Source organism: Vagococcus sp. WN80Y (assembly GCF_059621045.1).
In genome coordinates, this window is sequence record NZ_JCAQHY010000167.1 from 1 (window position 1) to 97584 (window position 97584).

Annotated in this window: 84 protein-coding genes and 2 pseudogenes; 68 read left to right on the top strand and 18 right to left on the bottom strand. The window is 38.4% G+C overall.

Annotation, left to right across the window (positions count from 1 at the left end; genetic code table 11):
- Positions 1–124: 124 nt before the first annotated feature.
- The 3 genes from AC5KOD_RS16310 to AC5KOD_RS16320 are packed head-to-tail and all read left to right on the top strand — an operon-like array spanning position 125 to position 2060.
- Positions 125–499, top strand: a complete 375-nt coding sequence (locus AC5KOD_RS16310) for a PTS glucitol/sorbitol transporter subunit IIA (protein WP_496915641.1) — start codon at positions 125–127, stop codon at positions 497–499.
- A gap of 2 nt (positions 500–501) precedes the next feature.
- Complete coding sequence (locus AC5KOD_RS16315) at positions 502–1284, top strand: triose-phosphate isomerase family protein (RefSeq protein WP_496915642.1); 783 nt, start codon at positions 502–504, stop codon at positions 1282–1284.
- A 5-nt stretch (positions 1285–1289) separates the two neighbouring features.
- The gene (locus AC5KOD_RS16320) at positions 1290–2060 is read left to right on the top strand and encodes a triose-phosphate isomerase family protein (protein WP_496915643.1); all 771 of its coding nucleotides are present in this window, start codon (positions 1290–1292) and stop codon (positions 2058–2060) included.
- A gap of 179 nt (positions 2061–2239) precedes the next feature.
- On the opposite strand, the gene AC5KOD_RS16325 is transcribed toward AC5KOD_RS16320, so the two are convergent.
- From AC5KOD_RS16325 to AC5KOD_RS16335, 3 genes are all read right to left on the bottom strand, one after another.
- A complete protein-coding gene (locus AC5KOD_RS16325) occupies positions 2240–3133 on the bottom strand; it encodes an SDR family oxidoreductase (RefSeq protein ID WP_496915644.1) in 894 nt (297 codons plus the stop codon).
- Between the two features lie 116 nt (positions 3134–3249).
- Complete coding sequence (locus AC5KOD_RS16330) at positions 3250–3447, bottom strand: hypothetical protein (RefSeq protein ID WP_496915645.1); 198 nt, start codon at positions 3445–3447, stop codon at positions 3250–3252.
- A gap of 5 nt (positions 3448–3452) precedes the next feature.
- Positions 3453–3632 (bottom strand): hypothetical protein, encoded by a 180-nt coding sequence (locus tag AC5KOD_RS16335; protein ID WP_496915646.1) that lies wholly within the window; start codon positions 3630–3632, stop codon positions 3453–3455.
- A gap of 1129 nt (positions 3633–4761) precedes the next feature.
- On the opposite strand from AC5KOD_RS16335, the gene AC5KOD_RS16340 reads away from it, so the two are divergent.
- Complete coding sequence (locus tag AC5KOD_RS16340; RefSeq protein WP_496915647.1) at positions 4762–4974, top strand: hypothetical protein; 213 nt, start codon at positions 4762–4764, stop codon at positions 4972–4974.
- 275 nt (positions 4975–5249) lie between these two features.
- Positions 5250–5960, top strand: coding sequence for a DNA alkylation repair protein (locus AC5KOD_RS16345; RefSeq protein ID WP_496915648.1), 711 nt, complete (start codon positions 5250–5252; stop codon positions 5958–5960).
- Between the two features lie 295 nt (positions 5961–6255).
- On the opposite strand, the gene AC5KOD_RS16350 is transcribed toward AC5KOD_RS16345, so the two are convergent.
- From AC5KOD_RS16350 to AC5KOD_RS16360, 3 genes are read right to left on the bottom strand one after another with little or no spacing between them, the layout of a single operon-like run.
- Positions 6256–7026: an ABC transporter permease gene (locus AC5KOD_RS16350; protein WP_496915649.1), complete on the bottom strand. Its 771-nt coding sequence runs from the start codon at positions 7024–7026 to the stop codon at positions 6256–6258.
- On the bottom strand, positions 7019–7954 hold the full coding sequence (locus AC5KOD_RS16355) for an ABC transporter ATP-binding protein (protein WP_496915650.1): 936 nt from the start codon (positions 7952–7954) through the stop codon (positions 7019–7021). The genes AC5KOD_RS16350 and AC5KOD_RS16355 overlap by 8 nt, the downstream gene beginning before the upstream one ends.
- Positions 7951–8316 (bottom strand): ArsR/SmtB family transcription factor, encoded by a 366-nt coding sequence (locus AC5KOD_RS16360; protein WP_496915651.1) that lies wholly within the window; start codon positions 8314–8316, stop codon positions 7951–7953. Before AC5KOD_RS16360 ends, AC5KOD_RS16355 begins: the two co-directional genes overlap by 4 nt.
- 203 nt (positions 8317–8519) lie before the next feature.
- Between AC5KOD_RS16360 and AC5KOD_RS16365 the strand changes: the two genes are divergently transcribed.
- The 3 genes from AC5KOD_RS16365 (at position 8520) to AC5KOD_RS16375 (ending at position 10519) form a co-directional block, all read left to right on the top strand.
- Positions 8520–9143 carry a DUF998 domain-containing protein gene (locus tag AC5KOD_RS16365; protein ID WP_496915652.1) on the top strand — a complete coding sequence of 208 codons (624 nt, stop codon included), beginning with the start codon at positions 8520–8522 and terminating at the stop codon, positions 9141–9143.
- A gap of 234 nt (positions 9144–9377) precedes the next feature.
- Positions 9378–10115 carry a tRNA pseudouridine(38-40) synthase TruA gene (gene truA / locus AC5KOD_RS16370; RefSeq protein WP_496915723.1) on the top strand — a complete coding sequence of 246 codons (738 nt, stop codon included), beginning with the start codon at positions 9378–9380 and terminating at the stop codon, positions 10113–10115.
- Between the two features lie 44 nt (positions 10116–10159).
- Positions 10160–10519: a hypothetical protein gene (locus tag AC5KOD_RS16375; protein WP_496915653.1), complete on the top strand. Its 360-nt coding sequence runs from the start codon at positions 10160–10162 to the stop codon at positions 10517–10519.
- Positions 10520–10637: 118 nt separating this feature from the next.
- Here AC5KOD_RS16375 and AC5KOD_RS16380 read toward each other — a convergent pair whose 3' ends face one another.
- Positions 10638–11393 (bottom strand): LysR family transcriptional regulator substrate-binding protein, encoded by a 756-nt coding sequence (locus AC5KOD_RS16380; protein WP_496915724.1) that lies wholly within the window; start codon positions 11391–11393, stop codon positions 10638–10640.
- Positions 11394–11709: 316 nt separating this feature from the next.
- On the opposite strand from AC5KOD_RS16380, the gene AC5KOD_RS16385 reads away from it, so the two are divergent.
- From AC5KOD_RS16385 to AC5KOD_RS16395, 3 genes are all read left to right on the top strand, one after another.
- Positions 11710–12057: a MarR family winged helix-turn-helix transcriptional regulator gene (locus AC5KOD_RS16385; RefSeq protein ID WP_496915654.1), complete on the top strand. Its 348-nt coding sequence runs from the start codon at positions 11710–11712 to the stop codon at positions 12055–12057.
- Between the two features lie 165 nt (positions 12058–12222).
- Complete coding sequence (locus tag AC5KOD_RS16390) at positions 12223–12999, top strand: SDR family NAD(P)-dependent oxidoreductase (RefSeq protein ID WP_496915655.1); 777 nt, start codon at positions 12223–12225, stop codon at positions 12997–12999.
- 27 nt (positions 13000–13026) lie between these two features.
- Positions 13027–13152: a hypothetical protein gene (locus AC5KOD_RS16395; RefSeq protein ID WP_496915656.1), complete on the top strand. Its 126-nt coding sequence runs from the start codon at positions 13027–13029 to the stop codon at positions 13150–13152.
- Between the two features lie 175 nt (positions 13153–13327).
- Here the strand turns inward: AC5KOD_RS16395 and AC5KOD_RS16400 are convergent, their stop codons facing one another.
- From AC5KOD_RS16400 to AC5KOD_RS16410, 3 genes are read right to left on the bottom strand one after another with little or no spacing between them, the layout of a single operon-like run.
- The gene (locus tag AC5KOD_RS16400; protein ID WP_496915657.1) at positions 13328–14539 is read right to left on the bottom strand and encodes an ABC transporter permease; all 1212 of its coding nucleotides are present in this window, start codon (positions 14537–14539) and stop codon (positions 13328–13330) included.
- Positions 14529–15215 carry an ABC transporter ATP-binding protein gene (locus AC5KOD_RS16405; RefSeq protein WP_496915658.1) on the bottom strand — a complete coding sequence of 229 codons (687 nt, stop codon included), beginning with the start codon at positions 15213–15215 and terminating at the stop codon, positions 14529–14531. The genes AC5KOD_RS16400 and AC5KOD_RS16405 overlap by 11 nt, the downstream gene beginning before the upstream one ends.
- Positions 15212–16057 carry an HlyD family secretion protein gene (locus AC5KOD_RS16410; protein ID WP_496915659.1) on the bottom strand — a complete coding sequence of 282 codons (846 nt, stop codon included), beginning with the start codon at positions 16055–16057 and terminating at the stop codon, positions 15212–15214. The genes AC5KOD_RS16405 and AC5KOD_RS16410 overlap by 4 nt, the downstream gene beginning before the upstream one ends.
- Before the next feature lie 354 nt (positions 16058–16411).
- On the opposite strand from AC5KOD_RS16410, the gene AC5KOD_RS16415 reads away from it, so the two are divergent.
- The 32 genes and pseudogenes from AC5KOD_RS16415 (at position 16412) to AC5KOD_RS16570 (ending at position 55544) form a co-directional block, all read left to right on the top strand.
- Complete coding sequence (locus tag AC5KOD_RS16415) at positions 16412–18751, top strand: helix-turn-helix domain-containing protein (protein WP_496915660.1); 2340 nt, start codon at positions 16412–16414, stop codon at positions 18749–18751.
- Positions 18752–18979: 228 nt separating this feature from the next.
- Positions 18980–20176: an MFS transporter gene (locus AC5KOD_RS16420; RefSeq protein ID WP_496915661.1), complete on the top strand. Its 1197-nt coding sequence runs from the start codon at positions 18980–18982 to the stop codon at positions 20174–20176.
- Positions 20176–20835, top strand: a complete 660-nt coding sequence (sdaAB, locus tag AC5KOD_RS16425; protein ID WP_496915662.1) for an L-serine ammonia-lyase, iron-sulfur-dependent subunit beta — start codon at positions 20176–20178, stop codon at positions 20833–20835. The genes AC5KOD_RS16420 and sdaAB overlap by 1 nt, the downstream gene beginning before the upstream one ends.
- Before the next feature lie 20 nt (positions 20836–20855).
- Positions 20856–21734: an L-serine ammonia-lyase, iron-sulfur-dependent, subunit alpha gene (gene sdaAA, locus AC5KOD_RS16430; RefSeq protein WP_496915663.1), complete on the top strand. Its 879-nt coding sequence runs from the start codon at positions 20856–20858 to the stop codon at positions 21732–21734.
- Positions 21735–21758: 24 nt separating this feature from the next.
- On the top strand, positions 21759–23189 hold the full coding sequence (locus AC5KOD_RS16435; RefSeq protein WP_496915664.1) for an amidohydrolase: 1431 nt from the start codon (positions 21759–21761) through the stop codon (positions 23187–23189).
- Between the two features lie 1142 nt (positions 23190–24331).
- The gene (locus AC5KOD_RS16440) at positions 24332–25810 is read left to right on the top strand and encodes an SdrD B-like domain-containing protein (RefSeq protein WP_496915665.1); all 1479 of its coding nucleotides are present in this window, start codon (positions 24332–24334) and stop codon (positions 25808–25810) included.
- Between the two features lie 236 nt (positions 25811–26046).
- Positions 26047–26493 carry a MarR family winged helix-turn-helix transcriptional regulator gene (locus AC5KOD_RS16445; protein ID WP_496915666.1) on the top strand — a complete coding sequence of 149 codons (447 nt, stop codon included), beginning with the start codon at positions 26047–26049 and terminating at the stop codon, positions 26491–26493.
- Positions 26493–28874 carry an ABC transporter ATP-binding protein gene (locus tag AC5KOD_RS16450; RefSeq protein WP_496915667.1) on the top strand — a complete coding sequence of 794 codons (2382 nt, stop codon included), beginning with the start codon at positions 26493–26495 and terminating at the stop codon, positions 28872–28874. Before AC5KOD_RS16445 ends, AC5KOD_RS16450 begins: the two co-directional genes overlap by 1 nt.
- A 15-nt stretch (positions 28875–28889) precedes the next feature.
- Positions 28890–30731, top strand: coding sequence for an ABC transporter ATP-binding protein (locus AC5KOD_RS16455; RefSeq protein WP_496915668.1), 1842 nt, complete (start codon positions 28890–28892; stop codon positions 30729–30731).
- Positions 30732–30952: 221 nt separating this feature from the next.
- On the top strand, positions 30953–32515 hold the full coding sequence (locus tag AC5KOD_RS16460; protein ID WP_496915669.1) for a PTS transporter subunit EIIC: 1563 nt from the start codon (positions 30953–30955) through the stop codon (positions 32513–32515).
- Between the two features lie 112 nt (positions 32516–32627).
- Positions 32628–33965 (top strand): 6-phospho-alpha-glucosidase, encoded by a 1338-nt coding sequence (locus AC5KOD_RS16465; protein ID WP_496915670.1) that lies wholly within the window; start codon positions 32628–32630, stop codon positions 33963–33965.
- A gap of 78 nt (positions 33966–34043) precedes the next feature.
- The gene (locus AC5KOD_RS16470; RefSeq protein ID WP_496915671.1) at positions 34044–34850 is read left to right on the top strand and encodes a MurR/RpiR family transcriptional regulator; all 807 of its coding nucleotides are present in this window, start codon (positions 34044–34046) and stop codon (positions 34848–34850) included.
- A gap of 133 nt (positions 34851–34983) precedes the next feature.
- The gene (locus tag AC5KOD_RS16475) at positions 34984–37608 is read left to right on the top strand and encodes a sigma 54-interacting transcriptional regulator (protein ID WP_496915672.1); all 2625 of its coding nucleotides are present in this window, start codon (positions 34984–34986) and stop codon (positions 37606–37608) included.
- Positions 37609–37760: 152 nt separating this feature from the next.
- Positions 37761–38177: a PTS sugar transporter subunit IIA gene (locus AC5KOD_RS16480; RefSeq protein WP_496915673.1), complete on the top strand. Its 417-nt coding sequence runs from the start codon at positions 37761–37763 to the stop codon at positions 38175–38177.
- 17 nt (positions 38178–38194) lie between these two features.
- On the top strand, positions 38195–38842 hold the full coding sequence (gene ppaX / locus AC5KOD_RS16485) for a pyrophosphatase PpaX (protein ID WP_496915674.1): 648 nt from the start codon (positions 38195–38197) through the stop codon (positions 38840–38842).
- A 3-nt stretch (positions 38843–38845) separates the two neighbouring features.
- Positions 38846–39346, top strand: a complete 501-nt coding sequence (locus AC5KOD_RS16490) for a PTS sugar transporter subunit IIB (protein WP_496915675.1) — start codon at positions 38846–38848, stop codon at positions 39344–39346.
- Between the two features lie 27 nt (positions 39347–39373).
- The gene (locus AC5KOD_RS16495; protein WP_496915676.1) at positions 39374–40198 is read left to right on the top strand and encodes a PTS mannose/fructose/sorbose/N-acetylgalactosamine transporter subunit IIC; all 825 of its coding nucleotides are present in this window, start codon (positions 39374–39376) and stop codon (positions 40196–40198) included.
- The gene (locus tag AC5KOD_RS16500; RefSeq protein ID WP_496915677.1) at positions 40195–41019 is read left to right on the top strand and encodes a PTS system mannose/fructose/sorbose family transporter subunit IID; all 825 of its coding nucleotides are present in this window, start codon (positions 40195–40197) and stop codon (positions 41017–41019) included. The genes AC5KOD_RS16495 and AC5KOD_RS16500 overlap by 4 nt, the downstream gene beginning before the upstream one ends.
- A 14-nt stretch (positions 41020–41033) precedes the next feature.
- Positions 41034–41744 (top strand): deoxyribose-phosphate aldolase, encoded by a 711-nt coding sequence (gene deoC, locus AC5KOD_RS16505; protein ID WP_496915678.1) that lies wholly within the window; start codon positions 41034–41036, stop codon positions 41742–41744.
- A 34-nt stretch (positions 41745–41778) separates the two neighbouring features.
- Entirely contained in the window at positions 41779–42429 is a 651-nt protein-coding gene (gene rpe / locus AC5KOD_RS16510; protein ID WP_496915679.1) for a ribulose-phosphate 3-epimerase, read from the top strand.
- 195 nt (positions 42430–42624) lie between these two features.
- Positions 42625–44703 carry a BglG family transcription antiterminator gene (locus AC5KOD_RS16515; protein ID WP_496915680.1) on the top strand — a complete coding sequence of 693 codons (2079 nt, stop codon included), beginning with the start codon at positions 42625–42627 and terminating at the stop codon, positions 44701–44703.
- A gap of 64 nt (positions 44704–44767) precedes the next feature.
- The gene (locus AC5KOD_RS16520; protein WP_496915681.1) at positions 44768–45073 is read left to right on the top strand and encodes a PTS sugar transporter subunit IIB; all 306 of its coding nucleotides are present in this window, start codon (positions 44768–44770) and stop codon (positions 45071–45073) included.
- A 23-nt stretch (positions 45074–45096) separates the two neighbouring features.
- A pseudogene (locus tag AC5KOD_RS16525) lies at positions 45097–46385 on the top strand (PTS sugar transporter subunit IIC).
- 33 nt (positions 46386–46418) lie between these two features.
- Positions 46419–46826: a tetratricopeptide repeat protein gene (locus AC5KOD_RS16530; RefSeq protein ID WP_496915682.1), complete on the top strand. Its 408-nt coding sequence runs from the start codon at positions 46419–46421 to the stop codon at positions 46824–46826.
- Between the two features lie 24 nt (positions 46827–46850).
- Positions 46851–47717 carry a class II fructose-bisphosphate aldolase gene (locus AC5KOD_RS16535; RefSeq protein ID WP_496915683.1) on the top strand — a complete coding sequence of 289 codons (867 nt, stop codon included), beginning with the start codon at positions 46851–46853 and terminating at the stop codon, positions 47715–47717.
- Positions 47718–47719: 2 nt separating this feature from the next.
- A pseudogene (locus tag AC5KOD_RS16540) lies at positions 47720–48328 on the top strand (AAA family ATPase).
- A 129-nt stretch (positions 48329–48457) separates the two neighbouring features.
- Positions 48458–49024 carry a DUF3592 domain-containing protein gene (locus AC5KOD_RS16545; protein ID WP_496915684.1) on the top strand — a complete coding sequence of 189 codons (567 nt, stop codon included), beginning with the start codon at positions 48458–48460 and terminating at the stop codon, positions 49022–49024.
- A gap of 42 nt (positions 49025–49066) precedes the next feature.
- Positions 49067–49234: a hypothetical protein gene (locus AC5KOD_RS16550; protein WP_496915685.1), complete on the top strand. Its 168-nt coding sequence runs from the start codon at positions 49067–49069 to the stop codon at positions 49232–49234.
- A gap of 306 nt (positions 49235–49540) precedes the next feature.
- Positions 49541–52222 (top strand): cation-translocating P-type ATPase, encoded by a 2682-nt coding sequence (locus AC5KOD_RS16555; RefSeq protein WP_496915686.1) that lies wholly within the window; start codon positions 49541–49543, stop codon positions 52220–52222.
- Between the two features lie 168 nt (positions 52223–52390).
- Entirely contained in the window at positions 52391–52663 is a 273-nt protein-coding gene (locus AC5KOD_RS16560) for a hypothetical protein (RefSeq protein ID WP_496915687.1), read from the top strand.
- A gap of 2 nt (positions 52664–52665) precedes the next feature.
- A complete protein-coding gene (locus AC5KOD_RS16565; RefSeq protein ID WP_496915688.1) occupies positions 52666–53589 on the top strand; it encodes a LacI family DNA-binding transcriptional regulator in 924 nt (307 codons plus the stop codon).
- Positions 53590–54533: 944 nt separating this feature from the next.
- Positions 54534–55544: an LPXTG cell wall anchor domain-containing protein gene (locus AC5KOD_RS16570; protein WP_496915689.1), complete on the top strand. Its 1011-nt coding sequence runs from the start codon at positions 54534–54536 to the stop codon at positions 55542–55544.
- A 54-nt stretch (positions 55545–55598) separates the two neighbouring features.
- Here AC5KOD_RS16570 and AC5KOD_RS16575 read toward each other — a convergent pair whose 3' ends face one another.
- Positions 55599–57260 (bottom strand): peptide ABC transporter substrate-binding protein, encoded by a 1662-nt coding sequence (locus AC5KOD_RS16575; RefSeq protein ID WP_496915690.1) that lies wholly within the window; start codon positions 57258–57260, stop codon positions 55599–55601.
- 205 nt (positions 57261–57465) lie between these two features.
- Between AC5KOD_RS16575 and AC5KOD_RS16580 the strand changes: the two genes are divergently transcribed.
- Together AC5KOD_RS16580 and AC5KOD_RS16585 are read left to right on the top strand one after the other, a co-directional pair.
- On the top strand, positions 57466–58773 hold the full coding sequence (locus tag AC5KOD_RS16580) for an ABC transporter substrate-binding protein (protein WP_496915691.1): 1308 nt from the start codon (positions 57466–57468) through the stop codon (positions 58771–58773).
- 45 nt (positions 58774–58818) lie between these two features.
- Positions 58819–59955, top strand: a complete 1137-nt coding sequence (locus AC5KOD_RS16585) for a glycoside hydrolase family 88/105 protein (RefSeq protein ID WP_496915692.1) — start codon at positions 58819–58821, stop codon at positions 59953–59955.
- 100 nt (positions 59956–60055) lie between these two features.
- Here the strand turns inward: AC5KOD_RS16585 and xylB are convergent, their stop codons facing one another.
- Both xylB and xylA read right to left on the bottom strand, forming a co-directional pair.
- The gene (gene xylB / locus AC5KOD_RS16590) at positions 60056–61549 is read right to left on the bottom strand and encodes a xylulokinase (protein WP_496915693.1); all 1494 of its coding nucleotides are present in this window, start codon (positions 61547–61549) and stop codon (positions 60056–60058) included.
- 76 nt (positions 61550–61625) lie between these two features.
- Positions 61626–62933 carry a xylose isomerase gene (gene xylA / locus AC5KOD_RS16595; protein WP_496915694.1) on the bottom strand — a complete coding sequence of 436 codons (1308 nt, stop codon included), beginning with the start codon at positions 62931–62933 and terminating at the stop codon, positions 61626–61628.
- A 210-nt stretch (positions 62934–63143) separates the two neighbouring features.
- On the opposite strand from xylA, the gene AC5KOD_RS16600 reads away from it, so the two are divergent.
- Positions 63144–64310, top strand: coding sequence for an ROK family protein (locus AC5KOD_RS16600; protein ID WP_496915695.1), 1167 nt, complete (start codon positions 63144–63146; stop codon positions 64308–64310).
- 93 nt (positions 64311–64403) lie between these two features.
- Here AC5KOD_RS16600 and AC5KOD_RS16605 read toward each other — a convergent pair whose 3' ends face one another.
- Positions 64404–66344 carry a BglG family transcription antiterminator gene (locus AC5KOD_RS16605; protein WP_496915696.1) on the bottom strand — a complete coding sequence of 647 codons (1941 nt, stop codon included), beginning with the start codon at positions 66342–66344 and terminating at the stop codon, positions 64404–64406.
- Positions 66345–66495: 151 nt separating this feature from the next.
- Between AC5KOD_RS16605 and AC5KOD_RS16610 the strand changes: the two genes are divergently transcribed.
- The 8 genes from AC5KOD_RS16610 to AC5KOD_RS16645 all read left to right on the top strand — a co-directional run bounded on the left by AC5KOD_RS16610 (position 66496) and on the right by AC5KOD_RS16645 (position 74574).
- Positions 66496–66810 (top strand): PTS sugar transporter subunit IIB, encoded by a 315-nt coding sequence (locus AC5KOD_RS16610; RefSeq protein ID WP_496915697.1) that lies wholly within the window; start codon positions 66496–66498, stop codon positions 66808–66810.
- Between the two features lie 4 nt (positions 66811–66814).
- On the top strand, positions 66815–68047 hold the full coding sequence (locus AC5KOD_RS16615) for a PTS sugar transporter subunit IIC (RefSeq protein ID WP_496915698.1): 1233 nt from the start codon (positions 66815–66817) through the stop codon (positions 68045–68047).
- Positions 68044–68391 carry a PTS sugar transporter subunit IIA gene (locus AC5KOD_RS16620; RefSeq protein WP_496915699.1) on the top strand — a complete coding sequence of 116 codons (348 nt, stop codon included), beginning with the start codon at positions 68044–68046 and terminating at the stop codon, positions 68389–68391. The genes AC5KOD_RS16615 and AC5KOD_RS16620 overlap by 4 nt, the downstream gene beginning before the upstream one ends.
- Before the next feature lies 1 nt (position 68392).
- Positions 68393–69115 (top strand): 6-phosphogluconolactonase, encoded by a 723-nt coding sequence (locus tag AC5KOD_RS16625; protein WP_496915700.1) that lies wholly within the window; start codon positions 68393–68395, stop codon positions 69113–69115.
- A gap of 251 nt (positions 69116–69366) precedes the next feature.
- A complete protein-coding gene (locus AC5KOD_RS16630) occupies positions 69367–70929 on the top strand; it encodes an acyl CoA:acetate/3-ketoacid CoA transferase (RefSeq protein ID WP_496915701.1) in 1563 nt (520 codons plus the stop codon).
- Positions 70930–70943: 14 nt separating this feature from the next.
- A complete protein-coding gene (locus AC5KOD_RS16635; protein WP_496915702.1) occupies positions 70944–72152 on the top strand; it encodes an L-lactate MFS transporter in 1209 nt (402 codons plus the stop codon).
- Between the two features lies 1 nt (position 72153).
- Positions 72154–73089 (top strand): DUF561 domain-containing protein, encoded by a 936-nt coding sequence (locus AC5KOD_RS16640; RefSeq protein ID WP_496915703.1) that lies wholly within the window; start codon positions 72154–72156, stop codon positions 73087–73089.
- A gap of 144 nt (positions 73090–73233) precedes the next feature.
- On the top strand, positions 73234–74574 hold the full coding sequence (locus tag AC5KOD_RS16645; RefSeq protein WP_496915704.1) for a sigma-54 interaction domain-containing protein: 1341 nt from the start codon (positions 73234–73236) through the stop codon (positions 74572–74574).
- A gap of 74 nt (positions 74575–74648) precedes the next feature.
- Here the strand turns inward: AC5KOD_RS16645 and AC5KOD_RS16650 are convergent, their stop codons facing one another.
- Positions 74649–75167 (bottom strand): hypothetical protein, encoded by a 519-nt coding sequence (locus tag AC5KOD_RS16650; RefSeq protein WP_496915705.1) that lies wholly within the window; start codon positions 75165–75167, stop codon positions 74649–74651.
- A 267-nt stretch (positions 75168–75434) separates the two neighbouring features.
- Here AC5KOD_RS16650 and AC5KOD_RS16655 point away from each other — a divergent pair, with 267 nt between their 5' ends.
- The 7 genes from AC5KOD_RS16655 to AC5KOD_RS16685 all read left to right on the top strand — a co-directional run bounded on the left by AC5KOD_RS16655 (position 75435) and on the right by AC5KOD_RS16685 (position 81253).
- Entirely contained in the window at positions 75435–76376 is a 942-nt protein-coding gene (locus AC5KOD_RS16655) for a DUF7916 family protein (RefSeq protein WP_496915706.1), read from the top strand.
- An 84-nt stretch (positions 76377–76460) separates the two neighbouring features.
- A complete protein-coding gene (locus AC5KOD_RS16660) occupies positions 76461–77168 on the top strand; it encodes a GntR family transcriptional regulator (protein ID WP_496915707.1) in 708 nt (235 codons plus the stop codon).
- Between the two features lie 157 nt (positions 77169–77325).
- Positions 77326–78459 (top strand): S-(hydroxymethyl)glutathione dehydrogenase/class III alcohol dehydrogenase, encoded by a 1134-nt coding sequence (locus AC5KOD_RS16665; protein WP_496915708.1) that lies wholly within the window; start codon positions 77326–77328, stop codon positions 78457–78459.
- On the top strand, positions 78443–79279 hold the full coding sequence (gene fghA / locus AC5KOD_RS16670) for an S-formylglutathione hydrolase (RefSeq protein WP_496915709.1): 837 nt from the start codon (positions 78443–78445) through the stop codon (positions 79277–79279). Before AC5KOD_RS16665 ends, fghA begins: the two co-directional genes overlap by 17 nt.
- Positions 79280–79400: 121 nt before the next feature.
- Positions 79401–79883 (top strand): pyridoxamine 5'-phosphate oxidase family protein, encoded by a 483-nt coding sequence (locus tag AC5KOD_RS16675; RefSeq protein WP_496915710.1) that lies wholly within the window; start codon positions 79401–79403, stop codon positions 79881–79883.
- A 248-nt stretch (positions 79884–80131) separates the two neighbouring features.
- On the top strand, positions 80132–80647 hold the full coding sequence (locus AC5KOD_RS16680) for a helix-turn-helix domain-containing protein (RefSeq protein ID WP_496915711.1): 516 nt from the start codon (positions 80132–80134) through the stop codon (positions 80645–80647).
- A 171-nt stretch (positions 80648–80818) separates the two neighbouring features.
- Positions 80819–81253 (top strand): universal stress protein, encoded by a 435-nt coding sequence (locus AC5KOD_RS16685; RefSeq protein WP_496915712.1) that lies wholly within the window; start codon positions 80819–80821, stop codon positions 81251–81253.
- A 48-nt stretch (positions 81254–81301) separates the two neighbouring features.
- Here the strand turns inward: AC5KOD_RS16685 and AC5KOD_RS16690 are convergent, their stop codons facing one another.
- The 3 genes from AC5KOD_RS16690 to AC5KOD_RS16700 are packed head-to-tail and all read right to left on the bottom strand — an operon-like array spanning position 81302 to position 85254.
- Positions 81302–82828 carry a response regulator transcription factor gene (locus AC5KOD_RS16690; protein WP_496915713.1) on the bottom strand — a complete coding sequence of 509 codons (1527 nt, stop codon included), beginning with the start codon at positions 82826–82828 and terminating at the stop codon, positions 81302–81304.
- Position 82829: 1 nt separating this feature from the next.
- Positions 82830–84569 carry a sensor histidine kinase gene (locus AC5KOD_RS16695; RefSeq protein WP_496915714.1) on the bottom strand — a complete coding sequence of 580 codons (1740 nt, stop codon included), beginning with the start codon at positions 84567–84569 and terminating at the stop codon, positions 82830–82832.
- Complete coding sequence (locus AC5KOD_RS16700) at positions 84547–85254, bottom strand: DUF624 domain-containing protein (protein ID WP_496915715.1); 708 nt, start codon at positions 85252–85254, stop codon at positions 84547–84549. The genes AC5KOD_RS16695 and AC5KOD_RS16700 overlap by 23 nt, the downstream gene beginning before the upstream one ends.
- Positions 85255–85462: 208 nt before the next feature.
- On the opposite strand from AC5KOD_RS16700, the gene AC5KOD_RS16705 reads away from it, so the two are divergent.
- The 7 genes from AC5KOD_RS16705 (at position 85463) to AC5KOD_RS16735 (ending at position 96995) form a co-directional block, all read left to right on the top strand.
- Positions 85463–86434: an ABC transporter permease gene (locus tag AC5KOD_RS16705; protein ID WP_496915716.1), complete on the top strand. Its 972-nt coding sequence runs from the start codon at positions 85463–85465 to the stop codon at positions 86432–86434.
- Between the two features lie 18 nt (positions 86435–86452).
- Entirely contained in the window at positions 86453–87376 is a 924-nt protein-coding gene (locus tag AC5KOD_RS16710) for a carbohydrate ABC transporter permease (protein WP_496915717.1), read from the top strand.
- A gap of 61 nt (positions 87377–87437) precedes the next feature.
- Positions 87438–88874, top strand: coding sequence for an ABC transporter substrate-binding protein (locus AC5KOD_RS16715; protein ID WP_496915718.1), 1437 nt, complete (start codon positions 87438–87440; stop codon positions 88872–88874).
- Positions 88875–88977: 103 nt separating this feature from the next.
- Complete coding sequence (locus tag AC5KOD_RS16720; RefSeq protein ID WP_496915719.1) at positions 88978–90309, top strand: alpha-L-fucosidase; 1332 nt, start codon at positions 88978–88980, stop codon at positions 90307–90309.
- A 37-nt stretch (positions 90310–90346) separates the two neighbouring features.
- Complete coding sequence (locus AC5KOD_RS16725; RefSeq protein WP_496915720.1) at positions 90347–91690, top strand: beta-N-acetylhexosaminidase; 1344 nt, start codon at positions 90347–90349, stop codon at positions 91688–91690.
- Positions 91691–91704: 14 nt separating this feature from the next.
- Positions 91705–94755 carry an alpha-mannosidase gene (locus AC5KOD_RS16730; RefSeq protein ID WP_496915721.1) on the top strand — a complete coding sequence of 1017 codons (3051 nt, stop codon included), beginning with the start codon at positions 91705–91707 and terminating at the stop codon, positions 94753–94755.
- 8 nt (positions 94756–94763) lie between these two features.
- Positions 94764–96995 (top strand): glycoside hydrolase family 3 N-terminal domain-containing protein, encoded by a 2232-nt coding sequence (locus AC5KOD_RS16735; RefSeq protein ID WP_496915722.1) that lies wholly within the window; start codon positions 94764–94766, stop codon positions 96993–96995.
- Positions 96996–97584 lie beyond the last annotated feature (589 nt).

A 97584-nucleotide genomic window follows, 5' to 3' on the forward strand; every position in this document is an offset into this window, starting at 1 on the left:
AGACAAAACTTCAAGGAGGAATACTACGACCTCTATCTGTACGAAATAATCATACCCCTTATGGGGATGAAAAGGAACTATCAGAATAAATCTGATAACCTTATTATACGAGGAGGAAACGATGGTGTCTGAAAAAATAAAATTGACATGTGAAGTGGTTGAAGTTGGAAACAGGTATCAAGATTTTTTAAGTGAAGGGATTATTTTAATATTTCCTGTAGAGACTGTTATGACTCAAATAAAAAATTACAGCTTAATGGTTTCAAGTATTGTCCTTCATGAAGAGATACGATTAGGGGATTCACTAGTCATTGGGGACTCTGTTTTTAAAATCACTGATGTTGGTACGTTGGTAAATACTAATATTCGAGAAATTGGTCATTTTACGATTAAAGTGGAAACAAGTGAACAAAATAAATTACCAGGTACGCTTTATATTGAGCCTGTAACATTATCACCTATTAAAGTAGGGGAAAAAATAATGATCAAAGAGGGATAGTTATGAGACGACCAATCATCGCGATGAATTTAAAAAATTACATTAATAAGGAAACACTATCAGAAAAGTTATTCGAGCAATTAAAGGGTGAATTAGGTTCTGTTACCGATTTGGCTAAAATCGATGTTTACTTATTTCCAAGTATGGGAAATTTGCATGTTGCTAGAAATAGTTTTAAAGATACTTCTATTAAATATGGTTCCCAAAATATTGCTCCTGAAATAAATGGTGCCTATACTGGTGAATATTCAATCGAGTCATTGATTGATTGTGGTGGAAGTTTGGTTGAGATTGGTCATTATGAGAGACTCACTCTATTTGGAGAGACGGCAGAATTAATTAATAAAAAAATAGAATTGACTCTAAAAGAGCAGTTGCTCCCATTAATTTGTGTAGGCTCTGAAGACAAACTGCTCAGACGAGCTAATTTTAAAACCTACATGAAAGAGCAATTAGATCGTTATTTTGGCTCTATTTCACTAAATGTCACACAAGATATTATTCTGGCCTACGAACCAGGCTGGGCCATAGGGAAAACTGAAGCAGCACCAGTGGCTTTAGTTCACGAGAATCATGGCGTAATTAGAGAGGTTTTAAGAGATCGTTTTGGGCAAGAGATCGCTAATAATATACGCTTGATTTATGGTGGATCAGTTTCTAAGGATAATGCGACTGAGCTAGTTTCTGGAAAGGATGTCGATGGGTTATTTATTGGCCGATTTGGGCATGAGCCGCAAAACTTCAGAACCATATTAGAACAAATTTTAACCATTAAAACGAGGTGAATCTGATGAGAAAGCCTATAGTTGTGATGAATTGGGCAATGAGACAAAATAAAAATCAAGACGCTATTAATTTTTCAAAAGAACTGGTTAGTAGTTTAAAAACAAGTCAAAGAGTTGAAACAGTCATTTTACCTTCGATGGGGACGATTACGTCTGTAGCGGAAGTGACGAAAGGAACGACTATTGACGTTGGCGCACAGAATATCGCTACGATTGAAAAAGGTGAACTGTCTGGCGAATATTCTATAGAATCTTTAGTGGATATCGGCGGAAAATTTGTTGAGCTTGGTCACTGGGAACGTCGCTTGTTGTTTGGCGAGACAGATGAAACGATTAATCAAAAGCTTTTACTGACATTAAGTCAAGGAGTCACTCCGATTTTATGTGTAGGTGAGATTGAAAAAACAGAAGTGGTTTTCAATGTTTTGCAGAAAATTGAACGACAATTATTTAATGGGCTTTTTGGTGTAGCAAGTGAGGAGTTAAAAAACATTGTGATTGCCTACACGCCATACTGGGCGGTTGGAAAATCTTATGCGTCTAATTATTTGCATATCCATGAAATCGCTACAGGAATTCGGATGACATTAAAGAAGTATTTTGGACAAGAAGAGGTTGAAAAAATAAGAATTATTTACGGTGGTTCTGTTAGTCCTGAAAATACGAAGCTAATGATGAGCAATCCAGTTATTGATGGTGTTTTAGTGGGGCGGTTTGGGAGCGAGCCGAGTCGCTATGCGGAAATAGTTAAGATAGTTGAGGATAATGAGAGTTGATTAATTAAGAACATTCGTGTTACTCCTTTATCCTTTTATTATGGAATTAGAGAAGACACTGGCTATTTTAATAATGAGCTAGAGTTTAAATAAGGACTATCATTATAATAAATAGGTTTAAAACCCCCTTAACTACGAATAATGGCTGTAGTTAAGGGGGGAACATACTCTAAAAGAATTTATGACAGCGTTGATAGGTAATCATCAAGAGCCTCTTCAAAAGATCGCATATATCTAATCTTTTTTGTATCCACTAAGACGGCAGATTTAGGGCGCGCAGCTGGCCGCTTTAATTGTTCTCCTGAAATAGGATTTATCTGAGTGTTACTATTAATTTTTTTTAAGAAAATATTGGCTGCTTCAAACCAGGTGACAGCGCCAGTATTGACAATATGGTATATCCCTTGTAGATTATCGGGGTGTTCAATTAGATCTAAGACATAGCGTGCAACATCTTTAGTGTAAGTGAAGCAGCATATTTCATCATCCACAATATCTAAACTATTTTTATTTTTTGAAGCAGTTAAGATAGCATCAAAAAAGCTTGGTTTAGACGAATGCCCACTACCTAATGGACCAAATAAATTGGCCACTCGAATTAGAAGCCCATCTAAACCTGCTTCAGCATAGGATAGGAGGGCCTCTTCTCCTATTTGCTTAGTGAGTCCATAAAAATTAATAGGAGTTGTTGAGTCATGCTCTTTATAAGCTGATTTCTCACCAGAAAATACGTAGTTTGATGAAAATTGAATCAATTTGCAGTTTATCTCCTTACAAATTTGTGATAAACAAGTGACTAATCTGATATTAAGAGAAATCGCTTGTTTTTGTTCTGCGAGAGTTGTTTCACAGCCATCAACATTATTGTAAGCAACCGTATTAATAATAATTGAAGGGGATAGTTGCTTTATTTTTTTCTCAACACTAATAAAATCTCTAAGATCGGCTTCTTTTCGAGTCCATGAGATCACGTTATTGTAGAAACGACTGTTCAGTTCATTCACAATTTGGGTACCTAGATTTCCTTGAGAGCCCAAGACTAATATTTTCTTATTTTGGTTACTATTGGTCATGTTAATCCCTCTTTTCTTTAGTACAACTGATTATTCCTATTACTGAAGCTCAAGTTAGCTATATGACGACTTTCGATTCTCGACTATTAGAGATGCTGCCGCATAACTGTCGTTTGCTAAGAGTGGAACTGACAAATAAATCCTAGTGATTTTTCGTAGTTATTTTGTGAAAACATAGTATCATTTCCCCATGACTTGGCAAGCTCCATTACAATATCTTCATCTAAGATCAGGTCATCCTCTTGCGAATCCTCACTAATTCGGAGATTAGCTACCCCGATTTCTTGTTCTTCTTTAGTTGGTTCTCCCTCCAACCAAGTCAGCTCACCTCACCTTCAATGGACCAAACACCACGAATAAGCTTATGATCTACAAATTTTATCCAAGCATAAAAGTCAGCTACCCGATGGTTGCCAAAAAAAAGTAGTTCTTCAAATAAGTGGGCATGTTGCTTGATCACTTCAATGTCTTCATTAATTTCCTCTAGTAAGTCAATCACTAGAACATATCCATCTACTATAGGAGAAATAAACACCTTGCTTGTATTATAGACTTGATCTGACTCTTTCCAGTTTGAACGTCCAAGGACAGTTAATTTTAGTTTCTCGATGACTGACTCAGGTGTTTCATTTTCAATCGCATACCAACCAGTTTTATACCCAAAAGGCTCTGGATAGTCAGGCTCTCCGTGACCAGTCTTCCTATTCTCACTGTTGTTTGATAATATATCCTGTTCTTTCTGTTTCTTCTGTCCAAATAATTTCTTTATTCTTTTTAGCAGTTTAAATCAGTCCTTTTAGTTCAATTTGTAAACTTTTTAAGGAATTGTCATGAATTGCTTACTCATTTTTTATTAGTGATGTATTAATTAATAGTTACGCATAGCTTTGTAGATGTCAAGTCATGATGAAATTTTATTAGTAAAAAATAGAAACCAATTACAATGAAATTAGGGTATGTGGGAAAATTTCTTTTGAAAATAAGCTGTTATAGCTTATTTTTATGACGTATTATCATCATTATCAAAACTTTTCTGTTAACGTTATATCCTTATCTAAAATTGTGTTTGCTAAGTAAGTTGCTAGATGATTTTCACTTTAGTGTGACAAGACAAATCTGATAGTGGAAGAAGATATTAAGAGGCTTTTATTTTCCGTATTGAACTGTCGTAACAACTTAGTAAAATAAAGGGAGTTAAGTGTGCTAATAAGGAGTTCTCAATTAGTAGCATGACTATATCACTAGCATTAATCTAATGTCAGCCTGTCTATAGTGGAGTTTAAACGAGAAGAGACGCGTATGGCTTTTAATTCTGGCATCTCGAGTGTATTGGTATCATTGACAACACTTAATAGTGAGGGGAGAGGCTTATTAATAATCGACGAAACTGTTATGAGTAGCTGACTAAGTAAGTGGACTTGTAAAATTACTTCATCATTTATGAAATAATTTAAAGAAATAAATAACAGAATTATCTTGTAATACCTGTGCAAATTTTAGTTTGATTATCAAAAAAGAACTTTATGAACGAGAATTTGTATAATGTATTTTAGCGAGTGTTTATTAATAATCTTAATACTTAAAATTTTTATTAGTTTTATTTGTTTGCGTAGTGAGGTATGAAAAGAGTGTATATATTAAGGAGTGGTGATTACGAACAAGAAACAAAAGATAGCTCAAAGGGTGTTTGGAATCATAGTGAAGCGATGAACATTAATAGAAATAAAGAAATGGAGATAATCATGAAAAAAACAATTCATATCTTTTTGACCATAGTGCTGATATTACAGGCCTTTATTCCGCAAATTGTTCTAGCAGCAGAAGCGTCGTCCATCAATTGATCAAGAGTTGATTGATAAAATTAAGTATTTAAGACAAAATCAAAATTATTGGTTAGAGAAATTGGGTCCGTTCATAAGTATGGTTTGGAAGTCACTGATTTCAAGTTAAAAGAAAATATAAATGCTAGTGTTAATTTTGGATAGGCATTAAAATAGTTTTCATCGTTTAAAAAAATAGGAAAAAAATCTTTTAGTTGGTATAATCTAGACTAATAGTTGTAAGCGAACTGATTAGGAGAGAGCAACTACTAAATAAATGATGGAGCTAATAAACCATGAGTGTAACCGAAATAATGATGGAATTAGAAGCGTTAGGAACAGCTCAAACGCGCAAGACTTTTACAACTCACGGAGCGCCTGCAAATTGTTATGGCGTCAAGATTGGTGATTTGAAAAAGCACCTACTAAAAAAAGTTAAGCGAAACCAGGAGCTTTGTATGGCGCTTTTTGCCACAGGAAATACAGATGCGCAATATTTGGCAGGCCTTGGGATTAAGCCGCAAGAAATGACTAAAGAGGACATTTCTTTATGGTTAAGCCAGAGTAGTTGGTCGGCAATTGATGAGACAATCGTCGCTGGAGTAGCGGCAGAAAGTCCTTTCGCCTTAGAGTTGGCGCGAGAATGGTTAGCTATGGCGGATTCAAAATTGCAAAACGTTGGTTGGTTAACCTTCGGAAAAGCACTTGGACTTAAACCGAATGAAGAGCTACCTCAAGACGAAATTGAAGGATTGTTAAACCGAATAAAGCGTGAGATTCACACAGCGCCAAATGAAATTAGGTATAGCATGAATCAGTTTATCATCTATACAGGGAGCTATTGCCCAAACGTGACAGAGCTAGCTTTGGAAGCTGCAGCAGATATTAGTGAAGTTGACATTACACTTCCTACTAAAGGATGTCGTTTGCCAGATCCAGCTGTTAAAATTCAAAAAGTGAAGGCAAATAATCGTTTAGGCGTGAAGCGGAAGCGAATTATTTGTTAATAAAATAGCCTAATGTTGAAAGTTACTTTTTCAAGACTTAAGCTGTTTCTATTGTTATTTTTAGTGAAAGATGTTTGCATTCTACATGTTGTTTAGTTGGATTAACAGCTTGTGGAAGTAAATCACTTTTGTTCAGGGTATCCAGAAAGTTAATGATGAATTGGCAGAAGAAATGATGGAGTGGATCAATAGTAAATGCTTATTTGATGACGTAGTCAAAAAATATAATAGTAACCGAGAGGGACCTCCACATCAAAATAGGGTGGAGGTCCTCTCGGCACAAATATGCATTGTTCTAGCTTCTTAGACCGCGTCCTGTTTCAATCAAGCGCCAACAAACGGCATAAAGTACTACGATAAAGAGAATGAGAATCCCGAGGGACAGCATGATTGGCACGTCAATGGTTCCAAGAAATCCATAGCGAAATCCAGAAATCATGTAAACAATCGGATTAACTTTTGAAACAGCTTGCCAAATTGGTGGTAGCATAGAAATCGCGTAAAAGACGCCACCCAGATACGTCAAGGGCTGTAGAACAAAGGTTGGTACGATTGATACGTCATCAAAGGATTGGGCAAAAATACCATTAAGTAGACCAGCCAATGAGAAGAGAATGGCTGTCATCAGAAGAGTGACGATAATAATTAACCATGAAAAGACATGCAGTGGTACAAAAAAGAGCGAAATCATCGTAACAAGTGCACCAACCAAAATACTTCTACCAAGTCCACCGAGAACAAAGCCCCAAATAATTACATGTGTGGGTACTGGAGCCACTAGTAGCTCTTCAATATTTTTCTGAAACTTCTGAGAGAAAAAAGAGGAAGCAACATTTGAATAAGAGCTAGTGATGACCGACATCATAATCAATCCGGGAACAATGAACTCCATATAAGAAAATCCTGCCATTTCTCCGATTCTCCCACCTATTAAATTACCAAAAATAACAAAATATAGTGAAGTAGTGATAACAGGTGGAACGAGGGTTTGGACCCAGATTCGTAAGTAGCGATTGGTTTCTTTGACTGCTAGGCTTTTTAAAGCTGTAAAATAGAGATTAAACATGTTTTTCCTCCACGTGGCGTGTGTCTTCTGTTATTTTTAGGAATAGTTCCTCTAAGCGATTAGATTTGTTACGCATCGAAAGAACGTCGATTCCTTGGTTACTAAGCTGTTCAAAAAGATGGTTAACGCCTTGATTGCGTTCTACCTCAACAACGAGAGTTAATTCATCTTCAAAGAAGGTTTTATAGCCAGTAATTTCTGGCTTTTTATCAAAGGGAGCTAAATCAAAAATAAAGGTTTCAAATTGCAGTTTTGCTAAGAGAGTTTTCATACTGGTATTTTCAATTAATTCACCAGATTGAATAATGCCGATATTGCGACAAAGCATCTCGGCTTCTTCAAGATAATGAGTTGTGAGAATAATAGTGGTCCCACTTTTGTTTAATTCTTTTAAGTAAACCCACATTTCACGTCTCAGTTCAATGTCAACTCCGGCTGTGGGTTCATCTAAAATTAGTAAGCGCGGTTCATGCATCAATGCGCGAGCAATCATTAAGCGGCGTTTCATACCACCAGAAAGCATACGCGCTCTGACATCACGTTTTTCCCATAAACCAGATTGCTTCAAATATTTTTCACTACGCTTAATGGCTTCTTTACGAGGTACACCGAAATAGCCCGCTTGATTGATCACGATTTGTTGGACGGTTTCAAAGGGGTTGAAATTAAATTCTTGAGGAACTAGCCCGATTTGTTGCTTGGCACGGACTAAATTTGTATCAAGGTCATAATCAAAGACTTTGACGTTACCAGATGTTTTATTAACAAGAGAGGTGATAATCCCGATTGTCGTTGATTTTCCTGCACCATTTGGTCCTAGGAGGGCGTAAAAGTCACCCTCTTCAACGGTTAAGTTAATTCCTTTTAGGGCTTCAACGCCTGTTGCATAAACTTTTTTTAAATTATTAATTTCAAGTGCAAATGTCATTTAGTTATAATCTCCTTATTGGCTTGATTCTCTGGGTGAGTGTTAGCTATGTCCAAAGTATCTTTAGTTTGGCACAAGTATTCTGTATCAGTATTAGAAAGTAGTTGGGTCATAGTGTCCATGAAATCTGTTATAAACTCTTCTCTTAGTTTGTAGTGATGCCATTGGCTTTGTTTACTGACTGAAATAATTCCTGCTTTTTCTAAGACTTTCATATGATGGGAAAGCGTCGGCTGGGTAAAGTCAAAATGTTTTAAAACATCACAAGCGCAAAGACTAGTAGTTGAAAGTAAGTCGATAATTTTCATTCTACTTGGGTCGGATATCGCCTTAAGCACAAGGGAGAGCTGGTCGTAATTCATGTTAAAACCTCCTATATAGATGGTTGGCTATGTTTAATATAGATCAACATCAATGTAAAGTCAAGGCGAATTAATGAGAAGTATAGACAAACGTAATCAGAATAGGGGATGCCACGTATTATTTCATCCAGTAAAATACTGGTAATTGAAAGAGATTAGTTTTATAATGGAGCATAAAATAGTGATTCTTTGGAGGCTTTAATATGACTATTATTAGGAAAAAAAGCTCATTGTTTCTTATTCTTTTTGTAGGTTGCGACGGCTTGCTTCCTTATTTATTAGCCTTATTCTATCCTAAGTATCACACGTTTCGACAAGTCATCAGTGATTTAGGAGAAGTTGGGAGTCCTGTTGAAGCGGCGTTTAAATATGGCTCAATCCTCACAGGGTTACTATTGTTGCTATCACTTCCAGGGGTTTACAGTTATTTTGTTGATAGCCCAGTCAAGCTAAGAATTGGGCTTATAGTTAGTTTGGGATCTTTTGCTTTAGGACAGTGTATTTTATCAGGTTTGTTTAGTGTTAGTCCAGGAGTAGGAGGGGAATTTTCGGTAATTATGCATCAACTAGGCTCTGCTTTGGGAACTGTTGGCATGTTGCTAGTTCCGTTAATATTGACAGCTCTTCATTGGCAAAGGAATCAAATGAAAACAGCTCGTTTATATTTAGGATTGTGGGTTATTTCCCTGATGTTTTCAGCTATTAACGCTTTAGCTCAATTAGGCTATTTTGATCTAGTGGGTTTATGGCAACGATTGTCCATGGTTGCGATGTATCTGCCAATAGTGCTCTTAGCGGTAAACAATCAAGAACATCAAGCTAAATAACTATATATATCTTATTATATAATCGAGAGTGCCTGTTTCACTTCCAGCTATCCCAAGCTGAAAGTCCCTCAAGCACTTTCAATTATTCCGATCTTTAGAGAGGATATATATTTCCGAATTGTTTTACGGGATGTATATATAAGAAAAAAACCGACAATTAGTTTCAACTATTGGTACAATGAGTAGAGTGGCAAGGTTAGTGCTGATGAGATACAAGAGAGGAAAATACTAATGATGAGAAATATTAAATTAACAATTGAATACGACGGCAAAAGATACCGAGGGTGGCAGAGATTGGGTGATTCTGATGCAACTATTCAAGGAAAGATTGAAGGCGTTTTAACGCAGCTAACAGGGGCGCAGACTGAGATTATTGGTTCTGGTCGAACTGATGCGGGAGCTCATGCAAGAGGACAGGTAGCCAATTTTAAGAGTGAGACAGACATGGATAGTGAGAAGATGCTTGATTATCTTAATCGCTACCTACCTCGTGATATTGTAGTGAAAAAAGTAGAAGAGGTTCCAGAAAGATTTCATGCGCGCTATAACGCTACTGGTAAGCAGTATAGCTACTATGTATGGAATGCTGTTACACCATCGGCTTTTCAACAGAATTATAGTAATTATTATCCTCAAAAATTAGACATTGAGCGCATGAATAAAGCGTGTCGCAAGTTAATTGGTCAGCATGATTTTATAGGTTTCTCTTCTCTCAAAAAGACAAAGAAATCAACTATTCGCACAATTAAGGAGTTAACCATTCAACAAGACGGTCCTTTGCTTCATTTTACCTTCGTAGGAGATGGCTTTTTGTATAATATGGTGAGAATTATCATGGGGACCTTGTTAGAAATCGGAGCAGGAATACTGTCGGTTGATATCATCGATGAGATTTTTGAGACTAAAATTAGGCAAGAGGCAGGAGAGACAGTTTCTTCTCACGGCTTATTTCTTGATGAGGTCTATTATTAGACGGATGATGCTTTCATAATGAACATGGCAAAAGGAGAAGGTCATTGGAGTATTTTAATTGTAATCTGGCGATTCACTATACGATTCCTGACGAACTGGAAAAAGAGTTAACAAAGATGTGTTTGACGATGCCATCTGCGATTGAGACCTCAGATGGCTGTTATAGATGGTACGGACATGAAGCGGACAATAAGTTTATTGAGGCATCATTTGAACCATCGGGCCTTCATTTTTTTGCGAAGCTACCTCGTGATGAATGGGAAGAATGGCTTGCGTTATTTAAGCAGCGGGCGACAGAAGTCATGGGTTATGAAGTAGGGGAGCCAGAGGATGGTTATGAGTTTGTTATCTATGATACCCAACCTAGAGGTGTCCTTGGTTATTTGAAGAATTGGTTTAGTTAGACAAAAAGAGCAATCACAGATGGACTTGATGTGAGGTCAAGTCCATCTGTGATTGCCTTTTTATCGTGGTTAGACTAAACCATTTTACCTTTAAGTTTCATGATATAATTAAAAGTAATTAAAGCGCTTTTTTAGTTGAGAGTGTTTTCTGTTTTGATCGGAAAAACTGAGCAATTTCCTCGATTATTAGGTCATTATAGAGATTTTGTTTATTTGCACTAGGCCAACATAAATAAACAGAGCGCCTCATTTTTCCTTCTGCAAAAGGCTTTAAAATGACGTCACTGGATTCGAGATCTTCCCAAAGAGTTGTGGGGATGAAGGTTACTCCGACACCGGCCTTGATTAACCCTCGTAGCGTAGCAGGATCATCGCTTTCATGGGATAGGTCTAATTTGATATTAAGAGTTTTCATGTAACTGTCTAACGTGCATCTGAGTGCATTTTGTTTGGTAAGGCCAATAACATGAATTTTTTTTAAGTCTTTGATGGAGATGATGTCTTTTTTAGCTAAAGGATGGTCTTTAGGAATCGCTAAAAGAATATCTTCTTCCAATAATTCGATAAAATTGTCGTCTTGGTTTAACTCCGAGGTGATTAAAAAATCAACGGCCCCTTTACTGCTGACAGAATGCTGACTGATGTTGAAATGAAGGTCAGGATAGGTCTGTTGAAAATGTCGGATGAGCCCTGGTAACCAAAGCGAACCAACTTCTAAATGAATCGAGAAATTATTTTCTGTGTTATCTTTTAACTGACTGACCGCTTCGAGACCTTTTGATAGTTGTGAGAGAGATTCATTAATATATGGATACAGCTTCTGACCGTAAAGACTTAATACAATATTTCGGCCTTTTTTATTAAATAAGGAAATACCTAGCTCGTCCTCAAGATGATGAAAGAATGCTTATATATAGAGCAGGTCTTGATGATTAATAGGAGGTGAGGGAGTTGTCGGCTGGTTGTTCACCTTGTAGTGCCGTATATTTTTATTAATGATGACATAGCATCTAATGACAGCTTTGTGATATGATAGGTAGTACATAAGAGAATTAAAAAGGAGGTCTTGCTATGGGAAGTATGGAGGAGCTACGTTATTTAATTAATTGTGTTCAACGTGAGGGACAAAAAAACATGCAGAATTATTAAAATCATTGCACCTTACGCCAAATCAAGCAGAAGTTATTCAAGTGTTGGAGAAAAGAGAACCATTGTCACTAAAAGAGTTAGGAGAATTATTGATTTGTGAAAGCAAAAGCCCTAGTCGACTTGTGCAAAGATTAGTGGATAATGGGTTTATTTATAAAAGCAAGGCAATCGACGACAGTCGAAAATCTGTTTTACATCTGACATCTAAGGGACGAGAAATTCTTCCAGAACTACGTGAAAGAGAACGAGTATTTGACGAGTATCTTGAGAAACGTTTGCCAAAAACACCCTCTGTTAAAGAGATGATTGCTATTTTTTATACTCAAATTCAAGAAACCGAAAGTGCTGAAAAAATGAAGAATCGTCAAGAAGACTTTTACACTAAATAAAGATAGTAGCTAGTTAGGTATTATTTTCTAACTAGTTTTTTTGTGTTATAGATGTTTAGTCATTTGTTTTCGTTTTTTTAATAACTTTTTTTGTTTTATTATTGATAATTTAGTTGTTTAATGTTGAATTAATGACTAGACATCTAAATGAAATGGAGAATTAAAATGAAAACAGCTTTAATTACAGGCTCAACCTCAGGAATCGGAGAAGCATACGCTGACTATTATGCTAAAGAAGGTTTTAATTTAGTACTAGTCTCACGCACAGAACAGAAATTACACCTACAAAAAGAACGATTAGAGAAACGGTTTAATACACGAGTGAGTTATCTTGTGGAAGATTTATCAAAGGAATATGCAGCGAAGGATGTTTTTGAAACTTTACAAAAACAGAAGATAGTCATTAATGTGTTAATAAACAATGCGGGAATCGGATTTAATGGGGACGTTGACGAACTGTCATTGGAAAAACAGCATCATGAGACATTCCTTAATTCGCTAGCAGTAATTGATATGTGTCATTTATTTGTGGGTGAAATGAAGAAAAGAAGAGAAGGAACAGTCATCAATCTAGCGTCAACAACAGCGTATTATCCGGTTCCTCACATGGCGGTTTATGCCGCGAGCAAGGCATTTGTTTTATCTTTTACTGAAGCGTTACATGCAGAATGCCGACCATTTGGTATTGATGTCCTTTCAGTATCACCAGGACCAACGGATACTAATTTTTTTGCCGATGATCGAGGCATTGCATATGGTAATTTAAGACAACCGGCAGATGTGATTAAAACGACTGCTCGGGGATTGAAAAGAAATAGACCATCAGTTATTGATGGAAAAATGAATCAATTGATGAGTAGTTACCTCCCAAGACTACTGTCTCGAAAGCATCTGTTAGGACTTATTAATCGAATTATGAGCGGGTTAGTACCAGCGAAATAAGAAGTAAGGCATGAGAGGATGAACAGGATGAACGTTGCCGAGATATATGAGAAGATTGTTCAAATAGAAACACCACCTAAACAATTATTATTGGGATTAGATGCTTATAAATTGGGGCTAGAGGCATATAAAAATTCAAATAGAAAATGCTGAGAACTACCACGATTTAAGCCATTCGATAGATTTTTAAGATTAAGGTTTAGCTTGGAAACAAATAATAACGGAGATTTCGGTTGAAATTGCTGGAGGATAGTTGGAATACAAAGAGGCTGTGACGTAGTCACGGCCTCTTTGTATCTATTCTACAAAATTAAAATCTATTAATCTCCTAACGAAGTAATGATACGATATCTTTTTTAGAGGCACTTTGGGCTGGTAGCCAACTGAAGACAATGCCGATTACAATCGAAAGTATCAGTGCCAACATAGCTGTAAATAAGTCTGGAATAATAGTAAAAGGTGTCACCATCCCCACTAAGTATCCTATCAGCATCCCAAATAGATACCCAATTGCACCGCCGATTAGTGTTAATGTTATTCCTTCTAGTAAAAACTGCCACATAATATTATTTTTTGTGCCACCCATTGCTCGACGAACGCCAATTTCTTTCGTTCGCTCAGAAACGGAAATATAAATCATGTTCATAACACCAATCCCCGAAATGAATAGTGATATTCCGCCGATGATTGAGACAATAGCTGTAATCCCGGTTAAAATCGTCTTTAATTGTGTTACTTGACCAGCTAAATCCTGGCTTTTATAGGAGCCCATGCTTCGAACTGACCCATGTTTATCTAATGTTTTTTCAACTTCTTCAGCAATTTTTTTAGGATCAGCAGTCGCAGCCAGTCGAATTAAGATAGAGTCTTTAGGACTTTCAAAATATTGCTCGTAACTGTTACCCGGTACCTCTACACCTACATAATCATCCTGAGTGGTGATAAATCCAGAGCTATCTCGATCTTCCATAATCCCGATAACTTCAAACAGTTGCCCTTGAATGGTTAAGCTTTTTCCAACAAGTGATTCTGGGTTTTCTTTTTTGATCGCCTTGGCAATTGTTTCATTGATTACTATTACTTTATTGCGGTTGACATTATCAGAGATTTTTATTGGTCGTCCATAGATTGTGTCTGTTCCTTCAGATGTCAATAGCTTAAAGGATCCTTGTGATGAAGCGCCGCTTGCTTCATCAATTTGTTGGGAATAATACTTCGAGCCTTTGTCCTCATTGTTATAATAATCGACACTTTGTACCCCGTCTAGTTCTTCAATTCGTTGAAAGTCATTTTCAGAAAATGAAGCAAGATTTGTCTCGTAAAAAGACTCGTTTGTTGGAGAAAAATTAAAGTATAGACTGGCATCGTAGTCGTCTAACCCGATAAAGTCTGCTGCATACCGCTCAAATCCACGGCCAATTGAAAAAATAGTAATGACAGATGATACGCCAATAATTAAGCCAATCATAGTTAAAAAACTGCGTCTTTTATTTTTCAAAATCGACTTTAAAGAGGTCTTCCAAATTTCGCTAAACCGCATAATCAGTGCCTCCTTCGATAATTTCCCCATCCCGTACTGTAATAACTCGTTTACAATATTGAGCGGCCTCGCTATCGTGAGTAACCATCAAAATGGTAGCTTTTTCTTTTTCATTAAGTTGTTGAAATAATTCCATAATATCTGCAGAAGTATGTGTATCTAAGGCACCTGTTGGTTCATCTGCTACGATAAAGCTTGGATTTCCTGCTAAAGCACGAGCAATTGCCACGCGTTGTTGTTGTCCGCCAGATAGTTGTTTTGGTAGTTTATTGTGTTTATCTGGAATCCCGACTTTTTCTAAAGCGTTCATCACAAGTTCTTTTGTATGTTTGGATTTCATCCCCCCATATAGGAGTGGTAATGCGACATTTTCAAAAACGGTATTGTTCTCTATTAACTGAAATGATTGAAAGACAAAACCGACTGATTGGTTGCGTAAATGTGATAGTTTATTGTCATTGTAGCGATAGGCGTCTTCATCTTTAAATAAATAGCTTCCTTCAAAATCACCATCTAAAAAACTAATGGTATTCATCAATGTGGACTTTCCAGAGCCAGAGGGTCCCATAATGGCAACAAACTCATGAGCTTGGATGTCCAAATTAATGTTTTTTAAGACGTGGATTTTTTCTTGTCCTAATGAATAATACTTGTTAATGTTTGTCATTTTTATCATTGAACAGTCACTTCCATTCCGTCCTTAATCCCTTTCACACTTTTAATTATTTCAGATCCTTCATCTAATCCATTTACTAAGGTGTAGTAGCCGTCTTCTTCTTTAATCGTAATTTCTTTTTGTTGGGCTTTTTTATCCTTAACAAGGTATGCGTACCATTTTCCATCTTTTTCTTGGACACTTTTTGTTGGTAAATGGATTTCATTGCGAGGAATTAAGATTTCTACGCTATATCCTAAAGGAATTGGCTCAGTCGGCTGAGCCGTAAAGTCATAGTTAACAACAGTAGCAGACCCACTGCTAGCTGTATTAGATGAGGCGTTAGCATCATTAACTGTGTTCATCTCAGCAATTGTTGTAATTTTTCCAGAAACGGATTTATTTTGATTGACATAATCAATTGTTATTTCCATGTCTTTGTTTAATTTTTCTTTATCGTATTCTGTCACAGTTCCTTTGATTTCATTTTCTATACTTTTCAATACCATAACGGGTTTAGATGGGTCATTCTTAGCATCTGTATTTAAAATAGTTACAACACTGTCTCTTTCCGCTTTGACTTTTTCTCCCCATTCATACGTTATTAAGACAGCATCTTTTACGACATGATCACCTAAATTGTAATGAATCGTTTTGACTGGTCCTTTTTCGGCATTGAGTAAAACTGACTGTGTCAGCTTTGCTTGAACTTGCCCCTTTAAATGTAAGGGCGTTTGCTTCTCTACCTCGTACATATTGACACTTTTGGCAGTCTTTACATCTTTAGGTTGCATCCCTTGGTACATAAAGTAGCCTGCACCTAAGACTACAACTGCTCCACCGATTAACCACTTTTTTTTCATTTTTAATTTCCTCCATTCATATTTACCTTAATTGTAAATAACGTTCGTTTTTTTATCTTCCTACCAGAGTCTTATTTTTAGTCAGACCTTAGGTGGATAGTTCTTTTTGTTGCTATCTTTTAACACTTACAACTTTACTGGAGAAAATTAAATTGTTTCTTAAGTAAGGTATTAAGTGATTCTTAAGTTTAAAAAAGAGGCTTTTACGCTCAGTGTATTGTGATATAAAACCAGCAAATGAATAGCTATCTGTCAGTAAAAACTCCCTACAGAAATTGGATTAGAGGTTGTGTCTATCGCCAATTGATGGTATATTTTGTAAAATAATGATCAAGTCATGAGTGGAGGGATGTTATGAAGCAGACGAAGCGAGAGCCTTTCCGCCTATCATTAATTAAGGCAAAGTCTATTTCTAAGCAGCTAACGGATAGCTTGACAGTCTTTTTAGTGTTGAGTGGAGAAGTAACGATTCAACAAACCGATCGGAAGTATCGCTTACAAGAAGATGATTTATTAGTTATTAATCCGTTTCAGCCGTATGAGATTAAAAGCTCTGAGAAAAATTTATTTTTATCACTACAACTGTCGTGTACTCAGCTTAGACCTTATTTCGATGATCAAGCAATCCCCCAGTTTGAATGTGATTCCATCGGGAAAGCGACAGAAGAAAAATATCATAAAATGAGGGAAATTCTTGCTCATATGATGGCAACTTTTTTTAAAAATCATAACAGCGCAAATTTAGAGGTTTACCAATACCTGTTTGCACTTCTCGCTCATTTATCAAAAGAATTTCGACAAGAGAATGGGACGGGAATTGTTCATCTGCAAGAAATTGAGGATGAGCGTTTGAAAGCAATTATGACGAGGATTCAAACAGATTATCAGCAAGTGATCTCTTTGGAGCAGTTGTCAGAAGAAAGTGATTTATCCTACTATCATCTATCTCGAACCTTTAAAAAGCAGCTTGGCATGACCTTTACAGAATATTTAAACCAAATCCGTTTAATTCATGCGACAGAGGATTTGCTAGTGACGAATGATTCGATTATTAATGTTGCTCTAAATAATGGCTTTTCAAATGTTAAACAGTTTCATCAAGTATTTAAGAAGTATTATGAAGTAACACCTGCGACTTTTCGTAAAACTAATAGTTTAGTAACAGCTCCTAAAGAGGAGAGGTCTGAATCAGACTATGAAGAACTTACCAGTGTGATGGCGCAACAAGAGCTGGCAAAATATTTGGTGGAAAAAGACATTGACGATGATAATGCAACATTTGAAGAACACTTTTCATTTGATGTAGAGAAGCGTTCGAATCACCCCTACGAATCGGCTAAAAAAATTATTAAGATTGGGCTTGCGAAGGAAGGTCTGGACAATGCTGTTCAGCGGGAGTTACGAATTGTGCAAAAGGAGCTTGCCTTTGATTATGTCCAATTTGAAGGGTTTTGCGAAGAAACTAATTTTGAACATAACCCAACCATTATTTCAGAGTATTTGTTGAACAATCGGTTGTTTGAGTTCTTAGTTTCAATTAAGTTAACTCCGATGATTCAACTCTGTCTACCTAAAGAAGCAGAAACTCTTAAAGAGATTGAAGCATGGTGCGACAGTCAAGTAACATTATTGCGCCATTTTCTAAATCGCTTTGGTAGTGATGAGCTTGCCACATGGGCGATTCAGTGGGGGGCGCCAAAGGGTTATAGTATATGGGATGAGAGAAGTAGCTGGGGTTACCACTATTTTTATCAGAAGGTGAGGAAAAAAATTGGGTCATGTCGAATTGGCTTGTTGACGCTTAAACAATTGGCAGAAGAGGAAAGTCAGGCGTATCTCAGTTTTATTGCGCAACAGGCGAATCAGCGGTCGTTGCCAGATTTTCTCTGTTTTCATGCAGACCCATACAAGACAGCAACTATTAGAGAGCAGTACGCGAAACGGTTTAAAGACTATCAACAATTGATTTTAGCTGAGGTCAAACAAGGGATTGTGGCGATTCAAGAGAGCCATCCAGAGAGTTTTTGGCATCCGGATATTTATTTAACTGAATGGAATACCTTAGTAGGAGAAGGGAATACACTGTCGGGGACCTTTTTTCGCTCGGCGTTGATTCTTGAATCTATCGTGGAGTTATCTGCTGAGATTGAGGGGCTGGCTTATTGGATTAATATTAAAGTGAAGGAACGGCGAACTCATAAGCGAGAGGAAAGTAGCTTGTCTCTCTTTTTGTATGAAGAATTGAGGCGACCACTATTTTTCTCTCTCAGCTTTTTAAATCGTGTGGTGGGCGAGCTGATTGAGAGTGGTGATGGCTACATATTGACTCACTCAAAGGGGCATTATCAATTATTGATATATAATTCCAATTACCTTGATCCCCATTATTCAGTCGATACTTTTCAAGTTAGTTATCAGTCAAAAAAATTGTCAGTCGAACTAAAAAATATGTCAGCAGGTAATTATTTAATTCGGCAGTATATTCTTGATAAAGATCATGGTGGGATTTACAATGATTGGATTCGTGTAGGCGGTCAAACTGAAATTGATGGCGAGCTACAGTCATATTTAGAGCAAATTATTTTACCTAAATTTGATTTAATGAAGGAACGGATTGAGCCTGAAGGCTATCAACTAGCAACTACCTTGACGCTTAATGCCTGTCAGCTATATGTTTTTCAACGATTGTATTAACTAGATTACTCATGGAAGAGCAAAAAACGACTTAGTTTTTTGCTCTTTTTGTTTGTGAATTTAAATAGTCACATAAATAGAGAATTGTTATCGCAAAAAAAGACATTATCAAATGTGGCATTTCTCTTATAATCAATGGTAGAAAACGTTTTTCTGGAGAGAAAAAGTATCAGGCGAAAAATAATATAGCTAGTTGTTTTTTGCTTAAAAAGAACATGGAGGAAAAAAATGGACACACAAATTGAAAGCGTCAACGTGAAAAAAAGTAGTGTTGGACTGATTTTTGCCTTAATGGCAGGTTATTCAATGGTTTACATGGATAAGAGTATGATTTCAACAGCTATTATTCCAATTGCTAATCAGTTTAATTTGGATGCAGGACAAACAGGAATGATTATGTCGTTCTTCTTCTTAGGTTATTCATTAATGCAAATTCCTGGGGGATGGTTAGCCGATAAAATTGGTGCGAAAAAAGTGTTAATTTTGTCATTAGCTATTATTTCTATTTTTTCATTTGCTTTTGGAGCAGTTAGTAGCTTAATGCTATTTATGGTTATTCGCTTTTTTGCAGGGATTGGTCATGGCGGTTATCCACCGAGTTGTTCTAAGTCAATTGCAGATAATTTTCCGCAAGAACGTCGCACGTTTATCCAATCGTTGATTTTGTCAACTTCTGGTATTGGTGGAATTTTAGCCTTCACTTTAGGAGCCAACTTGATTAATAACAATTGGCGTTATGCCTATCTAGCTTTAGGTACCATGTTTGCGATTGCGGCTGTTTTAGTGGCAATTTTTGTACCAAAACAAGCAACAAGTCAGAAAAATACGGGTAAGGTCAAAATCAAATTTAGCGAAGTCATTACAAATCGCAATGTCTTGATTTTGTGTTTAGCAATGCTGTTACTTAATTTCTTATTGTACGGTAACATGTCTTGGCTACCAAGTTTCTTGGCACAAAAATTCACCTTGGATATTACTAAAATTGGTTATTTATTAGCGGTTAATGCCGTTTTCCAAACAGTTGCGACCATGTTTGCAGGTGTCTTATTATCAAAATTATTTTTAGGCAAAGAGCGTCTCTTTATTATTGGGGCAACGGTTCTTTCTGCTGTGTTAATTTTAGGATTTGTCTCTTCTAGTAATTTGGTTTTATCAATGATTTTATTGATTTTGGTTAGTATGGTTTCTGTCTCAGCGTTTACAGCGATTTTCACTTGGCCACATAAAATCATGGACCCGGCTATTATCGGCTCTTCGATTGGTATTATCAATACTGGAGGAACTTTAGGTGGTTTTCTAGCACCAATGGTTTTAGGTCAATTAATTAAAGCGGCTGGTGGGTCTTTCACCTTGGCTTTTGGTTTTATGGCTGCGGCTAGTATTCTTTGTGGATTGTCTATTCTAGGCATTAAAAAAGACGCGTAATGGGAAAAAGAGTTTTTAAATATAAAAGCGCCTTTGATATTATTGGCCCTATTATGGTTGGCCCTTCTAGTTCTCATACAGCAGGCGCAGTAAAAATTGGCAAAATGGCTCGGGATTTATTTAGAAAGGTACCAACTAAATTAGTCGTCACTTTTTATGGCTCATTTGCAGAAACGTATAAAGGTCATGGGACAGCGGTCGCTATTGTGGCCGGGGTTCTTGGTTATGAAACCTCTGACGAACGTATTCCTGATGCCATCGAGTATGCAGAGGAACAGGGAATAAAGATTGAATTTTTAGTGAGTCAAAAAGAAGTCGAACATGCCAATACAGTCAATCTAGTTGTTGAGTCTGGTAACGAACAGTTAAATTTAATGGCCATTTCAATAGGTGGGGGAAGTATTCAGCTAACAGAATTAAATCACCATTCAACAGTGCTAGCGCACCATGCTAGTGGGTTAGTTGTGACGACGGAAGAGCCACAAGAGGTCGCTTCAATGATTCACGAAACTCTAGAAGAGACGTCGATTGTTACGATTCAAAAATTGGATCAGGAAACCGTCTTTTTCGTGGAAACAGCGAGTGAATTAAGTCAAAAGGTATTAACAACAATCAGACAATTGCCTGGTATTATCACGGCCTTGTCAACAGCGAGTTAGGAAAACGAGGAGGGATTGGCATGTTTGGTTCAATTGAAGAATTAGTGCAATTAGCAGAAAAAGAGCACTGTAAGATTTCAACCATCATGATCTCTCAAGAAGCAGAAGTTTCCGGCAGAGAACGTGTGGATATCATGAATCAAATGGAATTAAATTTAAAAACCATGGAAATGGCTGTGGAGAGAGGCGTTGCGGGGGTTCGTTCGCATTCGGGATTAACGGGCTATGATGCTAAGAAGCTTCAAGCGTATCTTGATACTAAAACGGTTTTGACTGATCAGACCTTTGTAAAAGCCTTGTGCTATGCTGTGGCAACCAATGAAGTCAACGCAGCTATGGGCATGATTTGCGCGACTCCGACAGCCGGTTCGGCAGGCGTTGTACCGGGAGTACTGTTAGCCTTTAGTGAGAAATGGCAGACACCACGAGAAGAGATGATTCAGTTCTTGTTCACCTCAGCTGCTTTTGGGTTTGTGGTAGCAAATAACGCGATGATATCAGGGGCAGAAGGTGGCTGTCAAGCGGAAATTGGTTCCGCATCGGCAATGGCTGCTGCGTCTTTAGTTGAATTAGCAGGTGGGACACCACGTCAAGCCGCTCATGGTTTTGCGATTGCTCTTAATAATTTAATCGGCTTGGCTTGTGATCCGGTTGCGGGATTAGTTGAAATCCCTTGTATCAAACGTAATGCTGGAGGGACCTCTAATGCGATTACAGCAGCGGAGATGGCTTTGGCAGGAGTGGAAAGTGAAATTCCGGCAGATGAAGTTATTGAAGCGATGTATCGAGTGGGTCGAAATATGCCGGCAGATATTCGTGAAACGGGAATTGGTGGTTTAGCCGGAACCGCAACAGGTAAACGGATCGCAAAAGAACTTTTTGGAATAGATCGAGCTTAAAACAGTAGAGAAAGGAAGAATAAAATGAACGCTAAACAGCAAATTGCAGAGTTAATTGAAAAGAAACGTCAAGAATTTATTGAGGCAGCAGATTGTATCTGGGGGACTCCAGAAACACGTTTTGCAACAACTCAATCGGTACAGCCTTATTACACGATTTTGGAAAAAGAAGGCTTTAAGATTGAAAAAGGCTTGGCTAATATGGAGCATGCTTTTGTCGCAACTTATGGAAGTGGCGAGCCTGTCATAGGTATTTTGGCTGAGTACGATGCTCTTGGAAACTTAAGCCAAGTAGCAGATTTAGGTGAGCAGCAGGCGGAAGTTAGCGGTGGAAATGGTCACGGCTGTGGACACAATTTATTAGGAATCGGAGCATTAGCAGGAGCTGTTGGAATTAAGGATTATCTGGAGCAAGCTAATTTGCCAGGAACAATTAAATTATTTGGCTGTCCAGCTGAAGAGAGTGGGTACGGCAAGGCCTTTATGGCGCGAGATGGCGTATTCGATGGAATTGATGCTGCTTTAGCTTGGCATCCAATGGATGTTAATATGGCGTGGGGCGATAGTAGCTTGGCAGTCTATCAGATTTATTACAAATTTAAAGGAATCTCAGCTCATGCGGCGGCGGCACCTGAACAAGGGCGAAGTGCTTTAGATGCAGCTGAATTGATGAATATTGGAGTACAGTTTTTAAGAGAGCACATCATTGATTCTGGACGAGTTCATTATGCCTTTATGGATGCAGGCGGCGAATCAGCTAACGTTGTTCAACCAACGGCTAACCTCTACTACTTTATCCGCGCACCAAAGCTTGCTCAAGCCGAAGAAATATACAAGCGTGTTAACAAAATAGCAGAAGGGGCTGCGCTTATGACGGAGACAGAATTAGAGATTGTCTTTGATTCAGCATGTGCTAACTATGTTCCTAACCAAGCAATGACAACTGCGATGTATGATAACTTGAAAGATGTTGCTGATATGGGGCTGACGGATGAGGATCAAGCTTACGGTCAACGTTACTACGATAGTCTACCAGAAGCTGCAAAAGAAGGCTTGTATCAAAGAGCCAAGGCTTTGTTCCCACAATATAGTGACAAAGAGGTCAAAAAACTTAGTCAGCAACCTTATTTAACTAAAATGTTACCTTTAAGTTTTTCTGATAAAACCTCTGGTTCAACAGACGTCGGCGATGTTAGCTGGGTCGTGCCAACTGCCCAAGTGACAGTGGCTTGCGAACCCCAAGGAACCCCGCCTCATTCTTGGCAGTGGGTAGCAAATGGAAAATCAGCAGCAGCTCATAAAGGCTTCTTGTCAGCCGGGAAAGTGATTGCAACGACGGCCTATGACTTGTTAACCCAACCAGAACTGTTAGCAAAAGCCAAAGCCGAGCATCAGCAAGCGTTAAATGGTGCAGTCTATCAATCAGCTATTCCAAAAGAGGTTAAACCAACTTAAAAAGTGAGTTGATTTCTAACAATCATTGTCATAGAACAAGCAGGTTCTTTCTAAAAGGAGAGGACCTGTTTTTTGATGCTATAATTTTAAGCGTGATTGGAGGGGAAGTATATCTAAGGCTATAGAAAATGTTTATCTTCCCTTTTCTTTGTTAAATTACTGCTTTTCCCTTGTTTTTATTCTTGAAAAGATAGAGAAGGTTGTGTAAAGGCTGAATAGAGGATATTTTCAAAAAAATGTGTGGGTCAGTAATAGCTATATGGGTAAGTTAGAGCTATATGAGGTCTGGTCTTGATTAGACAAGTTTTAGAAAACTGTGATATAAGTAGAATAAAAGAAGCTTGACTCTATGTTAGTGGCGGTGTTGTAAGAGCGATTAATAACAACTTTGGAGTTAATTGAAAATCGGATGTCCGTCAAACGCATACAAAGTTGAAACAACGTCCTACAGCCGTAGTTGAATCATGTAAAGGTTGTTGTATCAGTCTTTATATGGTGGTAATAAGAAATTAACATCACAGTGAGTCGCTATCAGATGTACGCTTTTTAGGATTTGAACAGGTTGAGATTTTTTTGAAGAATAACAAGATTATATTTTATTGACCATAATTGGCAATAGTTCCTGTTGTTAGAGTGATCGTAAAATAAGAAACGTAGTGGAGAAGAGCACAAAAATAGTTAGTTTTCAAATGTAGCCAATATACAGATAGACAAAAAAGTTGGGAAGAATAGAAATTCCCCCAGCTTTTTTAGCATGTTATCATTACAAAAATAGTTATCGATCTTGGAGCAGTTTAAATATGATAACACGTTTAAAAAAATAGGGAGAACGTTATTAGTTGAGAAGTAGGGTGGAAGACAAATTGATGGTGAAGTAGTTGCTTTTAGGGAAATATTAACCAGTTCAAAAAAATAGTATTTAAAAATCAAGGAGAAGAGTATGTTGTTTGTTAGAGCGGCTGCCAACTAACAGAAGATATTTCAGGTTAATGTTATTGTTTTTTGCAATAAAAAATAAGTAAATGACTAATGTTATGGAAACGTCTTCCAATTTTATCTGTGAAAAGGTATGATTAATGTATGGATTGAATAGGATAATTCAGTTCATAAAATGAGTGATAATGAAATAGGAGGAGTTAGTAATGAAGAAGCATATGAACAAAGTGGTAATGACTGCGATCTTGGGTCTGCTATTTATCTTGTTAGGGGGAGGGAAATCTGAAGCGGCTTCACTGTATTCTGTTTCAGGGACGCTGTTTAAAGACGACAATAAAAATGGTAACTATGATGTAAAAAACTTTGAAACGCCGATTAAGTATAAGCAAGTCTCGCTTTATAGAACAGTTGAAGAGGCGGTCAATGGACAGGCACCTGTTGCGACTGCGGCGACTAACTTTTTAGGAGGTTACCATTTTAAACGATTAAGTCGTGGAACGTATTATTTGAAATTTGCTCAAGAGACTGATCTTTTGGCGATTAAGCAATCGGGGACGGTTGTTACAAGCGATGGAGAGTCACTGAATGATATTGTCGAGGTAAATGTATCGAGACTTGTTACAGTGAAAAACTTAGCGGTGTCTAAGCCTTTAGACCTTAATTTTCATGTTTTTCAGGATTTGAATTTGAATGGCATTTTGGACTCAGATGAGAAATTAGAGAACTACAAAACGATGGTGTTTGTTAATATTGAAAAGTTAGCTCAATTGATTGCCACTGATGGCTTGGCTAATCTTGATATGAGTAATATTACGACAGGGGCTATTAAAGGAACGATAAACCTTGGCGATGGTGCGATTATTTTAGATACGACCAAAGGAAATGCGCCGCTTAAGTTTGCCAATGTTGAAGCAGGAGGTTATGTTGCGTTTCGTTCCCCTTATAATTTAGGCTTAATGGGTGGTGATTTGGCCAGATTATATGCTTTATTGGATATTCTAGATGGGAATATTACTGAGGAGCTTCTGAATGATCCAGAGTTGATTAATTCTGGGGATTTAACGACCAATCCAGATACTGAGTATATTAAGTCGCTTGCGAGCTTCTTTAGAATGGTGGTTGAGCAAGTTGATGGGTTAAATATTGATCAACTGCTAGACGAAAAAACTGGGACTTCTTTGCTTAATTTATTAGAAAAAACTAGAAATCTGACAAAATTATTAGAATATGTTCCTGGAATGAAGTTGATTATTGCTGATAATTGGGGAAATGCTTATGACTTCTCTAATTTCAAGGTAACTAAGACGACGGATATTCAAATTGGGATTCGGTCTTTAGTTTCTATTAATGGTGTTGCTTTTGTTGATACAAACGGTGATGGGATTCGTAATGGTTCACCGCGTGAAGCTCAAAAGGCGATTAATCTTTCTATCTATAATGAAGCGGGTAACTTATTGATGACTGTTACGACGCCTGAAAAGACTGGTAGCTACACGATTAGAGGGCTTCCTTATGAGACGAAGCTGTACTTGGTAGCGGAAACGGATGAGGTTGTGACCACTCGCTATACAGGCGAAGATATTCCAAGTGCGTTAGCGGAGAAGCAGATTGTGGCGATGTATCAACTAAGCGGAGCGACGACAAATTATAAATTGAAACAAGATATTGCCATTGCACCAAATTAGACGAAATTAACTAAATACAAGAACCACTTTTCTAGTTTTCTAGAGAGGTGGTTTTTTGTTGAAATGACGGGACCTAACCGTTAATAACTATCAATTTTTTTTGCGAACGTATTCATTTCTTTTTTCGAGACGTGACCCTTGACTTCGATACCTATCTGCGTTAATATCAAACAGTATTAGTTACTAACAGTGTTAGCTATTAATATTGTAACGAGTTTGAGAGAAGGAGGAATCATATGACATTCGCAGAAGAAGCTGAACGAGAGTTCCTTCGTTTAATGGTTGAAAATCGTCATGGCGCATTTAAACGAATTGAAAAAAGTAATCAAGGAGAAACAGTGCTCATCAAGTTTCTTGATTTGCTAGGTGAACCAACTAGTCCGAAACATTTGGCTGAATCACTTAATTTATCTAGTGCTCGAATTGCCGTTCTATTAGGTAGTTTAGAGAAAAAGGGACAGATCGTTCGTGACATGGACCCAGAAGATCGTCGTCGGATTAATGTCAGCCTAACAAAGTGTGGTCGAAAAGTGGCCAATGCAGAAAAGAAACAAATGCACGATAAAATCATCAAGATTTTTACCCAAATGGGCGAAGAGGATACTAGAAAGTTCGTAGAGCTGATGACGAAATTCGTTGATTGCTCCCACAAATTATCCCTGAAAGAGGAAGGTGACCAATAGTGAAGATTTTTAAACATCTTGGTAAATACTGGTATGCCGTCATCGTCGTTCTTGCGCTATTGTTCGTACAGGCACGTAGTGAGTTAAGTTTGCCAAACTTAACATCAGATATCGTTGACGTCGGTATCCAACAGGGAGGATTAGAATATTCCACTCCTGAAAAAATTAGAAAAACGACTCTCCAAGGGATTGAAATGTTCATGACCGATAAGGAGAAACAAACAATTGAAGATAATTATCAGTTAAAAACTGAAACTATTGACAGTAAAAAAGTTGAAGTCTATCAATTAAAGCTTCAAGATGGGATGACTAAAGCTAAGTTAGCAGATATTTTCAATCTGCCAATGATGATGCTAGCTTCTTCTCAAGCGAAGGAATCAGCAAATGCAAGTGAAGCAAAAGCGATTATGGATGATTATAAAGCTATTTCCGCTGATGCTGCTAAAGCAAAAGAGTTAGGGGCTGAAGCTAAATCATTAGGTGAGCAAGCTCAGGCAGCGGGAGAGGCAGCAGCTACAGCGACTGATCCTGCGACAGCAGCTACAAAAGCGACAGAGGCTCAGACACTTGGAGCTGAGGCGGCTACTAAAGGAGAAGAGGCTAAAAAGCTAGCTGATTCTATCACTGCCAAAACAGATGGCATGCCGGCTAAAGTCGAAGCAGCCCGTAAGGAAACTAAGGCTGGCTTAGGTGACCTAGGCGAAGATTCTATGAAAACAGTTGGTATTCAATTAACGTTAGCTGAATATAAGGCATTGAAAATGGATACTCAACAAATCCAAACAGATTACATGGTTAAAACAGGGACGAAAATGGTTGTTTTAACCCTAATCGCCGCTGTAGCAGCTGTGATTGTTGGCTTAATTGCCTCTTTAGTCGCGGCAGCTGTTGGACGTAACTTACGAGTGGGGCAATATGAGAGAACTCTTCAGTTTTCAAATACTGAAATGGAAAAATTCTCGCCAGCCTCATTAATTACGCGGAATACCAATGACATTCAACAAATGCAAATGGCAATTGTGATGATCATGCGGATGGTTCTATATGCGCCAATTTTGGGTATCGGCGGTATTTACGAAGTGTATAAAACTGGAACTGGCATGGGCTGGATTCTTGGCGTAGCTGTATCTGCGGTTTTAATTTTAGTTGGAACGTTATTGATATTCACTATGCCTAAATTCAAAGCTTTACAGAACTTAGTTGATAGAGTCAACTTAGTGTCTCGTGAAATCATCACTGGTTTACCTGTTATTCGAGCTTTTTCTCGTGAAAAGTATGAAGAAAAACGCTTTGATGGTGCTAACAAAGATTTGATGAAAACTCAACTATTTGTTAACCGTTCGATGTCTATTATGATGCCCGTGATGATGCTAATGATGAATGGTATTTCTGTTCTGATTGTGTGGGTCGGTGGTCATAATATGGATGCAGGACAACTTCAAGTTGGAGATATGATGGCATTCATCACTTATACAATGCAGATTGTTATGTCATTTATGATGTTATCTATGGTATCTATTATTCTTCCTCGTGCCAATGTTGCGGCTAGTCGTGTAGAAGAAGTTTTAGGGACTGTTCCAACAATTAAAGATCCAGAGCAACCAAAAGATGTTCATGATTTTAAAGGTGAAGTTAAATTTGAAGCTGTTAACTTCCGTTATGGCGATGCTGATGAAGATGTCTTGCATCATATTAATTTCGTTGCGAAGCCTGGTCAAACAACCGCATTAATTGGGTCAACTGGTTCTGGAAAATCAACGATTGCTAACTTAATTCCTCGACTGTTTGATGTAACAGGTGGGCGGATTACGATTGATGGCATTGATGTTCGTGAGCTGAGCTTGCATAAATTACATGAGATTATTGGATTTGTGCCACAAAAAGGTGTGTTATTCTCAGGGGACATTGCCTCAAATATTAAATTTGGTGATGCTGAGATTTCAGATGAGCAAATGCGTAAAGCGGCCGAAATTGCTCAAGCTGATGAGTTCATCAGTTCCAATGAAAAAGGGTACGAGCGAGAAATTTCTCAAGGTGGTACTAATGTTTCTGGTGGACAAAAACAACGGTTGTCAATTGCACGTGCTCTAGCTAAAAATCCTAAAATATTGATCTTCGATGATTCGTTTTCAGCTCTAGATAACAAAACGGATGTGGCCTTGCGTAAAGCTTTATCTGAAACAATTAAGGATGCGACACAAATTATTGTCGCTCAAAAAATCTCAACAATTCTCCACGCTGACAATATTATTGTCCTAGATAAAGGGCGAATCGTTGATCAAGGGACACACGAAAAGTTAATGGAATCATCAACCGTCTATCAAGAAATTGCTCAATCACAGTTAAGCAATGCTGAATTAGGCATAGAAGAAGCCGAATAGGGAGGAGCGACTATAATGACAGAAAAAAGACAAAATCGCCCTCGTGGCGGTGGACCTGGACAGATTGCACCAGTAGAAAAAGCCAAAGATTTTAAGGGAACCATTAAGAAGTTAGTGTCTTATATTGGCGCTTATAAAATTCCTGTTTTCTTTGTAATGATCTTTGCAGTTGCCTCAACAGTGTTTAATATTTGGGGCCCAAAAATCTTATCGAAGGCCATTACTGAATTGTTTAATGGCTTAATTAAAAAGTATCAAGGAACTGGCGGCATTGATTTTGAAAAAATCGGTGGTATCCTGCTCTTTATGCTAGGACTGTACTTAGTGGCAGCAGCCTTTGGTGTTGTTCAAGGCTGGATCATGTCAACTATTTCGCAAAAAATTACTTACAGAATGCGTAAAGAAATTTCTGAAAAAATCAATCGCATGCCGATGAATTACTTCGAAAGTCGTACGACAGGTGAGGTTTTGTCACGGATTACCAATGACGTTGATACTCTTGGTCAATCACTTAATCAGTCGATTACGCAATTAATTACGTCAACCTTCACTATTATTGGGGTTATCGTGATGATGTTATCGATCTCCGTTAAGATGACTGGAGTGGCCATTTTAATAGTGCCAATTTCTTTTGTTCTAATTATGTTTGTCGTGAAAAACTCACAAAAATACTTTAAGACACAACAAGAATACCTAGGTGTTATCAATGGTAAGGTTGAAGAAACAATCGGTGGTTACAACATTGTTCGTCTGTTCAATGAGGAAGAAAATTCATTAAAAGAATTTAAGGAACAAAATGATATTTTATTTAAATCAGCATGGAAATCTCAATTTTTGTCTGGTTTGATGCAACCGATTATGAACTTTGTCGGCAACTTAGGTTATGTAGCTGTTGCGATTGTCGGTGGGATTATGGCTTATAATGGTTCCATTACAGTAGGAGATATTCAAGCCTTTATCCAATATGTTCGTAACTTGACTCAACCGATTGCGCAATTAGCACAAGTGTCTAACATGCTACAATCAATGGCTGCGGCTGCTGAACGTGTCTTTGAGTTTTTAGAAGAGGATGAAGAAGAGCAGCTGGCTGAAAATCCTGTTAAAATTGATAAAGCTAAAGGTATGGTAGACTTTGAACATGTTAACTTTGGTTACACACCAGATAAAACAATCATTAATGACTTTAGCTCCCATGTTGAGCCAGGTCAGACGGTGGCGATTGTTGGGCCAACTGGTGCTGGTAAAACAACGATGGTTAAATTGTTGATGCGTTTCTATGATGTTAATTCGGGTGCGATTAAAATCGATGGCTATGATATTAGAGACTTTAATCGTGAAGATTTACGGAAAAATATCGGAATGGTTCTTCAAGATACGTGGTTGTTTAAAGGAACGATTATGGAAAATCTTCGTTATGGTCGTTTAGAGGCTACAGACGAAGAGGTTTATGAAGCAGCAAGAGCAGCTCATGTCCATCATTTTATCCAAACCTTACCTGGTGGCTATAACATGGTACTGAATGAAGAGTCATCTAATATTTCACAAGGTCAAAAACAATTATTAACGATTGCGCGGGCAATTTTAGCCGAAAAACCGATCTTAATATTGGATGAAGCGACATCGTCTGTTGATACACGAACAGAAGGATTGATTCAAAAGGCCATGAATAACTTGATGGACGGTCGGACGTCTTTCGTTATTGCTCACCGCTTGTCAACCATTAAAGATGCTGATAAGATTTTATATATGCAAGATGGCGATATTAAAGAACAAGGCACACATGAAGAATTGCTAGCAGAAGGTGGCTTCTACGCCTCTCTTTATAACTCGCAATTTGAAGAAGTAGCTGAGGACTAGAAAGACATTTAAGAACTGATTCAACACTTTTAGGAGTGCTGGATCAGTTTTTTTGTGTACTACGATAAGTGTCAGCAGAATGGCGAGAGTGGCGTTTCTTGATGTCCAAGCTCTGGACTTTGGTCCACTTGCTAGTGAAGGTGTTGTGAGCGCTATTATTCTATGCTAATTTAGAGATAAGAGATGTACACTCAAATGATTGAAAAGGAGAAAGTAAGTTAATGGGAGAAAAAGCAAAAGAGGCCATGCAAAAATTTTCGCGTTCAGCTATTATGCCAATTAAATTTATGGCTGTTATGGGGTTATTTTTAGCAGTGGCTGTTATTTTTCAATTAGAGTTTATGCCATCATTTTTGAAAACTATTGGATTATTAATTAAAACGATGATGGATGCCATGATGAACAATCTGGCAGTGATTTTCTGTGTCGGCATTGCGTCATCGATGGCAAACAAGAAAAAAGTTGAGGCAGGATTATTGTCACTGATTGTCTTTTTATTCTTTTTGGCGGCGAACAATGCTTGGTTAAACTTAAATGGACTTTTAGCTGAAGAAGGGGCAATGGGGCTTTTCGGGACAGGTCAAGGGATGGTTTTAGGCTTTCAGGTTGTGGACATGAATGTCTTTTTAGGGATGCTTTTGGGATGTCTGACAGCTTATATCCACAATAAGTATTCGGAAGTAGAGTTTATTGATTTATTTAGTATCTATGGGGGATCACGTTTTACTTTTATTTTGATGATTCCAATTACATTGGTTTTAGCAATTGCGCTATGTTATGTTTGGCCGGTTATTAATGGCTGGATTAATTCGTTGTCTGATGTTATTTTAACAGCTGGTTTACTTGGCGTGTTTTTGTATTCTTTTGGCAATCGTTTCTTGATTCCGACTGGCTTACATCATTTACTCTGGATGCCATTTTGTTTTACGGCATTAGGTGGAACAGCTGAAATTGCTGGTGAGGTTTACAGTGGGGCTGTTAATATTTTTTATGCAGAGATGGCGAATATTGGTACGGTGACATCACTAGATCCGTCATTACGATTTGCGACTTTTGGGTTTGTTAAAATTTTTGGCTCGATTGCAGTTGGGTTAGCTCTTATTCACTGTGCTCGTAAAGAGCGTAAAGAAGAGATTAAAGGCATGATCTTGCCCTCTGTTTTTGTTGGTGCGGTAGCAGGTATTACTGAACCGTTAGATTTCTCATTCCTATTTGCTTCACCATTATTATGGTTAGTTCACAGTTTGTTAACAGCTATTTCGGAAGTTGTATTGTGGGCGATTGGGGCGCGAACTTATATGCTGTACGGCTTAATTGATACGGTTGTCTCAAATTCTGTGATACCACCAAGTGTTTCAAAATTTTATTTAGTCTTAATCGTTGGACTGATTATGGGCGTTATTTGGTACCTAACATTTGTTTTCCTTATTAAGAAATTTAACTTGCAAACACCAGGGCGGGAAGAAAGCTTGGTTACGACTGACGGTTTGTCAGTTAATATGAGTGTCTCAACTGAAGAGGAGTCGGCTGGAATTACAAGCGAGGATGTTACTCTCGTTATTCAAGGTCTTGGTGGCGAAGAAAATATTGAGACCATTACAAATTGTTTCACTCGTTTACGAATAACGGTCAAAGATAGTAACAAGGTCAGTGAAGAGCAGCTAAAGAGATGTTCTCAACAAAAAGGTATTGTGATGAATGGGACGAATGTTCAAGTAATTATTGGGATGAGTGTGCCGGCTTTTAAAGAAGCTGTTTGTGATGAATTAGGGATTGTCGAGTAGTGTTCGTGAGGTGTCAATTGTTGGACCTAGTTCCAGATATGGGGAAAAGGCTTGAATTGAGAGAGTCAGAGCTTAAAATAGAAGTAATCGAAAACGAAAGAAGGAATTAACTATGTTAAAAAAACAATCTGTTGTAATTGCTGGTGGAGGTAGTACTTATACGGCGGGCATTGTGATGATGTTAATTGAAAATCAAGATAAATTTCCACTTAGAAAGCTAAAGTTTTATGACAATGATGAGCAGAGACAAAAAATAGTTGCGGATGCTTGCGAGGTGATTGTCAGAGAGCGGGCGCCAGAAATCGAATTTTCAGCTACCACTGATCCAGAGGAAGCTTTTACTGATGTTGATTTTGTCATGGCACATATTCGCGTCGGTGGCTTACCGATGAGAGAAAAGGATGAGAAGATTCCTTTAAAATATGGAGTTGTAGGGCAAGAAACCTGTGGACCTGGTGGGGTGGCTTATGCGATGCGTTCAATTCCAGGAGTGATTGAGCTGGTTGATTATATGGAAAAGTATTCCCCAGATGCTTGGATGCTTAATTATTCAAATCCAGCCTCTATAGTGGCTGAGGCAGCTCGTGTCTTACGCCCAGATGCTAAGATTATCAACATTTGTGATATGCCGGTTGCGATTAAAAAATCGATTGCTGATATTATGGGACTGGCCCATGAAAATGAGATTGTTGAGCGTTATTATGGTTTAAATCACTTTGGTTGGTGGACAGAAATGACTGACCGTAAAGGCAATGATTTATTACCGAAATTGAAAGAACATGTTGCTAAATGGGGCTATAGCGCAGCGGGGGATGATTTGAATAATCCTTTATTAGCCGAAGCTAGCTGGATGGATACATTCCAAAAAGCTAAGGATATTTACGCAGTGGACCCTGAAACAGTGCCAAATACTTATTTGAAATACTATTTGTATCCTGATTATGTAGTGGCTCATTCTGACCCTACATACACGCGAGCAAATGAGGTTATGGATCACCGTGAAAAGAATGTTTTTGCGGAATGTCAGCGAATTGCTGAGGCAGGAACGGCGAAAGACACGACTATTGAGGCAGGAGAACATGCTGAATTTGTGGTTCAATTGGCAGGAGCGCTTGCGTATAATACGTATGAGAGAATGCTATTGATTGTTCCTAATAATGGGGCAATAGTGAATATTGATGCTGAAGCGATGGTTGAGGTTCCTTGTATTGTCAGTAAAAGAGGCTATGAGCCTTTAGCGATGGGGAAAATTCCTCAATTCCAAAAAGGGATGATTGAGCAGCAAGTCTCTGTAGAAAAATTAGTTGTGCAAGCTTATCTTGAAAAATCGTATCAGAAATTATGGCAAGCATTAACATTGTCCAAGATTGTTCCAAGTGCAAGTGTGGCTAAGGATATCTTAGATGAGTTGATCGAAGCGAACAAAGAGTATTGGCCAGAATTAGTTTAAACAGCTAGGAAAAATGATGGGTTTATGATATAAAGAAGCTAATGGGTTGTTTCTCATTAGCTTTTTTTATTGTGAGAAATGATTCAAATCAAAAGAATTGACGTGAAAAAAATGACCTTTAATGAGCTCTTGCATCAAAATTTTGATCAGTTAAGTGAAACAGATTTAGCTATAAGTAAGTTTGTGATGGAAAATGATAATAGAATTGGCGATATGAGTGTCACAACATTTGCTAAGCAAAGCCTGTCTTCTAAATCATCTGTCATTCGTTTTTCGCAGAAATTAGGTTTTACTGGGTATAGTGAGATGAAGAATTACTTAAAGTGGGAGACCTCTTCTCATTCATTAACAGAGCCAGCTTCTTCTTTTTTTAAGCAAACATTGAAGGATGTTGAAGAAACCTTAACCTACATTCGTGAAGCGGATTGGACGGCAATCTACCAAGTGATTGAGAAAAGTTCGCGAATTTTTGTTATTTCTACAGGCGTGACCCAACAAAATCAAGCAGCTGAGCTACAAAGGATGTTTCTTTTAATCGGCAAACCTGTTCAAGTGATTCCCGGTAGCGCTGATTCTGTTGAATTTAAACGGATCGTCGAACAGCTTAAAGAATCGGATGTGATCTTTTTATTGTCTCTTTCAGGGGAAAATAGAAGCCTCGAAGGGATTTTGACTATCTTAAAAATTAGGCAAGCAGAGATTATCTCTATCACCAATTTTAAAAGTAATTGGTTATCTGGACAAGCGACCTACAATTTGTATGCTTCTAGTAGTAGAAGTCCAATTCCACAGGATTGGTGGCTACAAAGTGCCTCTAGTTTCTTTACCCTAGTTGAAGCATTTGCTTTTGGGTTTATTGATTATCAGAGAATAAAAGGCGATTGATTGATCTTAAATATAGATAAATAATTAGCTTAAAAAATGGTAGAGGGTAAGAAGACTATGCTTGTCTTTCATTTTAAATAAGGTTCATTAAAAAATAGGTATTGGGGAAATAATAGGGAAAAGAGGGCGAAAAATGAAAATGACAGCGAAAGATAATGTCTGGCAATTTTTTTGTGACAATCATACAATGGCACGTGATAGTTGTTTTACAACGAGTGAAATAGGTGACAAATTGGGGTTGAGCCGTTCTGTTATTAGTTTATACCTTAATCAACTTTATCAAGAAAACAAATTAATAAAAAAAATTGGCAAGCCAGTTCTATGGTCGGTTAATCCAGAAATAATGCCAGTGATTGAGAAACGTTTGAAGGATAGTGACCCCTTTGAGCGTTTTATCGGTAGTTATGGCAGTCAGGAAAAGGCAGTAGAAAAATGTAAAGCTGCTGTGCTGTATCCACCGAAAGGATTAAACATCCTGATTACTGGAGAAAGTGGTGTGGGAAAGAGTTTCTTTGCGTCATTGATTTATGATTATGCAAAAAAAGAACAGGTGATACCGTCTGATGCTCCGTATTATGTACTCAATTGTGCGGACTATGCGAATAATATTGAACTTTTGTCATCGACTCTGTTTGGTCATGTGGAAGGCGCGTTTACTGGCGCTATATCTGAAAATACCGGGCTATTAAAAGCGGCAGATGGCGGATTTCTATTTTTAGATGAGGTTCATCGATTATCACCAGAAAATCAGGAAAAATTATTCTCTTTTATGGATACTGGACAATTTAGACCTATTGGTGAAAATGTTAAAAATGTTAAATCGACTGTTCGTTTAATTTTTGCAACAACTGAAAACCCGACAACAGTGCTACTAAATACGTTCAGGAGAAGAATACCTATTTCTGTTTATTTAACTCGTTTTGATGAGCGACCTTTGTATGAGAGAATCCAACTGGTTCAGCACATTTTTTCAGAAGAGGCCCAAAAAATTCAGAAAGAAATCATCATTAATGCGGATGTTTTAAATATTTTGTGTTTTCATCAGCTTGCAGGGAATATTGGTCAGCTGGAAAACAATATTCAAGTTAGTTGTGCACGGGCATATCGAGGTCAGCCACATTCAGAAAAGATAACGGTTTCTTTAGTAGAAATGGAAACTCAAAAATTAGTTAGACCAATTTTAAATGATCGAAGAATTACTCGAGATTTAGTTGTTTCTGATTATCCTGAGAAAGAGGTAGCTGAATTTACTGGCCATATTAAGCAACTTCATAGTGAGATGGGAGAACTTTGGGAACAATTGTTACAAGAAGATAGTACACAAGCAATTGATTTTATGGCCTATATTTTAAAAATAAAGGAGTACGATGCCTACTATTTCTCAAACAGGAGTCCTACTTATGAAAATTATTTTGAGGAAATGATTGTGATTAGAGTAAGAGAGACGATGGAAGGAACTTTTGGTTTGTCTGATGGCGGACAGATTGCACAAATGGTGGGGCATTTTATGTTACTTGACGATGTAAGCCCATCAACATTGGCTAAGGTAAGACAGCTTTTATTTAAACAAAAACCGCGGGCCTATCGTGTTGCGAGTTTTATTGAAAAAGAGCTGACTAAGTATATCGGTAAAGGCGTAGAAAACAGTGGCTGTCTGTTGACCCTTTTACTGAGTCAAGTGGTTAATGAAGAGATTAAACTTCATGGCTTGATGATGGCACATGGTGCTGATACTGCAAGTAGTATTCAAAAGGTAGTTAATAAATTATGTGGCAACTACGTATTTGATGCTATTGATATGCCGATTGAAACAACAATGCAGGATATTATTGATGAAGTTATTAAATTGATTAGCGAATTTGATACGAAAGAAGGCTTTATTCTTTTAGTCGATATGGGTTCTCTTAATCAAATTTATTCTGAAATTAATCATTATCTCGAGGGTGATTTATTGGTGATTAATAATTTGACGACGTCAATTGGGTTAGACATTGGTCTCAAATTATTGGCTCATGCGCCATTTTCTGAAATTGCGACATCTTCCCAAGACTATCAAATAGATGCACGCTACTATGAGGGCTTTTCACAATCTCCGACCATCATTGTATCTTGTATGTCGGGCTTAGGGATATCAGAAAAAATTCAGGAAATATTGAGAAAATACTTATCAGAGGAAATTGAGATTTTAGTGTTAGATTTTTCTACTTTAAAGCAGTTAATTCTACACAATGACAAAGATTATTTTTCGAAAACGAAGTGCATATTGACAACGACTAATTTGACTCATGGCTTTGAAATTCCTTTTTTAAATATTTATGATATTTGGGATAAACAGGAGGAACAACATTTCTATCAAATTGTCTCTCCATGGATTGAGAAGAACGCCTTTGATCAGCTATTGACTGAATTTTTACATTTCTTTTCGATTGAGGGAGTGGGAGACCGTTTACAATTTTTAAATCCCAAAGTTGTGATTGAGCAAGTCGAAGATATTTTATCAAGTTATGAAACATACTTCAAATTGAATTTAGAAAGAAAAGTGAAGTTAAATTTGTACATGCATATGGCATTGTTAATCGAAAGATTACTAACAGATCGAGAATTTGATACCGAGTCCGTGGAAAGTATCTCCAAGGAGGAAGAAGATTTCCGCGTGATAACGAAACAATTTTTCAAGCAGGTCGAAGATATGTATAAAATAGAAATCAATGAGTATGAAATCAATTTATTGTTTGAATTGTTTAAATCCATTCATTAGTTGAAAGTGTTGAACCTGAAATTCAGGCTTCAACACTTTTTTTATTGCCTATAAAAGCTGTTACTATCAGCTTCTTAGGGAGGATTAAACTTGGCACGTAAGTTGCTTATATAAAAGTGAAGTAGCAATCAATTTGAAAGGAGAGTATGCACATGAAAAAAATTTTGTTAGCATCCCATGGAAAATTAGCAAGTGGTTTGAAAAACTCAATTGCTATTTTAACAGGTATGGAGAAGTCAATTGAAACGATTGATGCTTATGTGGATGAAACAGACTATACGGAACAAATTAAAGCGTTTATTGAGACATTATCAGGTACAGATGAGGTTTTCATTTTTACAGATATCTATGGTGGGAGCGTCAATCAAAAAGTATTATCTCTTATAGCAGAAAAGAGACTGCTTAATATTCGACAAATTACAGGCATGAATTTACCTATAGTCTTATCTGTTTTATTGGAAAACACACCAATTTCAGATGAGATGTTGACCCATTTAATAGCAGATAGTCAAGTTAAACTAGTGAGCGCACAAGCGATCAAAGAGACAGAGCAAGACTTTTTTAATTAGTGAGGAGGGGTTGTGTAATGATAAAAAATATTCTATTTGATTTGGATGGCACATTGTTAGACAGTAATCGGTTAATTAATGAATCCAATATGTATGCGTTGAATAAATATGGTGATTATCAGTATACAGAGGAGGAGGTGAAAAAATTTAATGGTGTGTCATTGATTGATGCTTATCGAGAGATTTATCCAGATAAGGCAGAAGAAATTAGGGTAGCTTACCGTGAGTTTAATGATAAGCATCATGATGAAATGGTCAGTCTTTTCCCTAATGTAGCAGATGTCTTGCAGAAATTAAAGGATCAAGGGATTACGATGGGGATTGTTTCAATGAAAAGGCGGGCACGAGTCGAGCATGGGTTGCAATTATTTGGATTAATTGATTTGTTTGATGTCGTGATCGGCGGTGATGATTGTGTTAGACATAAACCACACCAAGAGCCACTTGAATTGGCAATGAAGCATATCCATGCTGATTCCTCTAATACATTAATGGTTGGTGACAATTGGCAGGATATTGAAGCGGCCAACAATGCGAATATCCCAAGTGTTTTTGTTTCATGGTCGCAAAAAAATGTGACAGAGATTCAACCATACAAGCCACATTATATTATTGATAAGATGGAAGACTTGCTAGAAATTGTTGGAGAAAAGAAGGGAGTGTAGTAAATGATTGTACAGGTTCGAGTAGATGATCGTTTGATTCATGGACAAGTAGCGTTAGTTTGGACAAAAGAGTTGGATGCCTCGGCTATTTTAGTTGCGAACGATGAAGCGGCAAAAAATGAGGTCACTCAAATGACAATGAAAATGGCCGCTCCAACTGGGAAAAAATTACTTATTCGGAGTGTCGCCGATTCGATTGAAGTGTTAAATGACCCGCGTGGTAGCAGTATGAAAATATTTGTTATTACGAATTGTGTCAAGGATGCTTATGAGGTGGCTAGAAATGTGTTGGAAATTAAAGAAGTGAATGTAGCCAATGCAGGCAGATTTGATCAAACTGATAAGAGCCAAATTATTAGATTTAATTCGGCTGTCGCCCTTAATCCAGTTGAAATAGATTATTTGAAAAAATTGGATGAGTTAGCACATGTTGAGGTATTTTCTCAAGGCCTACCAAGTTCAAGCAAATTGACTATTCCCAAGCTGATCGATGGTAAGAGTTAATCGTAAAATTAGAAAGGAAGATGAGTCATGTTAAATGAAGCTTTGTTAGCGATGTTAGTCATTTTTATTTGCTACGGTGGTGCCTATTTAACTGGAAACAGTTATATTGATCGACCGATAGTTGTTGGGGCAGTTGCGGGATTATTTCTAGGTGACTTGCAGACTGGTTTAATTATTGGGGGAACGCTGGAAGCGGTCTTCATGGGAGCAATTAATGTTGGAGGGGTCATTTCATCTGAACCTGCAATTGCGACAGTACTAGCAGTCACCTTTGCAGTAGTGACAGATATTAGTCAGGAAGCATCTGTTACTTTGACGATACCGATTGGGATTTTAGCCGCATTTGTTTTATTAATATTAAAAAATGGTGTCATGATTATTTTTGCACCGATTTTGGATCGGTATGCAGCCGAAAATAATCAAAAAGGAATTACATTTATTCATTTCTTTTCTTGGTTTATCTACTATGGTATTTATGCATTAATGGCTTTTGTTGGTGTTTATGTCGGGTCATCGGCGATCGAAGCACTAGTTAAGCATATTCCAGAGGCTTTGATGGCAGGCTTAGAAACCGCTGGTGGCTTGTTACCTGCCGTCGGGTTTGCAACATTGATGAAGATGTTATGGGACAATAAATTAGCGATATTTTATTTAGTTGGCTTTATTTTGACAGTCTATTTAGAGTTACCGGCAGTTGCTGTCGCGTGTATTGGAATTGCCGTGGTTGTGGTGACCGCATTCCGCGACAAAGAAGTGTTAGATCTGGCGACTGTTAAGCAGTCAGTTGTAGCGAGCTCGTCTCATGCTGATTTAACTGAAGATGAGCAAGAAGAGGAGGACTTTTTCTCATGAAAATGACAGAAAATATCACAAAAGAAGAACGAAAAATGTTGAATTCAATGGCAATACGCTCATTCGCCTTACATGCTGATAGAATGGGGCCAACAAAGTTTCACGCTAGTGGGTTTGCTTTTTCGATGATGCCAGCTATTCGTCGCTTTTATAAAGACGATCAAGAGCAAGCAGAAGCGTTGGTACGCCATGTTTCATGGTTTAATTCAACGCCTCATGTAGAAAATTTGATTTTGGGAATTGCTGCTTCGATGGAGAAGGAGAGAAGTACGCGAGCTGATTTTGATGATCAATCAATTACAGCCGTTAAAGCCTCATTAATGGGCCCTTTAGCAGGGATTGGAGACACGTTCTTTCAAGGGATTTTAAGGGTAATAGCTGCAAGTATCGGGATCAGTTTATCGATGGAGGGTTCATTTTTAGGACCTATCCTCTTCCTATTAATTTATAATGTTCCAGCTGTTTTTCTTTCCTTTTATTTTACTTACGTGGGGTATAGTGTAGGCTCGACATTTATTGAACGAGTTTATTCTAATGGCGGGATGAAAATTTTGACTAAAGCAGCAAGTACGCTTGGCTTAATGATGATGGGGTGTATGACAGCCTCTAATGTAAAATTTAAGACGGCCCTTTCGCTGACTATTGGCGAGGCCGATCCAATAATGATTCAAGACTATTTAGATCAACTGTTTAAAGGGCTTGTTCCATTATTAATTACTGTTACGTGTCTGTATTTACTTCGGAAACGTATCAATATAAATTGGATTATGTTAGGAATTTTTGTTTTGTCAATCGTTTTTGGGTTATTAGGAATTGTTTAAAAGGAGAGAAAATGATGAAAAAATATACATTGGATGACTTAGCTAGACTAGTCGATCACACTAATTTGAAAACCGCTGTAACACGAAACGATTTAAGCTTACTATGTGATGAGGCAAAACGCTATCACTTTAAAATGGTGGCAATTAATCAAGTACAGACGAAATTTTGTCAGTCAGAACTAAAAGGAACGGATATTCATGTCGGGGCAGCAATTGCTTTTCCACTAGGGCAAACGACAATTGAAGCAAAGGAGCAAGAGACATTAGATGCTATTAGAAATGGCGCTGACGAAATTGACTATGTAATCAATTTGACCGAAGTAAAAGAAGCTAACTATAAGTATATCGAAAAGGAAATGTTAGCAGTTGTGACGATTTGTAAAAAATATAAAGTGATCTCTAAAGTAATTTTTGAAACCTGCTACTTAACAAAGGAAGAAATTAGAAACGTAGCGGAAGTGGCTAAAAAAGTTCAACCTGATTTTGTTAAAACGTCTACTGGTTTTGGTAGTGCTGGAGCAACAGTGGAGGATGTGGCGTTGATGAAAGAGGTTGTTGGAGAGTCTATAAAAGTTAAGGCAGCTGGTGGGATTCGCGATGTCGAGACCTTTTTAGCCATGATTGCTGCAGGAGCAGAACGAATTGGTACAAGTTCTGGCATGTTAATATTAGATAGTCTAGCTACTAAATTTAAAGAAGAGGGGCTTGAATATATAGAAATATGAGCCAAATTAACTAATTAGAGAAGGAGCTATTTAGATGGAAAAACTTTTATGCCCATCGATGATGTGTGCAGATTTTGATACATTAGCTGCAGAGGTAGAAAAGCTGACACTTAGTGGGGTTGATAGTTTTCACGTTGATATTATGGATGGCCAATTTGTCCCTAACTTTGGGATGGGGATTCAAGATTTACAAACGATCAGGGCGCATACTGATAAACTAATTGATGTGCACTTAATGATTGATAAGCCGTCTGATTATGTGGAGCTGTTTGCAAAATGTGGAGCCGATATTATTTATGTTCATTCAGAGGCTGAAACTAATTCTTTGAGAACTTTAGAAAAAATTAGCAGTCTAGGGAAAAAGGCGGGACTTGCAGTTAATCCTGATACTTCTTACGAGAGTGTCAAAGAACTATTACCGATGGTCGATTATGTTTTAATTATGACGGTTAACCCAGGATTTGCGGGACAAAAGTATGTAGAGCATGTTGATAAGAAGATCCCAATGTTTATTCAAAGTGCTGAAGAAAATAATTATCAGGTATTAGTTGATGGTGCTATCTCTAGAGAAAGGATAGCGACTCTGTTTCAGCTAGGTGTTAAGGGATTTATCTTAGGAACCTCCGCATTATTTAAAGGGGAAATGGAATATTCAGAGGTGATCCAGCAGATTCGACAATTATAATGAGACACTTGTTTAAGGAGTGACTCGAGCATTCAAGTTTACATTGATGAAATAGGTCGTCAGCCCAAGGGCTTGACGCCTATTTTTTTTCTCAAAATAAAGACCGCTTACATTGTTGCCAAGTCATGTGGCAATAATCTCTACTGATATATTATTTCTAACGACTATATAATAAACTTAATCGGAGGTGATGACATGAAAGAACGGACGATTCAAATTATCAAATATTTCATAAGTAACCAAGAGCCGATTACCTTTGAGAGGCTTTCAGATGAGTTTCGCGTGAGCACTAGGACGTTGAGAAATGAAGTGACTGAAATTAATGAGTTTTTAGCCCAAAGTCAGTTTGAGCTAATAAGAAATAAACGTGGACAAGGGTTGAAGTTAGCTGTTGATGTCGGGCAACAACAGGCCTTATTAACGGTAATTGAAGGCTTGTCAGAGTCCGTTTATTTTACGCCAGAAGAACGATTGTTTGATTTAATTTTGGACATAGGACTTGGACAACAGCCGACCTTGCTGTATGAAAAAGAGGCGGAGTATCAAGTGTCTAAAAGTACCTTGGATGAGGATATGCGCCGCCTACGCCAGCAATTAAAACAATACACCATCGATGTTGTGAGCGTCCCAAAGCTAGGAATTTTGTTAAGTGGCGTTGAGCGAACGGTTCGCACGATGCTTTATGACATAGTGGTGACGGTGATTGGTGTTGTTGAGTATCAGCTAGATGAAGTGGACGAGAGTCTGCTAGAAAAAATATTATTTACTTACATTCCTAGAGCGACTTTTTATCGCTTAGATGAAATCTATGATCAAGTGATTTCTGCTAAAGAAGAAAATGTTTACCGCAAGCAGATACTGTTGTTTACAGCAATTTGGTTGAGTCGTGTTAGCTTAGGAAATACGATTGCTAAGACACTATCGGATCATTCTTTTGATAAAGAATCAGAAATTGTAACCTTTGTTGACCGAGTGATGTCAGCATTTGGCTTAGAATGTTCCCTTAATGAGAGGATTTATGTGGCTTTTATTCTAGAAAGTTTTAATAAAAAGGATATGACTAATTCAATTGAGTGGGTTCAAGCTCAATTATTGACGATACAGCTTATCCAACATGTGGAAAAGGAAACCAAGATCCCCTTTAGTCGTCGAGAAGAATTATTATATGAAGGGTTGTACAAACATTTGACAGGATTACTGCACCGAATGAAGGCTAATTTTCAAGTGGCCAACCCCTTGAGAACGAATATTGAGCAGAACTATCCTGAAATTTATCAATCGATTGTTCGTTTCGTACCAGCGATTGAAGAAGTAGCTAAGAATAGGATCACCAAAGATGAAATTGCGTTTCTGACTATTTACTTTTCGACCTCGGAGAGTCGGATTAATCAGGAATTGGAGTATATCTTTAAAACGGCAGTCGTGTGTAATTATGGTACTGCAACGGCCCATTTGTTGGCAGAGAACTTAAAGGAATTATTCAATATCGAGGTTATTGCCATTTTGAGTTCGCGAGAGCTTGAGGTGCTGAAAAAGATTGACGTTGATTTACTGTTCTCGACAGTCCGCATAGAACAACCCATCTTACCTACCTTGTTACTGAATCCGATTTTACGCGAACAGGATAAAATGCGGATCAAACAGTTTTTAATTGAACATCAACAATTGCGACGAGTGATTAATGAGCCGCGGAATGGCACGAGTTTATTATTTTCACTGTTGAGCATTATTGAGTTAAGTGGTGGGACAGTCACACAGGATATTTATCAAAAAGTCGAACAAACCTTTATGAATCATCAACTTAAAATTAATCAAGAGGAGATACAGCCCATGCTAGAAGATGTACTAAATGAATCAGGAATCCTTTTAAATGTACCATCAGCCAGTTGGCAGGAAGCTATTGAGGATGTAGCTAAACCACTGGTTACTTCGCAGGTTATTGAACCGCGATACGTGACAGCGATGATCGAGTCACTAAAGGAATTTGGCCCCTATATTGTCATAGGTAAAAACTTGGCTTTGGCCCATGCGAGACCAGAGGATGGGGTAAATAAATTAGGAATTAGCGTGCTGACCTTGGCTGAGCCGATTAGCTTTGGTCATGAGGTGAATGATCCAGTTAAAATTATTTTTTGCTTAGCAGCCGTTGATAGTTATTCGCACTTGAATATCATGAAAAACTTGGTGGCTCTAATTCATGATGAAGCCAAAATAGAACGGTTGACAAAAGCAACTAATAAACAAGCATTTCAAGATATTCTCTATGAGAAATAAAGGAGGGCATTTGGATAGCGTTAGATAGGATGATAAAAAAATCAAAGGAAGAAGAGGGAGTAGAATGGAAAAAATAACTATTTTATTTGTGTGTGGTGCTGGGTTAGGAAGCAGTTTTGCGGCTCAAATGTCAACGGAGGATGTGCTAACCAAATTGGGCGTGGAAGCTAAGTTGGATCATACAGACATCTCGTCTGCAGTTTCAATGAAGGCAGATTTAATTATTACGGCCGAAAATTTTCGATCTCAATTTGAAAAGTATGCCATTGACGACTCGCAAACAACGATAATGTATTTGCGAAATATTGTATCGAAAGCTGAAATTGAAGAAAAAATTACACCTATTTTAAAGGAAAAAGGACTTATCTAAAAAAAATATAAAGGAGCATGAAGATGGGAATTGTAAATTTTATTATTGATAATATTTTGACAGAAGCGTCTATTACCATTAGTTTAATTGCTTTACTGGGTTTGTCATTGCAGAAAAAATCCTTTGGTCAGATTATTTCGGGGACATTTAAAACGATGCTAGGGTTTCAAGTTCTTAGTGCAGGTTCAGGAATTATCGTTGGGAGTTTAATTTATTTTGGTCAGATTTTTACAGAAGGCTTTGCGATGCAGGGGATCATTCCGTCGATTGAGGCAATTAATGGACAAGCGATGAATGAGCTTGGTTTGGGAAGTGATATTGCTCTTACCTTCTTGGCAATCTTTGCTTTTAATATCTTGATTGCCCGCTTTACTAAGTGGAAATATATCTTTTTAACAGGTCAAGCAATTCTATGGATGGCGACGATGACGACCGTTTTTGGTTATTTTGCTGGACTTAGAGGTGCTGTATTAATACTTGTAGGTGGCTTAGTCGGAGGGATTTTTGCTGTTGCGATGCCGGCGATTGCTCAGCCGATTATTAGAAAAGTGACAGGCTCAAATGATATAGCACTAGGTCATTTTTGTACGATTGGTTACTTGTTTGAAGCAGGGGTTGCTTATATTTTTGGTGAAAAAGGGGATAAGAAAAAATCAATTGAGGACATTAAGTTGCCAAAAGCCTTTGAATTTTTACAAGATACCTACTTGTCCTTGATGGTTGTAATGGTGCCATTATTTGTGATTACAGCGGCTTTTGCTGGTTCAGAATTTGGAACAACCCTTTCAGGCTCACAAAACTATTTGATGTTTGCTTTTATTCAGTCGATTCAATTTGTTGTTGGGGTTTATGTCTTGTTATCTGGGGTTCGCTTATTACTAGGTGAAATCGTGCCAGCTTTCAGAGGGATTGCCATGAAAATTGTTCCTAATGCGATTCCAGCTTTAGATTGTCCTGTCTTTTTCCCGTATAGTCCTAATGCAGTTATTTTAGGCTTTATTACAACAACAATCGGTTCGGTGATTGCCATGTTTGTTCTGCCAAATTTTGGATTGGCGATGATCTTGCCAGGAATGTTGACAAATTTCTTCGCTGGTGGGACTGCAGGTATTTTTGGGAATCAAGTGGGGGGCGACGAGGTGCCATTATTGGGGGGATTGCTCATGGGTTCTTTATTACCCTGCTACCAGCACTTCTTGTCACGATCTTTAATAGTATGGGCTTTATCAATGCCACCGCAACAGATGTTGACACTGTAATGGCTGCGTTACTTTATGCATGGATTCTTAGCCCCATCTTAAAGGCTATCTAACGAAAAATTAAGCTAGTGAAAGGAGCTGATCTTGTGTTTGGTTTTTTCAAAAAGAAAGTAAAAGCGGAACAAAGTGAGTTAGAGGTAAAGGCGCTAAGTGAAGCAGAAAAGCAGGCGTTGCAGCAACAGATCATAGCGATAGAGGCGGAGCTTGAGAAGCTGTTGGAAGGGTCACAGTCAGAGCCAGAGGACTTAGCAAAAATGTATGAAAAATTAGGCGTGTTACAAGCTGACTTGGGAGATGCCCAAGCTATTGAAACCTTAGAAAAAAGTTTATCTTGTCAGCCGTCAATCGGTGAAGGCTATAAGAAGCTGATGATGTTATACAATCAAAAACGCTCGGAGTCAGCTTATCAAGGAGACGGTGATGGGATTGACAGATGGATGGGGAAAATGGACGAATTAAGACAAATTGCACGAAATAACACAATAAATCATTAAATAAAAAGTTGAAGGAGTTTTATGATGTATACAACCTTAAAAGATGTCACTAAACAAGCAGAAGAGTTAAATTTTACAGTCGGAGCATTCAATACTCACAATTTAGAGATGCTACCAGAAATGATTCGAGGCGCTAAAGAGATGGGAGCGCCAATCATTATTCAAACAAGTGTTGATACAGCCAAGTATATTGGGATGAGTGTGTTAGTGGCGGTTGTTAAAGAGTTAGCAGAAACTGAGATGGTAGATGCGGTGCTGCATCTGGATCATGCCCGTGATTTTGCTGATATTAAGGAGGCAATCGATAGTGGCTTCACTTCTGTCATGTACGATGGTTCTCATCTGCCTTTCAAAGAGAATATTATGAAAACTCAAGCGGTTGTTAAGTATGCTCATGAACATGGTGTGAGTGTAGAGGGGGAGTTAGGAACTATCGGTGGAACCGAGGAAGGAATTCATGTCGAAGAAAATGACAAAGTTTACACAAAGCCAGAAGATGCAGTTCATTTCGTTGAAGCGACTGGTGTTGATGCTTTAGCGATTGCGATTGGCACGAATCATGGGCAATTTAAAAGTAAAACAGAGGTCAATATTCCGTTACTCAAGCAAATTGATGCCGTTGTTGATGTGCCTTTAGTCATTCATGGTGGAACGGGAGTAAAGGAAGAAGATTATCCAGAATTAATCACTAATGGGATTCGTAAATTTAATGTGGGAACTGAACTTTTGGTTAACTGGACACAAACGGCCAAGGACTCTTTTGCAGAAACCACGGTTAACAAATCGTTGCGCCACAATGTTATTCCTGCTAATGAACGGGTCAAGGAGATTGTCAAACATAAAATTAAGTTGTTTATGAATCTGGATCAACCGACTAATCTGGGTCACTAAAAATGAAGCGAACGTTGATTTTATTAGCAGGACCTCCGGCAACTGGCAAGTCGTACCTTGTGTCTAAGTTAAGAACGATCATTCCAGATTTTTTCTTGATTACCCCAGACGAAGTTAAGGAGATGTACGCGGATAAGTTTGGCTTCAAAAATTTGGCTGAAAAGGCTCAGCTTGAAGTAGAAGTCTGGCAGTTTTATTACACTGTTTTGGGACAATACATGACGGCAGGAAAAAAAGTAATTGTATCAGAGTATCCTTTTAGCTATAAGCAGAAGTCTCGCTTACAAGAGTTGACTAATTTGCATGGCTATAAGGTTATTACGATTAGATTAGTCGCCGATTTTGAGAGCTTGTGGCAACGAAGACGGGTCCGTGATCTTGCTGAGGATCGCCATCTTAGTCATCTGATGACTCATTATCAGGCTGATGACAAGTTGGTTGATCGAACTTAGGTTGATAATCCTATCGACAAAGCGGCATTTGCCAAGATTATTATGGATCGAGAGTATAATCAGTTTTGTTTAGGTGAACTCTTTGAAGTAGATGTTAGTGATTTTTCAACAGTTAATTACGATGAACTGTTAAGACGATTAAAAATTGAACTTGCTTAAATGAGTAAAAAGGCTAGAGGGCTCTGTGATCTCTTTAGTCTTTTTGCTATATAAGAATGGACTATCGAGAGTTGTTTATTTTGTGATATAATAAACGTTAAATAAATGAGTAATGAGGGGAAAAGTTAGATGGAGTTTAGAGATGTTAAGCAAAAGAGTTTTTTGTATACCTTTGGTTGGGTAGGGTTTATCTTTATTGGGATGGGGATTCTTTTTGCGTGTATCGGCGGTTTTATGCAAGTAGTGTCTATTGATGGGGACCATTTCAATATGACGGTTAATGGTGTTGCTCAGCCTTATTCAGAAGAAAATGTACGAATTTTTCGTTTGGTATTTTTATTAGCTTTTGGTGGTGTTGGCTTGTTATTAACAATTATTGGCGGTATTTTTATTGGGCGAGCCAGCTATAAAAAAAGAGTGGCTAGTCGATTGAAGGCGGAGGGAATCAAATTAGTAGCAGATGTTGTAGACTTTAGTCCTTCAGTGGTTCGGGTGAATAATCACAGAACGATGCGTCTAGTTTGCGCACATACAACAAATACAGGGGATCATTATTTGTTTAAGAGTGGTTTATTGAGACGGAACCCAGAACCCTATTTGGTGGATGGGCAAGTAACAGTCTACTATGATCGTAATAATATTAAGCATTATTTTGTTGATGTCGATGGTAGTGTCGGTAATGTCTTTGAGGTATAATTAGCAGGGAAGAGTTAACAAGTTGAAAAGGAGAATAGGCTAATGAAAGATGAGTTTCAATGCAAGCAGTGTTTCAGCATGCTAAAAAAAGTATATGGTGAGGAACTGCCAAAACCGAAGCGAGTGGCTTATTATTGTCCAGCTTGCTCAAAGCAACTATACACTGAGCGAACGACAGAAACGATTACCATTAAATTAAATGAAAAATAACCGGCTAGCTCTTGGCGCTTATTATTTGGATGGTAAGCAAAAGGATTGCTAAATAAAAATGAGTCTGGTATTCTATTGAAGAACTTAATAAATCCCTTTTAGGGGAGTAACCAGCAACTGTAATGTTGCGTCGGTATCAACAATAAGTTAATCATGAGAGTGATTTTCTGGTGTCGAATGAAATGGTGAGACCTAAAACAAGAAATTTTCTTGTTTTAGGTCTCATTTTTTTTTATTTTAAATTGGAGGTGGATCATGTAAACCTTAGTTTCTAATCCGAATAAAACTAATTTTAGGAGAATTAATATGAAAAAAAATGTCTATCAGCAATCAATTACCAAGCTTTTAACTGAACTTAATAGTCAACCAGAAGGGCTCTCACAGGCGGATGCCGAAAAAAGGCTTGCCCGAGATGGGTTTAATCAATTAGCGGAAGCGCCAAAAAAATCAAGTCTCAGCCTTTTCTTAGCGACCTTTAAAGACACGATGGTGATGGTTTTGTTAGTTGTAGCCATTGTCCAAATGCTTATGGGGGCGCCAGTTGAATCAATCGTAATCTTGGCGGTACTGATGTTAAATGCTGTTGTGAGTGTGGTGCAAACAAAGAAAGCGGAAGGGTCTTTAGAAGCCTTGAAAAACTTGTCTGCCCCAGATGCAAAAGTGATTCGCCAAGGTCAAGAGCAATCGATTTTAGCAAAAGAGTTAGTAGTGGGGGATATCGTTATTCTTGAAGCGGGAGATTATGTCCCCGCGGATGGACGTTTGTTAGAAGAGGTATCTTTGAAAGTGGACGAAGGAATGCTTACAGGAGAATCAGTTCCCGCCGAAAAAAAGGTGGTTGAATTAACTCAGACATTGCCGATTGGTGATCGCTCAAATATGGTTTTTAGTGGTACAGTGACCACTTATGGGCGCGGTAAATTTTTGGTTACAGCGACGAGTAATCAAACAGAAATAGGTCAAGTTGCTGACTTGTTAGAAAATACAGTGTCTCACAAAACACCTTTACAAAAAGGATTAGATCGTTTTAGCAAAAAATTAAGTTTAGCGATTTTAGTCTTATCGTTAATTATTTTAGGCGTTCAGTTAGGAAGACTATTGCTTGGAGATCCGTCAGGAAATTTAGTAGAGGAAGTTGTTAATGCCTTTATGTTTGCTGTAGCGGTGGCAGTTGCAGCTATTCCTGAAGCGTTGCAATCAATCGTAACAATTGTGTTGTCGATTGGTACGAAAAAAATGGCTAAGCAGCAAGCGATTATTCGTAAGTTACCTGCTGTTGAAACACTCGGTTCGGCTAGTATTATTTGTACAGATAAGACTGGAACGTTAACTCAAAATAAAATGACAGTAGTTGATACTTATGTGTTTGGACAAGCTGAGAGCTTTCAGAAATCTTCTGAAAATTGGTCCCTAGCAGAGCGTCGATTAATGGCAATTAGCTTATTAACAAATGATGCGATAATTTCGGATGATGGCTCTTACATGGGAGATCCGACCGAAGTTGCTTTGGTTGATTTTGGTGACAAACGTCAACAATCAGCCAAAGATAGTCGAAAGCAGTATCCTCGACATGGGGAATTACCCTTTGATTCGGAGCGTAAGCTAATGTCTACCCTGCACTCTATGGATGATGGTGAATGGGTGATGATGACTAAAGGTGGTCCAGATATTGTAATTGAAAGAAGTAACCGTATGGTTGTAAATGGTGAGATAGTTCCGTTGACAGAGGCACACCGTCAGACCTTATATGAGAAAAATGAACAATTTGCTGAGCGAGCACTGAGAGTATTGGCTTTTGCATATAAGCCGATGGACTCTCATAAAAAAGTGAGTTTAGTGGATGAAAATAATTTGGTGTTTGTGGGGCTGTTAGCCATGATTGACCCACCTCGCGAGGAAGTTTTTCAAGCGGTAAAAGAAGCCAAATCAGCAGGAATAAAAACAGTGATGATTACAGGTGACCATAAGACAACGGCTGTTGCAATTGCGAAAGATATTGGGATTTATGAGGAAGGAGATCAGGCGTTGACTGGTGTTGAGTTAGATCAACTGACAGAACCAGAGCTAGCTGATATTTTAGAAAAAGTGACAGTCTATGCTCGGGTGTCACCGGAAAATAAAATTCGAATCGTTCGTTCGTGGCAAGATAAAGGTAAAATTGCTGCTATGACAGGGGACGGAGTCAATGATGCACCTGCGCTAAAGCAAGCCGATATTGGGATTGCAATGGGGACCGGGACAGATGTTGCGAAAGAAGCGGCGGCGATGGTGCTAATTGATGATAATTTTGCCTCGATAATTAGTGCGGTTGAAGTAGGGCGCAATGTTTTTGATAATATAAAAAAAGCTGTTGCATATTTATTTGCTGGTAATCTAGGTGCGATTATCGCAATTATTGTGGCGTTGATTATGGGGTGGGACAATCCCTTCACAGCTCTTCAATTATTGTTTATCAACTTAGTGAATGATTCGTTACCTGCGATTGCCTTAGGAATGGAAAAATCGGAGCCAACGATAATGAAGCGAGCACCGAGGAATCCCGAGAGTGGCATTTTTTCAGGTAAGACACTGATTGCAGTGACTTATCGCGGGATCTTGATTTCATTAGTAGTGATATTAGCTCAGTGGATAGGAAGTCAGGAATCAGCAGAAATTGGGGTCGCAATGGCTTTTTCTACTTTGATTTGGAGTCGTACTCTACAAACTTTACCAGCTCGTTCCAATACTCAAACGGCTTGGCAGGCGGGATTTTTTGCTAATAGGCTTGTACTTTTAGCGATAATTGTTTGTGGTGGGCTCTATAGCTTGACGTTAATTCCAGGTTTAAGAGGGATATTTGCTATTCCTGCTGGTTTTTCTAGTGAGCATGTGATGATGAGTATTGGTTTGGCTGTTATTGCGGTAGCGCTGATGGAAGTGACTAAATTAGGCTTGGGCTGGTATGAAATGAGATCTGCTAAAAAAACAATGAGCTTCCGTCAGACGTGAAATAAAAGAGGGCTGTGACTTATGTCACAGTCCCATTTATTTATCCGTGTGTTGTATGTAATCTCTTTGTTTTAAATAAACGTCTTTATTAGGAGAGAAAAGTCTTGCATTGAAACTCGTTTCATCCGTTATACTAGAATTAACGAAATGAAAGTGAGGAGATTAACCATGAATACGTATGTAAAAATTGGTGATATGTACCTGCATGTTTTCATTTACATATCAGATAATGTGATGATTCTGCGAAGTCAACAAGGGCTACGTAAGGCCATTACAAGAGAAATTAGGCTGGCCGACATTCAAGATTTGTATCGCATAGAGCTTTTAGGAAGCCGACAATTGACATTTACTTATGAAAAAGAAGACTATCGAATTTATAATCAAGGCTTAGGTATGTTAGACTATTTAGAGAGGAACTTATATGAAAAAGTGAGGAATTAGGGATGACCACCATTAGAGATATTGCGAAAATAACCGGATATTCAGTTTCGATGATTTCACGAGTGATTAATGATTATCCTCATGTTGATGAAAAAAAGCGACAAAAAGTTTTGGCGGTTATGAAAGAGTTAAACTACGTGCCTAATCGAATGGCTCAAAATTTAAGCTATGGAAAAACGATGAATATTGGGATTATTATTCCTTTTACTAATTATCCGTACTTTGATCAATTATTGAGCGGTATGACACGGGCGGCCTTTGCTCATTCGTATAAAATTACATTATTGCCAACTAATTTTGATCAGCAATTGGAGCTAAATTATCTCAATGAGTTTGCTACGAAAGAATTTGATGGGTTACTTGTTGCAACACGAGCTAATCAGAGTGAGTGCTTCGTTCCTTATTTTAAGTATGGCCCGATTATTTTTTGTGAAGAAACCCAAGTAGTTGAGGCCGGCTGTGTATACATAGATATCGAGGGCTCCTTGCGAGAGGCCTTGACTTATTTAAAAGAGCAGGGGGTTAAGCGCTTGGGCATTACTCTCGGTAGAAAACAACGAATTAGTCGAAATTCTTTACTGACAATAAAGTTATGTCATGATTTATTTCCAGACTTTAATGATTCCCTGATTTTTTGGGAGTGTTTGACAGTTGAAGACGGTGGAAGGGCTGCTGAATTTTTCAAGGAGCAGAATGTTGATGGGATTCTCACAAATGGGGATGAAGTTGCTGCAGCCATTTTAAGAGCGTATGATAAAGAAATAGCGCCGATAGTCGTTGGGCGAGATAATTTATTAGTGAGTGACATCATGGGATTCTCAACAATCGATCATCATGTGGTCCAGTGTGGTGAAATGGCTTTCCAGTTATTTTATGAAGAACGTCTTGATCAGGTTAAGATGCCTTATACGTTTATTCAGCGCTAATGGTAGGTAACGATTTGTAAAGACTTTGTTACAAGTTGTTGTAGGGAGATTTTTTAATAAAATGTGCACATTTCATTGAATAGGCAGCCAAGGAAGCTGATACTAGCGCTATTCTTAACCTTAGTCATTCTTAGCTAAGTCAGGTTTGTGCTATATTCCCAAATATAGCTGATAACGCAGTAAACTCTGTAACTATGTGCTATAATCACTTATACAAATTAATCCTAAGGGATTGAAAATTTGGATACCGTAGGCTAATGATAAATTATCGGACTAGATTGGTATTATATGGCACAATAATCTGTGAAATTTAAGGGATGTGTGATGATTTCATGCATTAAGTGTTTTGTTTGTCTAAAACATGAATTGAAAATAGTTAGTTGTTATTTTATGCATGATGGCATCACGCACGATTTTGGGTTTCTTTTTTTAGAGAATAACGATGATTATTAACTATATTTTATATGAAGCAAGATAGATAGCCGTTTAGTCTGTAATTTAATAACGAAATATTTTGTAAAAAAAGAGAATGCGTGATGATTTCATGCATTGGTGGCTTTGTTTTTTTTAAATGAATCTGAATAACAATTAGTTGTTATTTTATGCGTGATAGCATCACGCATGATTTTGGGTTCCTCCTTTTCAAAAATAACAAGGACTGTTACATCTGTTTTATGAGATGTGTGCTAGTTATATGATAAAGACGTTCATGAAAATTAGGCGATTCGTGAAGCCTTAGGTGATTGAGTGTTGTTTTTTGGGCAGTAAAAAAAATCGAGTTTATCCTTTGTTTTTCTTAGATAATAAATCTAAGGAGGGAAAGGATTTTTTTGCTTCTAAAAGTAAAGAATTTGTTAAATGAATCATTTTTTCAAATAATGACTATTTTTATTGTAACTGTTATGTTACGATTGTTACATAAAGATTACGAAGGGGTGAAAGAAATGAAACAGAATTTTGTGAAATTGAGTATGTTAGTAGGAATGTCGGTACTTTTTATTGGAGCTAGTCATTTAACTTATGCGGAGGACACAGTGGCAACTGAAGCCACAGAAGTCTCAACTACTCAAAGTAGTACAAGTGAAGAGGAAGTTAAAGCAAGTTCCTCGGAGGAATCGACAAAAGAAGAAACGGTTCCAGAGTCATCCGCTACGAAAGAAGATGTCGATACGATTATTGAAGGGGTCGAGTCCTTTGTTCAGGAGAAGGTTGGTGAAAAAAAGGGTGAGGACATTGATTTAGATGAAGACTATTCAGCAAGCAGCATCCGACGAAATTTGTTGGATGGAGGTGATATGGGGATTACAAAAGAGGAGCTGGATAAGTATTCTGATCGTCAGTTGGAAGATACGATGACTTTATTTGTGAGATACAATCAGGATACGTTAGGAATGGATATGAGTTCTTATGTTAGACTTTTAAAAGCTCTTTTTGTCGATAAGACTGTTTCTTTAGACAAAGCGTTGGCGCAATTATCATTTGATCCGAAGGGATTTACTAGTTTTTCAGATATGATTCCTCGTGCAAAAGAACTTCAAGCCTATTTGCAAGCATTATACCCTTCTAATAGCAGTTTTTATTCTGCAAAAACAGTAAATGATACGGAATTAACAGCTATTCTCAATTACTTACAAACAGTTGAGGATCGAATGAAAGCTGAGGGGACTGATTTACCTGCAGGTAGAATTGGTCTAATTATTTACAATGCGGAAAGAGGAATTGGTGCAGATAGCTCAACGGATACCAGTACAACTGATTCAAAAAAGGATCAAGGGACTCCTGTCGTATCATCAGATTCTAGCAAAAAAGAGGAGAACCAAAAAGGTAATTTATTAAAATTGCCACAAACAGGTGAGGAAAAGGCTAAATGGGCCTTCTCAATTATCGGTGGCTTACTTATTATTGGCATTATTATTGTATTAGTAAAGCGAAGAAAAGCTAATAAAGACAATTAAAGCATAGCAACCCCCTTCACCTACGATCGGTCATTAGGTGAAGGGGGTTGTTTTTTAGTCCTCTAGATAGGCAGTTTTGTAATCTAAGCTAGGGCCTGTTGTATGATAGACAACTCCTTTAAATTTAGGGTTTCTTAAAAATGCGCTGCTTTGGAAGTAGATTGGTGTGATTCCAGCTTCTTCAAGAATTATTTTTTGCGCGTCTTGTAGATTATTCCAGCGAGCGTCTGGTTGGTTGGCGTGTATGCTATTGGCTTCGGCTAATTGCTTATCGTATTCTTTATTGCTATACTTTCCCCAATTACTAGCGGAATCTGATTGAAATAGGCTAAGTAGGCTTGAAGCATCAGCGTAGTCTGCTCCCCATGTTGGCATGTAAATATCAAAGTCTTGCTTAGTCGCTTGGTCGATGAAGACACCAACAGGACTGATGGCAACCTCAACTTTAGCACCAGTGAGATTTTCTTCCACCGTTCCTTGAATATAAGTTGCTAGACTTTTCATCCGATCAGAGTCAAAGGAGATCAAACGAATAGTTAAAGTATCGATGTTTAGCTCTTTTTTCGCTTCAGACCAAAGCTTTTTGGCTTCAGTCGTATCAGTTTTTACTAAATTACCGGCGGCTTTTGTGAAGTCTTCGCCTGTCTCTGAGTTAATTTGTAACTTAGGTGGAATAATACCAGTAGCAACCGTTGATCCGTCTCCTAAAATAGTTGAGACTAAAGTATTACGATCAATGACTAGAGAAATTGCCTGACGGATTTTTTTATTTTGATAAATTTTATTGGTGTGATTATAACCAAAAAAGGCGATAGTTGGAGCATTTTCTGTGACAAAGCCTGTATCTGAGACTTCATTTTTTACATATTCTCCTGATATTGCGACTTGGTCAATGTCTCCAGTTTTATACAAATCAATGCCTGAGTTGGTTTCTTTGATAACTTGAACGTCTATTTTATCTAGTTTGACCTGCTCTTTATCCCAATAGTGCTCATTTTTGTAATAGGTCCAGCCGCTTCCAATACCTGGTCCAGCAAAATTACCAAGTGTGAAAGGGCCATTATAGATTGCATGTTCGCTATCTGATGAAAAGGAATCTCCCTGTTTTTCGGTGTAAGCTTTATTTAATGGAAAGAATGGGGGATTTGCTAATAAAGATGAGAAGTAGCTACTGGCTGTATGCAGTGTTAGTTCAACGGTTGTCTCATCTATTTTTTTGACGCCTAATTCGGAGGCATCTTTTTTGCCTGCGATAATGTCGCTAGCATTTTTTATATTGGTAAAATAAGGTAAATTTTCTGCGGCACTTTCAGAGGTCACCGCTCGATTCCAAGCATAAAGATAATCATCTGCTGTGACTTTGCTTCCATCAGACCAAGTGGCTTTATCGTTCAGTTTGATGGTATAGACTAATCCATCCTCGCTAATTTCGGGCAGTTCAGTGGCGCCAGCTGGTACAGGCTGATTGGCCTCGTCAAGACGATAAAGACCTTCATAGATGTTGTTAATAACAATCCGACTATTTGCGTCAATCGCATTTGAGGGATCAATTGTATTGAGTTCTTGAGCATTTGCTAAGGTGACTTCTTGTTTGGCCGAATTAGTCTGGTTATTTGTGGAACTGTTTGTTTTCGTTTCAGAATGTGTTGAACAACCGACTAATACCCCTGCAAAAATTATAAGACCAATCTGATATAAAAATGGATGCTTTTTCATTTTTCCCAACTCCTTTTTTTGGTGCGTAGGTCTTATTGTACTAAAAAACGTGGAGGAGTTATATTGGGAATAAGTGAATACGTATGTTAGCTTTTAACTAAAGATATCCGAATTTTAAACTATTTCATCCGTTTTTTGCATTCTCAGATGGCGTCACATGACATAAACTGATTTGTAAGCGATAACAAAAAGGAGGAAGTAGACGATGATGACTAGAATGAAGAAAATAGGTGTCTTATTTTTGTTAGTGGTGGTGTTCTTAACGGCTTGTAGCCAAAAGGCAAAGAAGGCGGAAAAAGGCGATGATCAAACCAAGATTTCGTTTATCTGGTGGGGATCAGAGGTCCGTCATGAAAAGTACTTAAAAGCCATTGAGTTATATGAAAAGAGACATCCTGAGGTAACCATTGAGTTTGAATATTCTGCTTGGGATGATTATTGGAAAAAGTTGGCCACAAAATCTGCAGCAGGTGAGCTACCAGATATTATGCAGATGGATGCAGCCTATGTTGCTCAGTATGGTGAGAAAAATCAGTTATCAGATTTGAGTGAATTTATTAATACGGCAGGTGGTATTCAAACATCAGAAATTGATGAGAGTTTGATTGAGACGGCTCGTTTGCGTGATAAGCTTTATGCGGTTGCGCCTAGTATGAACGTTACAGCAATGTTGGTGAATCAATCACTGTTAGATGAAGCAAAAGTGGCAATTGACTATAGTTCCTGGTCATTTGAAGAATTGGTAAAAGGAGTAGAAGCTGTTCATAAAAAAACAGACGGCTATGGTTTTATTGACGACTCAGATAGTTCGGTCATGTTTCAGTATTACCTAAGAACGAAAGGAGAAGAACTGTATACCTATGATAAGTCTGGGAAACCTGTTTTAGGATTTACTAGACCAACATTTGAAGGATATATGTCACGTATTCAACAGTTAGCCGAGTCAGGCTCACTCCCAACTGCTGAAGTGGTCAGAAATTTAAAGAGCTTTGATGAGAATCCTTTTTCATTAGGGCAAGCGGGTTTCCTACAAACATGGTCTAATCAGTTTGTTACGTATCAGGAATCGGCTGTTGAAGGGGTTGAGCTATCCTTAGAGTTACCTTATGGCGCTAAAGGAACAGGGGCACTTTATTACCGCCCAACTTTTTACTATTCAATGGCTGAGACCTCGAAAGTAAAAGATGAGGCTGCTAAATTTATTGATTTTTTTATTAATGACGAAGAAGCTGTCAAAATTATTGGGACGGAGCGTGGAATTCCCGCAAATAAAAAAGTTAGAGAATTGCTATATCCAGAGATGTCAGAAACAGAAAAAAGAACGGCTGATTATTTATCTGAAGTGGCTGATATTGTGGGAGAGGCTTCACCTGTTCCACCAATTGGCTTTTCAGAATTAAACAATCATTTTAAAGATTTATATGCTGAAATAACTTACTCAACTATGACGCCAGCAGAGGCTTATGATAGTTTTATTGAAAAAGCAGAGGAAATTTTTAATGAGAATTATTAATAGAATAAAGAGGGAGAATAGCTCAATTTTGAAGGAGTCAGAAAAATGAATAAAGAGGATCGGATGCTTTTAGTAAAAACCTTAGACAATGTATTGGATCGTTTGGTGAAATTAGATCGACCAAGTAAAGAGAAAGAGTGGTCACAATTAGGTGAAGAGGCTGAGAAGATTGGCTACTTTTCTCGTGATTTTGGGATGGAGGAATGGGACTGGCCCCAAGGGATTGGCTTATATTGCTTAGCCGAATATAATAAGGTTATTTCTTCAGAAAAGTACGGGGACTATTTGCTGAATTGGTTTAGCAATCAGACTAAGTTAGGCTTGCCTCAGAAAAATATTAATACAACGGCTCCATTGATCTCATTGTCAACTTATCCAGAGTTGCTGAATTTTTGTACAGAGTGGTGTGAGTGGCTGTTAATCGGATTGCCAAAGACCAAGGAAGGTGGTTTTCAGCATGTCACTTCTGGTAAGACGAAGCACGAGATAAAATTGAATGAGGGGGAAATATGGTTAGATACACTGTTTATGACGTTAATTTTTATGACTAGAATGGGTGTCGAGCAAGAAAATGAGCAATACATTGAAGAAGTAGAGTATCAATTATTGCTTCATATTAAGTATCTATTTAATAAAACAGATCGGTTGTTTTATCATGGGTGGAGCTTTCAGCGTGAGGATAATTTTAGTGAGGTATACTGGTGTCGAGGGAACGCTTGGTTCACCTATGCGGCGCCAGAAATTATAAGATTGGGAGAGGGGAAATTTAGTCAAAGTGTGGTTAATTATGTCAAGGGGATTTGGCAAAATCAACTTACGTCTTTACTGAAACTTAGAGCGGCTGATGGTCTGTGGCACACTGTATTAGATGATTTTACGAGCTATACGGAAACCTCGGGTTCAGCGGCAATTGTTGCGGGGCTTTATAAAGGCGCACAAATCGGCTGGATTGAGGAAGAGACATTGGCTCTTTTGGAGGACTCTTTTCAAGCAATTCTATCAAGAGTATCGGAAAATGGCGAGGTTCTAGGTGTTTCAGCGGGCACTCCGATTGGTGAAAATGCAGCTAGTTATAAGCAGATAGTGACAGCTCCTATGTCATATGGTCAGGGATTGACTGCGTTAGCTATTATTGAGGTGTTAAAGGGAAGTGAAAGAAAAGGGACTTTATCAGATAGATGAACTGAGTATCGTCTCGATGTTTAGCCAAAATCAGCCAGTCGAAAGAGAGGGGGCTCATCTTTTAACTGGCTGATTATTTTTGGGATAGACTTAGGAGGGATTATAGTCCAACTAAATCGTGACAAAGGTCTTTTGTTGCACCATAAACTTGTTGATAGAGGGCATAAACCTCTTGATAGAGAGTGACATTTTCCGTGATAGGTGTATAACTTTCGCCGTAATGCACCAATTCGGCGCTACATGCGGCCATATCTGGGTACCAACCTGCGCCGACTGCGGCAATCATCGCGGCTCCTAATGCAGGACCTTGTTCACTGGTCAAAGTAGTTACGGTCGTGTTGAAAATATCTGCTTGGATTTGTAGCCATGTGCTATTTTTTGCGCCACCACCTACTGAAATAAGGGTTTCGATGTTTTTACCACCCAATTGTTGCATCAGTTGTTGCGAGTCTTTCAGGGAAAATGTGATTCCCTCGATAACCGCTCGTGCAAAATGATCGAGAGTATGGCGAGCGCCCATCCCAATAAAGCTTCCTCTAATTTGGCTATCAACATGTGGCGTTCGTTCGCCCATAATGTAGGGAGTAAACAATAAACCGTCAGCTCCAATTGACATCTCCGCTAAGTGTTCAAGTAATTGATCATAGCTTTTATCAGGTGCGAATGTCTCTTTGAACCAATTGAGACTGTAGCCAGCGGAAAGGGTGACCCCCATTGAATAGTAAGCTTGTTTAGCTGCGTGGTTAAAGTAATGAAGTTGTCCGTGATAATCTGCTTGACCATCTTTTTCATAGGAAAGGAAGACCCCAGAAGTTCCGATACTAGCTAAGGCCATTCCTTCCTGAGTGATGCCAGCACCCAAAGCGGCACAGGCGTTGTCAGCGCCACCTGAAAATACCTTAACCTCTGAAGTGAAGCCTAATTTTTTAGCAAGTTCTGGTTTAATTACCCCAATTTCATCTGAAGATTCAACTAGTTTGGGGAATATATCGAGAGATAAGTCAAATTGCTCTGCTAATGGCTGACTCCATGTTCGTTGTTCAACATCTAAAAGTAAGGTACCGGCAGCATCTGAATATTCCATTTGTTGATTGCCTGTTAGATAGAAGCCAGCATAGTCTTTTGGTAAAAGAAACTGCGCAGTTTGGTTCCAAATGTCAGGCTCATGTTCTTTAACCCAAAGTATTTTTGGTAGTGTAAAGCCTTCTAATGCTCGGTTTTTAGTGATGGCAATTACTTGCTCACCAGCCTGTTCCATGATTTGTTGACACTGAGAAGTTGTTCGGACGTCATTCCATAGAATAGCAGGACGTAGTGGACTGCCAGTGGCATCAAGTAATACTAAACTGTGCATTTGGCCAGAAAAACTAATACCAGCTGTTTTTTCGGCGGCTTCTGGGACTTCCTTTAGAAGTTGTTGTAGAACTATTTCTAAGGCATCAGTCCAAACGTGTGGGTCTTGTTCACTAAAGCCAACTTGTGGTGTTAGTAAGTCGTATGCTGATTGTTTCGTAGTGAGGATCGTGCCCTTTTTATCGAGTAAAATTCCTTTCAAAGAGCTTGTGCCTAAGTCGATTCCGATAATATAACTCATTATAAAACCTCCGTTGTAAAGTAGTCAAAAGGCTAAGGCAGACTATCTTTAAGTGTGCCTTAGCCTATAAAATTGGTTATACTAAGTAATCATTAAGTTTAGATTTTAGTAACTCCAAGTGATCTGATTCGTTAGTAATTTGGTCATTTTCTAAAGCGTAAGCTGCTAAAGAGGAAAGTGTTTCTTTACCAGCGACAATTGATTCCCCAATTCCCGTTTGGTAGCTAGCATAGCGACGCTCAATTTCCTTATCGAAGAAGCGTTTTTCCTTCAATTTTGCCGCAGCTTTTAGACCACGAGCAAAGGTGTCCATCCCGGCAATATGTGCTAAGAATAAGTCGTCCATGGTAAATGAAGAGCGGCGAACTTTTGCATCGAAGTTGATTCCACCTGGGGCGATTCCGCCATTTTCTAGGACTTGATACATTGCTAAGGTAGTATCATAAATATTAGTTGGGAATTCATCTGTATCCCAGCCTAATAAAACATCGCCTTGGTTAGCATCTAGTGAACCTAGAGCGTCATAGCATCTAGCGACATAGATTTCATGCTCAAAAGTATGGCCTGCTAAGGTAGCGTGATTAGCTTCTAAATTCAATTTGAAATAGTCTTGTAAATTATATTTTTGTAAGAAAGCCATTGCTGTAGCAGCATCGTAATCATATTGATGTTTAGATGGCTCCATTGGTTTAGGCTCAATTAAGAATTGAACATGGTGATTAATTTCTTTCGAATAATCCACTGCCATTTGGAAAAGACGGGCAATGTTGTCTTGCTCTAACATCATATCAGTATTTAGTAGAGACTCGTAGCCTTCGCGACCACCCCAGAAGACATAGTTTTGTCCCCCTAATTTTTTACTAAGGTCTAGGCCTTTTTTGACTTGTGCTGCAGAATAAGCAAAGACATCTGCATTAGATGAAGAGGCAGCGCCATGAAGAAAGCGTGGATTGGTAAACATATTAGCTGTGTTCCATAGTAGCTTGATTCCAGTTTTATCCATTTTTTCTTTAATTAAGTCACTAATGATATCTAAGTTAGTTAAAAATTCTTGTAGTGAGTTGCCTTCAGGTGCGATGTCTACATCATGGAAACAGAAGTAGTCCATTCCTAATTTTTCAAGGATTTCAAAGCCTGCTTCAACACGATTTTTAGCTGTTTCCATAGGATCATCAGTTAACCATGTTCGTTGATTGACAGCAGCACCAAAGGGATCTGAACCGTCTTGTGTTAATGTATGCCACCAAGCCATTGAAAAACGTAAATGTTCCTTCATTGTTTTTCCGAGAACAATTTCGTCAGGATTGTAGTGTCTGAATGCGAAATCGTTTTCAGTTTCGGTACCTTCAAAATTAATTTTGCTAATTGTAGGGAAAAATTCCATTGTAATACCTCCAAGTTTTTTAAGTAAGTTTAACGTACTAACTATATAATAATGAATATGAACTCCCTTGTCAATCATTATCTGTCATTCATTTGGAAACTTTTTTGGAGATGATGTCGTGTGTCAACAGTAGAAGTTGTGTCTAAATTGTTAGCGTGATAAACTAACAGTAGATAAGATAGACTAATTAAGATAGGAAGTAGTGAAAAAATGTTAGTTGATAAATATATGATTCGCAAACAAAATGAAGCAGTTGTTTTAGAACAGATAATTAAAGAGCAAACAATTTCTAGAGCGGAGGTCGCTAAACGAACCAACTTAAATAAAGCGACTGTATCTGAAATTACTGCTGGGTTAATTGAGAAGGAGTTAGTTATTGAATTGGGGGAGGGAAGTAGTGCTAAAACGGGTGGCCGTAAGCCTGTATTAATGGGCTTTAACAGTCGTGCGGGCTATACCTTAAATTTTGATCTGGGTTATAATTACGTGTCTAGTTCATTGACTTATCTCGACGGTTGTTTTGTCGATTCAAAAAAAATAAAAAATTTTAGTGTCTCACAAGCGACGGTTATTGACTGTTTAGCAGAAATTATTCGTGATCATCAGACTAGATGTCAGACAAGCTCACCTTACGGGATTGTTGGGATAACGATCGCGATTCATGGTATTGTTGATGATAATCAAATTAAATTTACGCCATATTATGATTTAGACCAGATGGATTTGGTAGCTGAATTAGGTAAACTATTTGCTATACCAGTTATACTAGAAAATGAAGCGAATCTGACTGCCATGGCTGAGGCAACTTTTTCAACAAGAGATGTTGATATTGTTAGTTTGAGTATCTATAGTGGGATTGGTGCAGGAATTATGATTAATAATCAGCTTTATAAAGGGAAGGGCGGTAAGTCTGGTGAAGTGGGGCATTCAACTCTGGTTCCTCGTGGTCGTCTCTGTCCTTGTGGTAACCATGGATGCTTGGAGCAGTATTGCTCTGAGAAGGCAATTCTTGAAGCCTATGCCGAAAAGACTGGTTTAAAGCCTGAATTAGAAAGTTTTATATCTGCTTACAAGAAAAAAGAGCCGATTGCTTTAGAGCTGATCGATCAAATGACCCTGCATCTGTCAATTGGGGTAAATAATTTGATTTGCCATTTTTCTCCTCAAAGAATTTTTTTGAATAGTGCGATTATCCGTAAAATTCCTGAGATGTTACCAAGTATTGTCGCTCACTTGACGAGTTCCTTTAATCAAGAGGCGGAGATTGTTAACTCGGAGCTGGGGTCGAATGCGACGCTATATGGCGCCGCATCTATCAGTATTCGACAATTTTTAGCGATTAATTCACTGGATTTAACTAAGTATGTGACGAGATAAAAGGCTTCTATTTACTCTGATTTTTAGTGTAAATGACGTCACTTAAATAAGCTAGAGCTCTCGCAGTAGGAGGGCTTTAGCTTATTTTGTCGCTTACTGATTAATATTTTGACTCGTTAGAAAGGAGAGGAAATCGTGGTAATTATCATATTTTAAGGCTTTTAGAACATTTTTTCGGTCTGAGAAAAGTAATGAAATCATTTCAAAAATAGTGTAGAAGGTTTTTTTGTCGTGTTCGTTAATCGCAAACAAGAAAATGATGTTAACGAATTGATCGTCTCCCCAATCAATCGGGCGTTCACTGCAAATAATATACATTTTTGAGTGAATGGCATCCATTTTTATCGTGTGAGGAATCGCTATATTGTTATAGGCTGTTGAAGAGAGAGACTCTCTTGTGAGTAATTGCTGCTCAAAATTAGGTTGAGCAATGCCTTCATTAATTAAAATATCTGATACAACCTGAATCACATCAGCCTTAGTTGTTAACACCTCGTTCTTCATAAAAAAGTTAGAGTCACTGACTTGCCAGATACTTTTCTTAAATTGATCGTATCGCTTTTTTAGGAGGGCTTCTTCAATATCGAAGTAGATTTTTTTTTGATCACTTAGATTGAAGAAGGGGCTAATATTAATAATGGTTAGCTGATCATTTGCAACAAGCAAAGGGATGGTCGTGATAACAACGTCAAAATTTATCAATTCTGTTTGGTCTATTAGCCGTGTATAGACCTGCTCAATAAATAAAGAGTCGCCGAATTGTTTTTCGATTTTAGCATTCAAATCAGAGGCCAAGGTACGAATATCTGGAATAACTAAGGCTGTTAATAATTTTCGATATTTCTTATTTTCTTTGGCAAAAGCCCCGCCTAAATGTAATGCGAGGAAACCAATCTCGTCATCTGTCACGGTGTTGTTTGTTCGCTTATTGATAATATGTGCAATGGAAACCGAGAGCTCGTATACAAAAGGATGGCCTTCTTTAATACTTGTCAGCAAAGGATTTTTCAAGAAATAGGCTGTCTGGCTACGAATTAGTAAGTTGTTGATATGGACAGTAAAGGGAATTAAGAAGCCTTCATCCTCAATATCAATCACGTAAAAATCATTGAGAAAGGCCATAATTTCATCTACAATTTCAAGTGCCTCTGGTTTGACGAAGGTAACGAGGTTATCCTTTGTTATTTTTTTTTGACTAACACTAGAGGTTTTAGCTAATAATAAAAAGTACACTTCATAGACCTCATTAGGTGCGAATTTCAACCTAAGTAAAGTTTCTAAGTAGGAAACTATTTCTTCAGACATAGCAAAGATATTTGGCTCATTCAACTCGACAATAGGTGGAGCAGTTAAGCTGTGGCTACTTTTAATTCGTTCAAGCATAATCGTAAAATGAAGAATGATGCTCGTAAGAATATAGTCATCGACAAATAGATCATTCTCTTTCAGCAATTGTGACGTGAATTCCGAGATTGTTGCAACTGGGATGAGGGGAAATAATTGTTCGATAAAGGAAATATCAAGGCTACTCGTGTCATAGTCATCATATACCTGATCGATAAAAAGTCGGCGCTTATCTTTCTCAGCGCCCATTACTTCAACAAAATCACCAGTGATTGCGATGGTTAAATCATAGGTCGAAAATTCTTCCCTGATTTTATTCAAATCATTCTTTAACGTCGTTGGGCTAATAAAAAGTAGTTCTTCTAAATCAAAGACATTTAATTTATGACGCTCTCTGAGTAAGGCCAGGATTAATTGTTTACGGCGCTGCTTTAAACTTTGCAAATTAGGGCTAGCGTCCAGTTTGAAATAATTAAATACTTGTTCTTTTTGTAAGGCAGCTAACTGATAGCCCTTTTGAGATGCTGAGATAGCATCGGGAACTAATTCGTTAATTTGCTGAACATAATTTTTAATAGTTCTCTTTGAACAACCTAAATACTGAGCGAGCTCAGTGGAGGTTGTCCAGCTATTGTTAGCATCTAAAAATAAAATAACTCGCATAAATTTTTCTTCCACAGTCACTACCACCCTTTATCCCCTTAAAATGTATCTTCATTATAGCCTTTTTTAAATAAAAATAACAATTGGTAGTTGCACCGGTGCGGTGAAAAAGATGGCTGTCCCTGCTGTTGGAAAGTTGGTAAACTTAGGTTAATCAATTAGCTAGGGGGAATGAAGAATGGATAAAATAACAGTTATGTTAGTATGTGGTGGCGGTGCAAGTAGTGGTTTTTTGGCAAGTAGCATGAGAAAATCAGCGAAGAAGCAACAGCTTATTATGGAGGTTTTTGCAACAAGCGAGTCTGAGATAGACAATCATGTAGATGAGATTGATGTCTTGTTAGTTGGCCCACATTTACGTTATTTAGAGCAGGAAATTGAAGAAAAAATAGCAGGAAAAAACGTGAAACTTGCCATTATTGAAAACGATATTTATGGGGCTTTAGATGGCGAGCGAGCGGTGAAAAAAGTACTTACTATGATGGAGGAATAAAAAGATGCAGACCTTTATAGCATTAGTAAATAAGCGAGTCACACCTTTTGCAACAAAGTTATCTCGGAATAGTTGGATTGCTAGTCTACAGGATGCAATCATGAGTACACTACCTCTGACTTTGGTCGGGTCCGTGATTTCCGTTTTATCTATTTTAAATAGTTACTTTCCAAAATTTCCAGATTTAACTCCCATAAGTAGTTTTAGTTTTGGGATTATTGGCTTAGCGATTTCCTTTGTTCTGCCCGTCTATATTTTACAGCGGAAGAAGATGGACAGTAAGAAAAATCTTGCTGGTATTGCTAATGTTGGCTTATATCTGATGTTAGTTTTGGCAAAAATTAACGAGAATGGCGAACTAATTTTTGCTGGGGACAGTTTTGGTTCTGGTGGGATGTTTTTAGGGATTTTATCTGGTTATTTTACGGCAATTGTGTTTATTCTTTTGGCGAAGTTTACATTCTTCAAGGATAGTGAAGCCATTCCAGATTATATTGTATCAAGCTTTGATTCCTTTATGCCGATTTTAATTATTTTAACGATAGCGTATCTAGTTGTGTTTACCTTTAATATTAACTTTTTTGAAATTTTGACAACTATCTTGACGCCTTTAACCAATTTTGGGCAAAGCTATTTAGGGTTACTAGGATTTGTTTTTGTTACAACAATTCTATATTCCTTTGGGATCAGCCCTTGGTTACTTTACGGGTTATTCTATCCGATTCAATTAGCAGGGATTGCAGAAAATACGCAATTACTTAGTCAAGGTCTTGCAGCGACTAATATCAATACTGGTGAAGTTGTGCAAGGGCTGATTACGTTGGGCGGTATGGGGACGACCTTGCCACTCGCATTTATGCTAGTTAAAAGTAAGTCGGCTAGACTTAAAGCGATCGGTAAAGCAGGGATTGTGCCAAGTATCTTTAATATTAATGAGCCGATTGTTTTTGGAGCACCGATTATGCTGAATCCATTGTTGATGATTCCTTTTTGGTTAAATTCATTTATTAATCCAACGATTGTTTACTTTGCACTGAAAAGTGGCCTTGTGGCAACACCATCAAAAGTTTTTAATTTATGGTTTATTCCAGCGCCGATTCAGGGGGACTTAGTAAGTGGAGATTGGAAAGCAATTGTTCTATCTCTAGTCGTTTTAGCGATTGCAACGGCGATCTGGTATCCATTTTGGAAGGCCTATGATTTAGAACAACTTGAGCTAGAAGGAGAAAGTAAATGACAACTAAACTGACAAAAGACGAACTGATTCAAATTTCAATGCAAATGATTTTACATGCTGGGGATGCTCGGACTGCTCTGATGGAGGCCTATGATTTATTGGAAGAGGATCAATTGAGTGAAGCTGAGGCCAAAATGAATGAAGCAAATGAGCTATTAACAAAGGCGCATCGTTTTCAAACTAGTGTGGTTCAAAGTGAGGCCGCGGGAATAGCTGTTGAGTATTCGCCTCTTTTCAGCCATGCTCAAGACACAATGATGACAATTCATTCTCAATACATGTTGTCAAAAAAAATCTTTAAGTTATATCTCAAGAATAGTCAAAGAAAGCTAGATGAGGCCTAATATGAAAAAAATAGTCGTAGATTCTTATGAAAAAATGAGTCAATTGTGCTCGGAGTTGATTCTTGCTACTTGTCTTCAAGATAAGCGAGTTAATGTTTCTTTAACAGGTGGTAGTACGCCAAAGCGAATGTATGAACAGTTAGTTGATAGACTTGGGGAATTGTCTGATTTATCAAATGTCCACTATTATACGTTTGATGAAACACCTATCAAAAATCAAGAGGGTGAGGTAGTCGGATATGATAATTTTGATGGCCTAGCGCACTCATTTTTTGAACCAGCAGCGATTGAAGCGAGCCGAATTCATGCTATGGATGGCACTAATTTTGCGACCTTTCCTGCTGAAATTGATGAGGCGGGGGGCTTGGACATGATGGTGATTGGTATTGGAGAAGACGGTCATTTTTGTGCCAATATGCCAGAGTGTACTCTATATGATCAAGAAGTCTATCAAGTCGAATTAACGAATGAGTATCCTTGGAATGAACCTTATCAACAAAGCTTGAATGGTAATTATTCAGATTATATGTACACCTTGGGCTTACCAGCATTGTTAAAAGTAGAGAAATTAGTTTTAATTGCTGATGGGACTAGGAAGGCTGAGGCGGTAAAGCGCGCTTTGGAGGGGCCAATGACACCAGATTTTCCTTCTTCTTATTTAAGGCTTCATCCAAATTTAACGGTGATTCTTGATAAGGAAGCGGCCAAGAGTTTATCTAATTAATTGAAAAAGTTAGGACATTCGTCCTAGCTTTTTTGTTTTGTCACAATTTGGTGAGAGCCACGGCTTTAGTCTCTAATTTGCGACACTTTTTTACGATAAGCGGTTAATCAATCTCTTTATTGAGACGTTTCTTGATTGGAAATCCTTTGATTAGGGGATTTAAAAGTTGGCACGATACTTGCTTATATGTAAGGGAAGAGTGAATTACTCATTCTTGTGATTATCGTAACATGATAGAAGGAGGAAGCAACGTGAAAATTATTACGAGAGAAGAAGCTGCTAAGTTAATTAAGGACAACAGTACAGTTGCCTTGAGTGGATTTGGGTTATCGTGTGTGAATGAAGAGACCTTGATCGGAATGGAAGAACGATTTTTGACTGAAGGGCATCCAAAAAACTTAACAGTGATGCATGCGAGTGCTGTAGGGAATCGAAGAGATAAAGGAATGAGTCATTTAGGTCATGAGGGCTTAATCAAGCGCTGGATTGGGGGGATTGCCATTGCTTCGCCTAAATTGGCTGAGTTGATTAGTGAAAATAAATGTGAGGCCTACAATTTACCTCAAGGGGTCATTACGCAGTTGTATCGTGAAATAGCTGCTAAACGCCCAGGGGTTATTACTAAAATTGGCATGGGAACCTTTGTTGACCCTCGTGTAGAAGGCGCAAGAATGTCTGAAAAAAGTGTCGATGATCTTGTGAAATTAACAACAATAGATGGCGAAGACTGGCTCTATTATCCATCATTTCCATTAGATGTGGGCTTGATTCGAGGAACAATTGTTGACGAACATGGAAATCTATCATTGAAAAAGGAAGGGCTACATATGGAAGTCCTGCCAATTGCTCAAGCGGTAAGAAACTCAGGCGGCATTATTATCGCTCAGGCTGAGACAGTTGTTGCTGGTGGTTCTATTAATCCAAAAGATGTCCACGTTCCGGGCATTTTAGTTGACTATGTGGTTGTTTCTTCACCAGAAAATCATTATCAAACAGAAAATACTCAGTATAATCCAGCCTTTTCAGGTGAAGTTAAAGTCCCTTTAAATGCGGTACCGGAAATGCCTTTAGATGAGCGTAAGGTTATTTCACGCCGCGCGGCAATGGAGCTAATTCCTGGTACGATTCTAAATTTAGGAGTGGGTATTCCAGCTAGTGTGGGTGCAATTGCTGCTGAGGAAGAAGTTAGCGATCAATTGATTTTAACGACAGAAGCGGGCTCAATTGGTGGTGTCCCTGCTGATATTAAAGATTTTGGGTTTGCCTACAATAGTGAAATGATTGTGGATCATCATTCACAGTTTGATTTTTATGACGGCGGTGGTTTGGATCTATCTGTCTTAGGCTTGGCGCAAACAGATCAGTATGGGAATGTTAATGTTAGTAAATTTGGCAATCGGGTCGCTGGCTGTGGTGGCTTTATTAATATCTCTCAGACGTCGAAAACGCTAATTTTTGCTGGTACTTTTACAGCTGGCGGGTTAGAAGTTAATGTCGCTGAAGGAAAGTTGACTATCCTTAAGGAAGGGAAGCATAAAAAGTTCCTTAAAAAGGTGGAGCAAATTACTTTCAGTGGTAAGTACGCATCAGAGAAAGAGCAAAATGTGTTGTATGTAACTGAACGTGCAGTCTTTAAATTAGAAGAAGGGCAGCTCGTGCTTATTGAAATCGCACCAGGTATTGACTTGGAAAAAGATATTTTAGCACAGATGGATTTTTCGCCGATTATTTCTGATAAGTTAACAACAATGTCAAATGATCTATTTCAAGAGCACTGGGGTAAATTAAAAGACCTCATTAAAGAAAAAGCATAAGGGAGGTAGCGAGGGTGAGTCAGAAAATAAATAGGTGGCAAGTATTATTTGCTTCAATGGCCATATTATTATGTACAGGGGCAGTGTATGCCTTTAGTGTTTTTGCTGGACCGTTGAGCCAGTTAAAAGGGTGGAGTATGGGAGAAATTATGACGGCTTTTACCATTAATGCCGCAATTGGCCCAATTCCTAATATTTTAGGTGGTTATTTTACGGATAAAGGCTGGGCGAAGTGGACGATCCTGTTTGGTGGTTTATTGTTTGGTGCTGGTTTTTTCTTAACGAGCATGGCGACTTCCACGACGATGCTTTATCTGAGTTATGGCGTGATAGCAGGCCTAGGACAAGGCTTTGCGTATTCTGGTTGTTTAAGTAACACCATTCGTTTATTTCCTGATAAACGAGGGTTAGCCTCTGGATTAATCACCGCTGGGATGGGTGGAGCAGCTATTATTGCAGCTCCTATTGCCAATGCGTTGATCGAAAGTCAAGATGTTTTGGCTGCTTTTAAATGGATGGGACTTGTCTATATCGCCGTAACGCTTGTAGCTAGTCTTTTCTTGAGAAATGCACCTGCTAACTATGTGCCAGAAGGGTGGGTACCTCCACAAACTGAAGGGCCAAAATTAATTAACAAGGATTGGAAGCAAATGCTTCAAACGGTTGAGTTTTATTTGATTATTGCTATGCTTGGGGTAGGGGCATTTTCAGGCTTGATGATCGCGTCCAATGCCTCTGTCATTGGCCAAGGTATGTTTGCCTTATCTGCTAAAACAGCTGCTCTGATAGTCAGTGTTTATTCTTTAAGTAATTGTCTAGGACGAGTTGTTTGGGGAGCTGTATCAGATAAGATAGGACGCACTAAAGTGTTGCTAATCATTTATAGCGTTGTTGCAGGTTCATTGTTGATTTTGGCAACTATTTCTGGCACCTTTGGATTTGTTATTGGCATCATTGGTTTAGGCCTATGCTTCGGTGGTGTGATGGGAGTCTTTCCGTCAATTGTAATGGAGAATTATGGTCCAGTGAATCAGGGGGTGAATTATGGCATTGTGTTTGCCGGTTATTCAGTGGCGGCTTTCTTTGCACCAAAAGTAGCGGCAAATATGGCAGCAGCAAATTCAGGTGATTTTACTAAAGCCTTTTATGTGGCCATTGCTCTAGCAGTTGTTGGACTTATCTTAGATATTGTTTATATAAATAAAAAGAAAGTAGGAAAATAAAATGAGTAAATTTACGGAGATGTTTAATATTGACTACCCAATTTTTCAAGGAGGAATGGCACAAATTGCCCGGTATGAATTGGCTAGTGCGGTGTCTAATGCGGGGGGGTTAGGAATTTTAGCTTCAGGTGGGTTATCTGCTGAGCAGTTGCGCGAACAGATTGTGGCGTGTAAAGAACGGACTGATAAGCCATTTGCTGTCAATTTGATGTTGATGATGCCTAATATACCAGAATTAATTGAGGTTCTGATTGAAGAAGGAGTCAAGGTAGTTACGACAGGAGCGGGCACACCTAAGCCTTATATGGAGACACTAAAAAAAGCGGGAGTTAAAGTCGTTTCAGTGATTCCTTCTGTTAAATTGGCTAAAAAAATGGAGGAACTTGGAGTTGACGCACTTGTTGCTGAGGGAACAGAAGCAGGGGGCCATGTTGGTGAAACGACGACGATGGCATTGGTTCCACAAGTAGTACAAGCTGTTTCGATACCAGTTATTGCAGCAGGTGGTATTGCAGATGGACATGGAGTTGCTGCGGCTTTTGCCTTAGGAGCCCAAGGGGTTCAACTTGGGACCCTGTTTTTAGCGGCAGAAGAATGTCCTGTTCCAGATAGCTTTAAGCAAGCTGTTTTGAAAGCAGATGATACGTCGACAATGGTGACTGGACGCCGCAGTGGCGCACCTGTTAGAAGTATTAAAAATCCGATGATTCAAAAATATCAAGAATTAGAGTTTGCGAATGCCTCTAGAGATGAGTTAGAAGCATTGACTTTGGGTTCGTTGCGAAAAGCAGTCTATGAAGGTGATGTGGAAAATGGTTCTGTGATGGCAGGCCAAATCTCTGGTATGATCACTGACATTCGTCCAGCTAAAGAGATGATTGAGCAATTGGTGACAGAAGCCAATCAAGTGATTGCCTCATTAAATCCGATTGTTTAGCCTATTAAGTATACTTAGGAAAATGATTAGGACAGGGGGCTAGATGTTTATTAGATAGTGAGAATGAGGCCAGTTTGTTATAATAAGTGTAGTGGGAATACTAGTTAAGAGGGCTGTTCCTCTTAATGGGATAGGGGAAAATGAATGTTTAATCTTTTAGACGAAATTATCAGTCAAACTATTAAAAAAAATGCACCTGCAACACTTTTTGTAACAGACTCTCAAGGAAATGTCTTGTTATCAAATACGTTTACAGCTCTGACTTTAGGACTGAGTTTGGAGGAGTTATTACGAGCTAATGTCCATGATTTAGTGAAGCAAGGTTTTTATGAAGAGTCCTCGACATTGGAGGCCATGAGAACGAAACAGCCTGTTACGAAAGTGATTGCGACTAATCGCGGCTATAATGTTAAATCAACCTCGGTGCCAATTCTTTATCAAGACGGAACGGTCCATCTAGTTGTGACAATGTCAGATGAATCTGATTTTCTAAAAATTGATACTAGAGAAGGGGTACAGGTCAAAAAAGAATTGAGTGTTGCCTATGAGAAAGACCAACAGCCAGTTGAGATTATCATGGAAAGTCCCGCTATGAAGCAGATTGTTAGTGTCTGTCAGCAAGTGGCTCTCTATGATAGCAAAATATTGCTATACGGTGAAAGCGGCACAGGAAAAGGCGTTCTTTCAAAGTATATTCATGAGAAAAGTCCTCAAAATGGCGGAGCATTTGTTTCTGTCAACTGTGGCGCTATTCCTAAAGATTTATTTGAATCTGAGTTTTTTGGTTTTGAAAAAGGGGCCTTTACAGGTGCGACAGAGGAAAAGGTTGGCTTACTTGAGGCCGTTAATAATGGCACTCTCTTTTTAGATGAAATTTCTGAGTTACCACTGGAGATGCAGACAAAGCTCCTTCAAGTAATTGAAAGTGGTGATGTTCGCCGAATTGGCTCGGTTACTAGTCATAAAGTTCATTTTCGCTTGATTTGTGCAACGAATAGAGATTTGGGACAGATGGTGGCTGAGGGGACGTTTAGAAAGGACTTGTATTATCGTATCAATGTCCTGCCAATTCAGTTGCCGCCTTTGAGAGAACGGCCGGAAGACATTGTTGGTCTCGTCCATAAATACGTCGCTCAATTTAATCAGGAGTATGGTAAAAATTATGTCGTTTCAGCGACTGAAATGCGTAAAATGTTGATAAATCCGTGGCTTGGGAATACCCGTGAATTGCGTAATTATGTGGAACGCTTAATCATATTAGGAGACACTCATTCGATAGAAGAAGGTAATCAATCAGATTTTTTGCTAGATCTTTATCTAGAGACTCTTGAGGACTATACCTACAAAGAGATAATGGGGCATGTGGAGAAGCTAGTGATTGAAAAAGCTTTAGATCGGCATCAACAGCAGGTAAATCCGGCAGCCGAGCAGTTAGGGATTCATCGCTCAGTTTTATATAAAAAGCTGAAAAAAGTGCAAGAGTAAAAAAATAGTTAATTATAAACAGGCTTTCGGAGTGCTTTTTGAGCAAGCCGAAAGCTTGTTTATGATTAATAGAGTCACCTGTGCAAGACATTTCGCTTAAATAAATCTTTGTTTGAATGGTCTTCGTAATACTTTTTGGCATAGGTACATAAATATTCGCACAATAACTGACTGTTAATGCTAATATGTTCAATAGGTTGGCCAGTTGGCTTATTTGGTGGAATAAAGCGCGGCTCTTCTCCAGAATGAATCGTAAAATAAAGATTATCGTACTTTATTTTACCAGTCAATGCAGCATCACCTTGATGTAATAAGAGACAGCGCAATTTATAGCAGGCATAACCATTAAATTTATGAAGCATAACATCCATATCATGGAGGGGTTCGAGGCTAGGCGTTTGTTGGGCGCAATGAAAGTCTTCGTATTTGTGGACGTGATTATTGTACCAGTTGCGGTATCGATAACCGACATTTTTCTCATCGGGATCTTCGATTTGACTACAGATATCTGGCAAAGTTAGTGCTAGAGCTAAGGCTGGTAGCGGGCAATTTTTGGCAGTGGCATCTTGAATAACTTCAATAATTTTTAGCATATATTTACCTTTCGTAAACTAATTTGGAAATATATCAATGTCTCAATAGTTTGATTATTTAGATAAAATTTGGTTATCTGTCTATTTTTAAGTGTACAGGATAAACCAAATTTTGGGTAGCCTATCTCATTAATCGTAAAATTGTTTGTTATTTCCTTTGTAAAGTAGTACCATTAAGTTAAATTAGTTGGTACTAATTTTAAAGGGACAAAATTGACTTAGCTCACGGATTATTTTATGAAATAATAAAAGAGGATAGGTGTAAAAATGGTTAAACGATTATTAAGTTGTTCAACAAGTGAGATTGAAAAAATGAGTAGTGCGGATTTAAAGCAAGCAATTTTAGCATCGGAAGGTCGGACAATTTGTACAGAAACAGTTGTAATGGCGGCGCCAGTTGCGAATGATATTACGAACGCCGAGGTTGCCAGAGCATATGGAGCTGACTTGATTTTATTGAATGGTTTCGACTGTCTGAATCCGATTATCATGGGATTGCCTGGTATGATTTTCTTTGAAGAGGTGGCAACAGCTCTTAAGTCTGGAGCAACAGGAAATCCAATAGCGGACTTAAAAAAGTTAGTTGGTAGACCGATTGGGGCGAATCTTGAGCCTGTTGATCTGGAAGCGAAGATGGCCGAAGAATTATTAGTGATTCCTGAAGGGCGGATGTGTTCTGAAAAAACGTTGAAAGAATGTGAAAAATTGGGGTTAGATTTTATTTGTCTAACAGGTAATCCAGGAACAGGTGTGACAAACAAAGAAATTGCTAAAGCGATAGTGTTAGCTAAAAAGCATTTTTCTGGCTTGATCATAGCAGGAAAAATGCACGGCGCAGGTGTTGCTGAACCAGTTGCCTCTCTTGAAGCCGTTAAGGAATTTACCAGTGCTGGAGCGGATATTATTTTATTTCCAGCAGTAGGGACTGTTCCAGGCTTTACTGATAGTGAGTTGATTGAGGCGGTAAAATTTGCTAAAAGTGAAGGGGCTTTAACGATGTCGGCGATCGGCACAAGTCAAGAGAGCGCGGATCAAGAAACAGTGAAGCAGATTGCTTTGAGAAATAAGATTTGCGGGGTAGACATTCAGCACATTGGTGACGCTGGTTACGGGGGAATGGCACCGGCAGAAAATATTTATGCGATGTCCCTTGCAATAAGAGGGATGCGCCATACGATGAACCGCATTTCGCGTTCGATCACTCGTTAATCACAGAGAGTTGCGGTGTTTGCCAACAGTTGGGCGCTACCAACTTATCTGAAAGTAATTACTAGTAAATGGAGGAGTTGTTTCTTGGCTAAGTATCATGACATTGCAGCCTTGCTGGCGCAACAAATTGTTGAGGGGGATTATCGTGAAAGCGGGAAGTTGCCGACTGAAAAAGAGATGATGGCTCATTTTCAAGCGAGTAGAAACACAATTAGAAGTGCCATCACTTTATTAACGGATCAAGGCTATACTTATCAGGTTCGTGGAAGTGGTATTTATATTAAGGAAATTAATTTTGATAATAGTGTAAATTTGAATTTGGTGAAAGGGTTGACTAGTGAATTCCGAGAAACGGTCAATCAATCTAAAATGCTTGAGCTTAGAACTCTTGAAGCAGATGCTGAGCAGGCTCTTCTTTTAGGATGTGCAGTTGGAACACCGTTATATTACGTTAAGCGAATTCGTTTTTTAGATAAAGAACCAATTCGTGTAGAGATGACCTATTACCGAAAGGATATTATTCCGTATTTAGGTAAGGAAATTGTCGAGCAGTCAATTTATACTTATATCACAGAGAATTTAGGGTTACGGATTGGATTCTCAGATCGGCAAATTTCTGCTGAGTACCTATCTCAGGAAAATGCAACATATTTGAAACTTCCAGTCAATGCTCCTAGTCTGACTATTAGAGAAAAAACATATCTTAGTAATGGTCAATTATTTGCTAGTGCAACAGGCATTCTTCATTTTGAAAAGGTGACCTTGTTTGCAAGTGGCAAAGTCTACGGGTGAATGCAACTAATATGAGAACTCATTTTAAGGAAAGTTGTTCCTTTGAATGAGTTTTTATTTTTTTCAAAAAAGACGCCAAATTTGTTATTAGTTTTTTATCTCGAAATCTGATAAAGTTAAAGAGAACTGAAAAAATAACGCGAGGAGCGATTAGCAAATGAAGTCAAAAGCAGCTGTAGCATTTGGTCCAGGTGAGCCTTTAAAGATTGTTGAAATAGATGTAGCCGCGCCCAAAAAAGGGGAAGTATTGGTGAAGATTGCCTACACCTCTGTTTGCCATACTGATGCCTTCACTCTATCTGGTGATGATCCGGAAGGAGTTTTCCCAGCAGTTTTAGGTCATGAAGGTGGCGGAATTGTTGTTGAAGTAGGAGAAGGGGTGACATCGGTCCGACCTGGGGATCATGTTATTCCGCTGTATACTGCTGAGTGTGGTGAGTGCGAGTTTTGTTTATCTGGTAAGACTAACCTCTGTAGTGCGGTTAGAGAGACTCAAGGAAAAGGGCTGATGCCTGATGGTACAACTCGCTTTAGTTACCAAGGTGAGCCAGTTTATCATTATATGGGGACGAGTACCTTCAGTGAGTACACAGTCTTACCTGAGATTTCATTGGCTAAAATTAATCCAGAAGCGCCTTTAGAAAAGATGTGTTTACTTGGCTGTGGTGTGACGACAGGAATTGGTGCGGTTCATAATACTGCGAAAGTAGAGGCAGGAGCGACAGTTGCAGTGTTCGGTTTGGGGGCGATTGGATTAGCAGTCATCCAAGGGGCTGTCCAAGCTCAAGCAAAACGGATTATCGCAATTGATTTAAATGAAGACAAGTTCCAATTAGCGAAGGAGATGGGGGCAACTGATTTCCTTAATCCTAAGGACTATCAACAACCAATTCAAGAGGTCATCGTTGAGCTAACTAAGGGTGGCGTTGATTATAGTTTTGAATGTATTGGAAATGTTGACGTGATGCGTTCGGCCCTTGAGTGTTGTCATAAAGGGTGGGGTGAAAGTATTATTATTGGCGTAGCAGGTGCTGGTAAAGAGATTTCAACTCGTCCTTTCCAGTTGGTGACAGGCCGCGTCTGGCGTGGATCGGCTTTTGGTGGTGTCAAAGGTCGCTCACAATTACCAGGAATGGTAGAGGATGCAATGACAGGCAAGATTGATATAGAGCCATTTATAACACAAACGTTACCTTTTGAATCGATTAATGAGGCCTTTGAGTTACTTCATGCTGGCCAAGCGATTCGAACGGTTTTATCCTATGGAGGTCAACATGAAACAAACGCTTGAATTAATCGATAGTCACAAGTCTTTTGGTGGAGAGCAACGTAAATACCGTCATTATTCTGAAACATTAAAGTCAGAAATGACCTTTAGTTTGTATTTGCCACCTGTTGAGACAGCAACTCCTCTGGTTTGGTGGTTATCTGGTCTGACCTGTACAGATGATAATTTTTCGCAAAAAGCAGGCTTTCAAAAATATGCGGCTGAACTAGGTTTAGCTGTTGCAATGCCTGATACGTCTCCTCGAGGAGGGGACGTGCCGGATAGTGATGGCTGGGATTTAGGACAGGGAGCAGGCTTTTACCTGAATGCCACTACAGAACCTTGGAAAGAAAATTATCAGATGGCTAGCTATATCTTGACGGAACTGTCAGTAATTGTTCAAGAGTTAATTCCTAATTTTTCTGGCAAGGAATCAATTTTAGGCCACTCAATGGGCGGACATGGTGCTTTGGTTCTTGGTTTGAGAGAGGCTAAGCGCTTTTCGGCTATTTCAGCTTTTGCGCCAATTTTGACCCCATCTGATGTACCTTGGGGGATTAAGGCTTTTACTCATTATTTAGGTGACAACCAAAATGACTGGCAAGAGTGGGATGCAACTGCGTTATTAAGCCGATCAGAGGTGACCCCTCCGATCCTAATTTTTCAAGGAGATCAGGATCAATTCTTGGCTGAACAATTGGTTTCTACTAAGTTTTTGACAGTTGCTGAAACTAAGCCAGAGGTTCATTATGAATTGAAAGCAGGCTATGATCATAGCTATTACTCCATTGGAACATTTATTGAGGCACATTTACGTTTTCATGCTAATCTGTTAAATAATTAAAAGAATAGTTCTAATTTCTACTGATAGATTGGTAGAAATTAGGGCTATTTATTTTGCTAATTATTGTTTATAATTAATTTAAGGTATTGTGAATTTTATAACTAGTGAAGGAGGCAAGAGAATGAGACGGAAAGAAAGAGCTTTGACGGATTTAGGTGACATCCAGCAAGTAGTAGCGGACTGTCAGGTGCTTAGAATTGCCATGAAAGGGGATGAGTACCCGTATATTGTACCCGTAAATTTTGGGTATGTTTGGCAAGGCGAGACGGTGATTTTTTATGTACATGGCGCGAGACAAGGCAAGAAGTTGACCTTGATTCAACAAAATAGACATGTAGCAGTAGAGTTGGATACAGATCATGAGCTGATTTCAGGTGGAGAGCGTCCAGATAAATATTCTTATAGTTATCGCAGTTTTATCGGATATGGTCAGGCTGAACTAATTCAGGATATAGAGGAAAAGCGTCAGGCGTTGATATTACTTTTAGATCATTCGGTTGGAGAAAAAGAGTTCGCTCCGATGCCAGATAGGATGGTTGCAGGCACGTCAATCATAAAAATTACGGTAAAGGATTATACGGTTAAACAAAATCAGCCAAAGTAGCTCCTTCAACACAGTCGCATAAGTCATTTAATTATTATGAATGACTTATGCGACTGTGTTTTTCTGTTGGCTTGATTTAAAGCGGAAGAAATAGAAATTAGTCAAGGAGTACAGAGTGGCTTTTTATTCTCTAAACACTTGATAGTAAAAGATGTCAAAGCACTTTTACATCTATAAGAGTTGAATGACCAAGAGAAGTGATTGTATAGTAGAGGCAGTAATTACTACAATGAAAGTCAGGGGATTATATGAGTATTGGTGAAAAAATTAGACGAAAGAGACTTGCTTTAAATCTGACACAAGAGGAGGTGGCGGAAAAGATATTTGTGTCTAGGCAGTCTATTTCCAATTGGGAAAATGATAAAACGATGCCGGATATAGAAAGTCTTATTCGAATTTCAAAGCTTTTAGGATTTTCCTTAGATCATTTATTAGTGGAGGGATCAGCAATTGTGAAAGACATCAAGATGAAAACTGATTTGGCGCATTCGCGGAAAATGAGTATTGTTGCAGCCGTGGTTAACTTATTAATTATTGGAGGGATGCAATTTATTGGACGAAAACCGGCTATCGCTATCACCCTGTTAATGGTTGCGGTGCTTTTTAATGGCTTTGGCACGATGTTCTATTTTAATCAGCGTATTAAAGTATTAGAAAGCTGTGAATTGGACAAGGAGAAAGATAGTACGATTAGATTAGTTGTCATTTTTGTCGTAATAAGCTTCATTTTGTTAATTTTTATAAATGCGATGGGGTATTTATAGTGTATTTAAGTATGAGCAGTCAATTAATCAAAGTGATTAATTGAAAAAGATTAAGAGATTTTATTAGTGAGGCCATTTTGCTAGTTATGAGAAAAAAAGTTGAATTTTTTACCATTTGATTAGGATGAGTAAGACCAGAGGTGCTATAATTAAGGAAAGGAGGCGGTTACAATGAGTGGACGATATAAACATATTTTAGTGGCGGTAGATGGCTCTAAGCAATCTGAAAAAGCTTTTCAAGAAGCATTAGAACTAGCAAAAGAAAACCGAGCGGCGTTGTTTGTGGCCTGCATCATCAATGAAGTAGAAGTAGCATATAGTGCCTATGCTTACACGAAAATTTTAGCGGAAGAAAAGGCATATGTTGAACAAGAGATGTTGAAAAAAATTCACGATGCAAAAGCGTTTGGTATTAAGGAGATAAAAGCGATTGTTGAGTTAGGTAATCATAAAGAGTATCTAACTAAAATTATTCCCGAGGCCTATCCGATTGACCTGATTGTTATTGGTGCAACTGGCAAGGGGGCTATTCAAAAATTTACTGTGGGCTCAACGACTGATTATGTCGTCAATCATGCGCCTTGTAATGTCATAGTGGTTAAGTAAAGAATGCGTCGTCATTAGTAGAATCAAGCTAATGACGAGGCGTTTTTATTATTTTTTATAGAGTAATTTGTTCGCCCTAATTTTATTGGGAGTAACACCGAATTCTTTTTTGTAGAGACGATAGAAGTAACTGACATCGTCATACCCTAATGCTTTCGCAATATCACTAATCTTATTAGTGGTATGGATAATTTTTTCGTTAGCGTGCTTCATTCGTTGGTGATGACAATATTGATTAAAGCTGACTCCAATCTCTTTTTGAAAGAGTTGGCCAAGATAGGCTGAGTTCATATTGAACTGATCTGCTAATAGCTTTAGCGAGTGATGGGCACTTAAATCAGTGTCGATTAGTTTGATAATTCGTTGAATGACGGGCGAATAGCTGACCTCAGCCGCATTCATTTTCAGCATTAACGTGTGTATTTTAGTTAATAAGAAGGTAATTATTTGACTAGTAGTTTGTTGTTCAGTGATGGTTTCCATTAATGAGCGTAGTTCGCTAACTTCATCTGTAGTTGTAATCCCTAAATCGGAAGAAATCCGGTGAAGCATCAAGCCGATGCCGATTGTCATATTTTGAATGTCAACGGGGCCAAATCTGGAATCAATAATATGTTGTTCAAGTGTCTGCATTTTTTTCTCGATATTGTGATAATTATTGTCATGGATCAGATGGGCTAATTCATCTTGGGTCATGATTTTCTCAGTAAATTGGTAGTCTTTCTTAATATCATCTTCGGTAATAAATTGCCCAAAGCCAAACACTAAACTATAGGGTTGAAGTTTTTTTGCCAATTCATAGGAGCGATGAATCTCGCTAATTGTTTCAACCGCTGAACCAAATGTTACGAATACATCTGGCAATAGTTTACTACTCAAAATAACGTGTTTGATAGCTTCTATTGACGCAATTTCTGGGTTGTAAATCAGACCTAGCTCTTCTGTTGAGAGGTTGATACGTTCAACGACAGGCAATTTCTTTTCCAACGAGCGTAGCAATTGTTGTTTCTCATCAACAGAGCTACCTTCGATAAAAGTAATGGTGGCGACGGCCAACTTTTCCCAATTTTTAAAGGGTCTTAGTAGTTCCTCCCAATTTTGTGTATCGTCAATTGAAAGACCTTGTTGGAGTAAACGTCTGAGAAAATTATCCTTGAATATTTCTCGTTCATTAGAGGTCCAAAGCTGTTTGGTGAGGCGCTCATTCATTATTTTTTTGATTGTAGCCGTAATAGTCGTAATGAGTTCACTTTGATTAATGGGTTTGATCAAGTAGTTTTCAATTCCAAGCAGAATCCCCTCTTTTGCGTAGTCAAAATCATCGTAGCTACTGACGATAATCGATTTGAACGGGATAGATGTTTGTTTCAGTTGATTAATAAGCTCGAGTCCACTAATTCCAGGCATTCGTATGTCAGATAGGACGATGGCTGGCTTGAACTCATAGAAACGTCTGATTGCTTCTTCGCCTGAGTTGGCCGTTACGATAGTTGTTAAGCCAATATCGGTCTCTTCAAGTAGTTGTTTGATTCCTTGAAGAATTAATTTTTCATCATCGACTATTAAGATATTCATCTTAGATCCCCTCCTGTTGAATCGGAATTCGCAAGGTAACAGTGACTCCTTGCCAATCATTTATTCCTACCATCACGCCGTAGGCCATTCCAAAAAGTTCTTTAATTCTAAAATTAACGTTTAATAAGCCCATTGAGTCACTCGATTCGATGGCATTATTTTCTAATTGGGTTTGAATCTCAGGTAAACGATTTGAAGAAATACCTTGACCGTTATCCTTCACTATAATTAATAGGTCATCTTTATCTTTTTCACACGTAATTTCAATAAAATTATTGTCTTTGCTGGAGTCAATTCCGTGAACAATGTAGTTTTCAATCAGAGGTTGGATGGATAATTTTTCAATTTGAACTGATGCTACCTCCTCGTCAAAGGAAATATCATAAAATAAATTATCTTCAAATCGAATTTCAAATAGACGTAAATAAGCGTTACAAAAACTGAGCTCCTCACTAAGGGAAATCAATTCTTTTCCCTTAATCATGTTTTTGTATAATCGTGAAGTATTATAAAGCATTTCAGAGACATCCGTATCATGGTTAATAATGGCTTTCATGCGAATCGCTTCAAGTGTGTTATACAAAAAATGAGGATTGATTTGAGAACGCAGGGTCTTCATTTGATAATTTTTTTGCTTGATTTCACTGACATAAACGTCGTCAATATAACGTTTGAGCTGATCAGACATTTCATCTAAGCCATCGAGTATCAGATTGAATTCGTCAGGGCTATTGCTTGTATTATTGTCACTTGACTCAAAATTACCATGCTGAATCGCGGTCATTTTATGAGAGATTGCCATGATCTTACTTTCTAGATTTCGCAAATGGTGAATAATAAAAGGCAATGAAATCAAGATAATTAGGACAGTAATTAGGCAAAAGTAGACATAGAGATGACTAACTGCGGTCCCTAATTTTTTGGGATCTTGCTTGCTCAGCAATTGATACGTTGACGTGAGATTTTCTTGCTGAATAGTTGGTAAACTTTCGTAATCCTCAGCAGAATCAGTCCCATAAAGCAGTTGCTTGTCGTCTAATAAAAAAAGCTCTCCAGCTGAGTCTTTATTTTGAGTTTCAAGAGAGGTATAAATGGCTTTATTATCAAAAAGATAGTACATATCTGCGACTGTTTCGAGAGTAGACGGGTTATTTAAGGTTTTATGAAAGGCAAGTAATTGTTCGTCTGTTGTTTGATTGGTCAAAATTAGTTGATTAATGTCTGTCGTCGTGAGTACTTTATCGGGTAGTTCTAGTTTCTTACGTTCTAAAAAATCCGCGGTATCACTAGAAAAAATAGTTAAAGCGTGAGTCTCACGATTATGAAAAATAATGCGGCTACAGCTTGGATAGGAATAAAATATTTTTTTGATAAAAGTTAACGTACCAAAATAATTGGACGATTCACTGCTCATATACTGGGTTGTTTTGTATTCAAAATAATCACTGTATTCAAGAGTTAAAAAATTATCGAGGTCTTCTAAGTAGGGTTGTTGGATAAAAAGTTCAGTGGTAAGAGTATCTACGATATTTTGTTCCTTGATGACTTCTGTTTTTAATGTGACATAGTTATTTGCCAAGATAGACGCTTTTTCTTGTTTGATACTTAATACGTAGGAGTGAAAGACAAAAAATAAAATCGTAATGACACCAATAATAATAAATAGATACTGCTTGAACATTCGCCTAAAGGCTTGTAGTTTGAAAATATTAAATTTTTCAAGAGTTTGTTGAAAGCTCATCTTGTTCAGTCCTTTGTTGAGTTTTTCCTATGGTTATTCTATCAGCTAAAGCCAAATAATCAAAACTGATAAAGAGATAAGCGTAGCCGCTGAACGTGAAGAGAAGTAGGCTGGCTGGAAATTCGTTAACTATTAGTAAGCTGAAAACCGTGTATAGTAAGCTTAACCCATGTAAAAGTGGTTTAGAAAAAAGCAAGACGATGAGATTGCTCATAGTTGTTTTAAACGGTTGACGGAATAAGGCTATCTCTAAACTGACGAAGGGAATGGCAAGTAAGCAGCTTAATCGCAGGACAAAATAAACTGGTGCCAAAATGGTTAAGCTCGGGACTAAAACAAATAGCAGATGGTCGAAGCTTAAGAAAAATAATAGCAATTGAATGAGGTAAAGAGGTAGTACTTCTTTAGAAAAACTTTTTTTAAAGGTTAGGATAAATAACCGATAAATACCTAATTCTTGCCGATCAACGACTGCAAAGGTTGCCCTGAATAAGGCGATTAGCGAGGGCGCTAAAGTGATACTGGCGAGCAATAGTAACCAAGGATATTCTAAACTGGTTATACCTAATGTGACACATACTATTACTAGTGGGAGGTTCGCTAATAGAAATAGTCCATTTAGTAAAAGAATGTGGATTAATAAGTGAAGAAGTGACGTGACATCATGTGGAAATTGTTTAGACATAATGATTGGAACCCCTTTCTTTTTAACGCGGAAAAATAAGAGTCAGCGCTTACTTATCAATATAAATGACTTCATTATAAAAGTCTACGAGATGAAGAATCTACAGAAAAGTTAACTATAATTCATACAATAAATCTAAAATTTTACCAATTGAGGAAGCGATTTCTTTTAGGTATGCTTAATTCAACAAGACGAGGAGGCAAGCAATATGGAAATCAGTTCAGCAACAAATAAGACTAAGAAAGAGGGCAAGTTTAAAGAGAAGTGGAAACGGTTTAGCAAAAATAAAGAGCTGTTTATCTTATCGGTTCCAGGAATCATTTGGTTTGCGATTTTTTCTTACTTACCCATGTTTGCTATATTTGTCGCATTTAAACGGTTTAGATTACATGGTAATTTTTTTGAAAGTTTTATGCAGAGTGAATGGGTAGGGTTTGAAAATTTTAATTTTCTATTCAAAAGTGGTGACGCTTCCTTGATTATTCGTAATACAGTGGGGTATAACGTTCTTTTCATTTTATTAGGCATTATCATTCCTTTGGCAATGGCCTTGATGCTAAATGAAATTTTCAGTAAGCAATTATCAAAACTGTATCAAAGTGTCTTATTTATTCCGTATTTTTTATCGATGGTGGTGGTTAGTTACATCGTTTTTGCTTTTTTGGACCCGACAGGTGGGTATGTTAATGGGCTGTTAAAAATAGTTGGAATGAAGCCTATTCAATTTTATATGGAGCCGAAGTATTGGCCCTTCATACTGACGCTTGTATCAATTTGGAAAACAATGGGCTATAACATGATTATTTATTTGGCAGCTATTTGTGGGTTCGATAAGTCTTATTATGAGGCGGCAATGCTTGATGGTGCGAGTAAATGGCAGCAGATTAAGCACATAACCTTACCAATGTTAAGACCGGTTATTGTTATTTTATTGATATTAGCAGTCGGCGGTATTTTTAGATCAGATTTTGGCTTATTTTACCAAGTACCAAAGGATTCTGGTGCTTTAATTCCTGTGACACAAACAGTTGATACGTATATCTATCGGGGGTTAGCGACGATGGGGGATATTGGTCTATCGGCTGCAGGCGGATTATTGCAATCTGTGGTTGGCTTTGCTTTAGTACTGTTAACTAATGGAATTGTTAAGAAGATTGACAAAGGACAAAGTCTATTTTAGAAAGAGAGGATACGTAGTATGGAAGAAAAAAAACAAGCAACATTAGGCGAATCCCTTAATCGTTTTGGACGAGTGAGTCGGAAATCTAATATAGTTATTACCTGCTTTTTAGGAATTATTACTTTATTGAGCGTGATTCCTTTTATTTTGGTGGTCATTATCTCTTTTACGGATTCGGCGACCATTCAAAAAACTGGGTATCGGTTTATTCCAGATAAATGGAGTTTAGAGGCGTATCGAATAATTTTTGAAGATGGGGCTGTGTTTAAATCATTTGGAACCACTATTTTTGTGACGGCGATGGGAACGATTATTGGGGTCTTTTTAATGTCGACCTTCGCGTACACATTGTCACGGAAAAATTATGCTTATCGAGGCTTCTTATCCAAATATTCGATTATGCCAATGTTATTTAGTGGCGGTATTATTGGAAATTATATTGTGATAGTTAACATTTTGGGATTGCGAAATTCGATCTGGTCGTTGATTTTGCCACTATGCATGAGTACCTTTTCGATCATGATTCTCAGAACTTTTTATCAGATGTCGGTGCCAGAGGCTCTGATTGAGTCGGCTTATATGGATGGGGCAAGTGAGTGGACAATTTATTTTAGAATAATTTTACCGTTATCATTGCCGGGATTGGCGACTATCGCGCTGTTCCTGACTCTTGGGTATTGGAATGATTGGTTCAGTGCGTTACTATATATCGACAGTAATAAAATTGTTCCCTTACAATATTTGCTGATGAAGATGGAAACAAATATTGAGTTTATTGCTAATAATGCGGGGAAAATGGGAATGACTGCGAGTAATTCATTGCCGACTGAAACAATAAAAATGGCAGTGGTAGTACTATCGACGGCGCCAATTCTAATTGCGTATCCTTTTTTCCAAAAGTATTTTATTGGTGGATTGACGGTTGGAGCGGTCAAAGAGTAGCTGTGGGTTAACTAGATGAGTGTAAGGTGTCATCTAATAAAATATATTGGAGGTTTCACAGATGGTTAAAGGTAAAAAAGTTATTGGGGTCGCGTTACTTCTGGCGATGGTTTTACTAGTGGTTGGATGTGGTAAAAAAGAAGCGAAGAAAGACGCGTCTGGGACGGTTAATTTGACGTGGTATTTGACGGGGATTCCGCAAAAGGATATAGATAAGGTTAATGAGGCAGTTAACGAGTATACGAAAGAGAAATATGATGTGACGGTGACGCTTAATCAGATTGATTGGGGAGAGTATGATCAAAAGATGAGTGCGCTGGTTAATGCAGGAGAGACCTTTGATTTGGCTTTTACGGCATCTTGGCTAGGTGGGTTTAATTATCTGACGAATGCACGTAAAGGAGGCTTTTTAGATATAACAGAATACTTGGATGGCGCTAATTCAACTTTAAAAGAGTCTCTCGATAATAAGTTTTGGCAGGGAGCGGAAATTGATGGGAAGGTCTATGTAGTACCAACTCAAAAAGAAATTGCGGCAACTGAATTTTTTGTCTTCAATAAAGAGCTAGTCGATAAATACAAAGTTCCTTATGAAGAGATTAAAACGTATGATGATTTGGAGCCTTGGCTGAAAAAAATTAAAGAGGGAGAAGGGATTTTCCCTTGGTATATGTCGGAAGGCTATAAAAATCCCTATGAATTTGATGAGCTAAATACGTCTGTCGGGATTAATTTGGAAGGTGATCAGAATAAGATCACTGATTACTTTTTTGAGGCACCTTATTTAGAACGAGTGAAAAAAGTTCGCAAGTTTATGGAGGCTGGTTATATCAATGAAAATGCGGCCTTAGCTAAGCAGACGGATATTGTTGGAAAAGATTGGTTTGTGACCTCAACGGTTATGGGGCCACTGGATACAGCAACAGTGGAAGATCAAGTCAAAAAACCAGTTGTTGTGACTCAAATGACTGATTCAATCGTCACGAATGCTTCAGCCGTTGGTTCAGGAACCGTAGTTGGGGCTAATTCTGCACATCCGAAAGAAGCGATGAAATTATTAGAAGCTGTAAATACAGATCCAGTATTAATGAATTTAATGGCTTACGGAATTGAAGGCACGCACTACGAAAAAACAGGTGACGACACGATTAAGTGGTTAGATGCTCATAGTAACTATACGATGCCTTATTATATGTTTGGTAGTTATTTCAATTTATATCACGCTGAGGGTGCTCAAACAGATGAATGGGATATTTTGAAAGAATACAATACAACGGCAACCCCTTCGCCTGCCCTAGGATTTAACTTTGATACAACCAGTGTGTCAACTCAAATTGCAGCATTAAATAACGTTCAAGAAGAATTTAAAAATTTAATTAATACTGGTTCAGTTGACCCAGAAGAAAACTTGAAAAAGATGGAAACAAAGATGAAGGCTGCTGGTTTGGATGATGTTGTAAAGGAAATGCAGGCACAGTACGATCAATGGAAAAAATAAATTAACAGAATTAATGAATAGTTGCGAAGCGTCTCATGTAGTTGCTAATTCTAGCTTCTTGGAGTCGCTCGCAACTATTCCTTTATCAAGGAGGAAATGTAAAATGGCAATTCGTGGTGATATTGAAGAAATAAAATGGCAAGAAGACGTATCTGTGATGTCAGAAGGCTTAAGGCAGCGATTAGAGGAGTTTCAGGACATGAAACTAGGGGTTATCATGCACTGGGGCCTGTATGCAGAAGCGGGAATTGTTGAGTCATGGCAATTGTCTGAGGAGGATGATTGGGCGCGGAAAGAGCCATGGCGAGAGGATTTGACGACATTAAGAGAGGATTACTGGGGGCTAAGTGAACAGTTTAATCCTCAACAATTTGATCCAGCAGATTGGGCTGAAAAATGCCGAGCAGCAGGCTTCAATTATTTACTCTTTACGACGAAGCATCACGATGGTTTCACTATGTATGACACGCAATTGACTGATTACAAAATTACTTCACCAGAGTTGCCATTTTCCTCTCATCCTCAACGGGATATTTTGAAAGCGGTCTTTGACTCATTTAGAGAGGAAGGATTAGTTGTTGGGGCTTATTACTCCAAGGCTGATTGGCATTCTCCTTATTATTGGGTACCGGGACAGCATGCGATTGGGCGTCAGGCAAGTTATCAGGCGACGGCTGATCCAGAAATGTGGGAACGTTTTGTGCAATTTGTGCAAGGTCAGTTAACCGAAATCATGAGTGATTATGGCAAGGTAGATATTTTATGGCTAGATGCTGGCTGGGTTGGGCCTCAAAGTGGTGAAGATTTACGGATGGCCGAAATTGCTACTGACTTAAGACACTTACAAAAGGATTTAATCATCGTTGATCGAACCATTGGCGGTGACTATGAAAATTACGTAACTCCAGAACGCGCTGTTCCGGAGATTCCACCTAAAAAAGTTTGGGAAAGTAATATTCCTCTGGCAAATAATTGGGGCTACGTTCCGAATGATACGTATAAATCGTTGAAGGAGATTATTCATTTATTAGTTCAGGTAGTGGCTAAAGGTGGCAATCTAATCTTAGGAGTCGGGCCGAAGCCTGATGGGACCTTACCTGCAGAAGCCGAAGAGTTGATGGCAGGCATGGGTGAGTGGTTATCTAATAATGGCGAGGGCATTTATGGGACGCGACCTGCAACACTTGATAATCAGAGTGAGTGGTTGCTGACGCAGAAAAAATCTGCCATTTATGCATTTCAGCTATTAGATACTGACGATTATCCAAGAGAGTTTGAGCTTAGAGAGATTGGATTAGAGCCAACTAAAGTTTCTCAAGTTGAACTACTGGCAACAGGAAAATTACTAGTGCCAAATGCGAATCAATCAAGTTATTCTTTGCCAGATACTGGGGAAAAAGAGGCATTAGGGCTTAAAATAATCTTGAACCAATAGATGAGAAGGATGAAATCAGCATGAGAGGATGGAGAAAATGAATGATGTGTCAATGCCAGAGTGTCAGCGACTTCTTTTTGACACCCAACAAGGTGAAGAACAAGAGGGGGTAGAGCTGATTCAATCATGGGTAAGAGAGAAGCAGCTTCAAGTGTCTGTCTATCCCTTTGATTTAATGGATTGTACAAAAGATGATGTGATTTTAAGGCTAGTTGCTGATGGCTCATTAGGACCTGAAAGCTTTTGTTTGGTGTCTGATGATTGTTTGATTTTGTCTGCATCTGATATGGCGGGGCTATATTATGGGTTTAATGAATGGGTAAGTTCAGGTGGTGCTACGAGGCAGATATGCTGGCAGCCGGCTTTAGCTGAACGATCATTGATGATTGATATAGGACGTAAATTTTATTCGAAGGAATGGTTATGCACGCTGATTGACGAGATGGCAGCATTAAAATTAAATACGTTACAGCTGCATTTTTCTGAGAATGAAGGATTTCGTGTTGAGTCAACCACTTTCCCCGAGATTGTATCAAGAGAGCATTTAAGCAAGGCCGAGGTTTGTGATCTGATTGTTTATGCGGAACAACGCTACATTCAAATTATTCCTGAATTGGATAGTCCAGGCCATTTGAAAAATTTACTTAGTTTTTATCCTCAATGGCGCCTTGAGCGAATAGGTGAGCCTGACGACCTGATCGATCATCGTGCTCTGGATATTACCAATAGTGAAGCGGTAGCTGCGGTTAAGGAACTGATTTGTGAATACTTTGAGTTGTTTAAGGGAAGTCGTTATTTCCATATTGGGGCAGATGAATTTATTGATTTTGATTCTTTTGAGGCTTATCCAAAAATTCAACAGACTGCTCGAGCAAAATACGGTGAGAGCGCCAGTGGCATTGAATTATATATTGAGTATACCAATGATCTTATAGAATTAGTAACTCAGGCTGGCTTCATTCCTAGAGTTTGGAACGACGGATTTTATCGTCTTAATCAACCTAATTTAGTAGAGTTGTCAAAAGAGGTTGAGATTACCTATTGGACTCGTTGGAGTCAACAGATGGCAAGTGTTCAAACATATTTGGATAAGGGGTATCAAGTAATTAATTATAATGATAATTATTTCTATTTCGTCTTAGGTGAGGCGGCGGGTTATCGTTATCCAAGTGCTGAAACAATTTCTCGAAACTGGCAACTTACGGATTTTCCTCAACAACAAAAGATTCAAGACTCAGAGCTGTCTCAGGTTAAAGGGGCGTCATTTGCCATTTGGAGTGATCGGCCAGAGGCATTAACAGAAGCTGATGTGATGACAAAACTCAAAGAGCCTTTACAAGCATTTGCTGCAAAATTATGGACTAAGATAGATGACGTATAAAGGGAAGTGACACTATGCTAGCGAGAGAAAGTATTCAGAGGATGAATCAAGAGTTACAGAAGAGTATTGTTAAAAATAGAAGTGAGATACGAAACATGATTATTCGTGAGGGGGGAACAGAGAGAGTCCTTCAATCAGGGGACTATTTTGGTCAAAAAAATCATTATTATACGATTGAAGGGGAACTTGTGATTCCTGAAGAGTGGCGAGAAAGTTTTTTGAGTCTAGGGATTTATTCTTCTGAGACTGAATGGGATAATGCGACTAATCCGCAAATGACTCTTTATCTTAATGATCAGTTGATTCAAGGGTTAGATGTGAAGCATCGAGAAGTGATATTGCCTCAAGAGTTAATAGAGGCTTCGCCGTTAAAGCTTCGGCTAGAGGTATTCAGTGGCCGAGAAGAAAAAAAATACCCAATTTTTATTAAGCTACAGGAGCTAGATCATCAGACTCGAGAGACTTATTTTGATTTTTATGTGGCACTTGAAAGCTGGCGATCTGTTTTAGGCGATAGTTCTTCAGAATTAATTTATGAGGAGGTATTGAAGAAAGCGAGTCGGTTTCTTGATTTCCGTCTGCCTTATTCGAGTCCTTATTATCAAGGGTTGTCTCAGGCTAGGGAGGTTTTACGAAGCGAGTTATATGAGCGGACTGATTTTCAGGAAATTGCCACTGTTTTAGCTGTTGGACACACTCATATAGATATTGCGTGGTTATGGACAGTTGCTCAGGCTATTGAAAAAGGACAGCGAAGTTTTTCAACTGTTTTAAAATTGATGGAGGAATACCCAGACTATACATTTATTCAAAGCCAGCCTCAAATGTATCAATTTATCAAAGAAAAATATCCTGAACTCTACCAACAAATCAAGCAAAAAATTGTTGAGGATCGTTGGCAACCAGAAGGCGCCATGTGGGTAGAGGCGGATTGTAATTTGACTTCGGGAGAATCATTGGTTCGGCAAATTGTCTATGGTAAACAGTTTATTAAAGAGGAGTTTGGTAAGGACAGTCAGGTTCTTTGGCTACCAGATGTCTTTGGTTATTCTGCCGCTTTGCCACAAATATTAAAGAAGACGAACACACCGTACTTTATGACGACCAAGCTGTCATGGAACCAGTACAATCAAATTCCTTATGATACTTTTTATTGGAAGGGACTTGATGGTAGTGAAGTATTGACTCATTTTATCACAACAATTAGCGAAGGCTATAGCCCCACTCCTTATTATACGACTTATAATGGGATGCTGGACCCGTACTCTGTTAAGGGGAGCTGGGATCGCTATCAGCAAAAAAATATTAACGATGAGATACTGCTGGCTTATGGGTTTGGGGATGGTGGAGGAGGCCCGACACGGGAGATGCTAGAGGTTGCTACGCGGATGAAGAATGGCTTACCAGGGATGCCTAAGGTAATATCTGGATTTCCACAGGAGTACTTTAAGCGACTTGAAACGAGACTTCAAGGCAAGCAAGTTCCAAGATGGATGGGGGAGCTCTATTTTGAATACCACCGTGGAACGTACACTTCACTAGCAAAAAATAAGAAGTATAACCGTGAGACTGAGACGTTGTTACAATCCTTAGAAAAGTTATTTGTGCAACTTGCTTTAGCAAATTATCCTCACTCTCAGTTAGCCAGCATGTGGAAAGTGACTCTCTTAAACCAGTTTCATGATACTTTACCGGGAAGTTCGATCAAAGAGGTCTATGATCAAACGGATCGAGACTACCAGGAAACGAAGCGGTTGGCGACGCAATTAATTGCTGATCAATTTACGAATACTTACTCTGCAGAGTTGTTAGTTTATAATCCTTTAGCAAAAACGCGCAGTCTTTTAGTGAGGCTCCCAGAAGACATTACTGACTCTTTAGTCGATGGTACTCAAACAATTATTCAGCAAAAGACTGCTGATGGCGGTTTGTTAGCGCTAATTCCTGATGTGGCAGGTCTTAGTGGAAAAAGGCTGACTCGGGTTAAAGGAGAGGCGCTAAGTACTCCGAGTGAAGAGAGCTTGGGTCACTCTTTCGAGACAGAATATTATCAACTAACATTTGATCATAATTATGAGATTGAGTCGCTGGTTGATAAGGTGACTAAAAGGCAAGTAGTACCGAAAGGACAACGCTTTAATCAATTAGTTGCTTATGAAGATTTGCCGCTAAATTTTGATGCTTGGGATATTGACTATTACTATAAAGACAAGGAGTGGCCTATTCATCAGGTTCAATCAGCCAAAGTGATTGAAGATGGCCCTATTAGGCAAACGCTCGTAATTGAAAGGAGGTTTGAGGTCTCGACTATTAGGCAGTTTATTCATTTTTATCGTCACAGTCCGAGAATTGATTTTGAAACGAAGGTAGAGTGGCATCATCAGCACGTATTACTCAAGGCGCAATTTCCAATAGAAGTGAATACATTGAAAGCAACCTTTGATAGTCAATTTGGTAATGTTGAACGTCCGATTCATACGAATACGTCTTGGGATCAAGCGCGATTCGAGGTTTGCGGTCAGAAGTGGGTAGATCTTTCGGAAGGTAATTTTGGTGTAAGTGTGCTGACTGATTGCAAGTATGGTTTTAATGTTGGCTATCAGCTGATTGGCGTGACGTTGATTAAATCAGCGACCGACCCAAATCCAGAGGCTGATCAGGGACATCATCATTTTACCTATTCAATCTATCCTCACCGTGGTACGTGGAAAGAAGCACAAACGATGGAGGAGGCATTGGACTTGAATACGCCAGCTCTCGTTACTCCGATTGCGGCAGGAAGTCTAACAGAAGAGCAGTTAACTAGTTGGGCGATAGTTGAGCAAAAAAATATTTTACTCGATACGTTAAAGAAAGCTGAAGCTGATGATAATGTGATTGTTAGACTCTACGAGTTTCATAATAATCAGACTTTGGCGACTTTGAAGGTGAAATCTCTTGTTCAAAAGGCCGTTCTTTGTGATTTGTTAGAAAATGAATTAGCGCCTTTGGAGATTCTGGAAGGAAAGATTACTATTGAGTTTAAGCCTTTTGAGATTCAAACGATAAAATTATATATAAAGTGAGGAAAATCATGAGTGTTACTCGATTAATGCAAACGATGACGCTGAAAGAAAAAGTGGGGCAGCTTAATCAGCGCTTATATGGTTGGCAGGTTTATCAAAAGAAAGGTAATGAAATTTCTTTGACAGAGACCTTTAAGCAAGAGGTTACGAGGTGGGGAAGTCTTGGTTTTATTTATGGTGTGTTTCGATCCGATCCGTGGTCAGGAAAAAATAGTGAGACGGGTTTGACTACTGAGGAAGCACTGTATGTCAGTCAGCTCATCCAGACTTATCTTGAACACCATACTCGATTGAAGATACCCGCTTTTTTATCTGAGGAGTGTCCACATGGTCACCAAGGGCTAGAGTCACTAACGACGGCAGCTAATATTTCAGTAGGAGCTAGTTGGAATCCTAAGTTGTATCAACAAGTACAGGAAGTTGTTGCACGAGATATACGGGGGAAAGGCGCCCATTTAGGGTTGATTTCGACTTTGGATATCGCCCGTGATCCGCGTTGGGGAAGAACAGAGGAGTGCTTCAGTGAAGACCCGTTTTTAGCGGGTCAGTTTACTGTTGGTGCTTTGAGAGGGTTACAAGGAGGTGACGGAACCACCATTGATCGCGAGCATGTTCTTGCTGTTCTTAAACATTTTGCTGGCCAAGGCTCTGCAATGGGCGGTCATAATTCTGGGCCTGTCAATATTGGTCAACGGGAGCTGAGAGAGATTCATTTTCCTCCCATGGCATACGGGATTGCTAACGGTGCGCAGTTGACTATGGCCGCATACAATGATCTAGATGGCAAGCTGTGTCATGGTAATTCGGCGCTACTAAATGAGTTATTACGATCTGAAATGGGCTTTGATGGAGCTGTTATGGCTGACGGCTGTGCGCTTGATCGCTTAGTTGAGTTGACAGATGATCCGATCGAAGCGGCTATCTTAGCTATAACTAGTGGGGTGGATATTAGCTTATGGGATGATGTCTATCCTTACTTAGAAGAAGCAGTAATCAGTGGGCGTTTAGCTGAAAGTGTGATAGATCAAGCTGTTTTGCGAGTATTGCGCTTGAAAGAAAAAATGGGGCTATTTACACAGCCAACGCCGGAAATAACGGCTGTTTCACTGGAAGAAAAGCGATATTGGTCTGTTCAGCTTGCAAAAGAATCTCTGGTTTTGTTGAAAAATGAAAAGAACTGTTTACCCCTGTCAGCAGAGCTAAAAAAACTGGCGGTTATTGGGCCAAATGCGGATAAATTATACAATCAATTAGGCGATTACACTCCTTTTAAAAATGAAGCAAATTGCATAACTGTTCTAGGAGGAATCAAGGCTCATCTCATGGAAACATCGACGGAGGTAGCTTTCGCCGAAGGTTCGTTGATCACTGCAGAACTTGCTTGCGGTATTGAAGAAGCCTTAACTGCTGCTGAGGAGGCTGAGGCAATTGTTCTTGTTTTAGGTGGCTCTAGTGCAAGAGATTTTTCGACCACCTTTGATGCGAACGGAGCGGCTCTTTCAGGCTCAAATGAGATGACGAATGGTGAAAATATCGACTTAGCCAATTTAGCATTACCTCAGCCACAAGTTGAATTAGTTAAGGCGCTATCTTGTTTAGAAAAGCCACTAATCGGAGTTTTAATTCAAGGAAGACCTCATATTTTAACTGAAATAGAGCCCTATCTTGATGCGTTAATTATTGCGGGCTATCCCGGTGAGCATGGTGGTGAAGCCATCGCAAAGACTCTGTTTACTGAGTCTCCTTCTGGAAAACTAGCGATGTCTTTGCCAGCTAGTAATGGACAGTTACCTATTTACTATAATTACCGTGAGGTTGCTTTTAAGAAAGAGTACGCAGACGATAGTGGTAAGCCACTCTATCCTTTTGGAATGGGTCTCTCTTATACGAGCTTTGAGGTAACTGAGCTAGCAGTTAATCAAAGCAGCAAGGCAGAGTTACTAGCAGGAAAACCACTCAAAATAACTGGCCAATTAAGCAATACGGGCCATTGTAGAGGAGCGGAGGTCATCCAAGTCTATGTGAAAAGTCATCAAAAACGAGTGGTAACGCGAGTGAAGGAACTGAAAGGTTTTGAAAAAATTTGGCTAGAGCCAAAGCAAAGTGAGACTTTTGAAATCGACTTATCACTGATGGAGTTGACGGAACTGGATGAAAACATGAAACAGGCCCTAATGACTGACTTTACTCTGAGAGTTGAGGCGACTGATTTTGTCTGGGAAGATCGTCTTTCTTTTTGATAATGAGTAATACAATTGTTAGGCGACTTAGCTAAAATTAACAGCAATCTCGAAGAATCCGAACAATCGGTAATTTAGATTGCTTGGGTTTTGAGAAATTGCCGAGCCTTCACTTCGATGTCCCTCATTTCTAAGGGCTAAAGCCCAAAGAATGATGGCTTGCAACTTTAGTTGCTTAGAAGTTTAGGACAACGAAGCGTAGCGTAGTAAAACGTAGTGAGCAGACGTTTGGAACGTGTTTATCGCACAATATACGTGAAATAAAATTGGGGCGTGACTTATGTCACAGGCCCTTTTTCTCGTAGTTCTTTTCAGTTGATATCAATTATTTGGATCACTAGTATGGGAGGATTTTACAGGATTTATAGTTGTAATAATGACGAAAAGATAAGGCTATTTGTTATTTTTATGTCAAATGATTGTATGTAAAGGCTTTTTTTATTACACTAAAGAAAGAACAAGGAGACACTTATAAGCCAGCTATAAAAAGGTCAAGTAAAAACTGAACTATTTTAAAATTGTTTGTTGTGATTTTTAATGCAACATAAATAAACCTAGAGAAGAATACAAATTTTTTCTAGGTATCTGT

Bases quoted from the DNA above. Each gene is read 5' to 3' on its own strand.
- AC5KOD_RS16315 (WP_496915642.1), top strand. From the start codon at position 502: ATGAGACGACCAATCATCGCGATGAATTTAAAAAATTACATTAATAAG.
- AC5KOD_RS16320 (WP_496915643.1), top strand. From the start codon at position 1,290: ATGAGAAAGCCTATAGTTGTGATGAATTGGGCAATGAGACAAAATAAA.
- AC5KOD_RS16325 (WP_496915644.1), bottom strand. From the start codon at position 3,133: ATGACCAATAGTAACCAAAATAAGAAAATATTAGTCTTGGGCTCTCAA.
- AC5KOD_RS16345 (WP_496915648.1), top strand. From the start codon at position 5,250: ATGAGTGTAACCGAAATAATGATGGAATTAGAAGCGTTAGGAACAGCT.
- AC5KOD_RS16350 (WP_496915649.1), bottom strand. From the start codon at position 7,026: ATGTTTAATCTCTATTTTACAGCTTTAAAAAGCCTAGCAGTCAAAGAA.
- AC5KOD_RS16355 (WP_496915650.1), bottom strand. From the start codon at position 7,954: ATGACATTTGCACTTGAAATTAATAATTTAAAAAAAGTTTATGCAACA.
- AC5KOD_RS16360 (WP_496915651.1), bottom strand. From the start codon at position 8,316: ATGAATTACGACCAGCTCTCCCTTGTGCTTAAGGCGATATCCGACCCA.
- AC5KOD_RS16365 (WP_496915652.1), top strand. From the start codon at position 8,520: ATGACTATTATTAGGAAAAAAAGCTCATTGTTTCTTATTCTTTTTGTA.
- truA (WP_496915723.1), top strand. From the start codon at position 9,378: ATGAGAAATATTAAATTAACAATTGAATACGACGGCAAAAGATACCGA.
- AC5KOD_RS16390 (WP_496915655.1), top strand. From the start codon at position 12,223: ATGAAAACAGCTTTAATTACAGGCTCAACCTCAGGAATCGGAGAAGCA.
- AC5KOD_RS16395 (WP_496915656.1), top strand. From the start codon at position 13,027: ATGAACGTTGCCGAGATATATGAGAAGATTGTTCAAATAGAAACACCA.
- AC5KOD_RS16400 (WP_496915657.1), bottom strand. From the start codon at position 14,539: ATGCGGTTTAGCGAAATTTGGAAGACCTCTTTAAAGTCGATTTTGAAA.
- AC5KOD_RS16405 (WP_496915658.1), bottom strand. From the start codon at position 15,215: ATGATAAAAATGACAAACATTAACAAGTATTATTCATTAGGACAAGAA.
- AC5KOD_RS16410 (WP_496915659.1), bottom strand. From the start codon at position 16,057: ATGAAAAAAAAGTGGTTAATCGGTGGAGCAGTTGTAGTCTTAGGTGCA.
- AC5KOD_RS16415 (WP_496915660.1), top strand. From the start codon at position 16,412: ATGAAGCAGACGAAGCGAGAGCCTTTCCGCCTATCATTAATTAAGGCA.
- AC5KOD_RS16420 (WP_496915661.1), top strand. From the start codon at position 18,980: ATGGACACACAAATTGAAAGCGTCAACGTGAAAAAAAGTAGTGTTGGA.
- sdaAB (WP_496915662.1), top strand. From the start codon at position 20,176: ATGGGAAAAAGAGTTTTTAAATATAAAAGCGCCTTTGATATTATTGGC.
- sdaAA (WP_496915663.1), top strand. From the start codon at position 20,856: ATGTTTGGTTCAATTGAAGAATTAGTGCAATTAGCAGAAAAAGAGCAC.
- AC5KOD_RS16435 (WP_496915664.1), top strand. From the start codon at position 21,759: ATGAACGCTAAACAGCAAATTGCAGAGTTAATTGAAAAGAAACGTCAA.
- AC5KOD_RS16440 (WP_496915665.1), top strand. From the start codon at position 24,332: ATGAAGAAGCATATGAACAAAGTGGTAATGACTGCGATCTTGGGTCTG.
- AC5KOD_RS16445 (WP_496915666.1), top strand. From the start codon at position 26,047: ATGACATTCGCAGAAGAAGCTGAACGAGAGTTCCTTCGTTTAATGGTT.
- AC5KOD_RS16455 (WP_496915668.1), top strand. From the start codon at position 28,890: ATGACAGAAAAAAGACAAAATCGCCCTCGTGGCGGTGGACCTGGACAG.
- AC5KOD_RS16460 (WP_496915669.1), top strand. From the start codon at position 30,953: ATGGGAGAAAAAGCAAAAGAGGCCATGCAAAAATTTTCGCGTTCAGCT.
- AC5KOD_RS16465 (WP_496915670.1), top strand. From the start codon at position 32,628: ATGTTAAAAAAACAATCTGTTGTAATTGCTGGTGGAGGTAGTACTTAT.
- AC5KOD_RS16470 (WP_496915671.1), top strand. From the start codon at position 34,044: ATGATTCAAATCAAAAGAATTGACGTGAAAAAAATGACCTTTAATGAG.
- AC5KOD_RS16475 (WP_496915672.1), top strand. From the start codon at position 34,984: ATGAAAATGACAGCGAAAGATAATGTCTGGCAATTTTTTTGTGACAAT.
- AC5KOD_RS16480 (WP_496915673.1), top strand. From the start codon at position 37,761: ATGAAAAAAATTTTGTTAGCATCCCATGGAAAATTAGCAAGTGGTTTG.
- ppaX (WP_496915674.1), top strand. From the start codon at position 38,195: ATGATAAAAAATATTCTATTTGATTTGGATGGCACATTGTTAGACAGT.
- AC5KOD_RS16490 (WP_496915675.1), top strand. From the start codon at position 38,846: ATGATTGTACAGGTTCGAGTAGATGATCGTTTGATTCATGGACAAGTA.
- AC5KOD_RS16495 (WP_496915676.1), top strand. From the start codon at position 39,374: ATGTTAAATGAAGCTTTGTTAGCGATGTTAGTCATTTTTATTTGCTAC.
- AC5KOD_RS16500 (WP_496915677.1), top strand. From the start codon at position 40,195: ATGAAAATGACAGAAAATATCACAAAAGAAGAACGAAAAATGTTGAAT.
- deoC (WP_496915678.1), top strand. From the start codon at position 41,034: ATGAAAAAATATACATTGGATGACTTAGCTAGACTAGTCGATCACACT.
- rpe (WP_496915679.1), top strand. From the start codon at position 41,779: ATGGAAAAACTTTTATGCCCATCGATGATGTGTGCAGATTTTGATACA.
- AC5KOD_RS16515 (WP_496915680.1), top strand. From the start codon at position 42,625: ATGAAAGAACGGACGATTCAAATTATCAAATATTTCATAAGTAACCAA.
- AC5KOD_RS16520 (WP_496915681.1), top strand. From the start codon at position 44,768: ATGGAAAAAATAACTATTTTATTTGTGTGTGGTGCTGGGTTAGGAAGC.
- AC5KOD_RS16535 (WP_496915683.1), top strand. From the start codon at position 46,851: ATGTATACAACCTTAAAAGATGTCACTAAACAAGCAGAAGAGTTAAAT.
- AC5KOD_RS16545 (WP_496915684.1), top strand. From the start codon at position 48,458: ATGGAGTTTAGAGATGTTAAGCAAAAGAGTTTTTTGTATACCTTTGGT.
- AC5KOD_RS16550 (WP_496915685.1), top strand. From the start codon at position 49,067: ATGAAAGATGAGTTTCAATGCAAGCAGTGTTTCAGCATGCTAAAAAAA.
- AC5KOD_RS16555 (WP_496915686.1), top strand. From the start codon at position 49,541: ATGAAAAAAAATGTCTATCAGCAATCAATTACCAAGCTTTTAACTGAA.
- AC5KOD_RS16560 (WP_496915687.1), top strand. From the start codon at position 52,391: ATGAATACGTATGTAAAAATTGGTGATATGTACCTGCATGTTTTCATT.
- AC5KOD_RS16565 (WP_496915688.1), top strand. From the start codon at position 52,666: ATGACCACCATTAGAGATATTGCGAAAATAACCGGATATTCAGTTTCG.
- AC5KOD_RS16570 (WP_496915689.1), top strand. From the start codon at position 54,534: ATGAAACAGAATTTTGTGAAATTGAGTATGTTAGTAGGAATGTCGGTA.
- AC5KOD_RS16575 (WP_496915690.1), bottom strand. From the start codon at position 57,260: ATGAAAAAGCATCCATTTTTATATCAGATTGGTCTTATAATTTTTGCA.
- AC5KOD_RS16580 (WP_496915691.1), top strand. From the start codon at position 57,466: ATGATGACTAGAATGAAGAAAATAGGTGTCTTATTTTTGTTAGTGGTG.
- AC5KOD_RS16585 (WP_496915692.1), top strand. From the start codon at position 58,819: ATGAATAAAGAGGATCGGATGCTTTTAGTAAAAACCTTAGACAATGTA.
- xylB (WP_496915693.1), bottom strand. From the start codon at position 61,549: ATGAGTTATATTATCGGAATCGACTTAGGCACAAGCTCTTTGAAAGGA.
- xylA (WP_496915694.1), bottom strand. From the start codon at position 62,933: ATGGAATTTTTCCCTACAATTAGCAAAATTAATTTTGAAGGTACCGAA.
- AC5KOD_RS16600 (WP_496915695.1), top strand. From the start codon at position 63,144: ATGTTAGTTGATAAATATATGATTCGCAAACAAAATGAAGCAGTTGTT.
- AC5KOD_RS16610 (WP_496915697.1), top strand. From the start codon at position 66,496: ATGGATAAAATAACAGTTATGTTAGTATGTGGTGGCGGTGCAAGTAGT.
- AC5KOD_RS16615 (WP_496915698.1), top strand. From the start codon at position 66,815: ATGCAGACCTTTATAGCATTAGTAAATAAGCGAGTCACACCTTTTGCA.
- AC5KOD_RS16620 (WP_496915699.1), top strand. From the start codon at position 68,044: ATGACAACTAAACTGACAAAAGACGAACTGATTCAAATTTCAATGCAA.
- AC5KOD_RS16625 (WP_496915700.1), top strand. From the start codon at position 68,393: ATGAAAAAAATAGTCGTAGATTCTTATGAAAAAATGAGTCAATTGTGC.
- AC5KOD_RS16640 (WP_496915703.1), top strand. From the start codon at position 72,154: ATGAGTAAATTTACGGAGATGTTTAATATTGACTACCCAATTTTTCAA.
- AC5KOD_RS16645 (WP_496915704.1), top strand. From the start codon at position 73,234: ATGTTTAATCTTTTAGACGAAATTATCAGTCAAACTATTAAAAAAAAT.
- AC5KOD_RS16650 (WP_496915705.1), bottom strand. From the start codon at position 75,167: ATGCTAAAAATTATTGAAGTTATTCAAGATGCCACTGCCAAAAATTGC.
- AC5KOD_RS16655 (WP_496915706.1), top strand. From the start codon at position 75,435: ATGGTTAAACGATTATTAAGTTGTTCAACAAGTGAGATTGAAAAAATG.
- AC5KOD_RS16665 (WP_496915708.1), top strand. From the start codon at position 77,326: ATGAAGTCAAAAGCAGCTGTAGCATTTGGTCCAGGTGAGCCTTTAAAG.
- fghA (WP_496915709.1), top strand. From the start codon at position 78,443: ATGAAACAAACGCTTGAATTAATCGATAGTCACAAGTCTTTTGGTGGA.
- AC5KOD_RS16675 (WP_496915710.1), top strand. From the start codon at position 79,401: ATGAGACGGAAAGAAAGAGCTTTGACGGATTTAGGTGACATCCAGCAA.
- AC5KOD_RS16680 (WP_496915711.1), top strand. From the start codon at position 80,132: ATGAGTATTGGTGAAAAAATTAGACGAAAGAGACTTGCTTTAAATCTG.
- AC5KOD_RS16685 (WP_496915712.1), top strand. From the start codon at position 80,819: ATGAGTGGACGATATAAACATATTTTAGTGGCGGTAGATGGCTCTAAG.
- AC5KOD_RS16690 (WP_496915713.1), bottom strand. From the start codon at position 82,828: ATGAATATCTTAATAGTCGATGATGAAAAATTAATTCTTCAAGGAATC.
- AC5KOD_RS16695 (WP_496915714.1), bottom strand. From the start codon at position 84,569: ATGAGCTTTCAACAAACTCTTGAAAAATTTAATATTTTCAAACTACAA.
- AC5KOD_RS16700 (WP_496915715.1), bottom strand. From the start codon at position 85,254: ATGTCTAAACAATTTCCACATGATGTCACGTCACTTCTTCACTTATTA.
- AC5KOD_RS16705 (WP_496915716.1), top strand. From the start codon at position 85,463: ATGGAAATCAGTTCAGCAACAAATAAGACTAAGAAAGAGGGCAAGTTT.
- AC5KOD_RS16710 (WP_496915717.1), top strand. From the start codon at position 86,453: ATGGAAGAAAAAAAACAAGCAACATTAGGCGAATCCCTTAATCGTTTT.
- AC5KOD_RS16715 (WP_496915718.1), top strand. From the start codon at position 87,438: ATGGTTAAAGGTAAAAAAGTTATTGGGGTCGCGTTACTTCTGGCGATG.
- AC5KOD_RS16720 (WP_496915719.1), top strand. From the start codon at position 88,978: ATGGCAATTCGTGGTGATATTGAAGAAATAAAATGGCAAGAAGACGTA.
- AC5KOD_RS16725 (WP_496915720.1), top strand. From the start codon at position 90,347: ATGAATGATGTGTCAATGCCAGAGTGTCAGCGACTTCTTTTTGACACC.
- AC5KOD_RS16730 (WP_496915721.1), top strand. From the start codon at position 91,705: ATGCTAGCGAGAGAAAGTATTCAGAGGATGAATCAAGAGTTACAGAAG.
- AC5KOD_RS16735 (WP_496915722.1), top strand. From the start codon at position 94,764: ATGAGTGTTACTCGATTAATGCAAACGATGACGCTGAAAGAAAAAGTG.